78 protein-coding genes and 1 pseudogene (1 of these 79 only partly in view) are annotated in these 87,020 nt (G+C 64.3%); 33 read left to right on the top strand and 46 right to left on the bottom strand.

The window, feature by feature from the left end:
* Nucleotides 1-327, bottom strand: partial view of a peroxiredoxin-like family protein gene (locus JQ635_RS31075; protein WP_211413597.1) — the 5' portion only. It extends 390 nt beyond the left edge of the window; only the first 327 of its 717 coding nucleotides appear in the window; the start codon lies at nt 325-327; its stop codon lies off the left edge, out of view.
* Nucleotides 328-407: 80 nt separating this feature from the next.
* Nucleotides 408-692 (bottom strand): hypothetical protein, encoded by a 285-nt coding sequence (locus JQ635_RS31080; protein ID WP_211413598.1) that lies wholly within the window; start codon nt 690-692, stop codon nt 408-410.
* A 237-nt stretch (nt 693-929) separates the two neighbouring features.
* Between JQ635_RS31080 and JQ635_RS31085 the strand changes: the two genes are divergently transcribed.
* Nucleotides 930-1,409: a cupin domain-containing protein gene (locus JQ635_RS31085; protein ID WP_211413599.1), complete on the top strand. Its 480-nt coding sequence runs from the start codon at nt 930-932 to the stop codon at nt 1,407-1,409.
* 103 nt (nt 1,410-1,512) lie between these two features.
* Nucleotides 1,513-2,721 carry an MFS transporter gene (locus JQ635_RS31090; RefSeq protein WP_211413600.1) on the top strand — a complete coding sequence of 403 codons (1,209 nt, stop codon included), beginning with the start codon at nt 1,513-1,515 and terminating at the stop codon, nt 2,719-2,721.
* Here the strand turns inward: JQ635_RS31090 and ccoS are convergent.
* The 10 genes from ccoS to JQ635_RS31140 all read right to left on the bottom strand — a co-directional run bounded on the left by ccoS (nt 2,711) and on the right by JQ635_RS31140 (nt 12,147).
* Nucleotides 2,711-2,878 (bottom strand): cbb3-type cytochrome oxidase assembly protein CcoS, encoded by a 168-nt coding sequence (gene ccoS / locus JQ635_RS31095; RefSeq protein WP_008138466.1) that lies wholly within the window; start codon nt 2,876-2,878, stop codon nt 2,711-2,713. The genes JQ635_RS31090 and ccoS overlap by 11 nt on opposite strands.
* Nucleotides 2,878-5,070 (bottom strand): cation-translocating P-type ATPase, encoded by a 2,193-nt coding sequence (locus JQ635_RS31100; protein WP_211413601.1) that lies wholly within the window; start codon nt 5,068-5,070, stop codon nt 2,878-2,880. The genes ccoS and JQ635_RS31100 overlap by 1 nt, the downstream gene beginning before the upstream one ends.
* A gap of 11 nt (nt 5,071-5,081) precedes the next feature.
* Nucleotides 5,082-5,567: a FixH family protein gene (locus JQ635_RS31105; RefSeq protein ID WP_211413602.1), complete on the bottom strand. Its 486-nt coding sequence runs from the start codon at nt 5,565-5,567 to the stop codon at nt 5,082-5,084.
* A 15-nt stretch (nt 5,568-5,582) separates the two neighbouring features.
* Nucleotides 5,583-7,049, bottom strand: a complete 1,467-nt coding sequence (gene ccoG, locus JQ635_RS31110; RefSeq protein ID WP_211413603.1) for a cytochrome c oxidase accessory protein CcoG — start codon at nt 7,047-7,049, stop codon at nt 5,583-5,585.
* Nucleotides 7,050-7,170: 121 nt separating this feature from the next.
* On the bottom strand, nt 7,171-8,043 hold the full coding sequence (gene ccoP / locus JQ635_RS31115; protein ID WP_211413604.1) for a cytochrome-c oxidase, cbb3-type subunit III: 873 nt from the start codon (nt 8,041-8,043) through the stop codon (nt 7,171-7,173).
* 6 nt (nt 8,044-8,049) lie between these two features.
* Nucleotides 8,050-8,214, bottom strand: coding sequence for a cbb3-type cytochrome oxidase subunit 3 (locus JQ635_RS31120; protein ID WP_211413605.1), 165 nt, complete (start codon nt 8,212-8,214; stop codon nt 8,050-8,052).
* A gap of 13 nt (nt 8,215-8,227) precedes the next feature.
* Entirely contained in the window at nt 8,228-8,962 is a 735-nt protein-coding gene (ccoO, locus tag JQ635_RS31125) for a cytochrome-c oxidase, cbb3-type subunit II (protein WP_211413606.1), read from the bottom strand.
* A gap of 12 nt (nt 8,963-8,974) precedes the next feature.
* Nucleotides 8,975-10,624 (bottom strand): cytochrome-c oxidase, cbb3-type subunit I, encoded by a 1,650-nt coding sequence (gene ccoN, locus JQ635_RS31130; protein WP_211413607.1) that lies wholly within the window; start codon nt 10,622-10,624, stop codon nt 8,975-8,977.
* 226 nt (nt 10,625-10,850) lie between these two features.
* Nucleotides 10,851-11,276, bottom strand: a complete 426-nt coding sequence (locus JQ635_RS31135) for a CBS domain-containing protein (RefSeq protein WP_211413608.1) — start codon at nt 11,274-11,276, stop codon at nt 10,851-10,853.
* A 37-nt stretch (nt 11,277-11,313) separates the two neighbouring features.
* Nucleotides 11,314-12,147, bottom strand: a complete 834-nt coding sequence (locus JQ635_RS31140; RefSeq protein WP_211413609.1) for a universal stress protein — start codon at nt 12,145-12,147, stop codon at nt 11,314-11,316.
* A 209-nt stretch (nt 12,148-12,356) separates the two neighbouring features.
* Here JQ635_RS31140 and fixL point away from each other — a divergent pair, with 209 nt between their 5' ends.
* From fixL to JQ635_RS31160, 4 genes are all read left to right on the top strand, one after another.
* On the top strand, nt 12,357-13,874 hold the full coding sequence (gene fixL, locus JQ635_RS31145) for a sensor protein FixL (protein ID WP_211413610.1): 1,518 nt from the start codon (nt 12,357-12,359) through the stop codon (nt 13,872-13,874).
* Between the two features lie 3 nt (nt 13,875-13,877).
* Nucleotides 13,878-14,495 carry a response regulator FixJ gene (fixJ, locus tag JQ635_RS31150; RefSeq protein WP_211413611.1) on the top strand — a complete coding sequence of 206 codons (618 nt, stop codon included), beginning with the start codon at nt 13,878-13,880 and terminating at the stop codon, nt 14,493-14,495.
* 73 nt (nt 14,496-14,568) lie between these two features.
* Nucleotides 14,569-14,991, top strand: coding sequence for a response regulator transcription factor (locus JQ635_RS31155; protein ID WP_211413612.1), 423 nt, complete (start codon nt 14,569-14,571; stop codon nt 14,989-14,991).
* Nucleotides 14,992-15,094: 103 nt separating this feature from the next.
* Nucleotides 15,095-15,793 carry a helix-turn-helix domain-containing protein gene (locus JQ635_RS31160; RefSeq protein ID WP_183245472.1) on the top strand — a complete coding sequence of 233 codons (699 nt, stop codon included), beginning with the start codon at nt 15,095-15,097 and terminating at the stop codon, nt 15,791-15,793.
* Nucleotides 15,794-15,832: 39 nt separating this feature from the next.
* On the opposite strand, the gene JQ635_RS31165 is transcribed toward JQ635_RS31160, so the two are convergent.
* The 4 genes from JQ635_RS31165 to JQ635_RS31180 are packed head-to-tail and all read right to left on the bottom strand — an operon-like array spanning nt 15,833 to nt 21,739.
* Entirely contained in the window at nt 15,833-17,146 is a 1,314-nt protein-coding gene (locus JQ635_RS31165) for an MFS transporter (RefSeq protein ID WP_211413613.1), read from the bottom strand.
* 23 nt (nt 17,147-17,169) lie between these two features.
* Nucleotides 17,170-17,691, bottom strand: coding sequence for a PRC-barrel domain-containing protein (locus JQ635_RS31170; RefSeq protein ID WP_211413614.1), 522 nt, complete (start codon nt 17,689-17,691; stop codon nt 17,170-17,172).
* Nucleotides 17,692-17,713: 22 nt separating this feature from the next.
* On the bottom strand, nt 17,714-19,918 hold the full coding sequence (locus JQ635_RS31175) for an amylo-alpha-1,6-glucosidase (protein WP_211413615.1): 2,205 nt from the start codon (nt 19,916-19,918) through the stop codon (nt 17,714-17,716).
* A 57-nt stretch (nt 19,919-19,975) separates the two neighbouring features.
* Nucleotides 19,976-21,739: an ABC transporter ATP-binding protein gene (locus tag JQ635_RS31180; protein ID WP_211413616.1), complete on the bottom strand. Its 1,764-nt coding sequence runs from the start codon at nt 21,737-21,739 to the stop codon at nt 19,976-19,978.
* Between the two features lie 274 nt (nt 21,740-22,013).
* Here JQ635_RS31180 and JQ635_RS31185 point away from each other — a divergent pair, with 274 nt between their 5' ends.
* A complete protein-coding gene (locus JQ635_RS31185; protein ID WP_211413617.1) occupies nt 22,014-23,084 on the top strand; it encodes a glycosyltransferase family 4 protein in 1,071 nt (356 codons plus the stop codon).
* A 189-nt stretch (nt 23,085-23,273) separates the two neighbouring features.
* Here the strand turns inward: JQ635_RS31185 and JQ635_RS31190 are convergent, their stop codons facing one another.
* The 5 genes and pseudogenes from JQ635_RS31190 to JQ635_RS31205 all read right to left on the bottom strand — a co-directional run bounded on the left by JQ635_RS31190 (nt 23,274) and on the right by JQ635_RS31205 (nt 29,602).
* Nucleotides 23,274-25,205 (bottom strand): alkyl/aryl-sulfatase, encoded by a 1,932-nt coding sequence (locus JQ635_RS31190; protein WP_211413618.1) that lies wholly within the window; start codon nt 25,203-25,205, stop codon nt 23,274-23,276.
* 284 nt (nt 25,206-25,489) lie between these two features.
* Nucleotides 25,490-26,773, bottom strand: coding sequence for a TRAP transporter large permease (locus tag JQ635_RS39085; RefSeq protein WP_246583892.1), 1,284 nt, complete (start codon nt 26,771-26,773; stop codon nt 25,490-25,492).
* 243 nt (nt 26,774-27,016) lie between these two features.
* Nucleotides 27,017-27,382 (bottom strand): annotated as a pseudogene (locus tag JQ635_RS39260) (TRAP transporter small permease); the annotation flags it as partial.
* Between the two features lie 237 nt (nt 27,383-27,619).
* Nucleotides 27,620-28,621, bottom strand: coding sequence for a DctP family TRAP transporter solute-binding subunit (locus JQ635_RS31200; protein ID WP_211413620.1), 1,002 nt, complete (start codon nt 28,619-28,621; stop codon nt 27,620-27,622).
* 210 nt (nt 28,622-28,831) lie between these two features.
* Nucleotides 28,832-29,602, bottom strand: a complete 771-nt coding sequence (locus JQ635_RS31205) for a methyltransferase domain-containing protein (RefSeq protein WP_211413673.1) — start codon at nt 29,600-29,602, stop codon at nt 28,832-28,834.
* Nucleotides 29,603-29,747: 145 nt separating this feature from the next.
* Between JQ635_RS31205 and JQ635_RS31210 the strand changes: the two genes are divergently transcribed.
* Both JQ635_RS31210 and JQ635_RS31215 read left to right on the top strand, forming a co-directional pair.
* Nucleotides 29,748-30,491, top strand: coding sequence for an SDR family NAD(P)-dependent oxidoreductase (locus tag JQ635_RS31210; RefSeq protein WP_211413621.1), 744 nt, complete (start codon nt 29,748-29,750; stop codon nt 30,489-30,491).
* A gap of 163 nt (nt 30,492-30,654) precedes the next feature.
* Nucleotides 30,655-32,376, top strand: a complete 1,722-nt coding sequence (locus JQ635_RS31215) for a SulP family inorganic anion transporter (RefSeq protein WP_211413622.1) — start codon at nt 30,655-30,657, stop codon at nt 32,374-32,376.
* Nucleotides 32,377-32,433: 57 nt separating this feature from the next.
* On the opposite strand, the gene JQ635_RS31220 is transcribed toward JQ635_RS31215, so the two are convergent.
* Nucleotides 32,434-34,002, bottom strand: coding sequence for a winged helix-turn-helix domain-containing protein (locus JQ635_RS31220; protein ID WP_211413623.1), 1,569 nt, complete (start codon nt 34,000-34,002; stop codon nt 32,434-32,436).
* Between the two features lie 149 nt (nt 34,003-34,151).
* On the opposite strand from JQ635_RS31220, the gene JQ635_RS31225 reads away from it, so the two are divergent.
* Both JQ635_RS31225 and JQ635_RS31230 read left to right on the top strand, forming a co-directional pair.
* Nucleotides 34,152-35,129, top strand: a complete 978-nt coding sequence (locus tag JQ635_RS31225; protein ID WP_211413624.1) for a Bug family tripartite tricarboxylate transporter substrate binding protein — start codon at nt 34,152-34,154, stop codon at nt 35,127-35,129.
* A gap of 14 nt (nt 35,130-35,143) precedes the next feature.
* A complete protein-coding gene (locus JQ635_RS31230; protein WP_211413625.1) occupies nt 35,144-36,148 on the top strand; it encodes a methyltransferase in 1,005 nt (334 codons plus the stop codon).
* 238 nt (nt 36,149-36,386) lie between these two features.
* On the opposite strand, the gene JQ635_RS31235 is transcribed toward JQ635_RS31230, so the two are convergent.
* Nucleotides 36,387-36,698: a hypothetical protein gene (locus JQ635_RS31235; protein WP_232954685.1), complete on the bottom strand. Its 312-nt coding sequence runs from the start codon at nt 36,696-36,698 to the stop codon at nt 36,387-36,389.
* A 176-nt stretch (nt 36,699-36,874) separates the two neighbouring features.
* On the opposite strand from JQ635_RS31235, the gene JQ635_RS31240 reads away from it, so the two are divergent.
* Nucleotides 36,875-37,918: a medium chain dehydrogenase/reductase family protein gene (locus JQ635_RS31240; protein ID WP_211413627.1), complete on the top strand. Its 1,044-nt coding sequence runs from the start codon at nt 36,875-36,877 to the stop codon at nt 37,916-37,918.
* Nucleotides 37,919-37,966: 48 nt separating this feature from the next.
* Here JQ635_RS31240 and JQ635_RS31245 read toward each other — a convergent pair whose 3' ends face one another.
* Nucleotides 37,967-38,851, bottom strand: coding sequence for an MBL fold metallo-hydrolase (locus JQ635_RS31245; RefSeq protein WP_211413628.1), 885 nt, complete (start codon nt 38,849-38,851; stop codon nt 37,967-37,969).
* A gap of 94 nt (nt 38,852-38,945) precedes the next feature.
* On the opposite strand from JQ635_RS31245, the gene JQ635_RS31250 reads away from it, so the two are divergent.
* From JQ635_RS31250 to JQ635_RS31265, 4 genes are all read left to right on the top strand, one after another.
* Nucleotides 38,946-39,278, top strand: a complete 333-nt coding sequence (locus JQ635_RS31250; RefSeq protein WP_211413629.1) for an ArsR/SmtB family transcription factor — start codon at nt 38,946-38,948, stop codon at nt 39,276-39,278.
* Nucleotides 39,279-39,297: 19 nt separating this feature from the next.
* On the top strand, nt 39,298-39,846 hold the full coding sequence (locus tag JQ635_RS31255; protein WP_211413630.1) for a rhodanese family protein: 549 nt from the start codon (nt 39,298-39,300) through the stop codon (nt 39,844-39,846).
* Between the two features lie 23 nt (nt 39,847-39,869).
* The gene (locus JQ635_RS31260) at nt 39,870-40,649 is read left to right on the top strand and encodes a sulfite exporter TauE/SafE family protein (protein ID WP_211413631.1); all 780 of its coding nucleotides are present in this window, start codon (nt 39,870-39,872) and stop codon (nt 40,647-40,649) included.
* Nucleotides 40,650-41,082: 433 nt separating this feature from the next.
* Nucleotides 41,083-41,490 (top strand): hypothetical protein, encoded by a 408-nt coding sequence (locus JQ635_RS31265; protein WP_211413632.1) that lies wholly within the window; start codon nt 41,083-41,085, stop codon nt 41,488-41,490.
* 155 nt (nt 41,491-41,645) lie between these two features.
* On the opposite strand, the gene JQ635_RS31270 is transcribed toward JQ635_RS31265, so the two are convergent.
* A complete protein-coding gene (locus JQ635_RS31270) occupies nt 41,646-41,879 on the bottom strand; it encodes a DUF3551 domain-containing protein (protein ID WP_211413633.1) in 234 nt (77 codons plus the stop codon).
* Nucleotides 41,880-42,228: 349 nt separating this feature from the next.
* Here JQ635_RS31270 and JQ635_RS31275 point away from each other — a divergent pair, with 349 nt between their 5' ends.
* Nucleotides 42,229-42,399 carry a hypothetical protein gene (locus JQ635_RS31275; RefSeq protein WP_211413634.1) on the top strand — a complete coding sequence of 57 codons (171 nt, stop codon included), beginning with the start codon at nt 42,229-42,231 and terminating at the stop codon, nt 42,397-42,399.
* A 219-nt stretch (nt 42,400-42,618) separates the two neighbouring features.
* Here JQ635_RS31275 and JQ635_RS31280 read toward each other — a convergent pair whose 3' ends face one another.
* Together JQ635_RS31280 and JQ635_RS39265 are read right to left on the bottom strand one after the other, a co-directional pair.
* Nucleotides 42,619-44,535: an adenylate/guanylate cyclase domain-containing protein gene (locus JQ635_RS31280; protein WP_211413635.1), complete on the bottom strand. Its 1,917-nt coding sequence runs from the start codon at nt 44,533-44,535 to the stop codon at nt 42,619-42,621.
* Nucleotides 44,536-46,077: 1,542 nt separating this feature from the next.
* Entirely contained in the window at nt 46,078-46,200 is a 123-nt protein-coding gene (locus JQ635_RS39265) for a hypothetical protein (RefSeq protein ID WP_283826910.1), read from the bottom strand.
* Here JQ635_RS39265 and JQ635_RS31285 point away from each other — a divergent pair.
* Nucleotides 46,199-46,651, top strand: coding sequence for a hypothetical protein (locus JQ635_RS31285; RefSeq protein ID WP_211413636.1), 453 nt, complete (start codon nt 46,199-46,201; stop codon nt 46,649-46,651). The genes JQ635_RS39265 and JQ635_RS31285 overlap by 2 nt on opposite strands.
* Nucleotides 46,652-46,733: 82 nt before the next feature.
* Here JQ635_RS31285 and cax read toward each other — a convergent pair whose 3' ends face one another.
* The 3 genes from cax to JQ635_RS31300 all read right to left on the bottom strand — a co-directional run bounded on the left by cax (nt 46,734) and on the right by JQ635_RS31300 (nt 49,588).
* Nucleotides 46,734-47,834, bottom strand: a complete 1,101-nt coding sequence (cax, locus tag JQ635_RS31290; protein WP_211413637.1) for a calcium/proton exchanger — start codon at nt 47,832-47,834, stop codon at nt 46,734-46,736.
* A 109-nt stretch (nt 47,835-47,943) separates the two neighbouring features.
* Entirely contained in the window at nt 47,944-48,297 is a 354-nt protein-coding gene (locus JQ635_RS31295; protein ID WP_211413638.1) for a UBP-type zinc finger domain-containing protein, read from the bottom strand.
* Between the two features lie 229 nt (nt 48,298-48,526).
* Nucleotides 48,527-49,588: an isocitrate/isopropylmalate dehydrogenase family protein gene (locus JQ635_RS31300; protein ID WP_211413639.1), complete on the bottom strand. Its 1,062-nt coding sequence runs from the start codon at nt 49,586-49,588 to the stop codon at nt 48,527-48,529.
* A gap of 169 nt (nt 49,589-49,757) precedes the next feature.
* On the opposite strand from JQ635_RS31300, the gene JQ635_RS31305 reads away from it, so the two are divergent.
* A complete protein-coding gene (locus tag JQ635_RS31305; RefSeq protein WP_211413640.1) occupies nt 49,758-51,146 on the top strand; it encodes an MFS transporter in 1,389 nt (462 codons plus the stop codon).
* Between the two features lie 4 nt (nt 51,147-51,150).
* Here the strand turns inward: JQ635_RS31305 and JQ635_RS31310 are convergent, their stop codons facing one another.
* Entirely contained in the window at nt 51,151-52,770 is a 1,620-nt protein-coding gene (locus JQ635_RS31310) for a B12-binding domain-containing radical SAM protein (RefSeq protein ID WP_211413641.1), read from the bottom strand.
* A gap of 313 nt (nt 52,771-53,083) precedes the next feature.
* Between JQ635_RS31310 and JQ635_RS31315 the strand changes: the two genes are divergently transcribed.
* The 10 genes from JQ635_RS31315 to JQ635_RS31360 all read left to right on the top strand — a co-directional run bounded on the left by JQ635_RS31315 (nt 53,084) and on the right by JQ635_RS31360 (nt 62,223).
* The gene (locus JQ635_RS31315; protein WP_211413642.1) at nt 53,084-53,533 is read left to right on the top strand and encodes a (2Fe-2S)-binding protein; all 450 of its coding nucleotides are present in this window, start codon (nt 53,084-53,086) and stop codon (nt 53,531-53,533) included.
* Nucleotides 53,534-53,544: 11 nt separating this feature from the next.
* Nucleotides 53,545-55,731: a xanthine dehydrogenase family protein molybdopterin-binding subunit gene (locus JQ635_RS31320; RefSeq protein ID WP_211413643.1), complete on the top strand. Its 2,187-nt coding sequence runs from the start codon at nt 53,545-53,547 to the stop codon at nt 55,729-55,731.
* 47 nt (nt 55,732-55,778) lie between these two features.
* A complete protein-coding gene (locus tag JQ635_RS31325) occupies nt 55,779-57,062 on the top strand; it encodes an NAD(P)/FAD-dependent oxidoreductase (protein WP_211413644.1) in 1,284 nt (427 codons plus the stop codon).
* Nucleotides 57,055-57,498: a sulfur oxidation c-type cytochrome SoxX gene (soxX, locus tag JQ635_RS31330; protein ID WP_211413645.1), complete on the top strand. Its 444-nt coding sequence runs from the start codon at nt 57,055-57,057 to the stop codon at nt 57,496-57,498. The genes JQ635_RS31325 and soxX overlap by 8 nt, the downstream gene beginning before the upstream one ends.
* 4 nt (nt 57,499-57,502) lie before the next feature.
* Nucleotides 57,503-57,970 carry a SoxY-related AACIE arm protein gene (locus tag JQ635_RS31335; protein WP_211413646.1) on the top strand — a complete coding sequence of 156 codons (468 nt, stop codon included), beginning with the start codon at nt 57,503-57,505 and terminating at the stop codon, nt 57,968-57,970.
* The gene (soxZ, locus tag JQ635_RS31340) at nt 57,970-58,287 is read left to right on the top strand and encodes a thiosulfate oxidation carrier complex protein SoxZ (protein ID WP_211413647.1); all 318 of its coding nucleotides are present in this window, start codon (nt 57,970-57,972) and stop codon (nt 58,285-58,287) included. The genes JQ635_RS31335 and soxZ overlap by 1 nt, the downstream gene beginning before the upstream one ends.
* Nucleotides 58,284-59,063, top strand: coding sequence for a sulfur oxidation c-type cytochrome SoxA (soxA, locus tag JQ635_RS31345; RefSeq protein ID WP_211413648.1), 780 nt, complete (start codon nt 58,284-58,286; stop codon nt 59,061-59,063). The genes soxZ and soxA overlap by 4 nt, the downstream gene beginning before the upstream one ends.
* Before the next feature lie 78 nt (nt 59,064-59,141).
* A complete protein-coding gene (locus JQ635_RS31350) occupies nt 59,142-60,467 on the top strand; it encodes an ABC transporter substrate-binding protein (RefSeq protein ID WP_211413649.1) in 1,326 nt (441 codons plus the stop codon).
* Entirely contained in the window at nt 60,464-61,402 is a 939-nt protein-coding gene (locus JQ635_RS31355) for a carbohydrate ABC transporter permease (RefSeq protein ID WP_211413650.1), read from the top strand. The genes JQ635_RS31350 and JQ635_RS31355 overlap by 4 nt, the downstream gene beginning before the upstream one ends.
* Nucleotides 61,399-62,223 (top strand): carbohydrate ABC transporter permease, encoded by an 825-nt coding sequence (locus JQ635_RS31360; RefSeq protein WP_211413651.1) that lies wholly within the window; start codon nt 61,399-61,401, stop codon nt 62,221-62,223. The genes JQ635_RS31355 and JQ635_RS31360 overlap by 4 nt, the downstream gene beginning before the upstream one ends.
* Nucleotides 62,224-62,253: 30 nt before the next feature.
* On the opposite strand, the gene JQ635_RS31365 is transcribed toward JQ635_RS31360, so the two are convergent.
* The 4 genes from JQ635_RS31365 to JQ635_RS31380 form a co-directional block, all read right to left on the bottom strand.
* Nucleotides 62,254-63,441: a 6-phosphofructokinase gene (locus tag JQ635_RS31365; RefSeq protein ID WP_211413652.1), complete on the bottom strand. Its 1,188-nt coding sequence runs from the start codon at nt 63,439-63,441 to the stop codon at nt 62,254-62,256.
* 51 nt (nt 63,442-63,492) lie between these two features.
* Entirely contained in the window at nt 63,493-64,638 is a 1,146-nt protein-coding gene (locus JQ635_RS31370) for a fructose-1,6-bisphosphatase (protein WP_211413653.1), read from the bottom strand.
* A gap of 188 nt (nt 64,639-64,826) precedes the next feature.
* Nucleotides 64,827-65,381 carry a hypothetical protein gene (locus tag JQ635_RS31375; protein ID WP_246583884.1) on the bottom strand — a complete coding sequence of 185 codons (555 nt, stop codon included), beginning with the start codon at nt 65,379-65,381 and terminating at the stop codon, nt 64,827-64,829.
* 4 nt (nt 65,382-65,385) lie between these two features.
* Nucleotides 65,386-66,906, bottom strand: a complete 1,521-nt coding sequence (locus JQ635_RS31380) for a hypothetical protein (protein WP_246583885.1) — start codon at nt 66,904-66,906, stop codon at nt 65,386-65,388.
* Between the two features lie 179 nt (nt 66,907-67,085).
* Between JQ635_RS31380 and JQ635_RS31385 the strand changes: the two genes are divergently transcribed.
* Nucleotides 67,086-68,096, top strand: a complete 1,011-nt coding sequence (locus tag JQ635_RS31385; RefSeq protein ID WP_211413655.1) for a helix-turn-helix domain-containing protein — start codon at nt 67,086-67,088, stop codon at nt 68,094-68,096.
* Between the two features lie 78 nt (nt 68,097-68,174).
* Here the strand turns inward: JQ635_RS31385 and JQ635_RS31390 are convergent, their stop codons facing one another.
* From JQ635_RS31390 to JQ635_RS31400, 3 genes are all read right to left on the bottom strand, one after another.
* Entirely contained in the window at nt 68,175-69,842 is a 1,668-nt protein-coding gene (locus JQ635_RS31390; protein WP_211413656.1) for a regulator, read from the bottom strand.
* Between the two features lie 10 nt (nt 69,843-69,852).
* The gene (locus JQ635_RS31395; protein ID WP_080139000.1) at nt 69,853-70,551 is read right to left on the bottom strand and encodes a cysteine hydrolase family protein; all 699 of its coding nucleotides are present in this window, start codon (nt 70,549-70,551) and stop codon (nt 69,853-69,855) included.
* 321 nt (nt 70,552-70,872) lie between these two features.
* Nucleotides 70,873-71,838: a hypothetical protein gene (locus JQ635_RS31400; RefSeq protein ID WP_211413657.1), complete on the bottom strand. Its 966-nt coding sequence runs from the start codon at nt 71,836-71,838 to the stop codon at nt 70,873-70,875.
* A 167-nt stretch (nt 71,839-72,005) separates the two neighbouring features.
* Between JQ635_RS31400 and JQ635_RS31405 the strand changes: the two genes are divergently transcribed.
* Nucleotides 72,006-75,482 carry an indolepyruvate ferredoxin oxidoreductase family protein gene (locus tag JQ635_RS31405; protein WP_211413658.1) on the top strand — a complete coding sequence of 1,159 codons (3,477 nt, stop codon included), beginning with the start codon at nt 72,006-72,008 and terminating at the stop codon, nt 75,480-75,482.
* A gap of 169 nt (nt 75,483-75,651) precedes the next feature.
* On the opposite strand, the gene JQ635_RS31410 is transcribed toward JQ635_RS31405, so the two are convergent.
* From JQ635_RS31410 to JQ635_RS31425, 4 genes are all read right to left on the bottom strand, one after another.
* Nucleotides 75,652-77,376 (bottom strand): FAD-dependent oxidoreductase, encoded by a 1,725-nt coding sequence (locus tag JQ635_RS31410; RefSeq protein ID WP_211413659.1) that lies wholly within the window; start codon nt 77,374-77,376, stop codon nt 75,652-75,654.
* Between the two features lie 58 nt (nt 77,377-77,434).
* Nucleotides 77,435-78,454: a S1C family serine protease gene (locus JQ635_RS31415; RefSeq protein WP_211413660.1), complete on the bottom strand. Its 1,020-nt coding sequence runs from the start codon at nt 78,452-78,454 to the stop codon at nt 77,435-77,437.
* A 103-nt stretch (nt 78,455-78,557) separates the two neighbouring features.
* Nucleotides 78,558-79,007 (bottom strand): hypothetical protein, encoded by a 450-nt coding sequence (locus JQ635_RS31420; protein ID WP_211413661.1) that lies wholly within the window; start codon nt 79,005-79,007, stop codon nt 78,558-78,560.
* Nucleotides 79,008-79,016: 9 nt separating this feature from the next.
* Nucleotides 79,017-80,615 (bottom strand): GMC family oxidoreductase, encoded by a 1,599-nt coding sequence (locus JQ635_RS31425; protein ID WP_211413662.1) that lies wholly within the window; start codon nt 80,613-80,615, stop codon nt 79,017-79,019.
* A 200-nt stretch (nt 80,616-80,815) separates the two neighbouring features.
* Here JQ635_RS31425 and JQ635_RS31430 point away from each other — a divergent pair, with 200 nt between their 5' ends.
* A complete protein-coding gene (locus JQ635_RS31430) occupies nt 80,816-81,604 on the top strand; it encodes a thermonuclease family protein (RefSeq protein ID WP_211413663.1) in 789 nt (262 codons plus the stop codon).
* 229 nt (nt 81,605-81,833) lie between these two features.
* Here JQ635_RS31430 and cyoD read toward each other — a convergent pair whose 3' ends face one another.
* The 4 genes from cyoD to JQ635_RS31450 are packed head-to-tail and all read right to left on the bottom strand — an operon-like array spanning nt 81,834 to nt 85,681.
* Entirely contained in the window at nt 81,834-82,220 is a 387-nt protein-coding gene (cyoD, locus tag JQ635_RS31435) for a cytochrome o ubiquinol oxidase subunit IV (protein ID WP_211413664.1), read from the bottom strand.
* The gene (locus JQ635_RS31440; RefSeq protein WP_211413665.1) at nt 82,217-82,858 is read right to left on the bottom strand and encodes a cytochrome (ubi)quinol oxidase subunit III; all 642 of its coding nucleotides are present in this window, start codon (nt 82,856-82,858) and stop codon (nt 82,217-82,219) included. The genes cyoD and JQ635_RS31440 overlap by 4 nt, the downstream gene beginning before the upstream one ends.
* Complete coding sequence (gene cyoB / locus JQ635_RS31445) at nt 82,858-84,858, bottom strand: cytochrome o ubiquinol oxidase subunit I (RefSeq protein ID WP_211413666.1); 2,001 nt, start codon at nt 84,856-84,858, stop codon at nt 82,858-82,860. The genes JQ635_RS31440 and cyoB overlap by 1 nt, the downstream gene beginning before the upstream one ends.
* Entirely contained in the window at nt 84,848-85,681 is an 834-nt protein-coding gene (locus tag JQ635_RS31450) for a cytochrome ubiquinol oxidase subunit II (RefSeq protein WP_211413667.1), read from the bottom strand. Before JQ635_RS31450 ends, cyoB begins: the two co-directional genes overlap by 11 nt.
* A 250-nt stretch (nt 85,682-85,931) precedes the next feature.
* Between JQ635_RS31450 and JQ635_RS31455 the strand changes: the two genes are divergently transcribed.
* On the top strand, nt 85,932-86,732 hold the full coding sequence (locus JQ635_RS31455) for an SDR family NAD(P)-dependent oxidoreductase (protein ID WP_211413668.1): 801 nt from the start codon (nt 85,932-85,934) through the stop codon (nt 86,730-86,732).
* Nucleotides 86,733-87,020: the final 288 nt, after the last annotated feature.

The raw sequence follows: 87,020 nt of genomic DNA on the forward strand, positions 1-87,020 counted from the left end.
TCGGCAATAAGGGCACCAGTGGCCGCGGAAGAACATCACCGCGGCGGGGCCTTGCTCCAAGAGCGCAGGCAGCGCGACGAGAGCTCCACTTTCATCCGGCAGCATGAAAGGCGGCATCGCATCGCCGGGACGCGGTGCGGTCTCGCCGCCGCCGTTCCCGCTCAATCGCACCACCAGGCGATCGACCGCCTCGCCATAGGCAGGAAACACCTTTCGGCTGGCATCGGCATAGGCGCGCAGCTGCTCGTTCAGCGTTCCCTCCATGTCGCGGCAGCGCTGGAAGGCAAGCCTGAGCTGCTCGGCGTCGGCTGCTGAGAGAGAGGTCATCTTCCGCTCCGGCGTTCTTGGTGTGAATAGTAGGTGAGATCCGGCCGCCCGCAAGGGGCGGCCGTTACGCGAAGGTCGGTTCAGTTCACGTAGAAATTGCCGGTGGGATCGAGCCGCCCCGACGTGGAATACAGCGTGCCGTTGTCCATGAAGAAGACGGTGTCGGCGGGCACCTTCTTGGCGTTCTTCATCATGGCCTCGTGGTTCTTCTCGGCCGGGGCCATGGCCATCGCCGACATCTTGCCAGGCCCGCCATAGACATAGGCCATGCCGGCCTTCAAATCCCAGGCCGCTTCCGAGAAGGCCGACGTGGCGATCACCGCGAAGGCGGCGGTAAAGATCAGGGTTTTTGACACTTTCGTCATGGGATGCTCCTCCGGATTGACGTGAACGCCCGCCAATCGGGCGCCCTGTCATCGGACGCCAGATCCTCCGGAAGCGGAAATGCCGTTGTCCAATCGGTTCGATAGCTGCCGCGCATCAAGATAGCGCAGGGCTATCGCATCGAAAGCAAGCCGGCATTTCAACATCGACGCGGTCTCGGCGAAGCTGCTGCCATAGCCGGCGACCAACGAGGTTGCGGCCAACAGAGGAGACTTCCCATGTTCAAGCAGCCCATGTTGTCGCGCCTGGTCTGGTCGGGCGCAGCCATTCTCGGTGCACTGACATTTGCAACGCCGGTCTTCGCCGGCGAATGCCCGGCCGGCAAGATCAAGCCGAACGCGCAGCAGATGGTCGACTATAAGCCCGTGGGCGTCACCGACGTGACGCTGGGCGCGATCGATCTCGGCAAGCAGCCCGCCCATATCGAGGGCCGCGAGCTGCGCTTCCGCAAGCTGACCATCGCGCCCGGCGGCATCGTGCCCTGGCACAGCCATGACGACCGCCCCGCACTGATCTTCGTGCAGCAGGGCGAGATCGTCGAGTACGCCTCCAACTGCGTCGATCCGATCGTGCACAAGGCCGGCGACATCCGTCCCGAGGTCTACGGCACCTCGCATTGGTGGAAGAACCTCGGCAAGGAGACGGTCATTCTCTATGTCGGCGACGTCCGCAAGGATCCCAACGATCATCACATGTAACGAGCGCATCCAGCCCCTGCGCACTCGTTACCGGATGTGGCGCCCGGGATCCCCCATGCCACCCGCATGCCGGGCGCCACATTCATCACAGGACAATCAAGCCATGACCGATCTTTCCGCATCGATCAAACCGGCCGCAATGACGCTGGAGGCGCACTCGCCGGGTCTCGCGCTGCGTTCGCTCGTGATCGGCCTGACCGCATTCCTCACCGTCGTCGACCTGTTCGCGACGCAGGCGATCCTGCCCTCGCTGGCACGGCACTACGGCGTCACCCCCGCTGCGATGGGCTTTGCCGTCAACGCCAGCACCTTCGGCATGGCGACAGCCAGCCTCGTCGTCGGCTTCTTCAGTCCGCATATCAACCGGCGGACCGGCATCCTGCTCAGCCTGACGCTGCTGGCGATCCCCACCAGCCTGCTGGCGTCGGCGCCAAATCTTGCCGTCTTCACCGCCTTGCGGGTCACGCAGGGTCTGTGCATGGCCTCCGCCTTCGCACTCACCCTCGCCTATCTCGGCGAGCAATGCAGCGCCACGGACGCCGGCGGCGCCTTTGCCGCCTACATCACCGGCAATGTCGCCAGCAACCTCGTCGGCCGGCTGATCTCGGCGGCGGTCGCCGACGGCCTCGGCCTTGCCTGGAATTTCTATGTCTTCGCAGCGCTGAATCTGGCCGGCGCGGTGCTGGTCTATTTCACGATTCGACGCGTGCAGCCGATGCACGCGATGATGCCGGCGTCCTCGCCGCTCGCCGCCACCATCGCGCATTGGCGAAATCCGCGGCTCCGCGCCGCCTTCGGCATCGGCTTCTGCATCCTGTTCGCCTTCATCGGCACCTTCACATTTGTCAATTTCGTGCTGGTGCGGCCGCCGCTGTCGCTGGGCATGATGGATCTCGGCCTCGTCTATGTCGTCTTCCTGCCGTCGGTCGTCACGACGCTTCTGGCCGGCAAGGTGGCCGCGCGGCTTGGAACGCGTCTGACAATCTGGGGCGCGCTCGCTGTCGCCGGCCTCGGCCTGCCCTTGATGCTGACGCCGCATCTGGGTGAAGTCCTCGCCGGCATGGTCCTGGTCGGCGTCGGCACATTCTTCGCACAGGCTGCCGCAACTAGCTTCGTCGGACAGGCAGCAACCGACAACCGCGGCATCGCCAGCGGCACCTATCTCGCGTGCTATTTCTGCGGCGGACTGGTCGGTACGGCCGTACTCGGCCGGCTGTTCGACGCCTTCGGCTGGCACGCGTGCGTGTTCGGAGTAGGCGTGGCCCTCGCGCTGGCGGCCTTGATCACCTTCGCCCTGAAGCCTAACGCTTGACCGGAGCTTCCTGCGGCGGCTCGTCGTCGGCGATGGCGCGCCAGGCGGCGCCGTCGAGATCGTCGTACTGGCCGCTTCGGAGCGACCAGAGGAAGGCGACGAGACCGGCACCACCGAGCATCAAGGCGAGCGGCACCAGGATGACGAGGATCTCCATCACACGATCTCCCGCGAGGCGCTGCGCGCGCGCAGCGAGTTCAGCATGACCAGGATCGATGATCCGCTCATGGCGGCCGCTGCAATCAGGGGCGTCACGACGCCGCTGATCGCGACCGGCACGGCAAGCGCATTATAGCCGATCGCGAGCCAGAGGTTCTGCCGCATCAGATGCAGCGCCTTGCGCGAAGCATCGATCGCGGCGACCACGGGGGCCAGCGGCCGGCCGAGAAAGACGAGGTCGGCCGTGGCCTGGCTGAGATGCGCGGCCGAGATCGGCGACATCGAGACATGGGCGGCCGCCAGCGAGGGCGCATCATTCATGCCGTCGCCGACCATCAGCACCTTCATGCCGCGCCGCTTCAATTCCTCGATCCGCGCGATCTTGTCGGCCGGCGTGACGCCGGCGCGCCATTCGGGAATGGAAAGGGCGTGCGCCGCCGCCTTCACGGCCGGCTCGCGATCACCGGAGAGGATCTCGATGCCGATATTGCGCGCCTTCAGCGCCGCGATCACGGCCTGGGCATCCGGACGCAAGCCCTGACGCACCGAGAGGATGAATTTTTCGGGCCCCTTGCTGAACGCCACGATGGAGGCTTCGGGGTCGAGATCGTCGGTCAAGCCGACGAGGCCCTCGGCACCACAGAAGGACGGACGGCCAAGCCGGATCTCGACGCCATCCACGGTCGCACGCACGCCCTGCCCGGCTTCCTCGACCGCGCCGACAACAGGCGATCTGGCGCCGGCGGCCTGCGCCACCGCGGCGGCCACCGGATGATGGCTCGACAGCGCGAGGCGGCCGGCCAGTTCGAAGATGTCGGCGGGGATATCGGCCGCGTTCATCACTTCGAGGTCGGGCAGCGTCAGCGTGCCGGTCTTGTCGAAGATGACATGGTCGGCTTCCGCCAGCCGCTCGATCGCATCGCCCGCATTGAGCAACACGCCCGCCCTGAACATCGCGCCCGAGGCCACCGTCTGCACCGTCGGGATCGCGAGCCCGAGCGCGCAGGGGCAGGTGATGATCAGCACGGCGACGCCAGTCACGATCGCATCATGCCAACTCGCACCCGCAATGACCCAGCCCAAAATGGTGATCAGCGCGGTCGCATGCACCACCGGCGCGTAGAGCCGCGAGGCGCGGTCGGCAAGGCGCATGTAGCGCGAGCGAGCCTGCAGCGCGTTATCCAATAGCCGCGTGATCTCGGCGAGCAGCGTCGCCTCGGACGCCGCCGAGACCCGCACCCGCAGCGTGCCGGAGATGTTCATCGATCCGGCATAGACCGGCGTGCCCTGCTCCGCCGTGACATAGAGCGTCTCGCCGGTGATGAGGCTCTGGTCGATCTCGGAACGGCCCTCGATCACGGTGCCGTCGACTGCGCAGCGCTCGCCGGGCCGCAGCAGCACGATGTCGCCGGGATGGATCGCCGCCACCGGCACCTGCGAAATTTCATCCGGACCCACGAACTTGGCCGCCGTCTCCGCCTTGAGCGCGGCGAGATTGCCGGCGACCGCTCGGGTCCGCCGCCGCATGTTCTGGTCGAGGAAGCGGCCGACCAAAAGGAAGGTCAGCAGCATGATCGCCGCGTCGAAATAGGCGTGCTCGGCGTGGTGGATGGTCTCGACCACGGACATGCCGAGCGCCAGGATCACACCGATCGAGATCGGCACGTCCATGTTGGTCGTCTTCGCCGACAGCGCGCGCCAGGCCGAACGGAAGAACGGCTGACCGGCATAGGCCGCCGCCGGCAGCGCGATCAGCGCCGACAGCCAGTGGAAGAAGTCGCGCTGTTCCGGCAGCATGTCCGAGACGTTGCCCGACCATACCGGGATCGACAGCATCATCACGTTCATGGTGGCGAATGCCGCGACCCCGAGGCAGCGCAGCAGGAAGCGGGATTCGGCGACCTCGGCGACTTCCGCGCTCTCGGTCTCGAACGGATAGGCCTTGTAGCCGAGCTCTTCGAGCCGGTCGATGAAACGGCCGGGGTCCAGCGTGCCCGCCTTCCATTCCAGCGCGACACGGCGGTCGGTCAGGTTCACGCGTGCCAGCGTGACGTCGGGGATAGCGGACAGGCCGCGCTCGATCTTGGCCATGCAGCCGGCGCAGTGAACGCCTTCGACCGCGAGATCGATATGCCGCAGGCCCGCGCCCGCGTCGCGAACATAGTGAGAGAAATCGCGCGTGACCTGCATGACGAGATCCTTCAGTTCAGGATCACGCGGTTGCGCGAGAGGAACACACGGGACCCTCGCGCCTCACCCTCGATCACCAGATCCCACTGCCCCGGCGCGACGGACGCGGCATTGCCGCGATAGACGCCGATGCCGGCCTCCGCGAGCTCGACCTGGAGGTCGGCGCGCTTGTCGGTCGGCCGCTCCAGACGCCCGCCGAACTTCAATCCGGCGAGCGGCTGTCCGCTCGCATCACGCGCCTCGACCCGGATCGCGGCGCCACCGTCGGTGCTGCGCTCGATATGGGCGCTGACCTGCCATTTGCGCGCGGCCTGGTCCTGCGCCGCGGAGATCTCGCGGCCATAGGTCAGGCCCGCGGCATAGGGGCTGTCGACGTCCGTGCCCGGCAGCGTCGCGATCGCGAGCTTCATCATGGTCACGTTGACGCCGATCACGAGGCCGAAGAAGGCGACCAGCATCAGCAGCACCTTGGTTCCGGTCAGCGGCTTGGATGCCATGGCAGTCTCCTGGTCCTACGGCGCGACGAAATTGTCGGTGGCGGACGCGACTTCGCCGAGGCCGATATCGGTGACGTGGAAGCGCACCGGAATCGACTTCTCCGGATTGTTCTCCGCCGGCGCCGTGACGAGCAGCCGCAGCTCGCTGGTGGAGTCGCGGGGGATCACGATCATCGGCCTATCAGGCGTCACCGAATCGACGCCGACGACGTGGACCGTCAGATTGGCCGGACCGTTCGCATCGATCGCGATGACACGGTCATAGCCGCTCTTGTTCAAGAGACGCACCGTATAGGCGTTGCGGATCGAGCCGTCGCTGAGCTTGACCGCGACCGGATTGCGGTCGTGCAGCACGTTGACGTCGAGCAGGCTGCGCGTCGCCAGCGTATAGATCATGAAGCCGCCGACGGCGGCGATGATCGCGCTGTAGGCGATGGTGCGGGGCCGCACCATGCGGTAGATCGGCGCCTTGCCTTCCTGGCGGCGGTGGATGTTGATGTCGTTGTCATAGCCGATCAGCCGCTTCGGCCGGCCGATCTTGGCCATCACGTTGTCGCAGGCATCGATGCAGAGCCCGCACTGGATGCATTCCATCTGCGGTCCGTTGCGGATGTCGATGCCGGTCGGGCAGACCGCGACGCACTGGTAGCAATCGACGCAATCGCCGACCTGCTGGCCGAGCGCGCGCAGCTCGGCCGCCTTCTTCACCGAGGTGCGCTTCTCGCCGCGGTCGTAGCGGTAAGTGACGTTGAGCGCCCATTCGTCGGTGAGCGCCGCCTGGATGCGCGGCCACGGGCACATATAGGTGCAGACCTGCTCGCGCATGTAGCCGGCGAGCACATAGGTCGTTGCGGTGAGAATGCCGATCCAGACATAGGCGATCATCGGCCCCTGGAAGGTGACGAGCTCCTTCACCAGGGTCGGCGCGTCGTTGAAGTAGAGCACCCAGGCGCCGCCGGTCCACCAGGCGATCAGCAGCCAGATCGAATGCTTGAGCACGATCTCTGAGATGCGCTCGAGCTTCATCGGATCGCTCGACGCATCCTTCTTCATCCGCTCGCGCCGGTCGCCCTCGATCAGGCGTTCGACGGCATAGAACAGGTCGGTCCAGACGGTCTGCGGGCAGAGATAGCCGCACCAGATCCGGCCGCCGATGGAGTTCATCAGGAACAGCGCCACCGCGGCGACGATCAACAGGCCGGTGAAGTAGTAGACCTCCTGCGGCCACAGCTCGATGAAGAAGAAATAGAAACGGCTGTTGGGAAGGTCGATCAGCACCGCCTGGCTGGGCGCGCCGAGGCCGCGATTCCAGCGCACGAAGGGCAGGAAGTAGTAGACGCCGAGGCAGAACGCCATCAGCCCCCATTTGATCCGGCGAAACGTGCCGGAGACGCTCTGGGGATAGACTTTCTTGCGGGCTGCGTAGAGCGGCCCGTAATCATCACCCGATATGAGGTCTTTGGGGTTCACGGTCTTGTTCATCGCCAGGAGCTTCTCGAAAAGGTGCGATTAAACCTAGACCCGACACCGCCGTGTCAGTTGATCCAGCTCAAACGGGGGCGTTTTTGTTCGCCCCCGTTTGGACCCATTGTCCGCCGATCGATTACTTGCCGCCGCCCAGCGAGTGGACGTAGACCGCCATTGCCTTGATGGTGGCGGGATCGAGCCGGCCTTCCCAGGCCGGCATCACGCCGGCGCGGCCTTGGCTGATGGTCTCGATCAGGGCGGCCTCGTCCGAGCCATAGAGCCAGATCTTGTCGGTCAGGTTCGGCGCGCCGAGTTCCTGGTTCCCCTTGCCGCCATCGCCGTGGCAGGCGACGCAGTTCTCGGCGAAGATCTTCTCACCCTTGGCCGCATCAAAGCCCTTGCGAGTCGGAAGGCCCGACAGCGAGCGCACGTAATTGGCGACCGTGACGATCTCGTCGGCCTTCAGCACGCCGTCCTTGCCGAAGGCGAGCATCTGGCCTTCATGCGTCTTGGCATGGCCGGAACGCGCGCCGAACTGGATGGTCTGCATGATCTGGTCGAGCGTGCCGCCCCACAGCCAGTCGTCGTCGTTCAGGTTCGGGAACCCCTTGGCGCCGGCACCGCCGGAGCCGTGGCACGGCGCGCAATTGTCGCCGAACACGGTCTTGCCCTTGGCGCGGGCGAGCGCCAGCAAGGCCGGGTCCTTCTCGATGTCGGCGAGCGAGGCCGCGCCCAGCGCGACCATCTTGTCGCCCCGGATCTTCTCGAGATTGGCGAGCTCGACCGCGACGTCGGCACGCGAGGAGTAGCCGAACACGCCCGTGGTGTTGCTGGCGATCAGCGGCCAGGCCGGATAGACGATCCAGTAGCCGATCGCCCAGACGATGGTGAGGTAGAAGCAGATCACCCACCAGCGCGGCAGCGGCGTGTTGAGCTCCTTGATGCCGTCCCACTCATGTCCGGTCGTGGACTTGCCGGTGACGGTATCGACTTCGCTATGATCGGTCATGGTCTCTCACTCCTCCCGCAGCGGCAGGTGCGCCGCTTCGTCGAACGCAGCCTTGTTGCGGGGCCAAAATGCGTAGGCGATGATCGCGAGAAAGATCGCGACGAACACCGGCGTCCAGATCGTGGCGACGAGACCAGACGCGAGATTGTCGAGTGTCAGGATGGCTTTCATCGTTGATGCCTTCTCAGCGAAGATTGGCTTTCTCGTTGTAGATCTTGAAGTCGACCAGGGTGCCGAGCATCTGCAGGTACGCGATCAGCGCGTCCATCTCGGTCGGCGTGCCGGTCTTGCCGTCGAAGTTGCGCACCACCGCCTTGGCGTAGCGCTTGCTGAAGGCATCGCCGCCGGCATTGTCCGGATCGGCCTGGGCCTTCAGATCGGCGCCTGCGTTGGCGATCTGGTCGTCGGTGTAGGGCACGCCGACGGTCCGCAGCGTGCGCATGTGGTCGGCGATCGTGTCCGGATCCACCTCGTTCTGGCTGAGGAACGGATAGCCCGGCATCACCGACTGCGGCACGATCGCGCGCGGGTTGATCAGGTGGGTGACGTGCCAATCGTCGGAATATTTCGCGCCGACGCGGGCAAGGTCCGGACCGGTGCGCTTCGAGCCCCACTGGAACGGATGGTCGAACATGCTCTCGGCGGCGAGCGAGAAGTGGCCGTAGCGTTCGACCTCGTCACGCAGCGGCCGGATCATCTGCGAGTGGCAGAGATAGCAGCCCTCGCGGACGTAGACGTTGCGCCCCGCCAGCTCCAGCGGCGTGTAGGGCCTGACCCCGTCGACCTTCTCGATCGTGCTCTTGAGGTAGAACAGCGGGGTGATCTCGACGAGACCGCCGATCGAGATCACCAAGAGGATGCCGACGATCAGGATGATCGAGTTCTTTTCGAAGATTTGGTGGCGTGTCCAGAACGACATTGCTTTAGCTCCTCATTCCGCCGGCTGAAGAGCGACGGGCATCTGGACTTCCGCCTCGCCGACGCGAACGGTCATCCAGAGATTGTAGGCCATGATCAGCGAGCCGATCAGGAACAGGCCGCCGCCTGCGGCGCGGATGATGTAGAAGGGATGCATCGCCTCGACGGTTTCGATGAAGGAATATTCGAGGAAGCCGAGCGAGGTGTAGGCGCGCCACATCAGGCCCTGGAGGATGCCGGACACCCACATCGCCGAGATGTAGAGAACGATGCCGAGGGTCGCGACCCAGAAGTGCCAGTTGACGAGCTTCAGGCTGTAGAGGCCCTTGCGATTCCAGGCCCACGGCACCAGGCAGTAGAGTGCGCCGAAGGAGACGAAGCCGACCCAGCCGAGCGCGCCGGAGTGGACGTGGCCGATGGTCCAGTCGGTGTAGTGGCTGAGCGAGTTGACCACCTTGATCGACATCATCGGGCCTTCGAAGGTCGACATGCCGTAGAAGGCGACGGAGACCACCAGCATGCGCAGCACGGGATCGGTGCGCAGCTTGTCCCATGCGCCCGACAGCGTCATCAGGCCGTTGATCATGCCGCCCCAGGAGGGCATCCACAGCATGATCGAGAAGGTCATGCCGAGCGTCTGCGTCCAGTCGGGCAGCGCCGTGTAGTGCAGATGGTGGGGACCGGCCCAGATGTAGAGGAAGATCAGCGCCCAGAAGTGGATGATCGACAGGCGGTAGGAATAGATCGGCCGGTCGGCGCGCTTCGGAATGAAGTAGTACATGATGGCGAGGAAGCCGGCGGTCAGGAAGAAACCGACCGCGTTATGGCCGTACCACCACTGGAACATCGCATCCTGGATGCCGCCCCAGGCGACGTAGGACTTCGAGCCGAACACCGAGACGGGAAGCGCCGGGTTGTTGCCGAGATGCAGCACCGCAATCGTCACGATGAAGGCGAGATAGAACCAGTTCGCGACGAAGATGTGCGGTTCCTTGCGCTTGATGACCGTGACGAGGAAGACGAGCAGATAGACCACCCAGACGATGGTCAGCCACAGGTCGGCGTACCATTCAGGCTCGGCATATTCCTTCGACTGGGTGACGCCGAGCAGATAGCCCGTGCCCGCGACCAGGATGAAGAAGTTGTAGCCGATCACGACGAACCAGGGCGCAAGGTCGCCGGCGAGGCGAACGCGGCAGGACTTCTGCACGACGTAGAAGGACGTCGCGATCAGCACGTTGCCGCCGAAGGCGAAGATCACGGCCGAGGTGTGCAGCGGCCGCAACCGACCGAACTGGATCCAGGGCAGATCGAAGTTGAGCGCGGGCCAGGCCAGCTGCGAGGCGATGATGAGACCGACGAGGAAGCCGGCGATGCCCCAAAACATCGCCATGAAGGAGGAGAACTTGATCGGCCCCATGTTGTAGTTGGGGCGACCGTTGATCTCCGCCGGCGGCAGCGCCGCCGGGCGCTCGAAGTAGCGATTGATGATGCAGAACACCGCCGCCACGCTCGCTGCCGCGCCGAGCGCGGCATGGAAGGCGAAAGGCGCGTCGAGCGCCTTGGCCGAGGCGATCACGCAGAGGAAGGCGGTGGCTGCGAACACGACAGCCAGGCCGCTTTCACCGATGGTCATGGATTTGGAGATGGAGGGCTGGCTCATGCGGATTCTCTCTGAAAGAACACGGAGCCAGAAACCACATTCATCCTCGCGGGGAATTGATTGAAATCAAGACAGATGGATTTCTGTTAATGTGAGACGGCGGGGTTTCAACAAACGATATCAACCGCCTGCATCCGAAGTCGCGCACGCGGAAACCGCTCACCTCCGTGAAACCACGGAGCTTGAAACCACGGGACTTGAAATCGGGGAACTTGGCGGTGTCGCGTCAGTCGCGCGCCGTGGCCTTGAGCGCCTTGATGACATCCTCGCGCGCGATGATTCCGACCAGCTTCTGCGCGCCGTCGAGCACAATGATGCTCCTGATGCGGTGCTCGACCATGATCTGGAGCACGCGCGTCAGGCGCGTGTCGGGGCTGACATAGATGAACTCCGGCGTCATGACGTCGCCGATCTTGCGGCTCATCAGGTCATGATAGCGCGGCAGCATCTGGCTCGGCGTGAAGGCAAAGCACTTCAGGATGTCGAACTTGGTGACGATGCCGACCACCTGTCCGTCGTCCTCGACCGGATAGGAGTTGAAATCGTCGCGCTCGAACATCTCGCTGAGCTCGAGCATGTTGCGGTCGCGCTGCACCGTCTTGACGTTGCGCGTCATGTAGCCGTCGACGGTCTGCTCGAGAAATCTGTACACGGCGCGTCCTCCTCAATTCGCTATAGCCGACCGGCCGTCAGTGCGACAGCAGCACGCAACGCGTGGATTGAGTGACCAGATACTGGGTGACGCCGCCCAGGATCAGCTCACGGAACCTCGAATGCCCGTAGGCCCCCGCCACGATCAGGCCGGCGCCGACGTCGCCGGCGACCTTCTCCAATTGCGCGGCGGCGGGTTCGTTCCGCGCGGCCTCCGAGACGCGCGCCGTCGCGGTGACGCCGTGACGGGCGAGCCAGGCGGCGACGTCGGTGACGCCGGCCATCACGCCCGAACGGTCGTCGCCCTGCTCCGGAATCTCGACGATGGTGACGTCCCTCGCCTTGCGCAGCATCGGCAGCGCGTCCGCCACCGCCCGCCGCGCCTCCGCCGTATCCTTCCACGCCACCAGAACGCTACGCAGATCGAGCCAGTTGGCCCGGTCGGGCACGACGAGAAGCGGACGGCCGACCTGCATCACCAGATCCCTGGGGCTTGCCAGCGCGAAAGCATCGGAAAAGACCGTGCTCTGCCCGCCGCTGACGACGATGTCGGCGCAGCGTGCCTGTGCCAGCACGAAGCGTGCCGGGAAATCCTGGGCGCTGCGCCACTCCACGTGCCCGCCACGATTTTTTGTCGCGGCGCGGAATTGCGCCTCCAGACCCGCCAGCCGCCGCTTGACGGAAGCTTCGCCCTCGTCGATCAGCCTCTGGGCCTCGGCGCCGTCGGTGAAATAGAGCGGCGGCGCGAACTGCGCCGCGGCAACCCCGACGATGGCCGATTCGAATCGCTCGGCGAGTTCGCCCGCGACCTGAAGACGCGCCTCGTTGGATTGATCGAGCGCCAAGCTGACCATCACGGTCGCGTATGTCATCGGGATTCTCCGCACGGCAATGAACTGTGCGAAATCTAGTCCCGCCGACGCAAAGCGGGATGAGATAGATCAAACCGTTCGCCATCCGGGATCGCCGGAATTACACCAACGAAATCAAACATCGGAACTTGCCTCCGGCTCGGGCTTGGGCGAAAACTACCGGCACGCTTGCGGCATCCTGCCCGCCGCATGAGCAGAGGAGTGACGACTTGATGCCGACCCGCGTAACGCAACCGCCGGACGATGGCAGGGGCGAGCATTTCCGGGTCCGGATCGAGGGATTCGGCGTCGGCACCTGGGATCTCGACCTCCAGACGAGGGCTCTGGACTGGTCGGATACCGCGCGGACCCTGCTCGGGATCGGGCAGGACCAGCCGGCCAGCTACGACCTCTTCCTGTCGCGGCTCGAGCCGAAGGACCGCGACCGCGTGGAAAGCGCGATCAAGCACGTCAGCGAACGCGGCGGCGGCTTCGACGTGTCCTTCAAGGTCGCGGGCGCCGCCAACGGGGGACAGTGGATTCGCGCCCGCGCCGGCCTCATTCGGGACGAAGCCGGCACGGCCCGCCATCTCAGCGGCATCTTCCTCGATATCGACGAGGAGAAGCAGGTCGAGAGTGCGCTCCGGACCCGCGAGACTCACCTCCGCTCGATCCTCCACACGATCCCCGACGCCATGATCGTCATCGACGGCCACGGCATCATCCAGCTGTTCAGCACCGCCGCCGAGCGCCTGTTCGGCTGGTCCGAGCATGAGGCGATCGGCCAGAACGTCAGCATCCTGATGCCGGAGCCCGACCGCTCCCGGCATGACAGCTACATTGCGCGCTACCGCACCACCAGCGATCCCCACATCATCGGCATCGGCCGCATCGTGACCGGCAGGCGCCGCGACGGCACCACCTTCCCGATGCACCTGTCGATCGGCGAGATGCAGTCCGGCGGCGAGCCCTATTTCACCGGCTTCGTCCGCGACCTCACCGAGCATCAGCAGACCCAGGCGCGGCTCCAGGAGCTGCAATCCGAGCTCGTCCACGTCTCCAGGCTGAGCGCCATGGGCGAGATGGCGTCCGCGCTCGCGCACGAGCTCAACCAGCCGCTGGCGGCGATCAGCAACTACATGAAGGGCTCGCGGCGGCTGCTTGCCGGCAGCGTCGATCCGAACACCCCGAAGGTCGAGAGCGCGCTGGACCGTGCCGCCGAGCAGGCACTGCGCGCCGGCCAGATCATCCGTCGCCTGCGCGACTTCGTCTCCCGCGGCGAATCGGAGAAGCGGGTCGAGAGCCTGTCCAAGCTGATCGAGGAGGCCGGCGCGCTCGGGCTCGCCGGCGCGCGCGAGCAGAACGTGCAGCTCCGCTTCAGCCTCGATCCGGAAGCCGACCTCGTTCTCGCCGACCGGGTGCAGATCCAGCAGGTCCTGGTCAACCTGTTCCGCAACGCGCTGGAAGCGATGGCGCAGTCGCCGCGGCGCGAGCTCGTCGTCACCAACACCCGCGTCGCCGACGACATGATCGGGATCGAGGTATCCGACACCGGGTCCGGCTTCCAGGACGACGTCATTCCAAACCTGTTTCAGACTTTCTTCACCACCAAGGACACCGGCATGGGCGTGGGACTGTCCATCAGCCGCTCGATCATCGAGGCTCACGGCGGGCGCATGTGGGCCGAGAGCAACGCATCGGGCGGGGCGACATTCCGCTTCACCCTCCCGGCAGCCGACGAGAATTGATGCATGACGACCAAGGGACATGTCTACGTCATCGATGACGACGATGCGATGCGGGACTCGCTGAACTTCCTGCTGGATTCCGCCGGCTTCGGCGTCACGCTGTTCGACAACGCGCAGAGCTTCATCGACGCCCTGCCCGGCCTTGCCTTCGGCTGCGTCGTCTCCGACGTGCGCATGCCGGGTCTCGACGGCATCGAGCTTCTGAAGCGGATGAAGGCGCAGCAGAGCCCGTTTCCGATCCTGATCATGACCGGGCACGGCGACGTGCCGCTCGCGGTCGAGGCGATGAAGCTCGGGGCGGTCGACTTCCTGGAGAAGCCGTTCGAGGACGATCGTCTCACCGCGATGATCGAGACGGCGATTCGCCAAGCCGAGCCGGCCGCCAAGAACGAGGCCGTCGCGCAGGACATCGCCGCCCGCGTCGCATCCTTGAGTCCCCGGGAGCGTCAGGTGATGGAAGGACTGATCGCAGGCCTTTCCAACAAGCTGATCGCGCGCGAATACGACATCAGCCCGCGCACCATCGAAGTGTACCGGGCCAACGTCATGACCAAGATGCAGGCCAACAGTCTCTCGGAGCTGGTTCGCCTCGCGATGCGCGCCGGCATGCTCAACGATTGAGCCAAGCCGGATTGAGGCAAATCGGATTGAGGCAGGTCAAGGCGGTTGCGCCCATCTGTGCTAGCCAGTCAGAATGATCGAGATTGGCTCGCACCCTCAGCGGCTCCCAATGGCGTCATCGGCAAAGCCCACCGTCTACGTGGTCGATGACGATGCCGCCGTGCTGGGCTCCCTGCGCTTCCTGCTGGAAACCGACGGCTTTGCCGTGCGGACCTTCAGGAATGCGACGGCGTTGCTCAATGCCGCCGGAGCGCCGGGCGCGGACTGCTATGTGATCGACTACAAGATGCCCGATATCAACGGGATCGACCTCGCCGGCCGCCTGCGCAAGTCCGACAGCGACACGCCCGTGATCCTGATCACCGGCTATCCGGACGAGAACATCTCGACCCGGGCGGCCGCGGCGGGCGTCAAGGACGTGGTTTTGAAGCCGCTTCTCGATGAAAACCTGGTCAAGCGCATCCGCGGGGCCATCCAGGACCGCCGCGGCAAATAGCCTACGGGATTCTACGTAGGTAAACGTCCTTAAGATAACGCGCGAAATTTCCGGATTGCGCAAACGCGGGTAGCAATGTTCCATCACAACGGAGATGGCGCAGATGCTGACCCAGACACTCAAGACCCAGGCGATCAACACCCAAATCGGTGGTAAGATTGCCCCTGCTCACCCCGTTTCCGACCAGTTCGGCGCGATCACCGGCCATGTCGGTCTCGTCGCCACCGAGTTCTCCTACCGCAAGGACGAGGAGATCTATGGCGAGGACGAGCCGGCCGAATATGTCTACCAGGTCGTGTCAGGCGCGGTGCGCAGCTACAAGCTTCTCTCCGACGGTCGCCGCCAGATCGGCGCCTTCCATCTTCCCGGCGACGTGTTCGGCCTCGAATCCGGTCCCAGCCATCGCCTTGCCGCCGAGGCCATCATCGACACCACCGTGCGCCTCGTGAAGCGCGGCAGCCTCGAGAAGGCGGCCGGCACCGACGTGCAGGTCGCCCGCAAGCTCTGGGCCATGACCGCCTCCGAGCTGCGTCACGCCGAAGACCACATGCTGCTGCTCGGCCGCAAGACCGCGATGGAGCGCGTCGCGACCTTCCTGCTCGAAATGGACCGCCGCCTCGCGGTTGCCGGCATGATGGCGCTGCCGATGTGCCGCCGCGACATCGGCGACTATCTCGGCCTCACGCTCGAAACCGTCTCGCGCGCGCTGTCCCAGCTTCACACCCAGGGCATTCTCGGCTTCTCCGGCGCACGCCAGATCGTGCTGCGCAACCGCCAGCGCCTGCACAATCTCGACGCCTGACATTCTTCCTCCCTGCCTACTTTGGCCGGCTGAAATCCTTCAGCCGGCCATTTCTTTTGTCACGGTCATGCCGGTGCGCCGGGTCTCCGGCATGACGAACAGGATCAGCAGCAAGCCCGTCGCGGCGACGCCGGACAGCCCGATGAAGGCGGTGGCGTTGCCGAACTTGTCGCTGACATAGCCGCCGAGCGCCGTGCTCAGCGAGGCGCCGATGCCGGTCGCGGTGCCGACGATGCCCTGCGCCAGGTTGAAATGGCCGCTGCCGAAGGCGACGTCGGCGACGATCAGCGGAATCATCACCGCGAACACCGCCGCGGTGATGCCGTCGAACACCTGCACCGCGACCAGCAGATAGGGATCGCGCACGGTCGCGAACAGCAGACCGCGAATCGTCAGCGCGCCGAATCCGATCAACAGCAGCGGCCGGCGGCCCCAGGCTTGCGCCTTGCGCCCGATGGTCGGCGACAGCAGCGCCACGATCGCCTGCGGCACGATGATGCAGGCCGCGACCAGCACCGTCGCCCACTGGCTCGACCGCGCCGTCACCGCGCTCGCCATCAACGGCATCATCGCGGCGTTCGCGAGCTGCAACAGCAGCACGCTGAGTGCGAAGACGATGAGCGGACGCTGCCGGATCAGGTGCCAGATATTGGTGTCGCCGCGGTCGGCGGCTTCCGGCGGCATCTCGCCGTGACAGCGCCTGATGTCGACCTCCTCCTCGCGGATCCGCGACAGCGCGATCAGGGTTGGGATCGCGAGCAGGAAGGTGACGAGGAACACCGAGCGGCTCGACAGCAGATATCCGGCCGTGCCCATCACGGCAGCGGCGACGCCGTTGCCGAGCGAGGCGAACCGCGCGTTGCGGCCGAGCCGCTCGCCGATCGCGAGCGGGCCGACGAGACCGAGGCTGATCGCCGCGATCGCCGGCCCCAGCACGCAGCTCGCCATCGCATGCAGGGTGGCGGCCGTCACCACCACGGGGAAGACCGGCATCGCGGCATAGGCGAGCGCGCAGGCGCCGATGGTCGCGATCGCGAGCGCCGCAACCAGCCGTTCGGATTTCGCGGCATCGATGATCGCGCCGCCCGGCATCTGGCCGATCAGGGCGACAATGCCGCCGATCGACAGCACGAGGCCGATTTCGACCTGCGTCCATTTCTGCGTCGTCAGGTAGACCGCGATGAAGGGACCGAAGCCGGTCTGCACGTCGGCGAGGAAGAAGATGAACCAGTCGAGGCCGCGCAGGCTCTGACGCGACGGCGCCGGAATGCCCGCAGGCGGCAGCGCGGCGACGTCGTCCCGTTCAACGTGGCCATCGCGATCTGCATGGTTCGGCTTCCTGGACAACAGCACAGGCGGTCAGCCCTCCCGGCACCTCACTGGATCGCTTGCAGCGGTTGAAGGCTGCCGGACGCGCCGAGCACGACCATCGGCGTGTCTTCCTTGTATTCCGGCGCGGCCGCGACCTGCGCCTTGGTCAATTCCAGCGTGATGCTGTCCTTCTTGTTGGCGATCTTGCCGAACCGCATCGCGTTCCAGTCCACCACGATCTTGCGGCTGCCGACGCCGAGGAACCCGCCGAAATCGATGACCGCCGCGCGCACGTGCCCGTCCCGGTCAACGATGACATCGACGACACGGCCCATGTCCTCGTCCGCGGCGCTGCGCACGTCGCGGCCGAGCACGCCATGTGCATCGCTGGCGCCGATGATAGTCACCGACGGCGGCGGCGCGGCGTCCTTCGGCGTGACCGGAACGGTCGAGGCTGGCGGCTGGGCCGTCGCCGGCGCATTTGCTTCCGTCTGGCCCGCAGGCGGCTCATCGGCGGCGCGCGAGGTGGCGACCGCTAGGCCCGCGACCACGGCTACCCCCAGGATCAGCGTTCCGATCGCACGCATAACACCCTCCTCACGCGCGCCGCTAGCGCGCCAGCACGATCGACACCTGGATCTGGCCGCGCGTGCGCAACACCTCCAGCGCCACGTCGTCGCCGTGGCGGCTGACCCGCAGATCCACGCTGGAATCGCCGAGACGCAGATCGCGCAGGATGACCTCGTTCAGGAATGCCGGCAGATGCGGATTGCGCAGGCGAATCTCGCCGCGCGCCACATCGAACTCGATGCCCAGCGCCGCCTCCAGCAGCGTGAACGGCGTCGCGCTGGCCCAGGCCTGCGGCGCGCAGGCGACCGGATAGAGCGTCGGGCCGCGCCGCTTCTCGCGCCGGAAGCCGCAGAACAATTCGGGCAGCCGGCGCAGGTCCATATAGGTGGCGGCGTCGAACAGCCCCTTGAAGACATGCGCCACCGAATGCTTGAGGCCGTAGCGCGCGAGCCCAAGCGCGATCAGCGCGTTGTCGTGCGGCCAGATCGATCCGTCGTGATAGGACATCGGGTTGTAGCGCACCTCGCCGACGGCGACGGTGCGGATACCCCAGCCCGAGAAGAAATGCGGCCGCATCAGGTCGGCGGCGACGAGACGGGCGCGGTCTTCCCGGATCATGCCGCTGAATAGCACCTGCCCGGCATTGGACGTCCGCACCTTGCAGGGTCGCTTCTTGCCGTCGAGGGCCAGGGCGTAGGTGCCGAGCTCCTCGCACCAGAACGCCTGCTCGAAGCGCTCGGCCAGTGCCTTGGCCTCGGCCTCGAACTTGCGCACGAGGTCCGGCTTGCCGAGGCGCAGCGCGCAGCGCGCGGCCAGCTGCTTGGCCGCATAGACGTAGCCCTGGACTTCGGCGAGCGCGATATTGCCCTCCGCAAGCTGGCCGTCGGCATGGAAGATCGCGTCGTAGGAATCCTTCCAGCCCTGGTTGGCCAGCCCCTTCTCCGTCGCGCGCTGGTATTCGACAAAGCCGTCCTGGTCGGGATCGCCGGGACCGTCGATCCAGGCGAGCCCCGCCTCGATCGCGGGCCACAGCTCCATCAACGTCTTGCCGTCACCGGTGCGCTCGAAATAGCTTCCGGCGAGCAGCACGAACAGCGCGGTCGAATCGACGCTGCCGTAATATTGCGCGAACGGCACCTCGCGCAGCGCCGCCATCTCGCCGCCGCGCATCTCGTGCAGGATCTTTCCCGGCGCGGCATCGGCCAGCGGATCGATCGCCCTGGCCTGGAAATGCGCGAGCCGCCTGAGCACGCCCTTGGCGACCCGCGGATCGACCCACAGCATCTGCAGCGCGGTGATCAGCCCGTCGCGCCCGAAGGTCGTCGAGTACCAGGGAATGCCGGCATAGGGATAGCGGCCCTGCGGCGTCTCCGTCATCAGCATGTTGAGGTCGGCCATGGCCTGGCACAGCACCTCGTTGAAGATGTTGTTGGAGGTCTCGATACTGGCTGACCCCATCGTCGACTGCCGCATCTCGCGGCGGTGGGCGAGCAGGCCCCTGAAGAAGCGCGCCGGCTTCTCCGTGACCGGCCGGTTGCAGGACGCGGCCACGAACAGCGATTTCGACTGGTGCGGATCCAGCTCGAGCTGCCAGGTGGCGGCATTGACGGAGAGCCGCGTCGGACGCGGATCGAAATGCAGGCCGGTGGTGCGCTCGCAATCGTCGAGACCGCGATATTCGAACAGCACGTCGGTCGGCCCGAGCAACCGGCTCGTCCCCGTCCCGCGGCGCTGGCGCCGCTCGCCGCGGACCTCGAACAGATCGGCGAAGTCGTTGTCGAACAGCAGCGTCAGCTCGAAGCTGGCCGGCCGGTCGCCGTGGTTCTGCACGCCGATGCGCTGATAGGCGGTGCCGCGCCACAGGAACACCGTGCGCACGATGTGCAGCAGGTCCTTTTGCAGCACGAGGCTGCCCTGGCGGTAGATGTCGGGGTTGGTGAGATCGACGGTCAGCGCCGAATTGTCGTCGCGCAGGTTGGAGCCGAGCAGCAGGGGCTGGAGATCGTCGAGCACGAGTTCCAGCCGCGCGAGATAGCGCGTGTCGTGGTTAAACAGGCCGTCCGGCCCGCCGGCCGATGCGCCGATGTCGCCATGACTGTCGAGCACGATGAAGGTGTCATCGTGCTTGAGCGAGCGCCTGGGGCGCGCCGACGGCCCCGTCATCGGGATATAGAAGGGCTGCTCCACGACCTGCTCCACGGTCCGCGTCACAGAGACGAACTTGGTGATGACTTCGGCTGCCATGAGCTGCTCCCCTGCGCTTGTTTCGAGACGCAACCAACACGGACGCGACTGTCGGGCCTACGCGGCGAATTTCGCGAGCCGGCTCATCTCCTGCGTCACCAGCTCACGGTAGGGGCCGTGGCCCTGCATCAGGCGGTCGGGCGCGCCGTCCTCGATGATCCTGCCGGCCTTCAGCACCACCACGCGATCGAAATTGCGCAGCGTCGCGAGGCGATGCGCGATCGCAACCACGGTGCGGCCGCGCATCAGGCGTGTCAGCGCCTCGCGGATCGCCTCCTCGGACTCGCTGTCGAGCGCCGCGGTGGCCTCGTCAAGCAGCACGATCGGCGCGTCCTTCAGGAAGGCGCGCGCGATCGCGATGCGCTGGCGCTGGCCGCCGGACATCTTGACGCCGCGGTCGCCGACCATGGTGTCGAGGCCCTCGGGCAGGCTCTCGACGAAATCGCAGCGCGCCGCGATCGCCGCGCGCAGCACCTCGTCGTCCGTCGCGTTCGGCCGCCCATAGCGGATATTCTCGCGAATGGAGCGATGAAACAAGGAAATATCCTGCGGCACCACCGAGATCGCCTCGCGCAGGCTCAGCTGGGTCACCTTGGAAATGTCCTGACCGTCGATGGTCACGCTGCCCTCGTCGACATCGTAGAAGCGCTGCAGCAGCGTGAACAGCGTCGACTTGCCGCCCCCGGAGTGACCGACCAGACCGACGCGCTGGCCGGGCTGCAGCCGCAGGCTGAAGCGCTCGAAGATCTTCGCAGCCCCGGGATAGCCGAAGGTGACGTTGTTGAACGCGATCGCGGCGCCGCTCTTGACCAGGGGTTCGGCCTCGGGATGGTCGCGCAATTCGTGCGGCACGAGCAGTGTCGCGATCGCCTCCGTCAGCCGCGCCACGTGCTGGGTGACGTCGACCAGCGCCACCGCCAGATCCCGCGTCGCATTGAGGATGGAGAGGCCGAGCGTGCAGACCAGCACGACGTCGCCGGTGGTCGCCTCGCCGTTCTGCCAGAGTGTGATGGCCCAGGCCATCAGTGCCACGGTCAACACAACGGTCACGCCGGCATGGGTCAGCCGCAGCTTCTCGAGATAGCGCAGGCTGCGGCCGCGCGCGGTGAGCTCGCGATTGACGGTCGCATCGAACCGCTCGTGCTCATGGCTGATGCCGCAGAAGGCGCGGACCAGCGGCATGTTGCTGATGACGTCGATCATCTCGCCGTCGACAACGGCCGCCTTGTCGGCGAAATCGTCGTGCAGCGGCTTGCCGGCGGCGGCCAAATGGAACATGGCGATCACCATGCCGCCGGCGATCACGATCAGGCCGAGCGCCATATAGGGGCTAACGGTTCCAATCAGCATGATTGCCGCAATTGTGGCAATGCACGGCGGCAGGACATTCCAGACGAACATGTTCTCGACCGTGAACACCGCATTCGACGTCGCGGTGATGCGGCTCGTCAGCATGCCAGGCATACGGTCGGAGAAATAGCTCGGCGCGTGTCCGGTCAGATGGCGAAAGATGTCACGCCTGAGATCACCAGTGACGCGAACGAAGGTGAAGCTCGCTGTCCAGCTCGCGATCCGCCACAGGAAGTTGTCGGCGGCGATCAGCGACATGAGCAGAATGAATGCCAGCCATACGCTGCCGCCATGTGAAGTTCCCGCCGACAGACTGTCGACCAGGGATTTGACGCCGTACTGCGTGCCCACGGAGCAGGCAACGGCGGCCACGACCGCGGTCAGGATTACCAGATGTGACGCGAGGCGACGCCGGAGATATCGCAAGACAAAGGCAAATGGCCTGCGCGCGTATCCAGAAAGCTGATCCATATGGCTGTCGCCCCATCGTGATGATTTTCGATTTTGGTACTGATCGACTGAACATCGACCGCTTCGTCCCGGTTCCCGGGCTTGGTGATCACGACATGCGGATGCGGACGATCTGCGAAGATGTGATGGCAGCATCGCGACGACCCCCAACGTGTCGAATAAGTAACGTTTGGGAGAAGGAACTTCGCAACTGCGGGAACGTTCCCTTCCCTGGCATTGCCGGTGCCGTACAGGCGGGGGTTTCAACATTCATGATCGCAGAGGAGATGGCGAGATGCGCATCGCGCAGGTAGCTCCGTTGACGGAGGCTGTTCCACCCAAGCTGTATGGCGGCACCGAGCGGGTGGTGCATTGGTTGACGGAAGAGTTGGTGGCCCTGGGACACGACGTGACGCTGTTCGCCAGCGGTGACTCGCAAACATCTGCCAAGCTCGATGCATTATGGCCGCGGGCGCTGCGCCTCGACGGTTCCGTACGAGATCCCAACGCACTGCATATGGTGCTCCTGGAACGCGTGCGGCAGAAATGTGACGACGAGGAGTTCGACTTCCTCCACTTCCATCTCGATTACTATCCGTGGTCGCTGTTCTACCGCCAGCCGACGCCGTTCGTGACCACGCTGCACGGCCGGCTCGACCTGCCGGAGCATCAGCCGGTCTTCAACAACTTCTCGAAGATGCCGGTGATCTCGATCTCGAACGCGCAGCGGCGGCCGGTGCCGCAGGCACACTGGGTGACGACGATCCACCACGGCCTGCCGGAGAACCTGCTGACGCCGAAACCGGTGAAACAGGAATATCTCGCCGTGCTCGGCCGCATCGCCCCGGAGAAGGGCGTCGACCGCGCCATCAAGATCGCGACCCATTGCGGCATCCCGCTGAAGATCGCGGCCAAGGTCGATCGTGCCGACCAGGACTATTATGACGAGCTGATCCGTCCCATGATCGAGAACAATCCGCTGGTGGAGTTCATCGGCGAGATCAGCGATCACGAGAAGTCCGACTTCCTGAGCGGCGCGCTTGCACTCCTGCTGCCGATCGACTGGCCGGAGCCGTTCGGCCTCGTGATGATCGAGGCCATGGCCTGCGGAACGCCGGTGATCGCCTTCAACCGCGGCTCGGTGCCTGAAATCATCGACGAGGGCCTGACCGGCTTCGTGGTCGAGGACGTCATCAGCGCCGCCGGCGTCGTCAAACGGCTCCCGCAACTGAGCCGTGCCGCAATCCGCAAGCAGTTCGAGACCCGCTTCACCGCGCGGCGGATGGCACTCGACTATCTCGCCGCCTATCGCAGCCTGACCGAAGCACAGGCCCCGCGGATCAAGTTGGTGAGCAGCGCGGAGTAGCACTTTCGACACCGCTGCCAGTCGCAGTGCCCTCTCCCCTTGTGGGAGAGGGCTCAAGAATCAGGCGGCACACGCACTTGGGTGAGGGGTTGCCTCCGCATCGAACAGCCTCTCCGCGGAGAGAGACCCCTCATCCGGCGCTTCGCGCCACCTTCTCCCACAAGGGGAGAAGGGAAGAACCCGACATCCCTACCCCACCACCGCCCGCTTCGGCTCCACAATCTCGAACATCCTTGGAAACTCGTCCATCAGCCCCATCAGCTCGGCGAGCTTCATCGGATTGCCCGACAGCTTCACCTTCCCCGCAGCCACCGCTTCCGGAAAACTCGTCAGCTTCGCGATGACTTCGTCCAGCGTCGCGCGCGCCAGCGTGAAGCTGGCATCGGCGCCCTCCGCCTGCGCTCCCTCTCTGTAGGTCAGCGCCGAATTCTCCAGATTGAGCACGAAGGTCTCACCGGTGTCGGAAAACCGCCAGTTCAGCACGATGTGCTTTCCTTCCGCCTTCGGGCCGTTGAGGCGGATGCCGAGCACGTCCCAGAGCTGCGAGGTGCGCAGCGCCGCCAGCGTCTCGCGCGGCATCGGCGGGCGCGGCGGGGTGTTCGGCATGCCCTGGCGCAGCTCCTGCGCGCCGAACAGATAGGCGTTGCGCCAGGTCGAGCTCTCGGCCGCATAGCCGAGCTGCTCCAGCGTGTCGGCCAGCAGGCGACGTGCCGCCGCATTGTCGGGCTCGGCGAAGACGAGATGGCCGAGCGCCTGCGCGACGAAGCGGAATTCGCCCTTGTCAAAATCCGCGCGCGCCCGCGCGAGGATAGCATCCGCGCCGCCCATATACTCGACGTACTTCCTGCCCGACTCCACCGGCGGCAGCGGATCGAGATTGACCGGATTGGCGTCGTACCAGCCGAGATATTTCTGGTAGATCGCCTTCACATTGTGCCGGATATGGCCGTAATAGCCGCGGCCGTGCCAGGCACCTTCGAGGCTCTTCGGCAGCTGGATCGTCTCGGCGATCTCGGCGGCGTTGAGGCCATGGTTCATCAGCCGAATGGTCTGGTCATGCGCGAACTTGTAGAGATCGCGCTGCTGGCGGATCATCGTGCCGATGCGCTCGCGTCCCCACACCGGCCAATGGTGCTGGCCGCACATCGCCTCCGCCTTGCCGTCCCACAGCTGCAAGGCCTCGCCCAGGTACTTCGACCAGGCCAGCGCATCGCGCACATCGGCGCCGCGGAACGGCAGCAGATTGTGGAAATTGTGGGTGCAGTTCTCTGCTAAGTTCAAGACCTTGTAGCGCGGGATGAAGAAATGCATCTCCGCCGGCGCTTCGCTGTTCGGCGCCATCTGGAATTCGAATTCGACGCCGTCGATGACGCGCTTGTCGCCGGTCGCCATGATCAGATCGGTCGGGCGCAGCAGCGCAACGCCGCCTGCCGCCATTGACTTGCCGAGCCCGTTGTCGACCTGCCCCCGCGTCCCCTTGGCGAGGAACGGGCCGAACTGATATTGCGCCCGGCGCAGCATCGCCGGCCCCGCGATGATGTTCTCGGAGACCGCATGCTCCATGAACAGGTTCGGCGCGATGATTGGCACCGCGCCGGTCGCCTGCGCATCCTCCTCCAGCACGCCACGCGCGCCGCCCCAGTGATCGGTGTGGGTGTGCGTAAAGATGACGGCAGCGACCGGCTTCAGGCCCCGGTGCTTGAAATAGAGATCGAGCGCGGCGCGCGCGCCTTCGATCGAGGTCAGCGTATCCACGACGATGACGCCGCTGTCGCCCTCGATCAGCGTCATATTGGCGATGTCGAGCCCGCGCACCTGATAGACGCCGGGCACCACCTCGAACAGCCCATGGTGCATGTTGAGCCGCGCCTGCCGCCACAGGCTCGGATTGACGGTGGGCGGCGCCTGTTCGCTGGAGAGAAACCCGTAGGGCTTCAGGCTCCAGACCGTCCGCCCCTGCGGGTTCGAGATCTCTGCGTTGTCGATCGTGCCGAGGAATCCGCGCGCGGCATCGTCGAAATCCCGCGTGTCGGAAAACGGCAGCGCCTCCAGCATCGCCTCATGCTGCGCGATGACGGACGGCGTTGCGTCCTTGGGCTCGTTGCTGGGTGCGTCTGTCATCGCTGTCTCCTGCCGACCATTTGCGGATCATCTAACCGCATCTCGCGGTCGATTGCTATTGCTGGCAGAGGAAGGAGAGAAGCAACGGCGTCTTCTTCCCTTCTCCCCTTGTGGGAGAAGGTGGCGCGAAGCGCCGGATGAGGGGTATGTCTCCGCTCGCAAGACTGGTGGTGAGGAGAGAACCCCTCACCCGTCTCGCCGCTACGCGGCGAGCCACCCTCTCCCACAAGGGGAGAGGGTGCACCGTCATCGCGGCTTACGCTTCACACTTTCTCGGATCATGCTCAATGCATCCCCAGCACCCGCGGCAGCCACAGCGTCAGATCGGGCCAGTAGGTCACGATGATGAGGAAGCCGAGCATGGTGACCAGCCACGGCAACACCGCGACCGCCAGGTCGGTGATGCGCATTCGCGCGATCATCGACGCGACATAGAGGTTGAGGCCGACAGGCGGATGGCAGAGGCCGACCTCCATGTTGACGTCCATGACGATGCCGAAATGCACGAGGTCGATGCCGAGCTTCTTGGCCGCCGGCGCCAGGATCGGCGCCATGATCAGGATGATCGAGTTCGGCTCCATGAAATTGCCGGCGAGCAGCAAGAGGATGTTGACCACCAGCAGGAAGCCGACCCAGCCGAGATTCTGCGCCGCGATCCAGTCGGCGAGCGTCGCCGGCAGGTTCTCGTTGGACAGCACGAAGGAGAACAGCACCGCGTTGGTGACGATGTAGAGCAGCATCGCGCTGGTGTTGGCGGCCCGCAGCAGCACCCGCGGCACGTCGGCCATCTTGATCGCCTTGTAGACGAACACCGCGATGATGAAGGAGTAGACCGCCGCCATCGCTGCCGCCTCGGTGGCCGTGAACAGGCCGCTATAGATGCCGCCGATGATGATGACGACCAGCATCAATCCCCAGATGCTCTCGCGGAAGGTGCGCACCGTCTCGCCCCAGCTCGCCTTTGGCATCCGCGGATAGTCGCGCTGGCGGGCGATCCACCAGGTGACGATGCAGAGCATCGTCGTCAGCATGATGCCGGGGAGCAGGCCCGCGACGAACAGCGCACCGATCGAGGTGTTGGTGGAGACCGCGTAGACGATCTTCGGGATTGAGGGCAGCATCAGGATGCCGAGCGAGCCCGCCACCGTGATGATGCCGGCGCCGAAGCGCATCGGATAGCCGTGCCGCACCATCTCGGGCAGCACGATGGCGCCGATCGCGGCGACGGTGGCGACGCTCGAGCCGCACACCAGCGCGAACATGGCGCAGGCGACGATGCCGGCCAGCCCAAGGCCGCCATACCAGTGACCGATCAGCGAGGTCGCGAAATTGATCATGCGGCGCGCGACGCCGCCATGGGTGAGAAAATTTCCCGCCAGGATGAAGAACGGGATCGCCATGATCTCAAAGCCCTCGATACCCGTGAAGAGCTTCATCGAGACCGCCTCGATCGGCACCGTGGTCAACGTGAACAGGAACGTCATCACGGTGAGGCCGAGCGCGATCGACACCGGGATGCCGGTCAGCATCAGCGCGATCAGCAGCGCGAACACGGTCGCGGCGCGCATCCAGTGTGGCAGCACCACCACGCCGAACTTTTCGGCAAGGCACATCGCGAAGATCAGCACCGGCGCCGTGATCAGGATGACGCCGAGCGGCGACACCTTTCTTGCGGCGGCTTTCGTGACGGCGCCGGCCGGCTGCGGATGCAGTGCCGGCGAGGCGTCCGCCTGCACGCCCTCGACATGGGTCTCGTCATGATGCGGCAGATCGCCGGTCCAGTAGTAGAACCAGGAGACCTGGAGGAAGCGGAAGCACATCAGGCCGGAGCCGAGCGGGATCGCGAGATACACGAACCACATCGGCGCTTCCAGATCGTTGGACTGCTGCCCGGTGTGGAACATCTCGCGCACGAAGGAGGTGCCGAAGGCGGCGATCATGCCGGTGAACAGCGCCCCGCACAGCAGCGCGAACAGGATGACGTGCTTGCGCGAATGCTCGGGCAGGCGGTTGACGAGCAGGTCGACGCCGACATGGATGCCGGTGCGCACGCCATAGGCCGCGCCGAACTTCGCCATCCAGATGAACATGTAGATGCAGAGCTCCTGCGCCCAGGACAGGTCGAGCTCGGACAGGAAGGTGAACACCGCCATCGACAGCGACGCCAGCCAGGTCATCCCGTGCGCGGCCGCCCACCTGGAGAGCGCAATCGATTCGCCCGCGCCGTAGCGGTGCACGACAGCGATGAAGATCAGGCCGGTTGCAGCCGCAATCAGCGTCGCGATCAGCCATTCCTCAAGATGGTTGAGCGCCGAATTGAGCACGCGAAGCAAATCAAAGTCCCCCTATCGATACGAAACGGCCGGAAGTGCCTGCACTCCCGACCGTTGGTATTTTCCTCTCCGGAAAACGCGTCAGTTCATCTTGACGTCGAGTTCCTTGGCAACGAGATCGAGCACTTCCTGCCCAACGCGGCCCTTTGCCCATTTGTAGGTCGGCTGCATCGCCTCCTGCCACGCCTTGCGGTCGGCATCGGTCAGGTAATGCAGCGTGGTCTTGCCGGTCTTCTTGATCTCGGCCAGCGCGTCCTCGTTCTCCTGGTGCGCGATCTGGTTGGTGTAGTCGGTCGCCTCAACCATCGCCTTCTCGAGCTGGGCGCGGATGTCGGGCGGCAGGCCGGACCAGAACTTCGAGTTGACGATGACGGCATATTGCAGGTGCGCGTGATAGGACACGGTGATGTCCTTCTGCACCTCGTAGAACTTTTGCGTCAGATAGTTGGACGCGGTGTTCTCGCAGCCGTCGACGACGCCGGTCTGCAGTGCCTGGTAGACTTCGGAGAACGCCATGATCTGCGGGATCGAGCCCATCAGACGGAAATACTGGTCGGCGATCTTCGATCCGGAGATGCGGAACTTCAGCCCCTTGAAATCCTCCGGCTTCGTCAGCGCACGGTTCGACGACACCATGTGGAAGCCGTTGTCCCAGTAAGCGAGCCCGGTGATGCCTTTCGCTTCGAGTTTCTGGAACAGCCACTTGCCGACCGTGCCCTTCATCGCATTGGAATAGGTCGCATCGTCCTTGAACAGCCAGGGCAGATCGAGCGCCTCGAATTCCTTGATGCCGAGCGGCGCGAACTTCGCGGTCGATGGCGCGAGCATCTGCACCGAGCCGAGCTGGAGCGCCTCGATCTCCTCCTTGTCCTTGTAGAGCGAGGAGTTCGGATAGACCTCGATCTTGACCTTGCCGTCGGTGTACTTCTCGGCGAGCTCCTTGAACTTCAGCGCGCCCTTGCCCTTCGGCGTGTCATTGGCGACGACGTGGCTGAACTTGATGACGATGGGACTCTGGGCCTTGGCAATCGCGGGCGCCATGAGAACAGCCGCGGCGGCGACCGCAAGGAGCAGCTTGCGCATGAAGAACCTCCCAACAACCTCTAAAACCGGATCTTTTTTGTTATGCAGTCCGGTTTGGCACGTCAGTAGTGGCAGCAAACCGCCACCCGAACAACTAGACCTAAGCCCAATTTGCCGCAGCCAAGCTATCTTGACGACTGCTCGTGACGCAACCCGGCATCCGCTGCCGTCCCCGGCAGCGAGCGCTTATGTCGCATTGCGGCAATGCCGTCAGCCTTTGCGCTGGGCCACCATGAACAGACGCCGGAACGGAAACAGCGTCTGCCCCGCCGCATTCTTCGGATATGCCTTCGCGACACGCATCCCGTAAGCCGCCTCGAAGGCGGCCTTCTCCTCGCCCTCGAGGACGTCGAGATAGCGCGTCAGCCACGTGCCCTTGGTCCATTCCTTCACGGGGTTCTCGCCTTCCAGCACTTGCAGATATTCGGTCTCCCAGATGTCGATATTGGCCGACATCGGAGCGAGAAGATCGTGATAGAAGGCCGGCCCTTCGACCGGCGGCGGGGTGACGAGATGCTCGACCTTTGAGCGCCAGGGACCATCGAGCGCCGTCTCGCCGATCAGCACATGCGAGGGCGCGAGAAAATTGCGCGGCATCTGCACTGCAAGCATGCCGCCGGGCACGACCTTCTCCATCACCGACGGGAAGAGTGCCGCATGATTGGGCAGCCAGTGCAGTGCGGCATTGGAATAGACCACGTCATAGTGCTTCGCTGGCCGCCAATGACCGAGGTCCTCATGCGACCATTCCACGTCCGGCGCGGCCTTGCGGCCGGCGGCGACCATCTCCGCCGAGCCCTCGACGCCGGTCACCGCCGCTTCCGGCCAGCGCACCTTGATCAGTTTGGTGACGTTGCCGGCGCCGGCGCCGAGATCGGCGATCGTGCGCGGGGCAAAATCGGGAATCCGCATCAAGAGGTCGACAGCGGGCCGGAGCCGGTGGCCGGAGAATTTCAGATATTGCTGCGGATCCCAGACCATCGCTTCAGCCTTCTTCTTTTTCGTGTTTCCTTCACCGTCGCTTCTGGTTACCACTGCTCGTCCCGCTCAGGCAATTCGCAAGGCCCGCGGGACGGGCAGGAAACGACCAGCAACAAGCAAGAATCAAACAAGAGGGCGTGCGACCATGGATCTCGGGCTCACATCGAAAACCGCTGTCGTCACCGGCGCGAGCATCGGCATCGGCCGCGCCATCGCCAAGGGCCTGGCTGCCGAAGGCGTGCGCGTCGTCGGCGTGGCGCGGCGCCCCGACCTGCTCAACGAGCTGGTGAAGGAAGTCGGCGGCGGGTTGATCACGCCGTTCGAGCAGGACGTGATGGCCAAGGACGCGGCCGAGAGGATCGCCGCCTTCGCCCTGAAGGAGCTCGGCCATGTCGACATCCTCGTCAACAATGCCGGCGGCAGCCGTCCCCTGCCCGTCGATGCGCCCGACAGCAAATGGGACGAGGCGATCGCGCTGAACTTCACCAGCTACCGCCGCATCGCGCACGCGCTCTTGCCGCAGATGATCGCACGCAAATGGGGCCGCATCGTCAACATCACCGGCAAGTCCGAGCCGGAAGGCCTCAACGCCGCCTTCGCCGCGAAGGCCGCCGTCCACGCCTGGGCCAAGGGCCTGTCGCGCGAGATCGGTGAGCACGGCATCACCATCAACTGCATCCCGCCCGGCCGCATCATGAGCGAGCAGATCCGCCGCAACTACCCGCCGGACTATCGCGAGCGCTTTGCCGAGGAAGAGATCCCGGTCGGCTATTGGGGCGAGCCGGAAGACCTCGCCGCACTCGCGGTGTTTCTGGCCTCGCCGGTGGCGCGCTACATCACGGGCACGGTGATCCCGGTGGATGGCGGGTTGCGGAGGTATCAGTTCTAGGCGCACAGGTTCTTGATCCGCGTCCGAAACGTTGCTGCGTCGCCGAAGAGTGGAAGCATCGACAACGTTGATGTGCGTCAACGGTCGGTCATTTCCAAAGGCGGTCCATGATGAACCTTAGCCGTCACGGTCCGCATGGCGACCGGCCTTTGGAGTGAGCGCGGTGAGCGGTTGGACGCGTTGGGTGCCCGGGATCGATACGCTTCGCCACTACGAAGCTGATTGGCTTCGACATGATGTATTCGCGGGTCTCGTGCTCGCGACCATGCTGGTCCCGGTCGGAATTGCTTATGCCGTGGCGTCGGGCCTGCCGGGCATCCACGGCCTCTACGCGACCATCGTCCCTCTTCTGGCCTACGCAATGTTCGGTCCGAGCCGCATCATCGTGCTCGGACCAGACTCGGCGCTGGCGGCTGTCATCCTCGGCGTAATTGGCCCGTTGTCCGGCGGTGATCCGGTCCGTGCCGCAATGCTCGCCGCGATGATGGCGCTCGTTTCAGGAAGCGTGCTCATTGTGGCGGGCATCGCGCAGTTGGGGTTCGTGACCGAGCTTCTCTCCAAGCCGATACGGTACGGCTATATGAACGGGATCGCATTGACCGTTTTGATCAGCCAACTGCCAAAGCTGCTCGGCTTCTCGATCGAAAGCAAAGGACCGCTGAGAGACCTGTGGGCGATCGCCGGTGGGATCGCCGACGGCAAGCTAAATTGGGGCGCATTCGCAGTCGGACTTGGCACGTTGATGGTCATCCTGCTGCTCAAGGACAGCAAACGGCTGCCGGGAATCCTGATTGCCGTCGTCGGAGCGACCCTTGTCGTCGCACTATTTGATCTCGGAACCGGTTATGGCGTGAAGGTTCTGGGGCCGCTTCCTCAAGGTCTGCCGGCCTTCTCCATTCCCTGGATCGGCTATGGCGATCTGATTTCGGTCGTGGCCGGCGGCTGCGCCATCGCTCTGGTCTCGTTCGCCGATACCAGCGTGTTGTCGCGAACCTATGCTGCTCGATTGGGCGACAAGGTCGATCCGAACCAGGAGATGGTGGGTCTCGGCGCTGCCAACCTGGCAACCGGATTTTTTCAGGGCTTCCCGATCAGCAGCAGCTCCTCGCGCACGCCCGTTGCCGAGGCCGCCGGCGCGCGCACCCAGCTCACATGCGTCGTCGGCGCGCTCGCTATCGCTTTCCTTCTGCTGGTTGCGCCGAATCTGTTGCAGCACCTGCCGAATGCCGCGTTGGCGGCGGTGGTGATCGCAGCTGCGATCGGCCTGATCGAGATCAACGATCTCAAACGAATCTACCGGATCCAGCGTTGGGAGTTCTGGTTGACGGTGCTGTGCTTCGTGGGCGTGGCCGTGCTCGGCGCTATCCCGGGAATCGGCCTTGCCATCGCGGTGGCCATTGCGGAGTTTCTGTGGGACGGCTGGCGTCCGCACTCCGCCGTTCTGGGGCGAGCACACGGCGTCAAGGGCTATCACGACATCACGAGATATCCCGATGCCCGCCTGATCCCCGGACTGGTGCTGTTCCGCTGGGATGCGCCGCTGTTCTTCGCCAATGCCGAGTTCTTCAAGGAGCGAATTCTGGCCGCGGTCGAGACATCGCCAACACCTGTGCGCTGGCTGGTCGTCGCCGCCGAACCGGTCACGAGCGTAGACGTCACCGCCTGCGATACCGTTGCCGAACTGGACGAAGCGCTGCACGCCAGGGGCATTGAGCTTTGCTTTGCCGAGCTCAAGGATCCGGTGAAGGACAAGCTGAAGCGTTTTGGCTTGTACGCTCAGGTCGGCGAGGCTCACTTCTTTCCGACCATCGGCTCAGCCGTCTCGAGCTACCTGGAGATCAACAACGTCGAATGGGAGGACTGGGAGGATCAGGTCGAAGGTTAGCCCGCAGGATGGGTCGCTTGTTTCTACAAGCGGAGTGAGCGAGCTCAATACCGGTGTTCATTCGGGCAGCCCGGCTCGGCGCAATCCGTCCTCATATCGGGAAACATTCACCGCCTTCCGATACGGCCCTAACGTGTCCTTCAAATTGGAAAGGACCAGCGCTGGATCTAGCTCTCGCACCCTCGCCAATAGATGCCGGGCCTGATCCATATGTCCAGCCATCGCGTTGCTTGCGATGGCGATGCGCAGCGCGGGCCGGAAGTCCGGATTGTCCTGCAACGCCATCGCAGCCCAGCCCGCCGCTTCTTCATAACGGCCGGCGAAGAAATTTGCGTGCGCGATCGCGCTTCGCATTCCGCCGATCCGTGGATCCAGAGGATCCAGGCGCATGGCGCGCACGAAGCGTTCGATCGCAGCTTCGGGCTCTCCGAGCCAACATTTCACCCATCCGCCGAAGCGCCACGCTTCCGCCAGATTGGAGTTCAGCGTGAGAGCCCGCTCGGTTAAGTCGGCGGCTGTGTCGAGATCGTGAACGACAAACGCCAGCGCCCACCCGCTCGCGGCAAGCGCAACCGCGTCGTCTCTGCCCAGTTCGATCGCTCGGCGAGCGAGCCGCACGACCTCGGCCCTCTCGCTTGGTGTGACCGCGATCCGACCATCGGCCTTGAGACGGGCAAAGCAGGATGCGGCACGCCCGTAGGCACATGCGAATTCCGGGTCGAGCTCGATTGCCCGATAGAAAAGGCCTAACGCCTCTTCGTTCGCCGGCAGACTGGCAAATTGGTACAGCTTGGCGGTGCCGCGCAGATAGGCGGTGTAGGCATCCAGTCGCTCCGTCGGTCTACGCCTGGCATACTCGATCTCCGCCTTTTCCACCGCCGGCGCGATCGCGGCGACAACGCTCTCGGTCACTCGATCCTGAAGATCGAATATGTCGTCGAGCGTGCCATCGAAGCGATCCGCCCAAAGATGCGCCCGGGTTGCACTGTCGAGAAGCTGTGCCGTGATCCGTATCCGGTCTGCTGCTCTGCGCACGCTTCCTTCCAGGACATAACGCACCCCGAGATCGTGCCCGACCTGCTTCACGTCGACCGCGCGTCCTCCAAAAGTGAAGCTGGAGTTCCGGGCAATGACGACCAGCGCCTTGAAGCGCGATAGCGCGGTGATGATGTCATCGACCATTCCGTCAGCAAGATATTCCTGCTCGGGATCAGGGCTCATATTGACGAAGGGGAGAACGGCGATTGAAGGCTTGTCCGGCAGCCAGAGAGCCGGCTGAGGCGGCTCGATCCGGCGACCGACGATGATGGGATCTGCATCTCCTCGGACGCGTCCGACGAAGCGATAGCCCTTGCGTGGCAACGTCTTGATGAAGCGCTGTTCCTCGCCGGAATCGCCGATCGCGTTTCGAGCCGCGTTCAGCCGGGTCGTCAGCGCGGCGTCGGATACGACACGGCCGCTCCAGACTGCCTTGATGATCTCTTCCTTGCTGAGGACGCGTTCCCTGTTCCTGATCAGGTAGCCGAGCAGATCGAATACCCGCGGCGGTACGGCAACCATGTCCGCCCCGCGGCGCAGTTCACGCCGTTCAGCGTCAAACACGAACTCATCGAAGAAATAGCGCAAGCTGCCACGACCTGGGTTACGTGCGACGGTGCCGGCACCGAAAGATAATCCATCAGTAAGCAAATAGTAAGCCAGAGGTTAAGCGCCTCCGGACATGGCCCGGTATGGTCTTCGTGAAAGTTGAACACAGGTCGCTACGGGAGGATCCCATGAGCGTCTCCGGTCGCTCCTCCGTTGTCATCGGCATCCTTCTCGGCGTCGTCTTGTCCTGGAGTTCTGCCGTCCTCGCCGGCGACTGGCCGCATCGGACGGTCCGGTTGATTCTGCCCGTGCCGGCCGGGAGTGCATCAGATTTCAGCGCCCGGCTCCTTGCGGAGCGACTTTCCCAACGCTGGGGACAGGCCGTCATCGTGGACAATCGCCCGGGAGCCGATGGGGTGATCGGAGTTTCAGCCTTTCTCGGCGCCGAAGATGATCACACCCTGCTTTATGCAATCTCGGCCATATTTACCGTGCACCCGATCACGCGCGAGAAATTGCCCTATGATCCAGTTCGTGAGTTGGTCCCGATATGTCCGACCTCGGACGTTGTCCTTGCGATAGCAGCCAGCGAAAAAAGCTCGATCCGCTCGCTCGACGATCTGGTTCAAACCGCTCGCGCGCGACCGGGCAAGCTGAACTGGGGCGGCTCGCCTGGCCTGCCGCCCTTCGTTGTCGGAGGGTTCTTCAAGACCTCGAAGCTCGATCTCGCAGTCGTCCCCTATCGCGAGATTGCGCCTGCTCTCCAGGATCTTGGCGAGGGCCGCATAGATTTGTTCGTTCACGCGCTGGGTGTGCTCATGCCGCAGGTGCAGTCGGGCAAGGCGCGGCTGCTTGCAGTGGCGAGCGACGTTCGCATGCCGCTCGTCCCTGACGTGCCGACAGTCGCCGAAGCTGGATATCCCCAACTTCGAATGGAAGGTGTGGTGGGCTTTTACGGCAAACGCGGAATGCCGGATGCGCTGCGCGACCGGATTGCATCCGATGTCCGCGACGTTGCAAGCGATCCCGACATTCGCGATAGACTGGCCGCCGTCGGACAGGTCGCCCGTTCCGGCAGCCCGTCCGAGTTCGCCGCTTTGCTGGAGCAGTACCATCGGCGCCTTGCTGATCTCGCGAAGACAATCGATTTCAAGGCGACACAGTGACCGGGAGCCGTCAGATGACATCCGACCCTCGGCTCGATCTTCTGGGCCTGATCAATGGTTTTCAGATCACGCAGGCAATTCGTGTCGCAGCAACCTTGAGAGTAGCCGACCATCTGAATGACGGCGCTCGTTCCGCCCGCGAACTCGCGGCACTGACGAGGAGCCATCCTGATTCGCTCTACCGGCTGTTGCGGGCGCTCGCTGCAGTCGGCGTTTTCCGGGAAGGGGAAGACCGAACGTTCATACTCACTCCCATGGGGGAATGTTTGCGTACGGATTCCGGGACGCCGCTCGGGGCGTGGGCGGAAGTCGTCGGAAGCCCCTATTTTTGGCAGGCTTGGGGCCACCTGCTGCACAGCGTGCGAACCGGCGAGAACGCGTTTCAAGACCTGAATGGCACGGACGTCTGGCGCTTCCGCGCCGAGCACCCTGAACACGGCGCCTTGTTCAATCGGGCGATGACGCAATTTTCAAGCGCCAGCGCAGAAGCAGTGATCCGCGCCTACGATTTCTCTCCGTTTCGCCACGTCGTGGACGTGGGCGGCGGACACGGCTTGATGTTGGCCGCGATCCTGCACGCCCACCCCCTCGTTCGCGGCACGCTATTCGACCAGCCCGAGGTCGTGGGCCAGGCAAGGACCGTATTGGCGGAACACAGCGTCGCCGACCGGTGCAACATCGTGGGTGGAAGTTTCTTCGAAGCGATCCCTGAAGGCGCCGATGCTTATCTGATGCGAGCGGTCATTCACGATTGGAAAGACGATGAAGCCATCGCCATCCTGAAAGTGTGCCGGCGCGCGGCCGGCGAATCTGCAAGATTGCTTCTCATCGAACGGCTCATCGGCCCTCCGAATGAAATGCCGGGCGCCAAGTTCAGCGACCTGAATATGCTTGTCTCGCCGGGAGGACGAGAGCGAACGCGCGAGGAATTTTCAGATCTTCTTGGCAAGTCTGGCTTCGAGTTGACGCGCATCTTTCCGGCGAGCACCCACAATGTGATTGAAGCTCGACCGCGCTAGACCTCGCGGATCGGCAGGGACTTCGCTGCATCCCGCACATAGGACGCGATATCGCCTCCGGAAGCCATCCTCGCCGCATCAATTGCACACTTTGCGCATTCGTCCATCGACCCCGGATGCGTTGCCGATGCCGGCGGAGGTGGGCCCACCACTTCGGCGTCGGACCAACGGACGCCATCGGCCGCGCAGCACGAGACCGCCCGAAGGCGGTCTCGCACGCGGGAGAGAAGGCGCTCCGTCAAAGATCAACCTGGATGGCGACGTTGGAGCGCACCCAATCCGATTGCCCAGCCTTCAGCCGCTTGGCTTGAAATTCAACGAAAGCCGGATCGGCGCCTAGCGACGCCAAGGTACGACCATAGGCTTCCACGCTATCGAAACGAGCGACGAAGGCATAGTTCCCGACCTCGCCGCCGATCACCGACCAATAGCTGACATCGGCCCCGTGTTTCTTCCAGAGTGTCGCACCGTCTTTTGCCAGCTGTAGGACGGTCGCAAGATCGCTACCGGGTCTTGGATGCGAAACGAACTGCATAATGACTGCAGGCATTTTCCTCTCCAATAAAAAATAAGAATGATGGCGCCAGATGACCCGGCTGGTCATTTGGCCCGAAGAGAATTCCAAGCAGTGCACGCTCAAGCTTGATCTGGATCAATTCAATTTTCCGAGCCGGACGGCAGTCTGTCGCCCTTGCGCTGAGTTGCGGCATTGCATGGAGTTCGCCCATGATGGAGCAGCGCAACCGGGTTGTTCAGGTCAGCCGCTTCGGCGATCCCGAGGCACTGGAGATTGTCGACGCCCGCCTGCCGACCGCTGGCCGGGGCCAGGTGCGCGTTCGCGTCCTCGCGTCGAGCCTCAACTACACCGAGGTGCTGATCAGGCGCCATCTCTACCCGCAAACGATGCGCCTCCGGCCGCCGTTCGTGATGGGCTACGACGTGGTGGGGGCAATCGATCAGCTCGGCGAAGGCGTGCACGACTTTCAGATTGACGAGCGCGTGGCCGACATGACGGTGGTCGGGTCGAACGCCGAATATCGTACGCTTCGGGCGAAGGATCTCGCCCGCGTGCCGGTGGGCGTGGACGCCGCTGAAGCGGCCGCGCTGATCTTGAGCTGGACGACCGCGTACCAGCTTCTGCACCGCGCGGCCAAGGTCCAGCGAGGTCAGCGTGTGCTCGTGCACGGAGCCGCCGGCGCGGTCGGCCAGGCGCTGCTTGTGCTCGGAAGACTGGCCGGCCTCGAGCTGTGGGGCACTGTACGCGGCGAGCACATGGCGCTCGTCCGAGAGCTGGGGGCAACGCCGATCGACTACCAGCACGAGGACTTCACGCAGGTTCTGCCGGGCGGATTCGACGTCATCGTCGACGGCGTCGGCGAAGACGGCTATCGCCGCTCATACGCGGCGCTCAAGCCAGGTGGCCTGCTCTGTGCCATCGGCTTCTCCGCGAGCGTGCAGGCGCAGCGTCGAATGCTCCCCATCGTGATGGAGATCGCGCGCCTGTATTTGTGGAGATTGTTGCCCGGCGGCAAGCGAGCCCGGTTTTACTCGGTCAATGCCATGCGGGCGCGTCATCCCGCCTGGTTCAAGGAAGACCTGGAGCATCTGTTCGGGCTTCTGGCAACCGGCGCCATCCGGCCGCGCATCGCCGGGCGGATCTCCTTCGAGGAGGTCGCCGATGCTCACCGCCGCCTCGAAGCTGGCGGCCTCGAGGGCAAGCTCGTGCTGTGCCCTGATCTCTCCTCGCGACACAGCCAGCGCGCCGCCTGACGCGGCCCGGACCGGTGCCGCACCGTAACGCGCGATCGGGTGTCGCGCTTACACGCAGGCCTGCGCACCTCCCTTCAGCTTCACCGGGATCGTCAGGTAGCGTACCCCGTTGGCTTCGGCGGGCGGGAATTTGCCGGCGCGGATGTTGACCTGGATGGAGGGCAGCAGCAGCCTCGGCGCCGACAGCTTGGTGTCGCGTGCCTGGCGCAAGGTCACAAATTCGTCTTCCGAAACGCCGTCCTTGACGTGGACGTTGTTCTCGCGCTGCTCGCGGACCGTGGTCTCCCAAGCGAAACTGTCACGGCCTGGTGCCTTGTAGTCGTGACACATGAACAGCCGCGTCTGCTGCGGCAGAGCCAGCAGCCGCCTGATCGAGCGATAGAGTTTATGAGCGTCGCCGCCGGGGAAGTCGGCGCGCGCCGTGCCGTAGTCCGGCATGAACAGAGTGTCCCCAACGAATACGGCATCTTCGATCCTATAGGAGACGTCCGCCGGCGTATGCCCCGGGGTGTAGAGAACTTCGACATTGAGTTCCCCGAGATTGAAGCGCTCGCCGTCCCGGAACAGGTGATCGAAGTCGCTGCCGTCGGTCTTCAGATCGGTCGCGTTGAAGATCGGGCGGAAGATGCGCTGCACGTCCTTGATGTGCTCGCCGATGCCGATCTTTGCGCCGGTCTTCGCCTTGATGAAGGGTGCGCCGGAGAGATGGTCGGCATGCGCATGGGTCTCCAGCACCCATTCGACAGTGTTGCCTGCCTCCTCGGCGGCTGCGAGCATCGCCTCGACGGAACGCGTGTCCACTTCGCCCGAATTGTGGTCGTAGTCGAATACCGGGTCGATGATCGCGGCCTTTTTCGTCGCCGGATCGGCAACCAGGTAGCTCACCGTATTGGTTGGTTCGTCGAAGAACGCTCGAATGATCGGTTGTGACATTTCGGGGCCTCCTGATGTCGTCGGTTGGTTTGGTCTTGACGGATATATTAGCTATTACTAAATAAGCAATACCTAAAGTAATGGAGCAGGGCCGATGGCCTCGTTGTCGTTCGATCCGGAAACTTTCGAGAAGCAGGCCGTCGAGGTTGCCTCCATCCTGCGGGCGCTCGCCAATGAGCGCCGGTTGATGATCCTGTGCAGGCTCGTTGAATGCGGCGAGGACAACGTGAGCTCCCTCGCCGAAGTCGCGGGGCTATCGCAATCGGCCCTGTCGCAACATCTCGCCAAAATGCGCGAGGAGGGTCTCGTCACTTTTCGCAGGGAAAGCCAGACGCTTTGGTACCGTATCGCCGATCCGCGCATCGAGCAGCTCTTCGCCGCGCTGCACAAGCTGTTTTGCGCACCTGCCAAAACCAAGCGCAGATAATCCGGAGAAGGAATTGAGAATGTCGCTACCTCTTATCAATCCGACTGACGCCCGCCGTCTTCTCGACAATGGTGCTGTCCTCATCGACATCCGCGAGGCCGACGAGCACGCGCGCGAGAAGATTATCGGTGCGAGAAACCTGCCATTGTCGAGGCTCGACGAAGCCGATCTCGCCACGCATCCGGGCACGCCGGTCATCTTTTATTGCAAGAGCGGCGCTCGCACTCAGGCCAACGGATCGCGGCTCGCGGCGAAGCTTGATGGAACCTGCGATGCCTTCATCGTCGGGGGTGGGATCGACGCCTGGCGAAAGGCAGGTCTGCCGGTCGCGACCGACCGGCGTCAGCCGCTCGAGCTTCAACGTCAGGTGCAGATCGGTGCCGGAAGTCTCGCGTTCTTCGGAACGCTGCTCGGCCTTCTCGTCTCACCCTGGTTCTTCGCCGTGCCCGCTTTTGTCGGCGCCGGACTGATGACCGCCGGAGTCACGGGCTTCTGCGGCATGGCCCGCATCCTGATGCGGGCGCCCTGGAACCGCGGCCACTACGGTGCGCCGGCGCAAGCCGCGTAGCACTTGAATCGAGGAGTTTTCCCATGCTGTCGCTGACCCAAGGCGCGCTCGGTATCGCCTCCGGCTCGTTGGTCGGCTTTTCGCTGGGACTGGTCGGAGGCGGCGGCTCCATTCTGGCCGTCCCGCTGCTGATCTATCTGGTCGGGGTGCCGGATCCGCATGTCGCGATCGGGACTAGCGCCATCGCCGTCGCGGCGAACGCTGTCGTTAACCTGGCGAACCATATTCGCGCCGGTAACGTAAAGTGGCGCTGCGCCTCGGTGTTCGCGCTCGCAGGCGTGGCTGGTGCCTTTCTCGGTTCTACTCTCGGCAAGATCGTCGATGGTCAGAAGCTGCTCGCCTTGTTCGCCATCGTCATGTTGGTGGTCGGCATTCTGATGCTGAAGGGTCGCTCCGGCGAGGGCGAGCCATCGGTCAGGCTCAACCGGGAAAATCTTCCGAAGCTTCTGGCTTTGGGGCTCGTCACGGGAGCCTTGTCCGGCTTCTTCGGCATCGGTGGCGGCTTCCTGATTGTGCCCGCTCTGATCGCCGCCACCGGGATGCCGATCTTGTACGCGGTGGGTTCATCGCTCCTGGCGGTCACCGCCTTCGGGCTGACCACTGCGGCGAATTACGCCCTGTCCGGCTTTGTGGATTGGTCTCTCGCCACGTTGTTCGTCGTCGGCGGCGTCCTCGGCGGGCTTCTCGGCGCCAGCTCCGCGACCTCGCTTGCTCGCCGCAAGGGCGCCTTGAACACCGTGTTTGCTGCGCTCATTTTCGCGGTGGCGGTCTACATGCTGGTCCGCAATCTGGGCCTGATGTGACGAGACTCATCGCTCTACTGTCTGTTCTTCAGGGCCGTAGGACGGGTAGACCAGCGAAACCATCGACGGCATTCGAACGCAAATCGTGATGGGTTTCGCAAGTGCTCTACCCATCCTGCGGGCCGGGGCTCCCTGCTTAATGCGATCGGTCCGCGAGACCGATGTCTGCTTTGGGGCTCTTGACGGTATGCCAATCGGGTCTTCAGACGAAACCACCTGTTTCTCAAGCACCTCAGGTGGCGTAGAATGGAGTTGCCGTTGAAGCGGGATGTGCCGAAGTCGCCGTTCGGGACGAACGAGCAGAACTAATGCTGTCGGCAGGTATGCATCCTTAGGAGACCGCCCCTTTTTCGGTCTCGCATGACCATTCACAGTCCACGAATGCGCGAGCCGCTTTTGCGGCAGCGCGTTGCAGTAACTTCAGGAGAAAGCGATGAGCAAGATCAATCGAAGGTCTGCATTGGAAATCGGGTTGGCAGCGGCTGCCGCAGCCGTGATGAAGCCCGCCTCCGCTCAAACCGCGGGCTACAAGGATACGACGCCGTGGCCAGGAGTGGTGGTGCGCGAATACGAGGGCGAGACACCATCCCTCATCCCCGGTTTCAAGACTGTCTCGATGCGCGACGTCATCATGCAGCCGGGGTCGAAGACCATGGGTCCCCCGATGATGAATGCCATGGTTTGCCACATCACCGAAGGGGAGCTTCGGCTCGATCAGGAGGGAAAGGTCTTTACGGGCAAGAAGAACTTTGTCTGGACCTGCAACAAGGACACGAAAGAGCAGGCGTACAATGACGGAAACGTGGTCGCAATCATGAGGATCACGGACCTGAAAGCTTAAGGCTCGTTTCTTCGAGACCGATTTGCAGCATGCAGGGTGGGCAGAGCGCAGCGAAACCCATCGACAATGTCCGCTGTAAGACCTGATGGGTTTCGCAAGGGCTCTACCCCTCCTACGGGCTGACGCAAGTCCACCAAGGCCCCCGCGGCGCTCAATTACTGTCTGCCCTGCCGCGAGCGTCCGAATGCATAGCGCGGATTGATCCCGCAGGATGCCTGGGTGCCGGAGGCAGCTGCCCTGCACTGCTGGAGAGTCGAGAACTGGCAGTTGCCGGGATGGCCCCAGCGACGGCCTTGTAGACAGTAGCGATCTGCGACGGCGGGCGAGAGCGACCCGACCGTGACCAAGATCAAAATGGCGGAAACCGCAGCAAACAGAATACGGCGCATCGGAGTCCTCCTGTATTACTCGTTGGGCGAGTGCTCGCCCGTGCTCCACTTGGGTTGGAAGGCACCAAGACCAAGGTCGACTATAACTTCAGCGTTCCGAATGATCATCCGTTCATACCCTTAGAGTTCGCGGTGAATTTCCCGAGATCCCTGCAAGCCGCTTCCCGTCTACACGCGACACCCGACGCCTGGACGAGCGCCGAGAGGCAGCCTCGGGCCACAAGCCGGCTGCTTGCTCCCACAATCCAAGGACCGTTCACTTTTGCACTCCTTGGTCGATTGCGATTGCATGCTGTCCATGCGCGGATGCCGGGGACGAACAGAATGGAATGGGCTACGAACTGGTTGCATGGCCACCACCAACCAGAATGCTGACGCTGAAACCGCGATGCAGTATTTAATCTGGGCTCTCGAAGCACTCGAAAAGGCCGGCAACCAAGAAGCTGTCCACCACGCCCGCATCGCACTTGAGGTATTGCGCAAGAGCAGTGCCTCGATCAGATCGGAAGAAGCCAGTTAAACGGCAGAGAGGGAACGTCTGCTCCGGGATCACAAGCCGACAGTTGGCTGCCAGTTCTGCAAAACCAGCTAAGGGCCAGCAGGCGATCTCACCTGAACGGACGCTTCTGACCCAAACCACTCGTTTGCCTGCGCATGTCGTCAGCTCGGACGTTCTTGACGCGAATCTCGGTGCTCTTTCCACGCAGAAGCCGCCGCCTAGGCAGCAGCAGACGTTTGTTCATCCTTGGGGCAGAGACGCTTTTCCTAAATCATCGAGTACGCGCTGCCGATCAGCATCGGACCGGTAGGGGAACAGGTAGCGAATCTTGGCCAAGCTGATATTCGAATTCCAGTTTTGCAATCCTGCCACTGCCAGTCTGGCTTCTTCAAGTTGACCGAGCGAGGCATGACTCGCTGCGCTGTATACTAGATCCTTAAACGCTGGCTGATTGATTTTCGACAGCTCATCGACAGCTTCGCGGCTTTTGCCTGCCGCGTAGTATGCTTCTGCCAAAGAGGTGTGGAACCAGGTGGGATAGTTGGGATCGAGCTCGATCGCTTTGCGGATTGAGGCCAACGCCTCCATCGACCGTCCCGCAAAGGTCAACGTCTGTGATAGATCGGCGTGGACAATGGCATCGATCGGCGCCATCGCAAGCGTGGTCTCCCGCTCGTCAAGCGCGCGGCTGTAATCCTGTTTGCAATAGATGTAGGCCAGAGCCATCAGCCAATGACCGTGCATCTGCCCGAGCCGTGGGATGTCCTTCCCAGCCATTCCCTCACTTCCGAGGGCGAAGGCGCGTTCAAGATCGCGTCGTGGGTCGTCGCTAAAGCCTCTGCGGACGACGTTAAGATATGTCCAAGCGAGCTTGATCTTGATGATGGCCGAATCAGGGAAGCGCTTCAGCCCCTCAATGGCGACCTGCCGCGCTTGCTCCAGGTCCTCCTTTGGGCCCCGCATGATTAGCCCATGGATCCGCAGGAAATAATCATACTCCTGGAGCTTCGTGGGATCCTTGCTCCAAGCGTTCCGGTAATCCGCCGCACGGATTTGGCCGTGCATACCGCCCACTGAACTGACAATCTTATGGGTAACCGCATCCTGTAAGGCGGCCACGTCATTGCCCTCCTCATCGTAACGCTCCGCCCAGACGTGGTGCCCTGAGGCTGCCTCGATTAGCTGCGCCGTGATCCGCACCCGATCGCTATCCTTCCGAACGCTACCCTCGAGAATGTAGCGCGCGCTCAGCTCCCGGCCGACCTGCCGAATGTCAGGAGACTTTCCTTTATACGCGAAGGCAGAGGTGCGCGAAATCACACGGAGCTCCGGGTTTTGCGAGAGCCACGTAGTCAAGTCTTCAGTGATACCATCGACGAAATACTCAAGCGCTGGATCGCTGCTCATGTTTGAAAAAGGCAGCACAGCGATCGATGGCTGCTCGGAAAGCAAGCCTCCAACAGAAGGCATCGGTAGCACAGCGGTGGTTTCACTGGTGGAGGTTCGCTGCAGCCAATACGTAACGCCGGTCACTGCCATCAGCGCAAGTAGCATCGCCGCAACGAGCCAACCGCGGCGCCTCAGCAGCAATGGCGCACGCGAAGTGCTGCTTGGGCGGACGCGGTACACCCGCACGGCCTCTGAGATGTTCTTAACTCGCTGCTCGCCAAGAAAGTCGTATCGGAGAGGGAGTTTGTTCCTGACTTGATCGAAAACTGCGCCGGAGATGTAGACGGTGCCCGGCTCAGCAAGAGCCTCCAACCGAGCAGCGATGTTCACTCCATCGCCGTAAATGTCCCCTTGATCGAAAATGATATCGCCGACATTGACGCCCGCTCGAAACTCGATCCGCTTCTCCCTCGGCACATCCGCATTGCGTTCAATCATGCCGAGCTGGACCTCGGTAGCGCAGCGCAACGCCTCGACAACACTGGGGAATTCGATCAAAATGCCGTCACCGGTCGTTTTGACAATCCGGCCTTTATGCTCAGTAATTTTTGGATTGATCAGTTCCCGCCGATGCGCCTTGAGGCTTCCAAGGGTGCCCTCTTCGTCTGCGCCCATGAGGCGAGAGTAGGCGACTACGTCGGCGGCCAGGATCGCGGCGAGTCTCCGCTTGGCGTGTTTTAGAGTTGTAGATTTATCCACGCTGGACATGCGAGCCTCCCTTCTGGAAGAGCACACGGGTCCGCAGAACTCTCCGCTTGACGAGAGGAGGCGCACGTGCCGCCCTTGAACGCGGCTTTGCGCCGGCTGTTCCGGGCTTCCGTACATGCCGCCTACGCCGCCACCGCTTCGAATTGGGACTGCGGACGCGGAGCGGTCGGCTCAAATCGATCTCCATCCTCCGACCTTCACAACCTCTTTTCAAGCGCCTTCCCATATCGCCCGCCGTCGCGCTGCGGCGCAGCCACCATCGTTGCGAAGTCTCTGGACAGAGGGTCCTGCGATCGTACAAACCATTCAAATACTGGCGGCACAGCGGAGAATTAGTGTCAGCGATCCTGACGAACCGGACAGCTCCTACGGCAGCAGCAGGTCCAATCCTCAGGTCTTTGAGGAAGTGGGGTGCATCACAGCAAAAACCGAGCTGACCATGTCGCAGCGCGTAGGATGGGTAGAGCGCAGCGAAACCCATCGACCATGTCCGCCATAGAGCCTGATGGGTTTCGCAAGTGCTCTACCCATCCTACGTGCTTGTTTCCTTGTTGAGCAGAACACAGCCGTATTCGCTTCGTATCATTGCCGGGCTTGGCTGGGATGAACTCAGGCCCCCCGCTCCGGTGCGCCCCGGAGACGACCTCGATCTCGAAGTGGCAATTTTGGAGAAGCGTGAGTCAAAGTCCCATTCCGACAGGGGCGTTGTCCGTAACCAGCTACATCTCCGCAATTAAAAGCGCGAAACGGTTCTTCAATGCGTCAACACGGTTCTCGTGGCGCGACGCCCGCCTGCGAATTCCTGAGACGCCTATTGATCTTCGTTAAAAAGTAAACTGTCTTGACGGGGTTCAGGACGCTATTTGGCGCGCGAAATTTTCGATGCGAACTCACACGATTTGACTTGGCTCAATGCGACCGCACCGAATCGTAGATCGTATGCACACGAAAGCGGACAGCCGCACTGGGTTGTTACAGCCTAGGCGCCCGCGAATTCCCGCGCTGGGGCTCGCTACTCAGTGCGCCTTCGATCGCTCGCGTGCGGCTCGGGCCGGGAAGCTCCGATGTCGGTCGATGCAGATAACCTTCAGTCAACTGTGCGCTACGCTTTGTTGACGACGCGAGCTACCACTGTTTGTCCATTTCATCCGGATGTGATCATCCGCGTCGGCGACGATGGCGCCGAGACCCATGCATATTATCGCGCCCGAAACATCATTAAAAGCGATGGCACGTGCTGGGACCATGACGATCTGATGGACGAGATTGCACGCCAACTTGTGCATGCGGCCGATGGCGAGTGTCCCCGGTGTACACGGACCTCGTAATTGCCGCCGAAGGCAGTCTCGCATTGCGTTCCGTCATAACTGGGATGGAAAAGTCGTCCTGTAGCCTGTCAACCTAGCCGCCGACCAATGTCCCTTCCGGGTCGACAGCGTCGGTTTGAGCTTCGGCGATTGACTTCCGGTCTGCCGCGCACTTCGGACACATCCGGCTCGGCGCAATGAATTGCGAAGCGACATCGAAGCCTTTACGTTACGTCTAACTCCGCTGCCACGCCCCGGATGCTTGATCCAGATCAAGGCCGCCACGGCAGTGCCACAGCGGAATGGGCTCGATGGCCGCGCAGAACGCGCCGCCCCAGCCAAGGAGATGATCGATCATGACCTCCTCGAATTCCCTGCGTAGCCTCGTTCTCGCAGCTGCGAGCGCCGTGCTGCTCGGCACCGGCGCCCAGGCCGGGCCGATCCCGACGCATCTTTCGACCATGAAATCGATGGTCGATCAGGCCACGACCGAAGTGCGCTGGGTCGGCGGCTGGCGTGGCGGCTACGGCTATCGCGGCGTCGGCTGGGGTTATCGCGGCGGTTACGGCTATCGCGGAGGCTGGGGCTATCGCGGCTACGGTTATCGCGGCCTCGGTTACGGCGTCGCTGGCGCGGTTGTCGGCGGCGCGATCGCGCGAAGCGCCTATTATGGGAGCTATGGCGGCTATTATGGCGGTTATCCCGCCTACGGCTATCCGGCCGCGTCCTATTACGGCTATGGCGGCGATTACGGCTACGGCTACGGCGACGATTATTGCGCGCCCTCCGGCAGCTACTGGGCCTACTAGCGGGAACGCCTTCGCCTCTTCGGAGGATGGTTCGTCGCCGTTCGCCGATGAGCCAATTCACGCGCCGACGGGCAGCAGCACTTCATCCCTGGCCCGCCGGCGGGACGACATACAGCGTCAGCGCAAACACCGCGTAGATGAAGATCATCAGCGCGCCGACGAACCATGCCGATCGTCCGCTGGTGGTGATGAAGGTCGCCGTGACCGTCGCAATCATCACCATGGTGACGGCGCCGGGCCAGAACTGCAGGTCCATCGGCTTCGGCCCCACGACATAGCTGAGCAGCACCAGCGCGGGCGCAACGAACAGCGCGATCTGGGATGCGCTGCCGAGCGCGATGCTGACGACCATGTCGAGCCGGTTCTTGCGCGCCGCGGCGAACGCCACCGCAAATTCAGCGGCAGCACCGACCAGCGAGACGATGATGAAGCCGACAAAGGCCGGACTCATCCCGAAGGTTTCCGCCGCCTTCTGCACCGATTCCACGAAGATTTCGCTGACCAGCGCGACCAGCACCGTGACCACCAGCAGCGTGACGACGGCAATGCCGATCGGCCAGTGCGCCTCCTTCTCGTCGCCGTGATCGGAGCTTGCGAACAATTCCTTGTGCGTGCCCAGCGAGAACCACAGACCGAGCGCATAGGCGATGATGAGCAGGACCGAAATGCCGAGGCTGAGCTTGTTCAGGATGCCCCCGCCCTGCGGCAGGTGCTCGAGATCGGCGACCGCCGAAGGTGCAAGCAGGGCGACGGTTGCCATCAAGAGCAGGCCGGACGAGAGCCGCGCGCCGGCGCGGTTATACTCCTGCACGTGGTAGCGCAGGCCGCCAAGCACCAGGCAGGCCCCCAGCATGAACACTGCGTTGGTGACGATCGCACCCGCGATCGAGGCCTTCACCAGCGTGTACTGCCCTGCACGCAGCGCCGTGATGGCGATGATCAGCTCCGTCAGATTGCCGAGGGTTGCATTGAGCAATCCGCCCACGGCATCGCCGGTCTTGGCGGCGACCGCTTCGGTGGCGTGGCTGAGCAGCGCCGCCAGCGGCACGATGGCGAGCACCGACAGCACGAACAGCAGCGTGTGGGACTGCGGGGCCACCGCCTCGGCGACCAGTACGATCGGCACGAAGGCCAGCATCCAGAGCAAAGGGGTATCCCGGATTTCCCTGAGCAGAGTCTGCATGTCGGCCGCCCTTTCCATGGATGCGCTGATGGAAAGGTCCGGCGGGCGAGCCGGGCGAGTGTTGATCTGGCTCAACGGAGGGGCATGTCGCCGAGGTGTCGCCTATTGTCTATTCATGCAGCCGTGTTTGCCAGTCGGAAGGCACCGCCCCGGACGGTCCGGGCACCGGCTGGTCCAAGGGACGCGATTGGGGACCTTGAAGCTTCGGGCCGGCGAAAGCCTCTCCTGTGCGATAGTCGTAAAACCATCGTTCGCCCGGCTCGAAACTCGTGATGATCGGGTGCCCGGTCGCCGCGTTGTGTTTCGATGCGTGCTGATTGGGTGACGTATCACAGCAGCCGATGTGACCGCATTCGACGCATCGGCGAAGATGCAGCCACCACCCGCCTGCGGCCGAGCATTCCACGCAACCCGTTCCGCTTGGCTTGGCTGCGAGATTGATGCCATCCGTCTCAGACTTCATAGGTCGTCAACCCACTGCAAGTGCGTGCCGTCGCCGCAGATGCATTCACGCCGCGATCCGCCACGATAGCATCCTGCCAGTGTTTTGCCCGACGGGTCAACTTGATCGCGGCCGCGGATGTCGTGCCGACGCGAGGCGAAAATCCCTTATCGATCAAGGGGCGTTCTACTGTGCATGGGGTTGTTTTTCGACTTTTTCTTTGAGCCCCAAGAAAAAGCGAAGACGCCTCTCACTCCGCCTGCAGGATCTCCGCGATCGCCGCCCCCGCGGCGATCGTGCCGAGCTTGCCGCCGACATCGCGCGTCGCCCTGCCCTCGCGAAGCGCCTTCGCCACGGCCGACTCGATCGCACGCGCGGCTTCCTCATAGCGGACGGCACCGGTCTTCTCGCCGTGCCAGGCCAGCAGCAGCGCCGTCGACAGGATCAGCGACACCGGATTGGCGACGTCCTGGCCTGCGATGTCAGGCGCCGAGCCGTGCGCGGCCTGCGCCATGGCATAGCGGTCGCCGACATTGAGCGAGCCGCCGAGGCCGAGACTGCCTGACAGCTCCGCCGTGAGATCAGACAGGATGTCGCCGAACATGTTGGTCGAGACGATCACGTCGAAGCGGTCGGGGCTCCGCACCACATGCGCCATCATGGCGTCGACCAGGATGTCGTCGACCGCAAGGCCGGGATAGGCCTTCGCCGCCGCGCGGCAGATGTCGAGGAACATGCCATCGCCGATCTTGAGCACATTGGCCTTGTGCACGACGGTGAGATGCTTGCGCCGCTTCATCGCGAGACGGCAGGCGGCGTGCGCGATGCGCTCGCAGCACAGCCGCGTGATCCGGCGCAGCGAGATCACGACGTCGGGCGTGACCAGCATCTCGCCATTGCCCTGCTCCATGTTGCGGTCGGCGTAAAACCCTTCGGTGTTCTCGCGAACCACGACGAGGTCGAAATCACTGATGCGGCCGGGCCGCCCCGCATAGGTGCGCGCGGGCCGGACATTGGCGTAGAGGTCGAGGTTCTTGCGGAAGTGCCTGGACGGATTGATCTCGCCATGCGCCTCGTCCTTGAAGTCGAACGTCGCAGTCGGGCCGAGGATCAGGCCGTCGGCGGCGCGGACGATGTCGAGCAGCTCGGGACGCACCGTCGTGCCTGATAGCTTCAGGCTCGCATGCCCGACGGCGTGTTCCTCGAGCCGCAGATTGAGCTGGAAGCGTTCGGAGGCCGCGCGCAACACGCCCGATGTCGCGGTCGTGATCTCGGGTCCGATGCCGTCACCGGGCAGAACGACGATTTGCATGGCATTTCCCTGTCATTGCAGCAGCCGGCGCGATCATACGCCGGCGCGAGCTGTCAGCGCCTGACCTTCACGCATACACAGCATGCAAGCATATGCCTGTGGAAGCAGCCTTTGGCGTAGTACATGCGAAAAGTCCTCTCAGCCGCCGCCGGAGCAGTGCGCCAACGCAATGACAATCACGTTACCTGCCGCCGCGCGCGAGCCCGACCACATCACCGCCGACGGCCTTCCGGCAGCGCAGCGGCGCTGGGCGATTGCCGCGATATTCACCGCGCTGGCGATGGCCTCGCTCGACACCGCGATCGCCAACATCGCGCTGCCCGCCATTGCCGCCGATCTGCACGTCACGCCGGAACAGTCGGTCTGGGTGGTCAATGTCTACCAGATCGCGCTGGTGGCGACGCTGCTGCCGCTCGGGGCGCTCGGCGAGATCGTCGGACACCAGCGCATCTATCTCGGCGGCCTGATCCTGTTCACCATCGCCTCGCTGTTCTGTGCGGTGGCCTGGTCGCTGGACAGCCTGCTGGTCGCGCGCACGCTGCAAGGCCTCGGCGCCAGCGGCATCATGAGTGTCAACACCGCGCTGGTGCGCTTCGTCTATCCCGGGCGGATGCTGGGCCGCGGCTTCGGCCACAACGCGCTGGTGGTCGCGACCGCGTTCACTTTCGGCCCCTCGATCGCCTCCGCCATCCTCGCGCTCGGCCCGTGGCCATGGCTGTTCGCCGTGAACATCCCCTTCGGCCTGGTTGCGACCGGCATCGGCTTTGCGATGCTGCCGAAGACCCCGCGCGCCGATCACGGCTTTGACTTCCTCGGCGCGATCCTGGCGTCGGCCTGCCTCGGCCTGTTCATCACGGGCATCGGCAGCGCCGCGCACAATCTGTCGCCGGTCGTCGTGGGCGTCGAGCTGGTCGCGGCCATCGCGTTCGGCTTCATCCTGACGCGCCGCCATGCCGACCATCCCGCGCCGATGCTGCCGATCGATTTGTTCGCTCGGCCGATGTTCGCGCTGTCGGCCGCGACCGCGGTGTGCTCCTTCGCCGTGCAGGGCCTCGCCTTCGTCTCGCTGCCGTTTTATTTCGAGGACGTGCTCGGCCGCTCGCAGGTCGAGACCGGCTTCTTCATGACGCCGTGGCCGCTGGTGGTCGGCATCATGGCGCCGATCGCGGGCCGCCTGTCCGACCGCCACGCGGTCGGCCTGCTCGGCGGCATCGGTCTCGTGCTGCTCGGCCTCGGCATGGCGCTGCTCGCCATGCTGCCGTCCAACCCTGCCATCCCCGACATCATCTGGCGGATGGTGATCTGCGGCATGGGTTTTGGTTTCTTCCAGGCGCCGAACATGAAGGCGGTGATGTCGAGCGCGCCGCCCCATCGCAGCGGCAGCGCCTCCGGCATCGTCGCGACCGCACGCCTGACGGGCCAGACGACGGGCGCGGCGCTCGCCGCCCTCTGCTTTGCGCTTTCCGGCCACGACGGCGCAACCGTCGCGCTGGCCCTCGGCGCCGGCTTTGCCGCGCTCGGCAGCGTGATGAGCTTCTTGCGGCTGGCCGTGAAGTAAACGCTCAGGCCAGGTGCCGCGCCACCGTGACGTCGATCGTCGCTGCGGGGACGACCGGCTCGTCATCGATCGCGGCGAGGCGCGTGTCGATGGCTTCGATGACCTTGCGCGAGAACGGCCCGAGATGCGCATAGGCGGCAATCATCTGCACGGCAATGCGCGCCGATGAGGTGTCGCGCTTGGCGCAGTTCATGAAGGTCTGCCAGAGCGGCCCGCGCGCCTCGGGAAGGGCGGTGACCACACGGTGCACCGTTTCCATTGCGCCGATCTTCGATCGGATGTCACCCTCGGCGAGCTCATGGCGCTGCCTGGAACGGTCGAGCAGCGTCATCAGGCGGTCGACACGCCGCGCATACGCCGCCGGGCTGTAGATGTGCTCCAGCACGCGCTTGTAGTCCATCAGGATGTCGCGCAACGGGCGGACCGGATCGAAGTTGATGCCGTCCGTGCACTGATCGGCTCCGATGGTCGGCGCCAGATCGTGGCCCGGATGCAGCCGGCCTTCGCGCTCGAGTCGGCGCGTCAGCTGCGTGTTCGGCAACGCATAGAGCAGGCCGACCATGGCGACCGGAATCGCGGCCTCCTCGATGAAGTCGATCATCGCCTCGGCCATCGAGACCTTCTCGCTGTCGAAGCCGACGATGAAGCCGGCGGTGACGAGGATGCCGGCGGCGTAGATCTTGTGGATGCTCTCGGCGATGTTGCGCCGCGTGTTCTGCTTCTTGCGCATCGCGACCAGCGTCGCGGGGTCCGGGCTTTCGATGCCGACGAAGATGCCGAAGAAATTGGCGGCCCCCATCAGCTCCAGGAGCTCCGGATCGTCGGCGAGGTTGACCGAGGCTTCGGTCGACAGCTCGAAGGGATAGTTGTGGGCGCGCTGCCATTCGGCGAGCTGGGGCAGGAATTGCCGCAGCGACTTCTTGTTGCCGATGAAATTGTCGTCGACGAAATCGAGATGGCCGCGGTAGCCCATCTTGTAGAGCGTCTCGAGCTCGACGAACATCTGCTCGGTCGTCTTGGTCCTGGGCACACGGCCGTAGAGCTCGATGATGTCGCAGAACTCGCAGGTGAACGGGCAGCCGCGCGAATACTGCACACCGAGATAGAGATAGTCCTCGAATTTGAGCAGGTCGAAGCGCGGCACCGGCGTCTTGGTGACGTCGGCCTGGAATTTCGGCGCGGTGAAGACGCCGGAGCGCTTCCCGCTCTCCCACGCGGCAATGAACTCGTCGATGACGCTCTCGGCCTCGCCCAGCACCCGGAAGTCGGCCTTCTCGTAGATGTGCGGGCTGGAGGTGGGATCGGGGCCGCCGACGACCACCGGCTTGCCGGCGGCGCGGCAGAGCTCGATCAGGCGCAGCGTGTCGGCTTGCTGCGGCAACATGCCGCCGGTGAAGACGACGTCGGCCCAGGCGAGATCGGCGTCGCCGAACGATTGCGTGTTGCAGTCGATCAGCCGGACCGTCCAGTCCTTGGGTAACATCGCCGCCACGGTGATCAGGCCAAGGGGAGCAGCCGGGCGCTTCACGCCCATCAATTTGCAGGATTCACCGAAGCTCCAGAACGACTCAGCCGTAAACAACGGATAGAGCATCAGCACATTGCAAGGGCTCGCCACGTTCATGGAACTCCTTTTGACTCGGGCGCAGTGTAGCAAACCGCGATCGTCTTGCACCCCGGCAAAATGGACAAGCGGTCGCGGGGCCTCCTGCGCGGGAACCGCAGGACGTCGTCCCAGACCGGATGCTGGCGCCCGGAGAAAGGTCTTGTGGCCCGCCTTAGCCGGGCGAGGCAAACACCGCGGGCCCCCTAATCTTCCCGCGCCCGTCAGATTCTTCTGCGGCCACCCCGCGGACTGTTGATTTGAACAGTTCCAATTTGCCGGACACATTGCGCCCTGAGTCTAATCGGTGGATTGGACCAATCAGGGGACTGCGATGGCAAACCTAACAATCAACGGAAAAACCCTCACACTCGACGTCGAGCCGGACACCCCGCTGCTCTGGGCAATCCGCGAGAATGCCGGTCTGACCGGCACCAAATATGGCTGCGGCATCGCACAATGCGGCGCCTGCACGGTTCACATCGACGGCGTCGCCACCCGCTCCTGCGGCGTCTCGGTCGCCGAGGCCGAGGGCAAGAAGATCACCACCATCGAGGGGCTCGCCTCCGGCGCCACGCTGCACAAGGTGCAGGAAGCCTGGATCGCGAAGGACGTTCCGCAATGCGGCTATTGCCAGAGCGGCATGATCATGGCGGTCGCGGCGCTGCTGAACGAGAAGCCGAAGCCGACCGATGCCGACATCGACGAGGCCATCACCAATATCTGCCGCTGCGGCACCTTCCAGCAGGTGCGCGAGGCGATCCACACGATCGCAGCCGCGTAAGGAGCCGCCCCATGAACAAGCACGTCTCTCCCAAGATGAACCGTCGTGCCTTCGTCGTCGGCAGCGCTGCTGTCGGCGCAGGCCTCGCCATCGGCCTCGACCTGCCCTTCGGCGGCCCCACTGTTGTGCGCGCCGCCGATGGCTCGCCTGAGATCGGCGCCTGGGTCGTGGTCAGGCCCGACGACACCGTGGTGATCCGCATCGCCCGCTCCGAGATGGGCCAGGGCTCGCTGACGGGCCTTGCCCAGCTCGTCGCCGAGGAGCTCGAATGCGACTGGTCGAAGGTCACGACCGAATATCCGACCCCTGGCCAGAGCGTCGCCCGCAAGCGCGTCTGGGGCGATTTCTCCACCGGTGGCAGCCGCGGCATCCGCTCCTCGCAGGACTATGTCCGCAAGGGCGGCGCCACCGCGCGCGTGATGCTGATCGAGGCCGCCGCCAATGAATGGAAAGTGCCGGCGTCCGAATGCACCGTGGCCAGGGGCGTCATCACCCATAAGGCATCGGGCCGGACCACGACCTACGGCAAGGTCGCCGAGGCCGCCGCAAAGCTGACGCCGCCAGCCGACGTCAAGCTCAAGGACCCCAAGGACTGGACGATCATCGGCAAGGGCTTGCTGCGGCTCGACACCGCCGACAAGACCACCGGCACCATGACTTACGGCATCGACGTCAAGCTGCCGGGCATGCTGAACGCCGCGATCAAGGACTGCCCGGTGTTCGGCGGCAAGCTGAAGAGCTATGACGAGGCTAAGGTCACCAGCATGAAAGGCGTCAAGAAGGTCGTCAAGGTCGGCGATACCGCGGTTGCGGTCGTGGCCGACACCTGGTGGCACGCCAAGACCGCGCTGGAGGCGCTGCCGATCGTCTGGGACGAAGGCGACAACGCCAAGGTCTCCAGCGGGTCCATTGCGAAGTGGCTGACGGAAGGCCTCGACAACGACCAGCCGGCCTATGTCGGCAACAAGAACGGTGACGCCAAGGCGGCAATCGCCAGTGCCGCGAAGAAGGTCGAGGCCGTCTACTCCTATCCCTACCAGAACCACGCCACGATGGAGCCAATGAACGCCACCGCGCTCTACACGGCGGACAAGTGCGAGGTCTGGTGCGGCACGCAGAACGGCGAAGCCGCTTTCGCGGCAGTGCTGGAGGCGTCCGGCCTGCCGGCAGAGAAGTGCGACGTGCACAAGGTGATGCCGGGCGGCGGCTTCGGCCGGCGCGGCCAGACCGACTATGTCCGCCAGGCGGTGATGGTCGCCAAGCAGATGCCGGGCACGCCGGTCAAGCTGCTGTGGTCGCGCGAAGAGGACATGGCGCACGGCAGGTATCACCCGATCACCCAGTGCAAGATGACCGGCGCGTTCGATGCCAACAACAATCTGGTCGCGCTGCACTACCGCCTGTCCGGGCAGTCGATCCTGTTCTCGCTCCGCCCCGAAGCGCTGCAGAACGGCATGGATCCGGCTGCATTCCAGGGCGTCGCCCAATCCGGCGAAGCCGCGTTCGGCTACTCGGTGCCGAACCTGCTGGTCGAGCATGCGATGCGCAACCCGCACGTTCCGCCGGGCTTCTGGCGCGGCGTCAACGTCAATCACAACGCGATCTACATGGAATGCTTCATGGACGAACTGGCCCAGGCCGCAGGCCAGGACCCGCTCGAATTCCGCCGCAAGCTGATGGTCAATCACCCCAAGCATCTGGCGGTGCTCAATGCGGTCGCGGAGAAGATCGGCTGGGACACGCCGGCGCCGAAAGGCGTCTATCGCGGCATCGCGCAGGTCATGGGCTATGGCAGCTACGTCGCCGGCGCCGCCGAGATCTCGGTGACCGACGGCAGCAAGATCAAGGTGCATCGCATCGTCGCCTCCACCGATCCCGGCTACGTCGTCAATCCGGCGCAGGTGGAGCGGCAGATCGCGGGCTCTTTCGTCTATGGCCTCTCCGCACTGTTCTACGGCGGCTGCACGGTCAAGGACGGCAAGATCGAGCAGACCAACTTCGACACCTACAACTCGATGCGCATCAACGAGATGCCGAAGGTGGAATCGGTGATGGTGCCGAGCGGCGGGTTCTGGGGCGGCGTCGGTGAGCCGACCATCGGTGTCGCAGCGCCGGCCGTGCTCAACGCGTATTTCGCGGCGACGGGCAAGCGCATCCGCTCGGTGCCGCTGCGCGACCAGAACATCACCTTCGCTTGAAGCAACATGCTGCGGCGGCGAGAGATTGCCGCCGCAGCCTTTTCCAGATGCCCCTGATGACCACGCGCCCGGTGACACGGCGCAATGCCGTGTTCGGCATCACCATGGCGGCCGCAGCGTTGGCGCGGCCATCGATTTCGCGCGCGCAATCCACGGGACGTGTCGTCGTGGTCGGCGGCGGTTTCGGCGGCGCGGCTTGCGCCCGTGCGCTGAAGCGCGCGCAGGGAGACTTGCAGGTCATCCTGATCGAACCCAACGCGGTCTTCACCTCCTGCCCCTTCAGCAACGAGGTGATTGCGGGCCTGCGCGACATCGACGCGCAGCAGTTCGGTTACGACAAGCTTGCCGCCGAGGGTGTCACCGTGATCGGGCAGGCCGTGACCGCAATCGAGCCACAGCGGCGCAGCGTCATGACGACGGACGGCGTCGCACTGCCCTACGACCGTCTCGTGCTCTCGCCCGGCATCGACTTCCATGTCGAGGCCCTGCCCGGCTATGACGACGCCGCATCGGAAAAGATGCCGCACGCCTGGAAGGCCGGCGCGCAGACGCTGTTGCTGCGCAGGCAGTTGGAAGCGATGGAAGACGGCGGCACGGTCGCCATTGCCGTCCCCGCCAATCCGTCGCGCTGCCCGCCGGCGCCTTACGAGCGCGCCAGCCTGATCGCGCATTATCTGAAGACGAGAAAACCACGCTCGAAAGTGCTGGTCCTCGACGCCAAGGACAGCTTCTCCCAGCAGCGGCTGTTCGAGAAGGCGTGGAAGGAACTCTACGGCGACATGATCGAGCGCATTGGTCTGTCGCAAGGCGGCCGCGTGACCTCGGTCGATCCTTCAACCAGGACCATCATCACCGAGTTTGGCAATTACACGCCTGACGTCGCCAACGTCATCCCGCCGCAACGCGCCGGGCGCATCGCCGAGGTCGCGGGCGCGGCGGACCACACCGGCTGGTGTCCGATCGATCCTGTCACCTTCGAGTCAAAACTCGTTCCGAACATCCATGTCATCGGCGACGCCTGTCTCGGCGGCGGCATTCCCAAATCAGCGTCGGCCGCGAGCGCACAGGGCAAGGCGTGCGCGAGCGCGATCATCAGCCTGCTCGCGGGCCGCGCGCCCGAGGCGCCGCGGCTGACTGGCGTCTGCTACAACACCGTCGCCCCCGATTACGGCTTCTCGCTCGCCGGCAACTACCAGCCGAGGGGCGATATCTTTGCCGAGGTCGAAGGCGGCACCACCAGCCCGGTCGATGCGCCGCGCGAATTGCGCGCCCGCGAAGCCGCCGAGGCGGAACGCTGGTTTCAAACCATCACGGCGGACACCTTTGGCTAGAGCATCGGTCCATATCGCCGCGCTGATCGCCAGCCTCGCCTGCAGCGCAAGCGCGGACGAGCTCGTGCCCTACAAGATCGTCGGCGACGGCATTCCACAATCGCTCACCGGCGCGCCCGGCGATGCCGCGCGCGGGCGCACGCTGGTGCTGGCGCGCACGACCACCTGCATCCTCTGCCATTCCGGCCCGTTTCCGGAAACGCGGTTCCAGGGCGACCTCGCGCCTGATCTCACCGGCGCCGGGAACCGGTGGACGGCGAGCCAGTTGCGGCTTCGTCTGGTCGACGCGGCGCGCTTCAACCCGGACACCATCATGCCGTCCTATTATCGCAACGATGGCGTCGCCCGCGTCGGGCGCAATTTTGCTGGCAAGCCGATCTTGTCGGCCGCGGAGATCGAGGACATCGTGGCTTTTCTTGCAACGCTTCGGGACTAGGCTCATGCCAACCACGCGACGACAATTTTTGAGCCTTGCCGGAGGCGTCACGGCTGCCGGGACGGTCCCCATCGTCACGCTGCGGCCGCTCGAGGCGACGCCTGCGATGCTCAACACGGCGATCCGCAACGTCGTCGGTGAAGCACAGATCCGCACCGGCAGGGTGAAGCTCGACATTCCGCCGCTGGTCGAAAACGGCAACACGGTGCCAATGACCGTAAGCGTCGCAAGCCCGATGACGGCGGATGACTACGTCAAGAGCATCCACGTCTTCAACGAGAAGAACCCGCAGCCCAACATCGGCAATTTCTATCTCAATCCCTTCTCCGGCCGCGCCCAGGTCTCGACCCGGATCCGGCTCGCCGACACCCAGAAGGTGGTCGCGATAGCGCGCCTCTCCGACGACACCTTCTGGCAGGTCATGGCCGACGTGGTCGTGACACTGGCCGCCTGCACCGAGGAGATGAACTGATGGCCGCGCTCATCAACGTCCCGGCCAAGGCCAAACGCGGCGACATCATCGAGATCCGTACCCTGACCTCGCATATCATGGAGACCGGCTTCCGCCACACCGCGGACGGCAAGCTGGTGCCGCGCGACATCATCACGAGCTTCACCTGCCGCTACAACGGCACCGAGATCTTTCGTGCCGACCTGTTTCCGGCGATCGCGGCGAACCCCTACCTGTCCTTCTTCACCGTCGCGAAGGAGAGCGGCAAGTTCGAGTTCGAATGGATCGGCGATAACGGCTATTCCTCCACCGCCTCCGCATCGATCACGGTCGAATGATTGTTTGGCGCGCGATAGCCGCGGCGATCCTGCTGGTCACGGGTCCTGCCCTGCTCGCCGGAGAGATCCCGCCCGATGCGCGCCGCTCCGGCTATTCGTTCATGGGGCCCGACACGCGCGCGATGCAGGACGACGACACGTCCAATCCGGGCATGCTGTTCGTGCTCGACGGCGAGGCGCTGTGGGGCAAGAAGATGGGCGACGCCGGCAAGGCCTGCGCAGATTGCCACGGCGATGCGCGCAGCAGCATGAGGAGCGTCGCCGCGCGCTATCCCGCCTTCGACAAGACGCTGGCGCGCCCCGTTACGCTCGATCAGCGCATCAATCTCTGCCGGGCCAATCATCAGCAGGCAACGCCGCTGCCTTACGAAAGCCGCGACCTGCTGGCGCTGTCGGCCTACGTCGCGCACCAGTCGCGCGGCATTCCGATCACCGCGGGCGACGATCCGCAGCTCAAGCCGTTCGTCGACCAGGGCCGCGACCTCTTCATGCAGCGCGAGGGCCAGCTCAACCTCGCCTGCACCAATTGCCATGACGACAATTTCGACAAGCGCCTCGCGGGCGCCCCGGTCACGCAAGCGCAGCCGACCGGCTATCCGCTCTACCGCCTGGAGTGGCAAACGCTGGGGTCGATCGAGCGCCGGTTGCGCAGCTGCATGAGCGGCGTTCGCGCCCAGGCCTATGATTACGGGTCGCCCGAGCTGGTCGCGCTCGAGCTGTATCTGATGTCGCGGGCGCGCGGCCTGCCGATGGAGACGCCGGCCGTACGTCCCTGATCGAGATTAGGACTAGGCAGGCGTGGTACGGCCGCTAGTATCCATCCCAAAGAAGATGAATCAGAGGGAGGGACTGAATTGGCCAACCACAACATCTCGCGCCGCACGCTGCTTAAGGGCACCGCCGCGGCCGGTGCGCTCAGCCTGACCGGCCTGCCCGCCCGCGCCGAGGTCAACTGGAAGAAATACGCCGGGACCAAGCTGGAGGTGATCCTCGCCAAGGGTCCACGCGGCGACAACCTGCAGAAGAACATCAAGGAGTTCACCGAGCTCACCGGCATCCAGGTGGAATCCGAGCAGATTCCCGAGCAGCAGCAGCGCCAGAAGGTCGTGATCGAGCTCACCTCGGGACGGCCGAGCTTCGACGTCGTGCATCTCAGCTATCACGTGCAGAAGCGGCAGTTCGAGAAAGCCGGCTGGCTCGCCGACATCACGCCTTTCATGAAGGACCCGACGCTGACCGCGCCCGATCTCGTCGAGAGCGATTTCTCGGCCGCCGGCCTGCAATACGCCAAGAACGACAAGGGCCAGATGCTGTCTCTGCCCTGGTCGGTCGACTATTTCATCCTCTACTACAACAAGGAGCTGTTCCAGAAGAAGGGCGTCGCGGTGCCCAAGACCTTCGACGAGATGATCGCGGCTGCCGAGAAGCTCACCGACCCCAAGGAAGGCACCTTCGGCTTTGTCGGACGGGGCCTGCGCAATGCCAACATGACGTTGTGGACGAACTTCTTCCTCAATTGCGGCGGCGAATTCCTCGACGCCAAAGGCAACATCCTGACCGACGGTCCGGAAGCAATCGAGGCAACAAAAATCTACCAGACGCTGCTGACGAAGGTCGCTCCGCCCGGCGTCGTCGGCTTCAACTGGATGGAGTCGATGGCTTCGTTCACGCAAGGACGCTCCGCAATGTGGATCGACGGCGTCGGCTGGGCGCCTCCGCTGGAAGATCCTGCCGCCTCGCGCGTCGTCGGCAAGGTCGGCTACACCGTCGTCCCCGCCGGACCGAAGGGACAATATTCGGCCACCTATGGTGACGGCATCGGCATTGCGGCAGCGAGCAAGAACAAGGAAGCCGCCTATCTGCTCTGCCAGTGGGTGGTCTCCAAGAAGCAAGGCGCGCGGCTGTTGCAGGCCGGCGGCGGCGTGCCGTTCCGCAACTCGATCCTGAATGACCCCGAGGTCCAGAGCGGCGTAAAGATGCCCAAGGAATGGCTGCAGTCGGTGATTGATTCCGCCAAGATCAGCAAGCTGGGCCTGCCCGTGATCATCCCGGTCGCCGAATTCCGCGATCTTGTCGGGGCCGCAATTACCTCGACCATCACAGGTACCGACCCCGCCACAGAGCTGAAGAAGGCCCACGAGCAGTTCCGGCCGATCCTGGAGCGCAGCGAAAAAGCGTGAGTGCGTTGACACAATCGACTCCGGCCGCGGCACAGTCTGATGCCGCGCCGGAGAAGGAGTTGCGGCCGCCGTCCTACTGGCCCTTCGTGGTGCCGGCGCTGGTCGTCGTGCTCGCCATCATCATCTTCCCATGGGTCTTCACGATATGGATGAGCCTGAACGAATGGAAGGTCGGCTCGCCGACCACCTTCGTCGGGTTCTCCAACTATCTGCGGCTCACGAGCGATCCGCGCTTTCTCGAGGCGGTCGGCCACACGCTGGTCTACACCGTGCTGTCGGTGGCGCTGCCGCTGATCCTCGGCACGCTCTCAGCCGTGGTGTTTCACCAGAACTTTTCCGGCCGCGGATTTCTGCGCGGTGTCTTCATCATGCCGATGATGGCGACGCCGGTGGCGATCGCCCTGGTCTGGACCATGATGTTCCACCCGCAGCTCGGCGTGCTGAACTACCTGTTGTCGCTGGTCGGGATTCCCGCACAGCTCTGGGTCTTCCACCCCGCGACCGTGATTCCCTCGCTGGTGCTGGTCGAGACCTGGCAATGGACGCCGCTGGTGATGCTGATCGTGCTCGGCGGCCTCGCCGCGATCCCGACCGAGCCTTACGAGAGCGCGCAGATCGACGGCGCCAGCTTCTGGCAGGTGTTCCGCTTCATCACGCTGCCGCTGATCATGCCGTTCCTGTTCATCGCCGGCATGATCCGCATGATCGACGCGGTGAAGAGTTTTGACATCATCTTCGCGATCACGCAGGGCGGACCGGGCTCGGCCTCGGAGACGATCAACATCTACCTCTACAGTGTCGCCTTCACCTATTACGACCTCGGCTACGGCTCGGCGATCGCGGTGGTATTCTTCCTGCTGATCGTCCTGCTTGCGGCGGTGATGCTCTACGCCCGCCAGCGCATGCTGTGGACCGAAATCGCGAGCGGCGCATGACACCCCGTCAGATCATCGGCAAAATCGGCCTGTGGCTCTCCGTCTTCGTGATCGTCTCACCGGCAATCCTGTTCTTCCTCTGGATGATCTCGCTCTCGCTCAAGTTCGAGGTCGACAATGCCGCCTACCCGCCGGTGTTCTTTCCGGATCGCATCGCCTGGAAGAATTATGCCGACGTTCTCGCCTCCAACCGCTTCCTGACCTATTTCACGAACAGCCTGATCGTCACTGGCAGCGCGACGTTGCTAGCGCTCATCGTCGGCGTACCCGCCGGCTACGGCATCGCGCGCATGGCCGCGCATAAATCTGCGATCGTGATCCTGATCGCCCGCATCACGCCGGGACTGTCCTACCTGATCCCGCTGTTCCTGTTGTTCCAGTGGCTCGGTCTGCTCGGCACGCTGGTGCCGCAGATCATCATCCATCTGGTGGTGACCGTGCCGATCGTGATCTGGATCATGATCGGCTATTTCGAGACGACGCCGATGGAGCTGGAAGAAGCCGCACTCATCGATGGTGCCGGCCGCTGGCAGGTGTTCCGCCACGTCGCGCTGCCGATCGCCAAGCCCGGCATCGCGGTCGCCTTCATCCTCGCGGTGATCTTCTCCTGGAACAATTTTGTGTTCGGCATCGTGCTGGCAGGGCGCGAGACGCGCACCCTGCCAGTTGCGGTCTACAACATGATCTCGTTCGACCAGCTGAGCTGGGGCCCGCTGGCCGCCGCCGCGCTGATCGTCACCTTCCCGGTGCTGCTGCTGACGGTGCTGGCGCAGCGGCAGATCGTGGCCGGGCTGACGGCGGGGGCGGTGAAGGGCGGGTGATCGCCCGCCCTCAGCCTCTCATCCTGAAGCCTACGACGCGCGGTTGAGAAAGATCGGCAGACCCCGCTTGTTGGCGTAGATGGGACGGTAGCGCTCAGTGTTGTACGTGCTGGCGACATCCAATTTGCGCGGCCCGAGGCTGACGTCAGGGATGGGCACGAGGTCGTAGCGGCCTTCCACCAGCGCCGACATGAGGCCGGTCTTGCCTTCCAGGACGGCATCGAACGCCATGTTACCGAAAGTCAGGGCAACAAGCTTATCGATGAAGTCCGGATCGCCCGACCGCAGGTCGTAGGTGAGGTCAGAGGTCATCGTCTGCTCGCCGGCTCGCTGCTTGATCTCATCGGCAAGCGCATCAGCCACGTTGGCCTTCTTACGATGACCGTAGGGGTCAGGCTCGCCATATTCCTGCGGCTTGTAGCCCTCCCACTCGGCGCCCTCGCTGAGCACGATGAGCGCGTAATTGCTTGGGTTGGCACGTTTCTCCTCGATCAGCAACGCGATCAGTTTGTCGAGATTGATCTTGTACTCCGGAATGACGCAACGTATCGAGGTCGCGTACGCGGTGTAGAGCGCGGTAAATCCGGCATCGCGGCCAAAGACGCGAAAAATGCCAATTCGCTCGTGCGACCCGACGGTGGTGCGCTGCCGCTGGATGGCATCGCTGGCGCGGGTGATCGCGGTCGAGAAGCCGACGCAGTACTCGGTGTTGCGGACGTCGTTGTCCATCGTCTTCGGAATGGCGATGATCTTGACGCCGAGCTCGTTGAGCTTGGCCGCATAGCTGAGCGTGTCATCACCGCCGATGGCGATCAGGTGTTCGATGCCGAGCCCCGAGAGGTTCGCCAGCACCTGGCCGGTGAGGTCCCACGTCTTGGTCCCAACGCCCCCCTTGGCACTCGTGGAAGCCGGAAGGTCGCTGCCGACGAGATGATCGGGCAGCTTTTGTATTTTGGACGGATTGGTGCGGCTCGTGTGCAGCACTGTGCCGCCGCGTCGATCGATGGTGCGAGTGTTTTCACGATTCAGCGGCATGAGATAGCGGGACCTGCTGGCGGTATCCTCGAGGTTCAGGTGCGTGAGAGCCTCCCAACCTCGGCGGAGACCGACAACCTCGATGTCGTTCTCGCTCCCGCGATAAGTCACGCTCTTGATGACCGCGTTGAGGCCGGAGACGTCGCCGCCGCCCGTGAGAATGCCGATACGTTTTCTCGCCAAACCGACCTCCCAGCGTTAGCGTGTCGCACTCGTTGCACAGCGTGGCGTTCCTTACTCCGCCGCTTCCGGCTTTTGTTCCTCGCGCAGCCGAAAACGCTTCTGCAGTGCAGACACGGTGTCGCGGAAGCCGCCATACTCCAGCTCGGAATAGGGCAGCATCGCAGCGCCAGACCAGCCCTGGCTGCGCATCTCGATTGCCTTGCTCTGGGCTCGCCGGCGGACTTCGTCCCACGCCGGGTTGTCGAAGAAATCGGTGAAGGCGTCGGAAAAGCGGCCGTCCTTGTCGATCGAAAAGCCGGCGCAGGAGACGATCGGCAGGCAGTACATGCCCGTCACCGGTGTGTTAAGTGGCACCGGCATGAGCGGCATCACGTGCGATCCCCGCGCATCGCCGCCTACGAAGTGCGCCTTGGCGAACGGCGAGACGATTTCTTCGGGCGCCGGGAAAATCCCCTGGTTCCTGACGATCGCGACCGGATCGTCCTTACCGGTGTACTTGCCTGCGATCGAGTGAAGACGCTGCGCCGAAACCGCGACGACAACCTCGTCATATGTTCGAGAAACGATGCGATCGATCCCAAAGCGCTCATTGTCGCGGAGAAGCGCTGCAATGTGGTAACCGTCCACCGGTGCGTCGAGTTCGATGACACTGTCGCCAGCCGTGCAGTCCATGTCGATGACATGGAAACGGAACCCCTTGATCATCGGGGGCAGCATCAGCCCGGCGCAATACATGGGATCGGCGAAGGCGAGGTAGAGCGGCAGGTTGTACGCGCCGGGGCCACATTTGTCGGCGGCGAACACCATGAAGGACTCCGCGGGCCTCGAACCCGAGAGGCTATGGTCGAAGCTGAGTTCCGCGACAGCCGGTCCGGCGCCACGAACGTTTCCGGAAGGCGCGTCGGCGAGAAGATCCTGGCCGGCACCGTAGAGCCCGGAGGTTTTCGCGACCGACGTAGCCGCAAGAAACGTCTTCCATGCAAATTGATGGACCTCGGGGCTCCCTTCGCCCTTTGTATGCGTCATGATGATCGCTATGTCGTCGCCGGTGTGGCAGACGAAACTGTCGATCAGGAGACCCTTGTCGACCGCCTTCGCGGCTTCGCCCATGACAGTCGCCATCATCGGCGCAGACGGTTTCGTATGCCCGCCGACAGAGCCAACGTCAGCCTTAATGACCGAAAGAGTGAGTTTCATGAACATCCCTCCCAGCAGCACAGCTTCGCGCTTCGCCTCAGCGCTTGCTGCGCCGGGGCGACGGCGCTGCTCATTCGCGGAAAAGAACGTCTGATGCTGCGTTAGGTTCCACAGATGCTGCTTTGCTGGAAAAGCTCGGTCTCGTCGACGCGGCCCGTTGAGCGGAAAGATACGGGCGAGAGGCTGGTTTAGCGTCTTGCGGCCTCCGGCTGCGACGCGACCGACTGGACCGCGGCCGCGGGCGTCGCAACCGAGAGTCCATAGAGGCGCCAGTTACCGCCGACATTCTGAAACAGGAGATCGAAATCGATCTGCAACGGCCTGGTCGGGATGTTGCCGCTGAGCCGCAGCATGCCGCTGGCATCGACGGTTGGCGCCGCTGACAATCGCGGCGCGAGAAGCGCCGCACCAAACAGGTCGAACTTGCGCGCCCGCAGATCGGAGAACACGAGCGCGAGGTCGGCTGCACTGTTCCTGGCCTGGAATTCGGGTGCGGCGAGATCACGTAGCACCGAATAATTTCCGGAGCGATTGGCATCATTCAACGTCAGAAGCGCAGAGCGGATCAGATAGAGCGCTTGCTCGACGGCGACCTGCGGCCCGCCCGGCTTTGTCGCGGCTGCGGCCGGCTGAACCGCCCAGCGATCCGCGAAGCCGGACGGCGATGGTTGCGTCTCCGCTCGCACGGACGCGCAAGCCGCGACGAAGAGAAAGCACGCGGCCAATCGTGAGGATACGATCATGCGCTCACCAACCCATGCGCAGACCAACGCGTCCGCCGGCGACTTTCTCGTCCGGCCCGTAGCCGATACCGCCGTTGAACTGCATGTTCCCGTTGAGGCGCAGTGCCGCGTTGAACGCGAGGCCATTGGCCCGCTCGAAGGTCCCGTAGTTCATTGTCATGGCAAAGGTTTCGCTCGGCAGCAGCGTCGGTACGCCGGCCATGGCAAAGGCCATGGCAACGCCGCTGGTCGCCTTGCTGGTCCGGCTATTGAGGTCGTCGAGGCGACCGTTGATGGTGGCGAGATCGGCCGTCGAGGCGATCCCGAGTGCGCCGAGGCTGGTGGTTGCAAGATTACCGGCGCCGTCGGATGTCACGAGTTGCGTTGCGCCACTTTGCGCGGCCTTGCTTGCCGACGAGGTGATGCCGGCCATGGTGTAGGTGTTGCTGGCCGTGCCGAACGTCTGCTGATTGGCGCGCGTCACCGTGGCGCCATCTCCGAAGGCGGCGGAGCCCGCGAAACCGGCACTGGTGTTGTTACCGACGGCTACGGCGTTGGCGCCGGCAACCGACACGGTGTTGCCGATCGCAATGCCGCCCGATCCGGTGACGGTCGCCGTGTTCGCCATCACCAGCGCATTGGGCGCATTGACGGCGTTGCCGGAGCCGAACACGGAGGAGCCAGCGGCGCTCGCCGTGGCGGCCACGGCATTGTTGGAGCCGACCGTGTTGACGTTGTCGCCCCAGCCCGTCTGGTTGGTGCCGTTGATCGTGTTGCTGCCGCCCAGCGCAAAGCTGCCGTTGCCGCGAACGATCTGCACGGTGCCGAACGCACCGCTATTGTCGCCGGAGATGGCGTTGCTCGCGCCGACCGCGGTGCTGTTGGCGCCGTTCACACCGATATTGTAACCGACGGCCGTGCCGTTGGTGCCGGCAGCATAGACGTTCGCGTTTGCTCCTATCGCCAGCGCATTGTCGGCGTCCGCGCGGCTGGCATTGCCCGCGGCCGTGCTGCCGTTGCCACTGGCGACTGCCGCATAGCCAAGAGCCGTGCTGCCGTTACCGCCTGCGCCTGCCTGATAGCCAATTGCCGTGCCGGTGTAGCCGCTCGCAGAGCTCTGGTAACCAAATGCCGAACTTAAGCCGCCGGTGGCTGCGCTGGCGCTGCCAGCCGCTGTGCTAAAGAGGCCGCTTGCGGTGCTTCGATAGCCCAGCGCTGTGCTGAGGCCCGAGGCCCGACTGCCGGCGCCAAAGGCCGCGGCCTCGATACCGGCAGAGCTCGAATCGCCGAATGCGGAGCCACCCGTGGTCGCGGATGAATTGCTGCCGCAAGCCACGCTTTCTATGGAGACCGCGCTCGCACCGGCCGCACTGTTGCTGGCATTGACGCAAACGAACTGCGCCTGCGCCGACGACGCATCCAGCACGACCGCCAAGGGAGCAATCACCGCCGCCGCGCAAATCCCGAGCAAGGACTGCCAGCCCGCTCGGCGCGCCGCCCCCCTCTCGACGATCCGGTTCTCGACCGGCCTCAACGTAACCATCATCCCCTGCTCGCTCATCGCCTACCTTCACGTCATTGCAAATTGCGCGGGCCGGCAAACACACAGGTCTGGCCCACGCGCAATAATATGAATATTCATGTCCGAAGACTGCGGTTCGACGGTGCGGAAACTTGCCTGATCGTCCCAATTTGCAGACCAACTGCCCGAGGGAGCGGCCCGGCATGACCAAAATTCCGTATCTGCGCTTTGACAGCGCGGAATTGCCTGCCGGCGAGCGCCTCGACCGCTACCGCGCGATTCTCACGCATTATGAAGTGTCGCTCCCCGACGGCACCGACCACGATACGTTCGAGGTCCATGCCGAAGCGTGGCTGCTCGGCGGTCTGGTCGCCGCATCGACCCGGATGGGGCCGGTGCGCTTCACGCGCTCCGCCGCATTGGCAAAGGCCGATGGCCGCAACTCGTTCGCGCTGCTGCTGCTCCGTCGCGGCGCCTGGAGCGGCGAGGTCGAGGGTGAGCCGATCTCCGCCGGCCCCGGCCAGGTGCTGGTGCTGGATCTGACCCGCCCCTTCGATGGCATTGCGACGACGACCGACACCATCAGCCTGGATGTCGAGCGCGATCCCATCGTCAGCGCCGCGCCCGACGGGCTCGACCTGCACGGGCTGGTCCTTGACGGTGCAGCCGGCCGGGTGCTCGCCGATCAGATGGCGCTGTTGCGGAGAAGGCTTCCGGCGATGGACGAGACCGACGCGGCCGGGGCGGTGCAGACAACGCTCGGGCTGCTGCGCGGATGTTTTGGCGCGGCTACGCGGCGCGGCGAGCAAGGGCTTGCCCGGCGTGACATCGGCATCCTTCATCGCGCCAGCCGTTTCATCGACCAGAATTTGGGCGATCGCGACCTCTCGGTGGCGACCATCTGCCGCGAGATCGGCGTGTCGCGCTCGGTGCTCTACCGCGTCTTTGAGCCGCTCGCAGGCGTCGCGGATTACATCCGCGGGCGGCGGCTCGAGGCGATCCACGTACTGCTCGACGATGCGGACGAGGATCGCTGGAATGCAGAGATCGCCGCCGAATTCGGCTTCGTGAGCCAGGCGCATTTCAGCCGCAGCTTCCGGCAACGCTTCGGCTACTCGCCACGCGCGGCGCGCGACGCCCGCCTGCACGATCTTGCAGCCGTGGTCGAAGCCGGCCCCGAGTTGTTCCGTGAATGGATTGGCCGGCTCGGCTGACGCGCCGGAGTGTGCAGAAGCAAATGGAAACGGCCGGGCAACTCCTCGCCGCCCGGCCGCAATCGATGTCTCGCTTCCCTACTCCGCCGGCGCGGCGTGCATCTCCGGATGCGCGGCGTAGTGCTCGGTGGTGCCGAGCTTGCTGGCCGCGAACAGGCCGGCAGCCATCACGGCATAGGCCAGCGCGACCGCCGGTGTGACGCCGAAGCCCCCTCCGATGCCGACGGCTTCGCCATGCATGAAGCCGAAGTAAGTCAGGACGGCACCGACCAGCGCAAAGCTTGATGCCTTCTCGAAATCGCGCTCGATGATGAAGACGCCGATCGCGCCGAGGATGAGGCCGCCGAGGATGGAGCCGCCGCCCATGACTTCGAGCCCGTGATAGAACACACCCTGCTGCGGCAGCGCCGCCACCGCAGCCGTCTTGACCGCGTCGGCCTTGTCGGCCGCCATGCCGCCGACGGTCGCCGCCGCCGTCATGGTCGAGGCCAGCATGGTGTCGATCTGGAGCTTGGCCCAGGCAGCCAGATGCGGCGTCAGCGCCAGCACGATCGCGGGCGCATGCTTGACCGGCGTGGTCTGGAACGCCTGCGCGCCGATCAGCATGCCGATGTAGAGCAGGATCGGCGAGATCGCGACGACCGGCACCAGCGCCAGCAGCACCGAGATGATGCCGAACCAGGCCAGCACCACCACCATGATGCCGGTCGCGGCCGAATAGCCGATGCGGCCGCCCATCGCCTTCCAGCCGGGATGGCCGATATAGACAGCGTTGATGAAGGGATTGCCCATCAGGCAGCCGATCAGGCTGACGACGCCGTCGGCGGTCAAGACGCGCGTGGTCGGATATTCGTCGCCGGCCGCTTCCGCGCTCTCGACATTGTCCATGGCCTCGACGAGGTCATAGATGCCGAAGGGAATGGCGGTGACCAGGATGATGCCGAGGAACTCGAAGCCGGAGAAGACGTAGCCGACGGCCGGGATCGGCACCGAGAAACCGAAATTCGCAAAGGCCGCGCCGACACCCGCGATGCTCAATCCGCCGAGGCCAAGCCCGAACAGGTTCGAGCCCCAGGCGATGATCATACCGGCCGCGATGGCGACGAGGCCTGCGGGAATGCCGCGCCAGTATTTCACGCCACCAAACCAGCTCACCAGGATGATGGCGAAGCAGACGAGGCCGATCTGCGGCGTCATGTACATCTCGAGCGCCGGCCGCATCGAGATGAAGGTGACGGAGACGCCGGCGAGCGTGCCGAGCAGCGCCGCGCGAGGCGTGATCTTGCGGATGAACGGGGCAATGAAGCCACCGATCATCAGGATGAAGCTCTGGAAGAACACCCAGACCAGGCCCGCCGACCAGCCCTTGAGCGGATCGCCGGTCCTAAGCGTGATCGGCAGCATGATCACGAAGGTGACGATGAACATGTGCGGCACGCTGACGCCCGACGGCAGCGCGCAGACGTCGTTGCGGCCGGTCTTCTGCGCGAGGCGATAGGCGAGGAACGCATAGTAGAAGGTCGAAAGGCACATCATCAGCCCGAGCGCGGGCAGGATGCGGCCGAACACGAGGCTGTCAGGCATCTTCAGGACGAAGCGCAACAGGCCCGTGAGCACGAGCATGTTGACGAGGATGTTGGTGCCGAAGCCAAAAAACGCGTTCCAGTCGCCCGATGTCCATAGTGCCGGCTTGAAATCGGACTTGTTCAGATCAGATTTGCCGGCCGTCCCCATCAATGTGCTCATGATAATACCCCTATGTGGTCGAAACTTTCATTGCCTCCAGAACTGCGGCTGAATCCGCGACCCAGCCGAAGATGCCGCCCTGGGCCTTGATCATCTTCAGGCCCATCTCGTGAAACTCGGGGAAGTAGGATGCGCAGCCGTCGGAGATGACGACGCAGCGATAGCCGCGGTCATTGGCCTCGCGCACGGTGGTGTTGACGCAGACTTCGGTGGTGACGCCGCACACCAGCAGGTTCTCGATGCCGTATTTCTCCAGCACGTCGGTGAGCTCGGTGGCGTAGAACGCGCCCTTGCCGGGCTTGTCGATCACGACCTCGCTGTCGAGCGGATAGAGCTCCGGGATGATATCGTGGCCGGCTTCTCCGCGAATGAGGATGCGGCCCATCGGACCGGGATCGCCGATGCGAAGGCTCGGCGCGCCGCGCTCGACTTTCGCCGGCGGCGCGTCGGAAAGATCGGGCAGATGGCCCTCGCGGGTGTGGATCACCAGCATGCCGGTGTCGCGCGCCGCCTTCAGCAGCGCGCCGATCGGTTTCACGGCGCGCGCGAGCTGGCTGACGTCGTTACCTAGCGTCTCACCGAAGCCGCCGGGCTCCATGAAGTCGCGCTGCATGTCGATGATGAGAAGCGCGGTGGCGGGCCAATCGAGCTTGATCGGCTCGGGCTCGGCGCTGATGACGCCCGGTGTCGGCTTGGCTGAGTTCAACATGACGCAGGCCCCCGCGAGAACTCTCTTTGCCAGGAGTTCTGCAAGCGCCGTGCCATTGTGTACAATTGCGGTGGGGCGCGAGCGACGAACGAATTCGCTGTTTAGTCAGATGGTTACGTCGTCGATCGACGTCTGCTTATTCCCTGTGCGACGGCTTCGCGACGTGCATTTGCTTAAAGGATGAGCGGGGAAGCGGCGCACTCTCCGCCGTCATTCCGGGGCGACGCGTAGCGTCGAGCCCGGAATCTATCGGGCCGCAGTACGCGAGTTGAAATGGATTCTGGGCTCGCGCTACGCGCGCCCCGGAATGACGAGCAGAGACTACCGCCCCGCCCCATACAGCCGCCGATGCTCGTCCTCGTACGGCGCGTACGAATCCTTCAGCGTCGCCATGTTCAGCAGCATGGTTGCGACCAGCGTGCCCGCCTTGTCGAACACGCGCGTCTTCACCCAGGCGCTCTCGGTGCGACGGCTGCCGGAAAGCGCGACCACTTCGCGCTCGACTTCATATTCCTCGCCCTCGAAGAGCGGACCCTTCACCAGGCGGATCTCCTGGTCGGCAAACAGGCCAACGGCGGGTCCCTTGGCCGGCAGCGGATCCTCCTTGGAGCGGTACTGAAACAGCACGCTCAGCATCTCCATCGGGATGATCGGCTTGCGCCAAGGATTCGAAGAAGGATTTTCGGCGCCCGAATAGTACGGCGAGCTCTCGGTGATGACGGCGAGCTTCTGCCGCAGGGAGAACGGATAGAGGTCGCCCATGTTCTGGTCGAACGCCATCCGCACCGTCTGCCGCTTGCTCGTCTGCGCCACCCTCACGTCGCGCAGGATCACGGGATCGGCGAGCGGCTTGAGCTCGGCAAGGCGGGTCTCGAGCGCGGTCGCTGCGTGAGGGTCGCCGACGGAGGCCGTCCCGCGCAGCACCTCTGTGCCGTCGCGCTTCACCATCTGGATCTGGCACTGGCTTGCGCCGGGCAATGGCTTCGACAGGATCGCCTGCACCTCCTCGCCCTCGTAGCAGACGCTGCGGTAATGCGCCGAGAGGCAGCCGCTCTCGAACCAAGCCTGTCCCCAGAGCCGCGCGCCGAGCGGGGCGAACTGGCTGAAATGCGTCGGCCCCTCGATGGTGCCGCCCTTGAAACCTAGCTTCTGGGCGGTGGCATCGTCATGGATGGAGGCGTGCGCATCGTAAGTTTGCGCATGGAGCATCTGGCGCGGCTGACGCCACGGGCCGATCAGCGCTTCTGCGGTCTCGGTGATCTCGGTTGCGAACGCGTTTGCCATCATGGCTCTCCTCCACAGTCAGCCATGACTAACAGGACCGCCACGGATGCGGCCAGCGATATTGACTTCGGTGGTCCATGCTTTTGACTGCCAGCACCCGCTTCGCATGGCCGCACCTTATTCCGCGCCGCAAAATCCCCGCCGCACCAAGAAGAACAAGGACTCCTGAAATGACGCTGATGCAGGTCGAGCTGGACGACAAATACCGGCTCGAATCGAAGCGGATCTTCCTGTCCGGCACGCAGGCCCTGGTCCGCCTGCCCATGTTGCAGCGCGAACGCGACCGGCTCCAGGGGCTCAACACCGGCGGTTTCATCTCCGGCTATCGTGGTTCCCCGCTCGGCATGTATGACCACGCGCTGTGGCGCGCGAAGTCGCATCTTCAGCAGCACGACATCGCCTTCGTCCCTGGCCTGAACGAGGACCTCGCTGCGACCGCGGTCTGGGGCAGCCAGCAGGTCGGCCTGTTTCCCGGCGCCAAGGTCGATGGCGTGTTCGGCATCTGGTACGGCAAGGGCCCCGGCGTCGACCGCTCGGTCGATGCGCTCAAGCATGCGAATGCGGCCGGCACCTCGCTCAATGGCGGCGTGCTCGCGCTCGCCGGCGACGACCATGGCTGCCAGTCCTCGACGCTGGCGCATCAGAGCGAGCAGGTGTTCGCGGCGGCGCTGATTCCCGTGATCAATCCGGCGACGCTGCAGGACTATCTGGATCTCGGCCTCTACGGTTTCGCGCTGTCGCGCTTCTCCGGCTGCTGGGTCGGCTTCAAGGCGATCAGCGAGACGGTCGAGAGCTCGGCCTCGATTGATAGCGATCCGGAACGCATCAAGATCGTGCTCCCCGACGATTTCGAGATGCCGCCCGGCGGCCTCAACATCCGCTGGCCCGATCCGCCGCTGGAAGCCGAAAGGCGCCTGTTCGGGGCGAAGATGGCGGCGGTGCAGGCCTTCGCCCGCGCCAATCAGCTCGACCGCATCGTGCTGGATTCCAAGCCCGCACGTCTCGGCATCGTTGCGACCGGCAAGGCCTATCTCGACCTGCGCCAGGCCCTCGCTGATCTCGGCATCACCGACAAGGACGCGCAGGATCTGGGCTTACGCATCTACAAGGTCGCGCTGACCTGGCCGCTGGAGGAAAGCGGCGCCAAGCGTTTTGCCGAAGGCCTGCAGGACGTGCTGGTGGTCGAGGAGAAGCGTGGCTTCATCGAAGACCAGCTGATGCGCATCCTCTACAACATCGATGCTTCCCGGCGCCCGACCGTCACGGGCAAGCGCGACGAGCGCGGCGCGCCGCTGTTGCCGAGCGAAGGCGAGCTGACGCCGACCATCGTCGCGGGCGCGCTGGTGGCGCGCCTGCGCAAGCTCGGCCATCACAGCCCGGTGCTGGAGCAGCGCCTCGCCCGACTCGAGGCGTTCGACAATCCCGTCACCACCAGCACGCAGATCACGCTCGCGCGCACGCCGTTCTTCTGCTCGGGCTGCCCGCACAATTCCTCGACCCGCGTGCCGGAGGGCAGCCGCGCCATGGCCGGCATCGGCTGCCACGGCATGGCCCTGAGCATGCCGACCCGCCGCACCGATCTGATCTCGCATATGGGCGCCGAAGGCGTGAACTGGATCGGCCAGTCGCCCTTCACCACCGAGAAGCACATCTTTCAGAATCTCGGTGACGGCACCTACACGCATTCCGGGCTGCTGGCGCTGCGCGCGGCTTCGGCGGCCGGCATCAATATCACCTACAAGATCCTCTATAACGACGCGGTGGCGATGACCGGCGGTCAGCCGGCGGAAGGCGCCTTCAACGTCGCGCAGATCGCGCATCAGGTCTGGGCCGAAGGCGTCAAGCGCCTCGCGATCGTCTCGGACGATCCGAGCAAGTATCCGCAAGGCAATTACTTCCCGCAAGGCGCGACCATCCATCACCGCCGCGAGCTTGACGCCGTGCAGCGCGAGCTGCGCGACATCAAGGGTCTCACGGTCGTGATCTACGACCAAACCTGCGCCGCCGAAAAGCGCCGCCGCCGCAAGCGCGGGCTCTATCCCGATCCGGCCAAGCGCGCCTTCATCAACGAGCTCGTCTGCGAAGGCTGCGGCGACTGCTCGCAGGCCTCCAACTGCGTCTCGGTGCAGCCGCTGGAGACCGAATTCGGCCGCAAGCGCCAGATCGACCAGTCGAACTGCAACAAGGACTTTTCCTGCGTCGAGGGCTTTTGCCCGAGCTTTGTCACCGTGCATGGCGGCTCGCTCAAGCGCATGAAGACCTCGGCGGTCGATTCCGGGCAGCTGTTCGCCGATTTGCCGCTGCCGCCCGCGCGTGAGCTGGACGGCCCCTACAACATCCTCGTCACCGGCATCGGCGGTACCGGCGTCATCACCATCGGCGCGCTGCTCGGCATGGCCGCCCATGTCGACGGCCGCGGCTGCTCGGCGCTGGACTTCACAGGCCTGTCGCAGAAGAACGGCGCGGTGATGAGCCATGTGCGCATCGCGCCGAAGCCGGAAGATATTTCCGCGGTCCGCATCACCACTGGCGGCGCCGACGTCATCCTCGGCTGCGACATGATCGTCTCAGCCGGGCCGACCGCGCTGAGCCGCGCCGAGCGCGGGGTGACCAAGGCCTATATCAACGCCGATCTGCAGCCGACCGCGAGCTTCGTGCAGAATCCCGATCTCGATTTCGAGATGGGCGCGATGCAGACCGTGCTGCGCGACGCCGTCGGTGACAAGAACCTCGACATCATCGACGCCACGGGCATTGCCGCCGCGCTGATGGGCGACAGCATCGCGACCAATCCCTTCATGCTCGGCTTCGCCTTCCAGAAGGGCGCGATCCCGCTGTCGCTGGAGGCCCTGCTCCGCGCCGTCGAGATCAACGGCGCCGCGATCGAGATGAACAAGCTCGCCCTCACCTGGGGGCGCCTTGCCGCCCACGACATGTCGCGGGTGCGCGGCGTGCTGCAGTTCAAGGCCCGGGCGTCCGCGCCCGCAAAATCGCTCGATGACATCATCGCGACCCGTGCCGAATTCCTGACCGGCTACCAGGACAAGGCCTATGCCGACCGCTATCTCGCCGCGGTCGCCAAGGTGCGCAAGGCGGAGAGCGTTGCTTCGCCCGCGTCCACGGAGCTGACGGAAGCCGTAGCGAAGAACCTGTTCAAGCTGATGTCCTACAAGGACGAGTACGAGGTCGCGCGGCTCTACACCGACGGCAGCTTTGACAAGAAAGTGTCGGAAAAATTCGATGGCGACTTCACGCTGAAGTACCATCTGGCACCGCCGATCTTCGCCAAGCGCGATAAGGCGACGGGCCGACTTCAGAAGCAGGAGTTCGGCGGCTGGATGGTCCATGCGTTCCGCATTCTCGCAAAACTCAAGTTCCTGCGCGGCGGCGCGTTCGATCCGTTCGGCCGTACCGAGGAGCGCCGGACCGAGCGAAAGCTGATCGAGGATTATCTGGCGATGATTGATGGGCGGGTCGCCGGGCTGAGGGCGGAACAGATTCCGCTGCTGGCACGGCTCGCGCGTGTGCCGGAGAGCATCCGCGGCTTCGGGCATGTCAAGGAAGCCAACATCAAGCTGGCGGCGGCCGAGACGGCGCGGCTTGAGGCGGAGCTGGAGAACAGCCGCTTTGCGGCGGCTGCGGAGTAAGGCAAGCCGCCACCACACACTCGGTGTCATCGCCCGCCTTGTGCGCACTTGCGCACTGGGGCGGGCGATCCAGTACTCCGAGACGCGCGTTGGAGAGCTTGCTCTCGCCACACTCGCCGCGGCGTACTGGATACCCCGCCTTCGCGGGGCATGACAGTTGTGGGGATGGTTAGACCGAGGCTGCGGCCATACCCGTGGCGACCATCGCCCCCTCCGCCAGATGCCGCCCCGCGATGTACCCGAACGTCAACGCCGGCCCGAGCGTGATGCCCGGCCCGGGATAATTGCCGTTCATGATCGAGCCCATGTCGTTGCCGCAGGCGTAGAGGCCTGCGATCGGCGTGCCGTCCTCGCGCAGGACGCGCGCCTGCGCATCCACCTTCATGCCGATCGCCGTGCCGAGATCGGCGGGATAGATCCGCATCGCGAAGAACGGCGCATTGACGATCGGCGCAACGCAGGGGTTCGGCTTGTGGGCGGCGTCGCCGAGATGGCGCTGGTAGACGGTGCTGCCGCGGCCGAACTCGGGATCGCGGCCTTCCTTCGCATCTGCATTATAGGCCGCGACCGTTGCCGAGAGCGTGGACGGCTTGATACCGATTTTTGCCGCAAGCTGCGCGACATCGGGAGCCTCGACCAGCTCGCCGCTCGCCACATAGCGCCGCACATTGCGCGTGAACGGCTTGATGCGGCCGAGGCCGTAGCTCCACAGGAATGCGTGGTCGCAGATCAGGTAGAACGGCCGATCCGGCTCGCCATTGCCATCGCGCAACATGGCCAGCACGAACTCGTGGTAGGACAGCGCCTCGTTGACGAAGCGTCGGCCGGTCGCGTTGACAGCGATCACGCCGGGCTTGGCGCGATCGGTCACGGTATGCGGGAACACGCCGCGGGTGCCGTCGGCGCGACGGAACAGCGAGGCCGGCACCCAATAGGCCGGGCTGGTCGCCTCCGTGTTGAACGCGGCGCCGGCCGTGACCGCGAGTCGCAGCCCATCGCCGGTGCCTGATGTGTTGGTCGCCGAGACAAATCCCGCTGCCGCAGGGAAGAAGCGTTTGCGCAAAGTCGCGTCGTGCGAGAAGCCACCGGTCGCCAGCACCACACCGCGGCGCGCGGCGATCGGGCGATCACGGGCGCCATGGCGGATCACCACGCCGGCGACACGATCGCCCTGCATCGACAGATCCTCGACATCGGCGCTGAAGAGGATCTCGACCTGCCGCGCCAGCAGCGACGCATAGAGCCGCGCGGCGAGCGCATTGCCGAGATGCAGCGTGGTGCCGCGCGGCGAGCGGAGCCGCTGCAACGCGTATGCGGAAACAAGCCGCGCCGCGCGCAAGGTCGAGCGCAGCGATTTTCCAACGCGCCGCAGATGCGGAATGTCGAGCCGGTTGACCATCATGCCGCCGAACAGCGTGAACTCCGGCAGCGGCGGCCGCAGCCGCGCGAACGCCCGGCCAAGCCGCGTGCCGTCGAAAGCGACCGGCTCCAGCACGCGGCCGCCTGACGTTGCGCCCAGCCGTTCCGGATAATAGTCCGGATAGACCTTCACCGGCTGGAGCCGCACCTCGGTGTTGGCTTCGAGCCAGGCGACCGCCTCCGGCCCGCGTGCGAGAAAGGCGGCGCGGAGACCCGCATTGGCGGGCTCGGGGACCGTGCTCGACAGATACTGGACGGCATCCGTGATGCTGTCGGAGAGTCCCGCCTCTTTCATCTTGGCGTTGGCGGGGATCCAGACCATGCCGCCGGACCAGGCGGTGGTACCACCGACAAAGGCGGTCTTCTCGATCACCAGCACGCGCAGGCCTTCCGCGGCCGCAACGGCCGCCGCCGTCATGCCACCGGCACCGGCGCCGATGACAATGACGTCGTAGGTCTCGTGCGCCGGCATCATGCGGCGGGTGTGCGGGAGCGAGGCATGACACCGTCATACCCCGCCCGCGAGCTTGCAGCTAGCGCTGCGGCTTGCGCTCGATCGGGTCGATATCGATCGCCCGCAGGCGGCCGAGCCGCAGCACATCCATGGCCAGCCGCCGACCGATCCGGTCGCGGTCGAGCACGCGGATCAGGTCGTCGACGCCGTTGATCTCGACACCGTCCAGCCTGATCACGACGTCGCCGGGCAACAGGCCCGCCTTCGCCGCCGGGCCATCAGGCTCGATCTGCATCAACAGCGCGCCCATCTTGTTCTCGACGCCGGCGACAACCGCGTGCCGCCGCGGCACCGGAGCGGTCTGCCCGGCGACGCCGATATAGGCGCGGCGGACATAGCCGTGGCGGATGATCTCCGACAGCACAAATTGCGCGGTGTTGCTTGCGACCGCGAAGCAGATGCCTTGCGCGCCGTTGATGATGGCCGTGTTGATGCCGATCACCTCGGCATTCGACGACACCAGCGGCCCGCCGGAATTGCCGGGGTTGAGCGCGGCATCGGTCTGGATCACGTCCTCGATGGTGCGGCCGCTGACCGAGCGGATCGAGCGTCCCAGCGCCGAGACCACGCCGGCCGTCACGGTCGACTCGAAGCCGAGCGGGTTGCCGATCGCGATCACGAGCTGGCCACGCCGCAGGCTCTTGGAGTTGCCGAGCGCGGCATAGGGCAGATCGCGCACGCCATTGGCACGCAGCAGCGCCAGATCCGTGTCGGGATCGACGCCGAGCACCTGTGCGTCGCCGACATGGCCCTCGACGTCGCGCAGCCGGATCTCCTTCGACGTGCCGACCACATGGCTGTTGGTGAGCACGAGCCCGTCCGGCGAGATCACGATGCCCGAGCCGAGCCCGCCGCGCTCGCGGCTGTTCGGCACCTTGGGACCGGTCTCGACGCGCACGACCGCAGGGCCGACCCGGTCGGTCACATCGATCACGGCATTGGAATAGGCGTCCAGCAGCGCCCGGTCATTGTCCGGGGCAGCCGCCACCGTTCGCGATGACGGTGCGTCATCGGCGATATCTGATGTGAAATCCAGCATGGCAAGAGTCCTTGAGGCTCACACAGATGGTGGCCTGTTCCCTCCAGCGCAAGGGACCCGCCTGGGGCGCAAGGCTGGACCGCCCAGTGGGCTGCCCAAGTGGCTAGGGCGCGCGCCGCAACGTGCCCGCCCTCGCCCTGACCGGATCGAGCAGCGACCAGTCGCCGTCCGGGAGCACGTAGCCCTTCGGGAACGGCGCGCGCAGCTCCAGCCCGAGCGAGCGCAGCACGCGGTCGTCGCGGTAGTAGCATTGCAGGACGACGCGAACGAGGGTTGCGGCAGGTGCGCCGCCGGCGCTGCGGAACTGCTGCGCGACGCCATCACGCGCGTCAGGCGCGAGGTCAGCGAGCGGCATCCCCGCGAGCCGCGCCAGATGGTCGAGCGCCGCCGCGACCGGCTTGGTGTCCCGGCCGAGGGTTGCAAGGATGTCGGCCTGGATGATCTGGTCATCGGCGCCGGGGACGCGATATTCCTCGCTCGCTGGAATGATCATCGCGGCGATGGTGCCCAAGTCCTGGCGCTGCCGCGGCGTGAGGGAGGGCTGTTCGGACATGTCGGTCCTCTAATCGAACAAATTGGCGAGGCGCTGCTTCATCTGGTCGGCGATGTAGAGCGCGAGGGCCTGGATGGTGGAGGTCGGGTTCACGCCGCCCGAGGTGACGAAGATGCTGCCGTCGACGATGAAGAGGTTCTTCACGTCGTGCGTGCGGCCCCATTCGTTGACCACGGAACGGTCAGGATCGGTGCCCATCCGCGCCGTGCCGAGCAGGTGCCAGCCGCCCCAGGGGATCGGCGAGTTGGCGCAGATGTCGCTCGCTCCCGCCGTCTCGAGAAACTCGCGGCCGCGCGCCAGCGCGTGCTCCATCATTTTCCGGCTGTTCTCGCTGATGGTGTAGTCGATCTTCGGCGCGGGGATGCCATGGCTGTCCTTCAGGACCGGATCGAGCGTGACGCGATTGTGCTCCTCCGGCAGGTCCTCGCAGATCGCGGAGAAACCCAGGCGATGGCCGTTGAGCTTGCGGAAGACGCGATGGTGATCCTCGCCCCACGGCAGGATGCCCTTCTGCTCGCTGACGACGGCCTCGAAGACCGGCCCTGCCCCGCGCACGAACTGGACGCCGTAGCCGCGCACGAAACCGCGCGACAGGTCGGTGTCATACCACTCCTTACTCCACAGGCAGGTCGGCGGCGCGCGGTTAGAGTCGGTCGGCTCCTTCACGTAGCCATAGATCTGCGCGTAGGGGTGGAACATCAGGTTCTTGCCGACAAGACCGGACGAATTGGCAAGACCGTTCGGGAAGCGGCCGGACGCGGAGTTGAGGAGCAGCCGCGGCGTGCCGACGCCGTTGCAGGCGATGATGACGACATGCGCCGGCTGGAACTGCGCGACGCCGTCCTTGTCGTAATAGACCACGCCCGAGGCCATGCCGGTCTCGTCGGTGGTGATCTCGCGCACCCGGCAATGGGTGCGCAGCTCGACGCCGGCGCGGACCGCGTGCGGCCAATAGGTAATGTCGGTCGATGATTTCGCGCCCTGCGCGCAGGCCGGCGTGCAATGGCCGAGATTGACGCAGCGCGCGCGGCCCTCATAGTCCATCGTCGCGACCGTCGTGTCCGACGGCCACCAGTGCCAGCCGCGCTTGTTCATGGCCTTGCCGATGATCGCGCCAGACAATCCCATCGGCTGCTGCGGCATCGGCGGATGCGTCAGCGGCGACAATGGATCGCCTGACAGGCCCGACGTGCCCATCATGCGATCGTTTTCTTCGAAGAACGGGGTCAGCGCGTCGTAATCGATCGGCCAGTCGTCGGCGACGCCGTCGAGCGTCTTCACCTTGAAATCGGAAGGGTGCAGCCGCGGCCAGTGCGCAGTGTACATCACGGTCGAGCCGCCCACGGCATTGTAGTTCACGACCTTGATCGGCGAATTGTCGTCGTTGATCGGATAGTCCTCGGGCCGGCCGCGGACGTTAGGGCTCGACGACCACTCGCCGTAGAACTTGGCCTCCCAGTCCCGACCCGTGCTGGGATATTCCGCCGGGTTCATCCAGCCGCCCTGCTCCAGGCAGAGAATGTGCATCTTGGTTTCGGCCAGCGACCACGCCACCGCCGCACCCGATGCGCCGGCGCCGATGATCAGGACGTCCACGGGGTCTTTCATCGCAACCTTTTCCTCCCCCTCGCCGCTTACCGGGCGATTCGGCCTTTCGCGCTCCGCGAGGCCGGTGAACGATAGGGGTAGAGCTGCGGCCGAGTAAAGCCGCGAGGCCGGAATGTCGCACTTCGCAGGGCGCAGACCATTGGTATCGCCACGTCCGGATGCTAGGAACAGGGCGCACGAGCAATCGATAGCGAGATCTTATGTCCTTCCGAAATTTCTTTGCCGCCGCCCGCGCTTTTGCGCTCGTTTTGTTTTGCGCCTTGTCCGGCTTTGCGGGCACTTCGAGCCCCGCCTCCGCCCTGACCGCTGCCGCGACGGTCCGCGACGGCAACTCCATCCAGCTCGGCGACGTCACCTACCGGCTCGACGGCGTCGACGCACCCGAGCTGGACCAGGTCTGCATCGACGATCACGCCGATCCCTGGACCTGCGGCATCGAGGCCCGCGACCAGCTGACGAAACTGATCAACAAGCGCTCCGTGCGCTGTGACGACGTCGGGCCGGAAAAGAGCTTCGGCAAACGCCATCGCGCCATCTGCACGGCCGAGGGTGACAAGGCGACCTTGAACGAGCAACTGGTCAAGCTCGGCTATGCCATCGCCCGCGAGCCGATCAAGGCGAACGTCAAGCCGGCGGCGACCGAGGCGAAGACGGCTTCGGCCGGAATTTGGAAGGGCTGCTTTGTTGCACCGCAAGAATTCCGCAGCGGCAAGAAGGACGGTGCGCTGCTGGGCGCCGCCTGCCGCTCCGATCGCGACAAGGAGATCCGCGCCGTGCTGTTCCCGGACGAGCTGACGATGCCGCCGAGCTGCAGCATCAAGGGCAAGCTCGCGGTGCGTGCCCGCGTTACCGGCAATATCGGCATCTATCATTTGCGGGGGTGTCCGAGCTATCCGGCAACCACCAAGCCGGACCGCTGGTTCTGTTCCGAGGACGACGCCCAGGCCGCCGGCTTCCGCAAGGCCTATAATTGCCGCCGGCCAAAGTGAATAGTTCCTTCACGCACGTGTGAGTGGTAGTCCGAGACCGTATTGCTCCGGAATTGAACTTCGGCGGGAGTTGCTGCACTTATCAAAGTGCGCACGCGCTTTGCGCGAGCGCTTCCTTGGCAGACGATCCTCATCGGATTGTCTTTGCTCGGGCGTTTCCTCCCTAGACTTGGGCCGCTTGTCACAACAAGCGGCTCTTCTTTTTTCTGCGTCCTTCCATCGTCCCGCGCTACTGGCGCATCATGATCTGGTCCATCGGCGGCATGTTCCCGTTCAGATGCGACATGATCCAGACCGTGCCGCCGACCACCAGGAACACCACCAGCAGCCCGAAGGCCAGCGCCAGCACGTTGTTGGTGTTATCAGGGCCCGTGGTGATGTGCAGGAAGAACACCAGGTGCACGCCCATCTGCGCGATCGCCAGCACGATCAGCGCCACCGGGATCGAAGGCTGCCAGACCAGATCGGTGCCGGCGATGAAGAACGACGTCGCCGTGAGCAACAGCGCCAGAACGAGACCGACGACATAGCCCAGGATCCGCTCGCCAACGCTATGCTGCTCTTCCTCGCCCGGCGCGAGATCGTGCCCGGCTGGAATATGGGTCTGATCGCTCATGGGGCACCCCCAAGCAAATAGACGACGGAAAACACCCCGACCCAGATGATGTCGAGCGCATGCCAGAACAGCGCAAAGCACATCATCCGGCGCAGAACGTCGGCGCGAAAGCCCTTGGCAAAGACCTGGGCCATCATGGTCAGCAGCCAGAGCACGCCGGCGGAGACGTGCAGGCCGTGGCAGCCGACCAGCGAGAAGAACGACGTCAGGAACGCGCTACGCGAGGGGCCGTAGCCGCGCGCGACGAGATCGGCAAACTCTCGGAACTCGATGGTCAGGAAGATCAGGCCGAGCACGCAGGTCACGGCCATGCCGAGATAGAACCAGAACCGGTTGCGCACGTCGGCGGCGATGCTGGCCATGCCGCAGGTAAAACTCGACAGCAGCAGGCAGACCGTCTCGATCGCGACGTTCCGCTGCTCGAAGATCTCCGAGCCCTTCGGGCCATCCGCGGTCTGGCCGGACAGCACCGCATAGGCCGCGAAGAAGCAGGAGAACATCACGATGTCGGAGAGCAGAAAGACCCAGAAACCGTAGGCGGTGACGATCCGCTTCGACGCGGGCCCGGGATGCTCGATGACGACGCCGATGTGATGGGGATCTGCGTGCGCATGGCCGACGGTCACTGTGATCGACATCAGACCGCTCCCGCCATGCTGACGAGGCTGCGCCGCTCCTCGAGATTGACGCGATCGATGCGGGCGACCTCCTCGGCGGGAATGACGTATTCGTCATGGTCGCGCCAGGCGAACACGACGAAGGTCGCGAACGCGCCGATGCCGCCCAGGATCACCATCCACCAGATGTGCCAGATCAGCGCAAAGCCCATGATGCTGGCAAAGAACGCGCAGACGAACCCGGTCGGCGAGTTCCGGGGCATCTCGATGTCCTGATATTCGGGCACGTCATGCTCGAACGATTGCTGCCGGGCGCGCGCCTTCATGTCCCAATAGGCGTCCTCGCCGCGGACATCAGGATGGAAGGCGAAGTTGAACACCGGCGGCGGCGAGGACGTCGCCCATTCCAGCGAGCGGCCGTCCCAGGGATCACCGGTGCGATCGCGCAACGCCTCGCGGTTGCGGATGCTGACCACAAGCTGCATGATCTGGCAGATCACCCCGATCGTCAGCACGGCCATGCCGAATGCCGCAACGATCATCCAGGGCCGCCAGGCCGCGACGTCGTAATGCTGCAGGCGCCTGGTCATGCCGAGCATGCCGGCGATGTAGAGCGGCATGAAGGTGATCCAGAAGCCGGTGAAGGTGAACCAGAACGCGGCCTTGCCCCAGCGCTCGTCGAGGCGGAAGCCGAACGCCTTCGGGAACCAGTATTCGAAGCCGGCGAAGGCCCCGAACAGTACGCCGCCGATGATAACGTTGTGGAAGTGGGCGACCAGGAACATGCTGTTGTGGAGCATGAAGTCGGCCGGCGGCACCGCCACCAGCACGCCGGTCAGGCCACCGATGATGAAGGTGACCATGAAGCCGACCGACCACAGCATCGGCGTCGCAAATCGGATGCGGCCGCCATACATCGTGAACAGCCAGTTGTAGATCTTCACGCCGGTCGGGATCGCGATGATCATGCTGGCGATGCCGAAGATGGCATTGACGTCCGGCCCCGCCCCCATCGTGAAGAAATGATGCAGCCAGACCATGAAGGAGACGACGCAGATCGCCATGGTCGCAAGCACCATCGAGCGGTAGCCGAACAGCGCCTTGCCCGAGAAGGTCGAGACCACCTCGGAGAAGATGCCGAAGGCCGGCAGCACGAGGATGTAGACCTCCGGATGTCCCCAGGCCCAGATCAGGTTCATGAACATCATGACATTGCCGCCGGCTTCATTGGTGAAGAAGTGGAAGCCGAGATAGCGGTCGAGCAGCAGCATCGCGAGCGTCGCGGTGAGGATCGGGAAGGCCGAGACAATCAAGAGGTTCGAGGCCAGCGTGGTCCAGCAGAACATCGGCATGCGCAGATAGTTCATGCCCCTGGTGCGCAGCTTCAGCACGGTGGTGACGAGGTTGATACCGGCGACCAGCGTGCCGACGCCGGAGATCTGCAGCGACCAGGCGTAATAGTCGACGCCGACGCCCGGTGAATAGGACAGTCCGGAGAGCGGCGGAAAGGCGAGCCAGCCGGTGCGCGCGAACTCGCCGACCACCAGCGAGATGTTGACCAGCAGCGCGCCGGTGGCGGTCAGCCAGAAGCCGACCGAATTGAGCGTCGGAAACGCGACGTCGCGGACGCCAAGCTGGAGCGGCACGACGAGATTCATCAGCCCGATCACGAACGGCATCGCCACGAAGAAGATCATGATGGTGCCGTGGGCGGAGAAGATCTGGTTGTAGTGCTCAGGCGGCAGATAGCCTTGCGACTGGTAGGCGACCGCCTGCTGGATCCGCATCATGATGGCGTCGCTGCCGCCGCGCAGCAGCATCACCGAGGCCAGCAGGATGTACATGACGCCGATCCGCTTGTGATCGACGCTGGTGATCCACTCATGCCAGAGATAGGGCAGATGTCCCTTCACCACGACCCAGATCAACACCGCGAGGATCGCGACCAGCACCACCGCGCCTGCGACGAGCGGAATGGGCTGATCGAACGGAATGGCCGACCAGTCGAGCTTACCGAGCATCGTGGCCTCCACCGTGCGACCGGCCGGCGGCCGATATCAGCTCGGGGCCGGGCCCTGGCGGAATGTGCTGGGTCGCGATCAGGTCGAACAGGCGGGGATCTTCGAGGCGATAGGTCGGCCGGCTCCGCTCGATGCCCTGCTGCATCAGCTTCTTGTAGCTGTCCTCGTTCAGCACGGCATCGCTCTTCGCCGTGCTCGCCACCCAATCGGGAAACGCCAGCGGCGAGATCACGTTGACGTCGAACATCATGTCGGGAAAGCCGTCGCCGGAGAAATGCGCGGACAGGCCCTGAAGCTTGCCCTCGTTGTCGGCGCGCAGGTTCAGCCGCGTCACCATGCCGTTCATGGTGTAGATCATGCTGCCGAGCTGCGGGATGAAGAACGTGTTCATCACGCTCGACGACGTCAGCTGGAAATTCAGCTCGGCGCCGGCCGGCACCGTCAGCGTGTTGACCGTGGCGATGCGCTGGTCCGGATAGATGAAGAGCCATTTCCAGTCGAGCGAGACGGCCTGGATGCGAACCGGACTGCCGGTCCCCGGCACGGGCGCTGCGGGATCGAGCTGGTGCGAGCCGATCCAGGCGACGCCGCCGAGCAGGATCACGGTCAGCGCAGGAATTGACCACACCACCATCTCGACGCGGCCGGAATAGACGAAGTCAGGCTGGTAACGCGCTTTCGGATTCGAGGCGCGAAACCAGAGCGCAAAGGCCAAGATCGCGAAAATGGTCGGCACCACGATCACGAGCATGATGAAAACGGAATCGACCAGGATGGTGCTGTTCGCGGCAGCAACCGGCCCTCGTGGATCGAGCAGATTCATCGGCAAGCCACTGGCGATTGGGAAGCCCCAGGAGAAAGCCTAGCGCAGAAAAGGCTCCGCAACAAACGCGATCGGCTGGAAACGGTTCCTGAACCGCAAGGGCCAGCCATGCGTAATCGGTCGGCCGCCACATGCAATTCAATGTGATGTCAATGACATGAGCGCAGGACCCGCGCCTTCTCTCCGGTCGTGGCAATTGCTAATCTGCACGAAAATAATGAGAACGATCCGATCCCGGGAGTGAACTGACATGCGCCTGAACGACAAGATCGCCATCGTGGTCGGAGCCGGCCAGAGTCCCGGCGAAGGCATGGGCAACGGCCGCGCCACCGCGCTGACCTTCGCGCGCGAAGGCGCGAAAGTTCTCTGTGTCGACCATCATCTGGAATCGGCGCAGGAAACGGTGGCGATGATCGCCGCGAAAGGCGGCACCGCCGCGGCCTTCAAGGCCGATGTGACGAAGTCCGCTGACATCAAGGCGATGGTCAAGGACGCGCAAACGCGCTGGGGCCGGATCGACGTGCTGCACAACAATGTCGGCGTGAGTCTCTCCGGCGGCGATGCCGAATTGCTGCAACTGACCGAGGAGGCTTTCGACCGCGTCGTCGCCATCAATCTGAAGAGCTGCATCCTTGCGGCAAAAGAAGTCATCCCGATCATGCGCGCGCAAAAGAGCGGCGCCATCATCAACATCTCCTCGATGGCCGCGATCACGACGTATCCTTACGTCGCCTACAAGGCGACGAAATCGGCGATGATCGCCTTCACCGAACAGCTCGCCTACCAGAATGCCGAATACGGCATCCGCGCCAATGTCATCCTGCCCGGCCTGATGAACACCCCGATGGCGGTCGATACCCGCGCTCGCGAATGGCACAAGACCCGCGCCGAGGTCGAAGCCGAGCGCGACAGCAAGGTGCCGCTGCGCAGGAAGATGGGAACGGGCTGGGACGTTGCGAACGCCGCGCTGTTTTTGGCGTCGGACGAGGCGAATTTCATTACGGGTGTGACCCTGCCGGTGGATGGCGGAGCGAGTGTGAGGCGGGGGTAGAAGCGAGGCGAACTCGGTGCCCCTTCCCTTCTCCCCTTGCGGGAGAAGGTGGCGCGAAGCGCCGGATGAGGGGTTCTCTCCACTCACACGACCGTTCGTGGGGATAGAGACCCCTCACCCGTCTCGCCGCTTCGCGGCGAGCCACCCTCTCCCACAGGGGGAGAGGGTAAGAGAGGTCCTGACCGGCTACATGGGTAACAGTCTAGACCGGCGACATGGGTAACAGGTCAATTGGTCGGCAAGGAGGGCCTTGCCGATGGGTTGGAAGGAGACCTGTGCCATGGACGA

The sequence above is a fragment of the Bradyrhizobium iriomotense genome, assembly GCF_018130765.1.
Lineage (GTDB): Bacteria > Pseudomonadota > Alphaproteobacteria > Rhizobiales > Xanthobacteraceae > Bradyrhizobium > Bradyrhizobium iriomotense_A.

Excerpts from the sequence above, each read along its gene's own strand:
- JQ635_RS31105 (WP_211413602.1), bottom strand. The coding sequence starts at position 5,567 with ATGGCATCCAAGCCGCTGACCGGAACCAAGGTGCTGCTGATGCTGGTC.
- JQ635_RS31250 (WP_211413629.1), top strand. The coding sequence starts at position 38,946 with ATGGCCTCGTTGTCGTTCGATCCGGAAACTTTCGAGAAGCAGGCCGTC.
- JQ635_RS31425 (WP_211413662.1), bottom strand. The coding sequence starts at position 80,615 with ATGAAAGACCCCGTGGACGTCCTGATCATCGGCGCCGGCGCATCGGGT.
- ccoS (WP_008138466.1), bottom strand. The coding sequence starts at position 2,878 with ATGGAGATCCTCGTCATCCTGGTGCCGCTCGCCTTGATGCTCGGTGGT.
- JQ635_RS31295 (WP_211413638.1), bottom strand. The coding sequence starts at position 48,297 with ATGAAGTCTGAGACGGATGGCATCAATCTCGCAGCCAAGCCAAGCGGA.
- JQ635_RS31080 (WP_211413598.1), bottom strand. The coding sequence starts at position 692 with ATGACGAAAGTGTCAAAAACCCTGATCTTTACCGCCGCCTTCGCGGTG.
- JQ635_RS31275 (WP_211413634.1), top strand. The coding sequence starts at position 42,229 with ATGGCCACCACCAACCAGAATGCTGACGCTGAAACCGCGATGCAGTAT.
- JQ635_RS31240 (WP_211413627.1), top strand. The coding sequence starts at position 36,875 with ATGATGGAGCAGCGCAACCGGGTTGTTCAGGTCAGCCGCTTCGGCGAT.
- JQ635_RS31305 (WP_211413640.1), top strand. The coding sequence starts at position 49,758 with ATGACAATCACGTTACCTGCCGCCGCGCGCGAGCCCGACCACATCACC.
- JQ635_RS31180 (WP_211413616.1), bottom strand. The coding sequence starts at position 21,739 with ATGGATCAGCTTTCTGGATACGCGCGCAGGCCATTTGCCTTTGTCTTG.
- JQ635_RS31380 (WP_246583885.1), bottom strand. The coding sequence starts at position 66,906 with ATGATGGTTACGTTGAGGCCGGTCGAGAACCGGATCGTCGAGAGGGGG.
- JQ635_RS39265 (WP_283826910.1), bottom strand. The coding sequence starts at position 46,200 with ATGATCGATCATCTCCTTGGCTGGGGCGGCGCGTTCTGCGCGGCCATC.
- ccoO (WP_211413606.1), bottom strand. The coding sequence starts at position 8,962 with ATGTCGTTCTGGACACGCCACCAAATCTTCGAAAAGAACTCGATCATC.
- JQ635_RS31325 (WP_211413644.1), top strand. The coding sequence starts at position 55,779 with ATGCCCCTGATGACCACGCGCCCGGTGACACGGCGCAATGCCGTGTTC.
- JQ635_RS31245 (WP_211413628.1), bottom strand. The coding sequence starts at position 38,851 with ATGTCACAACCGATCATTCGAGCGTTCTTCGACGAACCAACCAATACG.
- JQ635_RS31430 (WP_211413663.1), top strand. The coding sequence starts at position 80,816 with ATGTCCTTCCGAAATTTCTTTGCCGCCGCCCGCGCTTTTGCGCTCGTT.
- JQ635_RS31255 (WP_211413630.1), top strand. The coding sequence starts at position 39,298 with ATGTCGCTACCTCTTATCAATCCGACTGACGCCCGCCGTCTTCTCGAC.
- JQ635_RS31360 (WP_211413651.1), top strand. The coding sequence starts at position 61,399 with ATGACACCCCGTCAGATCATCGGCAAAATCGGCCTGTGGCTCTCCGTC.
- JQ635_RS31190 (WP_211413618.1), bottom strand. The coding sequence starts at position 25,205 with ATGACAGACGCACCCAGCAACGAGCCCAAGGACGCAACGCCGTCCGTC.
- fixJ (WP_211413611.1), top strand. The coding sequence starts at position 13,878 with ATGACGACCAAGGGACATGTCTACGTCATCGATGACGACGATGCGATG.
- JQ635_RS31320 (WP_211413643.1), top strand. The coding sequence starts at position 53,545 with ATGAACAAGCACGTCTCTCCCAAGATGAACCGTCGTGCCTTCGTCGTC.
- JQ635_RS31265 (WP_211413632.1), top strand. The coding sequence starts at position 41,083 with ATGAGCAAGATCAATCGAAGGTCTGCATTGGAAATCGGGTTGGCAGCG.
- JQ635_RS31120 (WP_211413605.1), bottom strand. The coding sequence starts at position 8,214 with ATGAAAGCCATCCTGACACTCGACAATCTCGCGTCTGGTCTCGTCGCC.
- JQ635_RS31420 (WP_211413661.1), bottom strand. The coding sequence starts at position 79,007 with ATGTCCGAACAGCCCTCCCTCACGCCGCGGCAGCGCCAGGACTTGGGC.
- cyoB (WP_211413666.1), bottom strand. The coding sequence starts at position 84,858 with ATGCTCGGTAAGCTCGACTGGTCGGCCATTCCGTTCGATCAGCCCATT.
- JQ635_RS31140 (WP_211413609.1), bottom strand. The coding sequence starts at position 12,147 with ATGACATACGCGACCGTGATGGTCAGCTTGGCGCTCGATCAATCCAAC.
- JQ635_RS31210 (WP_211413621.1), top strand. The coding sequence starts at position 29,748 with ATGGATCTCGGGCTCACATCGAAAACCGCTGTCGTCACCGGCGCGAGC.
- ccoN (WP_211413607.1), bottom strand. The coding sequence starts at position 10,624 with ATGAGCCAGCCCTCCATCTCCAAATCCATGACCATCGGTGAAAGCGGC.
- JQ635_RS31405 (WP_211413658.1), top strand. The coding sequence starts at position 72,006 with ATGACGCTGATGCAGGTCGAGCTGGACGACAAATACCGGCTCGAATCG.
- JQ635_RS31205 (WP_211413673.1), bottom strand. The coding sequence starts at position 29,602 with ATGGTCTGGGATCCGCAGCAATATCTGAAATTCTCCGGCCACCGGCTC.
- JQ635_RS31160 (WP_183245472.1), top strand. The coding sequence starts at position 15,095 with ATGCTGACCCAGACACTCAAGACCCAGGCGATCAACACCCAAATCGGT.
- JQ635_RS31450 (WP_211413667.1), bottom strand. The coding sequence starts at position 85,681 with ATGAATCTGCTCGATCCACGAGGGCCGGTTGCTGCCGCGAACAGCACC.
- JQ635_RS31200 (WP_211413620.1), bottom strand. The coding sequence starts at position 28,621 with ATGCGCAAGCTGCTCCTTGCGGTCGCCGCCGCGGCTGTTCTCATGGCG.
- JQ635_RS31385 (WP_211413655.1), top strand. The coding sequence starts at position 67,086 with ATGACCAAAATTCCGTATCTGCGCTTTGACAGCGCGGAATTGCCTGCC.
- ccoG (WP_211413603.1), bottom strand. The coding sequence starts at position 7,049 with ATGAACAAGACCGTGAACCCCAAAGACCTCATATCGGGTGATGATTAC.
- ccoP (WP_211413604.1), bottom strand. The coding sequence starts at position 8,043 with ATGACCGATCATAGCGAAGTCGATACCGTCACCGGCAAGTCCACGACC.
- JQ635_RS31185 (WP_211413617.1), top strand. The coding sequence starts at position 22,014 with ATGCGCATCGCGCAGGTAGCTCCGTTGACGGAGGCTGTTCCACCCAAG.
- JQ635_RS31410 (WP_211413659.1), bottom strand. The coding sequence starts at position 77,376 with ATGATGCCGGCGCACGAGACCTACGACGTCATTGTCATCGGCGCCGGT.
- JQ635_RS31370 (WP_211413653.1), bottom strand. The coding sequence starts at position 64,638 with ATGAAACTCACTCTTTCGGTCATTAAGGCTGACGTTGGCTCTGTCGGC.
- JQ635_RS31155 (WP_211413612.1), top strand. The coding sequence starts at position 14,569 with ATGATCGAGATTGGCTCGCACCCTCAGCGGCTCCCAATGGCGTCATCG.
- JQ635_RS31085 (WP_211413599.1), top strand. The coding sequence starts at position 930 with ATGTTCAAGCAGCCCATGTTGTCGCGCCTGGTCTGGTCGGGCGCAGCC.
- JQ635_RS31235 (WP_232954685.1), bottom strand. The coding sequence starts at position 36,698 with ATGCCTGCAGTCATTATGCAGTTCGTTTCGCATCCAAGACCCGGTAGC.
- cax (WP_211413637.1), bottom strand. The coding sequence starts at position 47,834 with ATGCAGACTCTGCTCAGGGAAATCCGGGATACCCCTTTGCTCTGGATG.
- JQ635_RS31335 (WP_211413646.1), top strand. The coding sequence starts at position 57,503 with ATGCCAACCACGCGACGACAATTTTTGAGCCTTGCCGGAGGCGTCACG.
- JQ635_RS31175 (WP_211413615.1), bottom strand. The coding sequence starts at position 19,918 with ATGGCAGCCGAAGTCATCACCAAGTTCGTCTCTGTGACGCGGACCGTG.
- JQ635_RS31310 (WP_211413641.1), bottom strand. The coding sequence starts at position 52,770 with ATGAACGTGGCGAGCCCTTGCAATGTGCTGATGCTCTATCCGTTGTTT.
- JQ635_RS31390 (WP_211413656.1), bottom strand. The coding sequence starts at position 69,842 with ATGAGCACATTGATGGGGACGGCCGGCAAATCTGATCTGAACAAGTCC.
- JQ635_RS39085 (WP_246583892.1), bottom strand. The coding sequence starts at position 26,773 with ATGCGCGCCGCGACCGTGTTCGCGCTGCTGATCGCGCTGATGCTGACC.
- JQ635_RS31100 (WP_211413601.1), bottom strand. The coding sequence starts at position 5,070 with ATGCAGGTCACGCGCGATTTCTCTCACTATGTTCGCGACGCGGGCGCG.
- JQ635_RS31230 (WP_211413625.1), top strand. The coding sequence starts at position 35,144 with ATGACATCCGACCCTCGGCTCGATCTTCTGGGCCTGATCAATGGTTTT.
- soxZ (WP_211413647.1), top strand. The coding sequence starts at position 57,970 with ATGGCCGCGCTCATCAACGTCCCGGCCAAGGCCAAACGCGGCGACATC.
- cyoD (WP_211413664.1), bottom strand. The coding sequence starts at position 82,220 with ATGAGCGATCAGACCCATATTCCAGCCGGGCACGATCTCGCGCCGGGC.
- JQ635_RS31090 (WP_211413600.1), top strand. The coding sequence starts at position 1,513 with ATGACCGATCTTTCCGCATCGATCAAACCGGCCGCAATGACGCTGGAG.
- JQ635_RS31260 (WP_211413631.1), top strand. The coding sequence starts at position 39,870 with ATGCTGTCGCTGACCCAAGGCGCGCTCGGTATCGCCTCCGGCTCGTTG.
- JQ635_RS31395 (WP_080139000.1), bottom strand. The coding sequence starts at position 70,551 with ATGTTGAACTCAGCCAAGCCGACACCGGGCGTCATCAGCGCCGAGCCC.
- soxA (WP_211413648.1), top strand. The coding sequence starts at position 58,284 with ATGATTGTTTGGCGCGCGATAGCCGCGGCGATCCTGCTGGTCACGGGT.
- JQ635_RS31455 (WP_211413668.1), top strand. The coding sequence starts at position 85,932 with ATGCGCCTGAACGACAAGATCGCCATCGTGGTCGGAGCCGGCCAGAGT.
- JQ635_RS31285 (WP_211413636.1), top strand. The coding sequence starts at position 46,199 with ATGACCTCCTCGAATTCCCTGCGTAGCCTCGTTCTCGCAGCTGCGAGC.
- JQ635_RS31270 (WP_211413633.1), bottom strand. The coding sequence starts at position 41,879 with ATGCGCCGTATTCTGTTTGCTGCGGTTTCCGCCATTTTGATCTTGGTC.
- JQ635_RS31400 (WP_211413657.1), bottom strand. The coding sequence starts at position 71,838 with ATGATGGCAAACGCGTTCGCAACCGAGATCACCGAGACCGCAGAAGCG.
- JQ635_RS31225 (WP_211413624.1), top strand. The coding sequence starts at position 34,152 with ATGAGCGTCTCCGGTCGCTCCTCCGTTGTCATCGGCATCCTTCTCGGC.
- JQ635_RS31170 (WP_211413614.1), bottom strand. The coding sequence starts at position 17,691 with ATGCGTGCGATCGGAACGCTGATCCTGGGGGTAGCCGTGGTCGCGGGC.
- JQ635_RS31375 (WP_246583884.1), bottom strand. The coding sequence starts at position 65,381 with ATGATCGTATCCTCACGATTGGCCGCGTGCTTTCTCTTCGTCGCGGCT.
- JQ635_RS31280 (WP_211413635.1), bottom strand. The coding sequence starts at position 44,535 with ATGTCCAGCGTGGATAAATCTACAACTCTAAAACACGCCAAGCGGAGA.
- JQ635_RS31315 (WP_211413642.1), top strand. The coding sequence starts at position 53,084 with ATGGCAAACCTAACAATCAACGGAAAAACCCTCACACTCGACGTCGAG.
- JQ635_RS31415 (WP_211413660.1), bottom strand. The coding sequence starts at position 78,454 with ATGCTGGATTTCACATCAGATATCGCCGATGACGCACCGTCATCGCGA.
- JQ635_RS31440 (WP_211413665.1), bottom strand. The coding sequence starts at position 82,858 with ATGTCGATCACAGTGACCGTCGGCCATGCGCACGCAGATCCCCATCAC.
- JQ635_RS31300 (WP_211413639.1), bottom strand. The coding sequence starts at position 49,588 with ATGCAAATCGTCGTTCTGCCCGGTGACGGCATCGGACCCGAGATCACG.